The 111,335-nt window shown below is 62.7% G+C and carries 111 protein-coding genes (1 of these 111 running past the window's edge); 58 read left to right on the top strand and 53 right to left on the bottom strand.

Annotation, left to right across the window (positions count from 1 at the left end):
* On the bottom strand, nt 1-727 hold the 5' portion of the coding sequence (locus tag NCR39_RS20595; protein ID WP_250453933.1) for a GntP family permease. It extends 674 nt beyond the left edge of the window; the window shows 727 of its 1,401 coding nt (coding positions 1-727); its start codon is at nt 725-727; its stop codon lies off the left edge, out of view.
* 265 nt (nt 728-992) lie between these two features.
* Here NCR39_RS20595 and NCR39_RS20590 point away from each other — a divergent pair, with 265 nt between their 5' ends.
* Together NCR39_RS20590 and NCR39_RS20585 are read left to right on the top strand one after the other, a co-directional pair.
* Entirely contained in the window at nt 993-2,438 is a 1,446-nt protein-coding gene (locus NCR39_RS20590; protein WP_250453932.1) for a sigma-54 interaction domain-containing protein, read from the top strand.
* 78 nt (nt 2,439-2,516) lie between these two features.
* Nucleotides 2,517-2,780 carry a hypothetical protein gene (locus NCR39_RS20585; protein ID WP_250453931.1) on the top strand — a complete coding sequence of 88 codons (264 nt, stop codon included), beginning with the start codon at nt 2,517-2,519 and terminating at the stop codon, nt 2,778-2,780.
* A gap of 7 nt (nt 2,781-2,787) precedes the next feature.
* Here the strand turns inward: NCR39_RS20585 and NCR39_RS20580 are convergent, their stop codons facing one another.
* Nucleotides 2,788-3,357: a lipocalin family protein gene (locus NCR39_RS20580; RefSeq protein ID WP_250453930.1), complete on the bottom strand. Its 570-nt coding sequence runs from the start codon at nt 3,355-3,357 to the stop codon at nt 2,788-2,790.
* Nucleotides 3,358-3,750: 393 nt separating this feature from the next.
* Here NCR39_RS20580 and NCR39_RS20575 point away from each other — a divergent pair, with 393 nt between their 5' ends.
* Nucleotides 3,751-4,704, top strand: a complete 954-nt coding sequence (locus NCR39_RS20575) for an AEC family transporter (protein WP_250453929.1) — start codon at nt 3,751-3,753, stop codon at nt 4,702-4,704.
* Between the two features lie 93 nt (nt 4,705-4,797).
* Here NCR39_RS20575 and NCR39_RS20570 read toward each other — a convergent pair whose 3' ends face one another.
* Entirely contained in the window at nt 4,798-5,034 is a 237-nt protein-coding gene (locus tag NCR39_RS20570) for a DUF4148 domain-containing protein (RefSeq protein WP_250453928.1), read from the bottom strand.
* 272 nt (nt 5,035-5,306) lie between these two features.
* On the opposite strand from NCR39_RS20570, the gene NCR39_RS20565 reads away from it, so the two are divergent.
* Both NCR39_RS20565 and NCR39_RS20560 read left to right on the top strand, forming a co-directional pair.
* Nucleotides 5,307-5,444: a hypothetical protein gene (locus NCR39_RS20565; protein ID WP_250453927.1), complete on the top strand. Its 138-nt coding sequence runs from the start codon at nt 5,307-5,309 to the stop codon at nt 5,442-5,444.
* A gap of 308 nt (nt 5,445-5,752) precedes the next feature.
* Entirely contained in the window at nt 5,753-6,307 is a 555-nt protein-coding gene (locus NCR39_RS20560; protein WP_250453926.1) for an NADPH-dependent FMN reductase, read from the top strand.
* Between the two features lie 62 nt (nt 6,308-6,369).
* On the opposite strand, the gene NCR39_RS20555 is transcribed toward NCR39_RS20560, so the two are convergent.
* Nucleotides 6,370-7,998, bottom strand: coding sequence for a hypothetical protein (locus tag NCR39_RS20555; RefSeq protein ID WP_250453925.1), 1,629 nt, complete (start codon nt 7,996-7,998; stop codon nt 6,370-6,372).
* 181 nt (nt 7,999-8,179) lie between these two features.
* Nucleotides 8,180-10,414 carry a hybrid sensor histidine kinase/response regulator family protein gene (locus NCR39_RS20550; protein ID WP_250453924.1) on the bottom strand — a complete coding sequence of 745 codons (2,235 nt, stop codon included), beginning with the start codon at nt 10,412-10,414 and terminating at the stop codon, nt 8,180-8,182.
* A gap of 628 nt (nt 10,415-11,042) precedes the next feature.
* Between NCR39_RS20550 and NCR39_RS20545 the strand changes: the two genes are divergently transcribed.
* The 8 genes from NCR39_RS20545 (at nt 11,043) to NCR39_RS20510 (ending at nt 19,270) form a co-directional block, all read left to right on the top strand.
* Complete coding sequence (locus tag NCR39_RS20545) at nt 11,043-11,411, top strand: response regulator (protein ID WP_250453923.1); 369 nt, start codon at nt 11,043-11,045, stop codon at nt 11,409-11,411.
* Entirely contained in the window at nt 11,404-12,027 is a 624-nt protein-coding gene (locus NCR39_RS20540; RefSeq protein WP_250453922.1) for a chemotaxis protein CheC, read from the top strand. Before NCR39_RS20545 ends, NCR39_RS20540 begins: the two co-directional genes overlap by 8 nt.
* A gap of 11 nt (nt 12,028-12,038) precedes the next feature.
* Nucleotides 12,039-12,980, top strand: a complete 942-nt coding sequence (locus NCR39_RS20535) for a GGDEF domain-containing protein (protein WP_040049592.1) — start codon at nt 12,039-12,041, stop codon at nt 12,978-12,980.
* Between the two features lie 859 nt (nt 12,981-13,839).
* Nucleotides 13,840-14,688, top strand: a complete 849-nt coding sequence (gene hpnD, locus NCR39_RS20530; protein ID WP_250453921.1) for a presqualene diphosphate synthase HpnD — start codon at nt 13,840-13,842, stop codon at nt 14,686-14,688.
* Nucleotides 14,688-15,974: a hydroxysqualene dehydroxylase HpnE gene (gene hpnE / locus NCR39_RS20525; protein WP_250453920.1), complete on the top strand. Its 1,287-nt coding sequence runs from the start codon at nt 14,688-14,690 to the stop codon at nt 15,972-15,974. Before hpnD ends, hpnE begins: the two co-directional genes overlap by 1 nt.
* Nucleotides 15,974-17,953: a squalene--hopene cyclase gene (gene shc / locus NCR39_RS20520; protein ID WP_250453919.1), complete on the top strand. Its 1,980-nt coding sequence runs from the start codon at nt 15,974-15,976 to the stop codon at nt 17,951-17,953. Before hpnE ends, shc begins: the two co-directional genes overlap by 1 nt.
* Nucleotides 17,954-18,024: 71 nt before the next feature.
* Nucleotides 18,025-18,681 (top strand): phosphorylase, encoded by a 657-nt coding sequence (locus NCR39_RS20515; protein ID WP_250453949.1) that lies wholly within the window; start codon nt 18,025-18,027, stop codon nt 18,679-18,681.
* 112 nt (nt 18,682-18,793) lie between these two features.
* Nucleotides 18,794-19,270 (top strand): acyl-CoA thioesterase, encoded by a 477-nt coding sequence (locus NCR39_RS20510; protein WP_250453918.1) that lies wholly within the window; start codon nt 18,794-18,796, stop codon nt 19,268-19,270.
* A 44-nt stretch (nt 19,271-19,314) separates the two neighbouring features.
* Here the strand turns inward: NCR39_RS20510 and NCR39_RS20505 are convergent, their stop codons facing one another.
* Together NCR39_RS20505 and hpnN are read right to left on the bottom strand one after the other, a co-directional pair.
* A complete protein-coding gene (locus NCR39_RS20505; RefSeq protein WP_502800254.1) occupies nt 19,315-20,313 on the bottom strand; it encodes an MlaA family lipoprotein in 999 nt (332 codons plus the stop codon).
* A 2-nt stretch (nt 20,314-20,315) separates the two neighbouring features.
* Nucleotides 20,316-22,976 (bottom strand): hopanoid transporter HpnN, encoded by a 2,661-nt coding sequence (hpnN, locus tag NCR39_RS20500; RefSeq protein ID WP_250453916.1) that lies wholly within the window; start codon nt 22,974-22,976, stop codon nt 20,316-20,318.
* Nucleotides 22,977-23,228: 252 nt separating this feature from the next.
* Between hpnN and NCR39_RS20495 the strand changes: the two genes are divergently transcribed.
* Nucleotides 23,229-23,846, top strand: a complete 618-nt coding sequence (locus tag NCR39_RS20495; protein WP_250453915.1) for an MlaC/ttg2D family ABC transporter substrate-binding protein — start codon at nt 23,229-23,231, stop codon at nt 23,844-23,846.
* A gap of 4 nt (nt 23,847-23,850) precedes the next feature.
* Here the strand turns inward: NCR39_RS20495 and NCR39_RS20490 are convergent, their stop codons facing one another.
* On the bottom strand, nt 23,851-24,489 hold the full coding sequence (locus NCR39_RS20490; RefSeq protein ID WP_250453914.1) for a response regulator: 639 nt from the start codon (nt 24,487-24,489) through the stop codon (nt 23,851-23,853).
* Nucleotides 24,479-25,906, bottom strand: coding sequence for a cache domain-containing protein (locus NCR39_RS20485; protein WP_250453913.1), 1,428 nt, complete (start codon nt 25,904-25,906; stop codon nt 24,479-24,481). The genes NCR39_RS20490 and NCR39_RS20485 overlap by 11 nt, the downstream gene beginning before the upstream one ends.
* Nucleotides 25,907-26,070: 164 nt before the next feature.
* On the opposite strand from NCR39_RS20485, the gene NCR39_RS20480 reads away from it, so the two are divergent.
* The 4 genes from NCR39_RS20480 to NCR39_RS20465 all read left to right on the top strand — a co-directional run bounded on the left by NCR39_RS20480 (nt 26,071) and on the right by NCR39_RS20465 (nt 29,136).
* Entirely contained in the window at nt 26,071-28,152 is a 2,082-nt protein-coding gene (locus tag NCR39_RS20480) for a carbon starvation CstA family protein (protein ID WP_250453912.1), read from the top strand.
* Between the two features lie 25 nt (nt 28,153-28,177).
* Nucleotides 28,178-28,372 carry a YbdD/YjiX family protein gene (locus NCR39_RS20475; RefSeq protein WP_250453911.1) on the top strand — a complete coding sequence of 65 codons (195 nt, stop codon included), beginning with the start codon at nt 28,178-28,180 and terminating at the stop codon, nt 28,370-28,372.
* Nucleotides 28,373-28,507: 135 nt separating this feature from the next.
* Nucleotides 28,508-28,744 carry a type II toxin-antitoxin system Phd/YefM family antitoxin gene (locus NCR39_RS20470; protein ID WP_040049602.1) on the top strand — a complete coding sequence of 79 codons (237 nt, stop codon included), beginning with the start codon at nt 28,508-28,510 and terminating at the stop codon, nt 28,742-28,744.
* On the top strand, nt 28,741-29,136 hold the full coding sequence (locus NCR39_RS20465) for a type II toxin-antitoxin system VapC family toxin (protein ID WP_250453910.1): 396 nt from the start codon (nt 28,741-28,743) through the stop codon (nt 29,134-29,136). The genes NCR39_RS20470 and NCR39_RS20465 overlap by 4 nt, the downstream gene beginning before the upstream one ends.
* Before the next feature lie 68 nt (nt 29,137-29,204).
* Here the strand turns inward: NCR39_RS20465 and hpnH are convergent, their stop codons facing one another.
* Nucleotides 29,205-30,359, bottom strand: a complete 1,155-nt coding sequence (gene hpnH, locus NCR39_RS20460; protein WP_250453909.1) for an adenosyl-hopene transferase HpnH — start codon at nt 30,357-30,359, stop codon at nt 29,205-29,207.
* Nucleotides 30,360-30,372: 13 nt separating this feature from the next.
* Nucleotides 30,373-31,344, bottom strand: a complete 972-nt coding sequence (gene ispH / locus NCR39_RS20455) for a 4-hydroxy-3-methylbut-2-enyl diphosphate reductase (protein WP_250453908.1) — start codon at nt 31,342-31,344, stop codon at nt 30,373-30,375.
* A gap of 396 nt (nt 31,345-31,740) precedes the next feature.
* On the opposite strand from ispH, the gene NCR39_RS20450 reads away from it, so the two are divergent.
* Nucleotides 31,741-32,943, top strand: a complete 1,203-nt coding sequence (locus NCR39_RS20450; protein ID WP_250453907.1) for a glycosyltransferase — start codon at nt 31,741-31,743, stop codon at nt 32,941-32,943.
* A 15-nt stretch (nt 32,944-32,958) separates the two neighbouring features.
* On the opposite strand, the gene NCR39_RS20445 is transcribed toward NCR39_RS20450, so the two are convergent.
* From NCR39_RS20445 to hpnA, 3 genes are all read right to left on the bottom strand, one after another.
* Nucleotides 32,959-33,519, bottom strand: a complete 561-nt coding sequence (locus NCR39_RS20445) for a hypothetical protein (protein WP_250453906.1) — start codon at nt 33,517-33,519, stop codon at nt 32,959-32,961.
* A 233-nt stretch (nt 33,520-33,752) separates the two neighbouring features.
* Nucleotides 33,753-35,999 (bottom strand): NADP-dependent isocitrate dehydrogenase, encoded by a 2,247-nt coding sequence (locus NCR39_RS20440; RefSeq protein WP_250453905.1) that lies wholly within the window; start codon nt 35,997-35,999, stop codon nt 33,753-33,755.
* Nucleotides 36,000-36,194: 195 nt separating this feature from the next.
* A complete protein-coding gene (gene hpnA, locus NCR39_RS20435) occupies nt 36,195-37,205 on the bottom strand; it encodes a hopanoid-associated sugar epimerase (RefSeq protein WP_250453904.1) in 1,011 nt (336 codons plus the stop codon).
* A 169-nt stretch (nt 37,206-37,374) separates the two neighbouring features.
* Between hpnA and NCR39_RS20430 the strand changes: the two genes are divergently transcribed.
* From NCR39_RS20430 to NCR39_RS20410, 5 genes are all read left to right on the top strand, one after another.
* A complete protein-coding gene (locus NCR39_RS20430) occupies nt 37,375-40,536 on the top strand; it encodes a response regulator (RefSeq protein WP_250453903.1) in 3,162 nt (1,053 codons plus the stop codon).
* Between the two features lie 16 nt (nt 40,537-40,552).
* A complete protein-coding gene (locus tag NCR39_RS20425; RefSeq protein ID WP_250453902.1) occupies nt 40,553-41,389 on the top strand; it encodes a CheR family methyltransferase in 837 nt (278 codons plus the stop codon).
* A gap of 2 nt (nt 41,390-41,391) precedes the next feature.
* On the top strand, nt 41,392-41,979 hold the full coding sequence (locus NCR39_RS20420) for a chemotaxis protein CheB (RefSeq protein ID WP_250453901.1): 588 nt from the start codon (nt 41,392-41,394) through the stop codon (nt 41,977-41,979).
* A gap of 56 nt (nt 41,980-42,035) precedes the next feature.
* Nucleotides 42,036-43,175 carry a hybrid sensor histidine kinase/response regulator gene (locus NCR39_RS20415; RefSeq protein WP_250453900.1) on the top strand — a complete coding sequence of 380 codons (1,140 nt, stop codon included), beginning with the start codon at nt 42,036-42,038 and terminating at the stop codon, nt 43,173-43,175.
* 79 nt (nt 43,176-43,254) lie between these two features.
* Nucleotides 43,255-43,551 (top strand): acylphosphatase, encoded by a 297-nt coding sequence (locus tag NCR39_RS20410; RefSeq protein WP_040049695.1) that lies wholly within the window; start codon nt 43,255-43,257, stop codon nt 43,549-43,551.
* A 4-nt stretch (nt 43,552-43,555) separates the two neighbouring features.
* Here NCR39_RS20410 and egtD read toward each other — a convergent pair whose 3' ends face one another.
* Nucleotides 43,556-44,524, bottom strand: coding sequence for an L-histidine N(alpha)-methyltransferase (gene egtD, locus NCR39_RS20405; protein WP_250453899.1), 969 nt, complete (start codon nt 44,522-44,524; stop codon nt 43,556-43,558).
* 226 nt (nt 44,525-44,750) lie between these two features.
* Between egtD and rarD the strand changes: the two genes are divergently transcribed.
* Nucleotides 44,751-45,731 (top strand): EamA family transporter RarD, encoded by a 981-nt coding sequence (rarD, locus tag NCR39_RS20400; protein WP_250453898.1) that lies wholly within the window; start codon nt 44,751-44,753, stop codon nt 45,729-45,731.
* Between the two features lie 114 nt (nt 45,732-45,845).
* Here the strand turns inward: rarD and NCR39_RS20395 are convergent, their stop codons facing one another.
* Entirely contained in the window at nt 45,846-46,319 is a 474-nt protein-coding gene (locus NCR39_RS20395) for a hypothetical protein (RefSeq protein ID WP_250453897.1), read from the bottom strand.
* Nucleotides 46,320-46,677: 358 nt separating this feature from the next.
* Here NCR39_RS20395 and NCR39_RS20390 point away from each other — a divergent pair, with 358 nt between their 5' ends.
* Nucleotides 46,678-47,010, top strand: a complete 333-nt coding sequence (locus tag NCR39_RS20390; RefSeq protein ID WP_250453896.1) for a hypothetical protein — start codon at nt 46,678-46,680, stop codon at nt 47,008-47,010.
* Nucleotides 47,011-47,115: 105 nt separating this feature from the next.
* Nucleotides 47,116-47,535, top strand: coding sequence for a hypothetical protein (locus NCR39_RS20385; protein WP_250453895.1), 420 nt, complete (start codon nt 47,116-47,118; stop codon nt 47,533-47,535).
* Between the two features lie 120 nt (nt 47,536-47,655).
* On the opposite strand, the gene NCR39_RS20380 is transcribed toward NCR39_RS20385, so the two are convergent.
* Both NCR39_RS20380 and NCR39_RS20375 read right to left on the bottom strand, forming a co-directional pair.
* Nucleotides 47,656-48,204: a transglycosylase SLT domain-containing protein gene (locus NCR39_RS20380; protein ID WP_250453894.1), complete on the bottom strand. Its 549-nt coding sequence runs from the start codon at nt 48,202-48,204 to the stop codon at nt 47,656-47,658.
* Between the two features lie 128 nt (nt 48,205-48,332).
* Nucleotides 48,333-49,742 (bottom strand): DHA2 family efflux MFS transporter permease subunit, encoded by a 1,410-nt coding sequence (locus tag NCR39_RS20375; protein ID WP_250453893.1) that lies wholly within the window; start codon nt 49,740-49,742, stop codon nt 48,333-48,335.
* A 148-nt stretch (nt 49,743-49,890) separates the two neighbouring features.
* Between NCR39_RS20375 and NCR39_RS20370 the strand changes: the two genes are divergently transcribed.
* Complete coding sequence (locus NCR39_RS20370) at nt 49,891-50,220, top strand: hypothetical protein (protein ID WP_250453892.1); 330 nt, start codon at nt 49,891-49,893, stop codon at nt 50,218-50,220.
* 72 nt (nt 50,221-50,292) lie between these two features.
* Nucleotides 50,293-50,841, top strand: coding sequence for a J domain-containing protein (locus NCR39_RS20365; RefSeq protein ID WP_250453891.1), 549 nt, complete (start codon nt 50,293-50,295; stop codon nt 50,839-50,841).
* 13 nt (nt 50,842-50,854) lie between these two features.
* On the opposite strand, the gene NCR39_RS20360 is transcribed toward NCR39_RS20365, so the two are convergent.
* From NCR39_RS20360 to NCR39_RS20345, 4 genes are all read right to left on the bottom strand, one after another.
* On the bottom strand, nt 50,855-51,103 hold the full coding sequence (locus NCR39_RS20360; protein ID WP_250453948.1) for a hypothetical protein: 249 nt from the start codon (nt 51,101-51,103) through the stop codon (nt 50,855-50,857).
* Nucleotides 51,104-51,427: 324 nt separating this feature from the next.
* The gene (locus tag NCR39_RS20355; protein ID WP_250453890.1) at nt 51,428-51,802 is read right to left on the bottom strand and encodes a VOC family protein; all 375 of its coding nucleotides are present in this window, start codon (nt 51,800-51,802) and stop codon (nt 51,428-51,430) included.
* An 11-nt stretch (nt 51,803-51,813) separates the two neighbouring features.
* The gene (locus tag NCR39_RS20350; protein WP_250453889.1) at nt 51,814-52,137 is read right to left on the bottom strand and encodes a hypothetical protein; all 324 of its coding nucleotides are present in this window, start codon (nt 52,135-52,137) and stop codon (nt 51,814-51,816) included.
* Nucleotides 52,138-52,272: 135 nt separating this feature from the next.
* Nucleotides 52,273-52,479 carry a hypothetical protein gene (locus tag NCR39_RS20345; protein ID WP_250453888.1) on the bottom strand — a complete coding sequence of 69 codons (207 nt, stop codon included), beginning with the start codon at nt 52,477-52,479 and terminating at the stop codon, nt 52,273-52,275.
* A 212-nt stretch (nt 52,480-52,691) separates the two neighbouring features.
* On the opposite strand from NCR39_RS20345, the gene NCR39_RS20340 reads away from it, so the two are divergent.
* The 3 genes from NCR39_RS20340 (at nt 52,692) to NCR39_RS20330 (ending at nt 54,972) form a co-directional block, all read left to right on the top strand.
* Nucleotides 52,692-53,225 carry a DUF3280 domain-containing protein gene (locus tag NCR39_RS20340; RefSeq protein ID WP_250453887.1) on the top strand — a complete coding sequence of 178 codons (534 nt, stop codon included), beginning with the start codon at nt 52,692-52,694 and terminating at the stop codon, nt 53,223-53,225.
* Between the two features lie 162 nt (nt 53,226-53,387).
* Nucleotides 53,388-54,449 carry a beta-propeller fold lactonase family protein gene (locus tag NCR39_RS20335; protein WP_250453886.1) on the top strand — a complete coding sequence of 354 codons (1,062 nt, stop codon included), beginning with the start codon at nt 53,388-53,390 and terminating at the stop codon, nt 54,447-54,449.
* A 112-nt stretch (nt 54,450-54,561) separates the two neighbouring features.
* On the top strand, nt 54,562-54,972 hold the full coding sequence (locus NCR39_RS20330) for a hypothetical protein (protein WP_250453885.1): 411 nt from the start codon (nt 54,562-54,564) through the stop codon (nt 54,970-54,972).
* 9 nt (nt 54,973-54,981) lie between these two features.
* On the opposite strand, the gene NCR39_RS20325 is transcribed toward NCR39_RS20330, so the two are convergent.
* Entirely contained in the window at nt 54,982-57,327 is a 2,346-nt protein-coding gene (locus tag NCR39_RS20325) for a TonB-dependent receptor (RefSeq protein WP_250453884.1), read from the bottom strand.
* A gap of 176 nt (nt 57,328-57,503) precedes the next feature.
* Between NCR39_RS20325 and NCR39_RS20320 the strand changes: the two genes are divergently transcribed.
* A complete protein-coding gene (locus tag NCR39_RS20320) occupies nt 57,504-58,544 on the top strand; it encodes an ATP-binding protein (protein WP_250453883.1) in 1,041 nt (346 codons plus the stop codon).
* On the opposite strand, the gene NCR39_RS20315 is transcribed toward NCR39_RS20320, so the two are convergent.
* The 11 genes from NCR39_RS20315 to NCR39_RS20265 form a co-directional block, all read right to left on the bottom strand.
* A complete protein-coding gene (locus tag NCR39_RS20315; RefSeq protein ID WP_250453882.1) occupies nt 58,472-59,173 on the bottom strand; it encodes a response regulator in 702 nt (233 codons plus the stop codon). The two genes, NCR39_RS20320 and NCR39_RS20315, sit on opposite strands and share 73 nt — an antisense overlap.
* 2 nt (nt 59,174-59,175) lie before the next feature.
* Nucleotides 59,176-60,366, bottom strand: a complete 1,191-nt coding sequence (pqqE, locus tag NCR39_RS20310; RefSeq protein WP_250453881.1) for a pyrroloquinoline quinone biosynthesis protein PqqE — start codon at nt 60,364-60,366, stop codon at nt 59,176-59,178.
* 12 nt (nt 60,367-60,378) lie between these two features.
* Nucleotides 60,379-60,687 carry a pyrroloquinoline quinone biosynthesis peptide chaperone PqqD gene (pqqD, locus tag NCR39_RS20305; RefSeq protein WP_250453880.1) on the bottom strand — a complete coding sequence of 103 codons (309 nt, stop codon included), beginning with the start codon at nt 60,685-60,687 and terminating at the stop codon, nt 60,379-60,381.
* On the bottom strand, nt 60,684-61,418 hold the full coding sequence (pqqC, locus tag NCR39_RS20300) for a pyrroloquinoline-quinone synthase PqqC (RefSeq protein ID WP_250453947.1): 735 nt from the start codon (nt 61,416-61,418) through the stop codon (nt 60,684-60,686). Before pqqC ends, pqqD begins: the two co-directional genes overlap by 4 nt.
* Nucleotides 61,419-61,461: 43 nt before the next feature.
* Nucleotides 61,462-62,382, bottom strand: a complete 921-nt coding sequence (gene pqqB, locus NCR39_RS20295) for a pyrroloquinoline quinone biosynthesis protein PqqB (protein WP_250453879.1) — start codon at nt 62,380-62,382, stop codon at nt 61,462-61,464.
* Between the two features lie 22 nt (nt 62,383-62,404).
* The gene (locus tag NCR39_RS20290) at nt 62,405-62,974 is read right to left on the bottom strand and encodes a cytochrome b (RefSeq protein ID WP_250453878.1); all 570 of its coding nucleotides are present in this window, start codon (nt 62,972-62,974) and stop codon (nt 62,405-62,407) included.
* Between the two features lie 64 nt (nt 62,975-63,038).
* Nucleotides 63,039-63,860, bottom strand: a complete 822-nt coding sequence (locus tag NCR39_RS20285; RefSeq protein WP_250453877.1) for a formylmethanofuran dehydrogenase subunit C — start codon at nt 63,858-63,860, stop codon at nt 63,039-63,041.
* Nucleotides 63,857-64,798 carry a formylmethanofuran--tetrahydromethanopterin N-formyltransferase gene (gene fhcD, locus NCR39_RS20280; RefSeq protein ID WP_250453946.1) on the bottom strand — a complete coding sequence of 314 codons (942 nt, stop codon included), beginning with the start codon at nt 64,796-64,798 and terminating at the stop codon, nt 63,857-63,859. The genes NCR39_RS20285 and fhcD overlap by 4 nt, the downstream gene beginning before the upstream one ends.
* A gap of 5 nt (nt 64,799-64,803) precedes the next feature.
* The gene (locus tag NCR39_RS20275; RefSeq protein WP_250453876.1) at nt 64,804-66,495 is read right to left on the bottom strand and encodes a formylmethanofuran dehydrogenase subunit A; all 1,692 of its coding nucleotides are present in this window, start codon (nt 66,493-66,495) and stop codon (nt 64,804-64,806) included.
* Nucleotides 66,492-67,640 carry a molybdopterin-binding domain-containing protein gene (locus NCR39_RS20270; RefSeq protein ID WP_350029687.1) on the bottom strand — a complete coding sequence of 383 codons (1,149 nt, stop codon included), beginning with the start codon at nt 67,638-67,640 and terminating at the stop codon, nt 66,492-66,494. The genes NCR39_RS20275 and NCR39_RS20270 overlap by 4 nt, the downstream gene beginning before the upstream one ends.
* An 869-nt stretch (nt 67,641-68,509) precedes the next feature.
* A complete protein-coding gene (locus tag NCR39_RS20265) occupies nt 68,510-69,223 on the bottom strand; it encodes a HisA/HisF-related TIM barrel protein (protein ID WP_250453874.1) in 714 nt (237 codons plus the stop codon).
* Nucleotides 69,224-69,237: 14 nt separating this feature from the next.
* Here NCR39_RS20265 and NCR39_RS20260 point away from each other — a divergent pair, with 14 nt between their 5' ends.
* Genes NCR39_RS20260 through NCR39_RS20250 form a run of 3 tightly spaced genes read left to right on the top strand, consistent with a single transcriptional unit; the run spans nt 69,238 to nt 71,955 of the window.
* Nucleotides 69,238-70,269: an ATP-grasp domain-containing protein gene (locus tag NCR39_RS20260; protein ID WP_250453873.1), complete on the top strand. Its 1,032-nt coding sequence runs from the start codon at nt 69,238-69,240 to the stop codon at nt 70,267-70,269.
* The gene (locus NCR39_RS20255; protein ID WP_250453872.1) at nt 70,266-71,363 is read left to right on the top strand and encodes a hydantoinase/oxoprolinase family protein; all 1,098 of its coding nucleotides are present in this window, start codon (nt 70,266-70,268) and stop codon (nt 71,361-71,363) included. The genes NCR39_RS20260 and NCR39_RS20255 overlap by 4 nt, the downstream gene beginning before the upstream one ends.
* A gap of 4 nt (nt 71,364-71,367) precedes the next feature.
* Nucleotides 71,368-71,955 (top strand): amino acid kinase family protein, encoded by a 588-nt coding sequence (locus tag NCR39_RS20250; RefSeq protein ID WP_250453871.1) that lies wholly within the window; start codon nt 71,368-71,370, stop codon nt 71,953-71,955.
* On the opposite strand, the gene NCR39_RS20245 is transcribed toward NCR39_RS20250, so the two are convergent.
* The 3 genes from NCR39_RS20245 to pqqA are packed head-to-tail and all read right to left on the bottom strand — an operon-like array spanning nt 71,946 to nt 73,370.
* The gene (locus NCR39_RS20245; protein ID WP_250453945.1) at nt 71,946-72,650 is read right to left on the bottom strand and encodes a (5-formylfuran-3-yl)methyl phosphate synthase; all 705 of its coding nucleotides are present in this window, start codon (nt 72,648-72,650) and stop codon (nt 71,946-71,948) included. The two genes, NCR39_RS20250 and NCR39_RS20245, sit on opposite strands and share 10 nt — an antisense overlap.
* 21 nt (nt 72,651-72,671) lie before the next feature.
* Nucleotides 72,672-73,238: a DUF447 domain-containing protein gene (locus NCR39_RS20240; RefSeq protein ID WP_250453870.1), complete on the bottom strand. Its 567-nt coding sequence runs from the start codon at nt 73,236-73,238 to the stop codon at nt 72,672-72,674.
* A gap of 57 nt (nt 73,239-73,295) precedes the next feature.
* A complete protein-coding gene (gene pqqA / locus NCR39_RS20235) occupies nt 73,296-73,370 on the bottom strand; it encodes a pyrroloquinoline quinone precursor peptide PqqA (RefSeq protein ID WP_008354335.1) in 75 nt (24 codons plus the stop codon).
* A gap of 329 nt (nt 73,371-73,699) precedes the next feature.
* Here pqqA and NCR39_RS20230 point away from each other — a divergent pair, with 329 nt between their 5' ends.
* From NCR39_RS20230 to fba, 7 genes are read left to right on the top strand one after another with little or no spacing between them, the layout of a single operon-like run.
* Nucleotides 73,700-75,190 carry a form I ribulose bisphosphate carboxylase large subunit gene (locus tag NCR39_RS20230; protein ID WP_250453869.1) on the top strand — a complete coding sequence of 497 codons (1,491 nt, stop codon included), beginning with the start codon at nt 73,700-73,702 and terminating at the stop codon, nt 75,188-75,190.
* 28 nt (nt 75,191-75,218) lie between these two features.
* Nucleotides 75,219-75,635: a ribulose bisphosphate carboxylase small subunit gene (locus tag NCR39_RS20225; protein WP_250453868.1), complete on the top strand. Its 417-nt coding sequence runs from the start codon at nt 75,219-75,221 to the stop codon at nt 75,633-75,635.
* A 32-nt stretch (nt 75,636-75,667) separates the two neighbouring features.
* Nucleotides 75,668-76,585, top strand: coding sequence for a CbbX protein (gene cbbX, locus NCR39_RS20220; protein WP_250453867.1), 918 nt, complete (start codon nt 75,668-75,670; stop codon nt 76,583-76,585).
* Between the two features lie 12 nt (nt 76,586-76,597).
* Nucleotides 76,598-77,692 (top strand): class 1 fructose-bisphosphatase, encoded by a 1,095-nt coding sequence (locus NCR39_RS20215; RefSeq protein WP_250453866.1) that lies wholly within the window; start codon nt 76,598-76,600, stop codon nt 77,690-77,692.
* A gap of 30 nt (nt 77,693-77,722) precedes the next feature.
* Complete coding sequence (locus NCR39_RS20210; protein ID WP_250453865.1) at nt 77,723-78,595, top strand: phosphoribulokinase; 873 nt, start codon at nt 77,723-77,725, stop codon at nt 78,593-78,595.
* A gap of 32 nt (nt 78,596-78,627) precedes the next feature.
* Nucleotides 78,628-80,670, top strand: coding sequence for a transketolase (tkt, locus tag NCR39_RS20205; protein ID WP_250453864.1), 2,043 nt, complete (start codon nt 78,628-78,630; stop codon nt 80,668-80,670).
* 21 nt (nt 80,671-80,691) lie between these two features.
* A complete protein-coding gene (fba, locus tag NCR39_RS20200) occupies nt 80,692-81,729 on the top strand; it encodes a class II fructose-bisphosphate aldolase (protein WP_250453863.1) in 1,038 nt (345 codons plus the stop codon).
* Between the two features lie 16 nt (nt 81,730-81,745).
* On the opposite strand, the gene NCR39_RS20195 is transcribed toward fba, so the two are convergent.
* Both NCR39_RS20195 and NCR39_RS20190 read right to left on the bottom strand, forming a co-directional pair.
* On the bottom strand, nt 81,746-82,123 hold the full coding sequence (locus NCR39_RS20195; RefSeq protein WP_250453862.1) for a type II toxin-antitoxin system VapC family toxin: 378 nt from the start codon (nt 82,121-82,123) through the stop codon (nt 81,746-81,748).
* A complete protein-coding gene (locus tag NCR39_RS20190; protein ID WP_250453861.1) occupies nt 82,123-82,413 on the bottom strand; it encodes a hypothetical protein in 291 nt (96 codons plus the stop codon). Before NCR39_RS20190 ends, NCR39_RS20195 begins: the two co-directional genes overlap by 1 nt.
* Before the next feature lie 89 nt (nt 82,414-82,502).
* On the opposite strand from NCR39_RS20190, the gene NCR39_RS20185 reads away from it, so the two are divergent.
* Nucleotides 82,503-83,051 carry a thioredoxin family protein gene (locus tag NCR39_RS20185; protein WP_250453860.1) on the top strand — a complete coding sequence of 183 codons (549 nt, stop codon included), beginning with the start codon at nt 82,503-82,505 and terminating at the stop codon, nt 83,049-83,051.
* Here the strand turns inward: NCR39_RS20185 and NCR39_RS20180 are convergent.
* From NCR39_RS20180 to NCR39_RS20170, 3 genes are read right to left on the bottom strand one after another with little or no spacing between them, the layout of a single operon-like run.
* The gene (locus NCR39_RS20180) at nt 83,048-84,448 is read right to left on the bottom strand and encodes a DUF6513 domain-containing protein (protein ID WP_250453859.1); all 1,401 of its coding nucleotides are present in this window, start codon (nt 84,446-84,448) and stop codon (nt 83,048-83,050) included. The two genes, NCR39_RS20185 and NCR39_RS20180, sit on opposite strands and share 4 nt — an antisense overlap.
* A complete protein-coding gene (locus tag NCR39_RS20175) occupies nt 84,427-85,026 on the bottom strand; it encodes a flavoprotein (protein ID WP_250453858.1) in 600 nt (199 codons plus the stop codon). Before NCR39_RS20175 ends, NCR39_RS20180 begins: the two co-directional genes overlap by 22 nt.
* Nucleotides 85,023-87,053: a sigma-54-dependent Fis family transcriptional regulator gene (locus NCR39_RS20170; RefSeq protein WP_250453857.1), complete on the bottom strand. Its 2,031-nt coding sequence runs from the start codon at nt 87,051-87,053 to the stop codon at nt 85,023-85,025. Before NCR39_RS20170 ends, NCR39_RS20175 begins: the two co-directional genes overlap by 4 nt.
* Before the next feature lie 339 nt (nt 87,054-87,392).
* Here NCR39_RS20170 and NCR39_RS20165 point away from each other — a divergent pair, with 339 nt between their 5' ends.
* Entirely contained in the window at nt 87,393-87,866 is a 474-nt protein-coding gene (locus NCR39_RS20165; RefSeq protein ID WP_502800250.1) for a dihydroneopterin aldolase, read from the top strand.
* A 5-nt stretch (nt 87,867-87,871) separates the two neighbouring features.
* Here the strand turns inward: NCR39_RS20165 and NCR39_RS20160 are convergent, their stop codons facing one another.
* The 8 genes from NCR39_RS20160 to NCR39_RS20125 all read right to left on the bottom strand — a co-directional run bounded on the left by NCR39_RS20160 (nt 87,872) and on the right by NCR39_RS20125 (nt 94,997).
* Nucleotides 87,872-88,252: a hypothetical protein gene (locus tag NCR39_RS20160; protein WP_250453856.1), complete on the bottom strand. Its 381-nt coding sequence runs from the start codon at nt 88,250-88,252 to the stop codon at nt 87,872-87,874.
* A gap of 88 nt (nt 88,253-88,340) precedes the next feature.
* A complete protein-coding gene (gene fae / locus NCR39_RS20155) occupies nt 88,341-88,850 on the bottom strand; it encodes a formaldehyde-activating enzyme (RefSeq protein ID WP_250453855.1) in 510 nt (169 codons plus the stop codon).
* Nucleotides 88,851-89,040: 190 nt separating this feature from the next.
* Entirely contained in the window at nt 89,041-89,886 is an 846-nt protein-coding gene (locus tag NCR39_RS20150; RefSeq protein WP_250453854.1) for a triphosphoribosyl-dephospho-CoA synthase, read from the bottom strand.
* Nucleotides 89,873-90,826, bottom strand: coding sequence for an ATP-grasp domain-containing protein (locus NCR39_RS20145; protein ID WP_250453853.1), 954 nt, complete (start codon nt 90,824-90,826; stop codon nt 89,873-89,875). Before NCR39_RS20145 ends, NCR39_RS20150 begins: the two co-directional genes overlap by 14 nt.
* Complete coding sequence (gene mch / locus NCR39_RS20140; protein ID WP_250453852.1) at nt 90,823-91,821, bottom strand: methenyltetrahydromethanopterin cyclohydrolase; 999 nt, start codon at nt 91,819-91,821, stop codon at nt 90,823-90,825. The genes NCR39_RS20145 and mch overlap by 4 nt, the downstream gene beginning before the upstream one ends.
* Nucleotides 91,818-92,978: an ATP-grasp domain-containing protein gene (locus tag NCR39_RS20135; RefSeq protein WP_502800253.1), complete on the bottom strand. Its 1,161-nt coding sequence runs from the start codon at nt 92,976-92,978 to the stop codon at nt 91,818-91,820. The genes mch and NCR39_RS20135 overlap by 4 nt, the downstream gene beginning before the upstream one ends.
* Complete coding sequence (locus tag NCR39_RS20130) at nt 92,978-93,907, bottom strand: NAD(P)-dependent methylenetetrahydromethanopterin dehydrogenase (RefSeq protein WP_250453850.1); 930 nt, start codon at nt 93,905-93,907, stop codon at nt 92,978-92,980. Before NCR39_RS20130 ends, NCR39_RS20135 begins: the two co-directional genes overlap by 1 nt.
* A 43-nt stretch (nt 93,908-93,950) precedes the next feature.
* Entirely contained in the window at nt 93,951-94,997 is a 1,047-nt protein-coding gene (locus tag NCR39_RS20125; protein ID WP_250453849.1) for a beta-ribofuranosylaminobenzene 5'-phosphate synthase family protein, read from the bottom strand.
* A 488-nt stretch (nt 94,998-95,485) separates the two neighbouring features.
* On the opposite strand from NCR39_RS20125, the gene NCR39_RS20120 reads away from it, so the two are divergent.
* A complete protein-coding gene (locus tag NCR39_RS20120) occupies nt 95,486-95,812 on the top strand; it encodes a hypothetical protein (RefSeq protein WP_250453848.1) in 327 nt (108 codons plus the stop codon).
* Here the strand turns inward: NCR39_RS20120 and NCR39_RS20115 are convergent.
* The gene (locus tag NCR39_RS20115) at nt 95,799-96,173 is read right to left on the bottom strand and encodes a 4a-hydroxytetrahydrobiopterin dehydratase (protein ID WP_250453847.1); all 375 of its coding nucleotides are present in this window, start codon (nt 96,171-96,173) and stop codon (nt 95,799-95,801) included. The two genes, NCR39_RS20120 and NCR39_RS20115, sit on opposite strands and share 14 nt — an antisense overlap.
* Nucleotides 96,174-96,559: 386 nt before the next feature.
* Here NCR39_RS20115 and NCR39_RS20110 point away from each other — a divergent pair, with 386 nt between their 5' ends.
* From NCR39_RS20110 to NCR39_RS20070, 9 genes are all read left to right on the top strand, one after another.
* Nucleotides 96,560-98,368 carry a methanol/ethanol family PQQ-dependent dehydrogenase gene (locus NCR39_RS20110; RefSeq protein WP_250453846.1) on the top strand — a complete coding sequence of 603 codons (1,809 nt, stop codon included), beginning with the start codon at nt 96,560-96,562 and terminating at the stop codon, nt 98,366-98,368.
* Between the two features lie 101 nt (nt 98,369-98,469).
* Nucleotides 98,470-98,883 (top strand): c-type cytochrome, encoded by a 414-nt coding sequence (locus tag NCR39_RS20105; protein WP_250453845.1) that lies wholly within the window; start codon nt 98,470-98,472, stop codon nt 98,881-98,883.
* Nucleotides 98,884-98,925: 42 nt separating this feature from the next.
* Complete coding sequence (locus tag NCR39_RS20100) at nt 98,926-99,834, top strand: substrate-binding domain-containing protein (RefSeq protein ID WP_250453844.1); 909 nt, start codon at nt 98,926-98,928, stop codon at nt 99,832-99,834.
* Nucleotides 99,831-100,598 carry a hypothetical protein gene (locus NCR39_RS20095; protein ID WP_250453843.1) on the top strand — a complete coding sequence of 256 codons (768 nt, stop codon included), beginning with the start codon at nt 99,831-99,833 and terminating at the stop codon, nt 100,596-100,598. The genes NCR39_RS20100 and NCR39_RS20095 overlap by 4 nt, the downstream gene beginning before the upstream one ends.
* A 24-nt stretch (nt 100,599-100,622) precedes the next feature.
* Complete coding sequence (locus tag NCR39_RS20090) at nt 100,623-101,597, top strand: LysR family transcriptional regulator (protein ID WP_250453842.1); 975 nt, start codon at nt 100,623-100,625, stop codon at nt 101,595-101,597.
* Entirely contained in the window at nt 101,594-102,529 is a 936-nt protein-coding gene (locus tag NCR39_RS20085; protein WP_250453841.1) for a quinoprotein relay system zinc metallohydrolase 2, read from the top strand. Before NCR39_RS20090 ends, NCR39_RS20085 begins: the two co-directional genes overlap by 4 nt.
* Before the next feature lie 17 nt (nt 102,530-102,546).
* Nucleotides 102,547-103,395 carry a quinoprotein dehydrogenase-associated SoxYZ-like carrier gene (locus NCR39_RS20080; RefSeq protein ID WP_250453840.1) on the top strand — a complete coding sequence of 283 codons (849 nt, stop codon included), beginning with the start codon at nt 102,547-102,549 and terminating at the stop codon, nt 103,393-103,395.
* A gap of 11 nt (nt 103,396-103,406) precedes the next feature.
* On the top strand, nt 103,407-104,324 hold the full coding sequence (locus NCR39_RS20075; protein WP_250453839.1) for an MBL fold metallo-hydrolase: 918 nt from the start codon (nt 103,407-103,409) through the stop codon (nt 104,322-104,324).
* A gap of 57 nt (nt 104,325-104,381) precedes the next feature.
* On the top strand, nt 104,382-104,690 hold the full coding sequence (locus NCR39_RS20070; protein ID WP_250453838.1) for an EthD family reductase: 309 nt from the start codon (nt 104,382-104,384) through the stop codon (nt 104,688-104,690).
* An 8-nt stretch (nt 104,691-104,698) separates the two neighbouring features.
* Here the strand turns inward: NCR39_RS20070 and NCR39_RS20065 are convergent, their stop codons facing one another.
* Nucleotides 104,699-105,469, bottom strand: coding sequence for a Pr6Pr family membrane protein (locus tag NCR39_RS20065; protein WP_502800249.1), 771 nt, complete (start codon nt 105,467-105,469; stop codon nt 104,699-104,701).
* Between the two features lie 178 nt (nt 105,470-105,647).
* On the opposite strand from NCR39_RS20065, the gene NCR39_RS20060 reads away from it, so the two are divergent.
* Nucleotides 105,648-107,012, top strand: coding sequence for an MFS transporter (locus NCR39_RS20060; protein ID WP_250453836.1), 1,365 nt, complete (start codon nt 105,648-105,650; stop codon nt 107,010-107,012).
* 259 nt (nt 107,013-107,271) lie between these two features.
* Nucleotides 107,272-108,468 (top strand): formaldehyde dehydrogenase, glutathione-independent, encoded by a 1,197-nt coding sequence (gene fdhA, locus NCR39_RS20055; protein WP_250453835.1) that lies wholly within the window; start codon nt 107,272-107,274, stop codon nt 108,466-108,468.
* 53 nt (nt 108,469-108,521) lie between these two features.
* On the opposite strand, the gene NCR39_RS20050 is transcribed toward fdhA, so the two are convergent.
* A complete protein-coding gene (locus tag NCR39_RS20050; protein WP_250453834.1) occupies nt 108,522-109,517 on the bottom strand; it encodes a GlxA family transcriptional regulator in 996 nt (331 codons plus the stop codon).
* Nucleotides 109,518-109,951: 434 nt separating this feature from the next.
* On the opposite strand from NCR39_RS20050, the gene NCR39_RS20045 reads away from it, so the two are divergent.
* Nucleotides 109,952-111,226, top strand: coding sequence for a serine hydroxymethyltransferase (locus NCR39_RS20045; RefSeq protein WP_250453833.1), 1,275 nt, complete (start codon nt 109,952-109,954; stop codon nt 111,224-111,226).
* The last annotated feature ends 109 nt before the right edge of the window (nt 111,227-111,335 follow it).

Genomic DNA, 111,335 nt, shown 5'->3' with positions numbered 1-111,335 from the left:
CGCCGACGAGCACGAGCGGCGCAATGGCGAGCAGCGGGCTCGGCAGATTCGTCGACTCGACGCGCTCCGGCTCGTTCACGAGCGACGTGCCGTAGCCTTCGCCCTTGGCCATCGCCGAGCGGCGTCGCCATTCGAGGAACGACAGACCGACGACGATGATGAACACCGAGCCGATCACGCCCAGCCACGGCGCGGCCCAGCCGGTCGTCTTGAAGAACGTCGTCGGGATGATGTTCTGAATCTGCGGCGTGCCGGGCAGCGAATCCATCGTGAAGGAGAACGCGCCGAGCGCGATCGCGCCGGGCATCAGGCGCTTCGGAATATTGCTCTGGCGATACATTTCCGCCGCGAACGGATACACCGCGAACACGACGACGAACAGCGACACGCCGCCATAGGTGAGGAGCGCGCACACCGCGACGATCACCGCATTCACGCGCGACTTGCCGATATAGCGGATCGCCGCCGCGACGATCGACTCGGAGAAGCCCGACAGTTCGATCACCTTGCCGAAGACCGCGCCGAGCAGGAACACGGGGAAGTAGAGCTTCACGAAGCCGACCATCTTCTCCATGAAGATGCCCGTGAACACCGGTGCGACGGCGGCGGGATCGGTCAGGAGAACGGCCGCGAGGGCGGCGATCGGCGCGAAGAGGATGACGCTGTAACCGCGATAGGCGGCCAGCATCAGGAACGCCAGGGCGGCGAGCACGATGAGGAACGACATTGAGTCTCCAAATGGTTGTTTTTTGCACTGATTCCGCGTGGCCTCTTGTGAAGGCGCAGTCGGCGGGCGGCTGAATGCAGCTTCCGTGCCAATCGGCGCGGCGGCACGGCGGACGGGCATCGGTGGCGGAATTGGGCGTCTCCCGATCGCGAAAAGTCTACGAATCGAGACATCGATTTGCACCGAGTCTTGTCGCCGCAGGCTTCTTCTTGTCTCCATATTGAGATAGGCTGTCGCCATTACGAGAAAAACGGAGACAGCGCTCATGCGCAACGACTGGATCAACGTGCCCGCGGATTACGGCGACGTGCTGCGCCGCGCGATGGAATCGCTCTTCAAGACCTTCGAGAATTCGAGCGAAGGAACGTTCATTGTCGATGCGGACGCCCACGTCGTCTGGATCAACAAGCGTTATGCGGCGCGCTTCGGCTTTTCGGATCCGAACGACGCCATCGGTCTCGATTGTGAAGCCGTGATTCCGAACAGCCTGATGCGCGAAGTCGTCGCGACCGGCAAGCCGATTCTGCTCGACGTGCTCGAAACGGGTCGCGAGCCGCTCGTCGTCACGCGATTGCCGCTGAAGGACGATCAGGGCGCGACCGTCGGCGCGATCGGCTTTGCGCTCTTCGACGAGATGAAGGCGCTCACGCCGCTCTTCGCGCACTACTCGCGCGTGCAGCAGGAATTGATCGCGACGCGGCAGTCGCTTGCGCAGGCGCGGCGCGCGAAGTACACGTTCGCGAGTTTCGTCGGCACGAGTGCGGCGAGCCTCGAAGTGAAGCGGCAGGCGCGGCGCGCGGCGCTCGTCGATTCGCCCGTGCTGCTGCTCGGCGAAACCGGCACCGGCAAGGAACTGCTGGCGCATGCGATCCACGGGGCATCGACGCGCGCCGCCAAGCCGCTCGTCACCGTGAACGTCGCGGCGATCCCGGACACGCTGCTCGAAGTCGAATTCTTCGGCGCGGCGCCGGGCGCGTACACGGGCGCGGAACGCAAAGGGCGCGTCGGCAAGTTCGAACTGGCGGACGGCGGCACGCTTTTCCTCGACGAAATCGGCGACATGCCGCTGCCGTTGCAGGGCAAGCTCCTGCGCGTGCTTCAGGACAAGGAATTCGAGCCGCTCGGGTCGAATCGAATCGTGCGCGCGGACGTGCGGATCATCGCGGCGACGTCGGCGGATTTGCCCGCGCTCGTGGCGGCGGGGCGGTTTCGCGCGGATCTGTTCTATCGGCTCAATGTGCTGACGATTCACGCGCCGCCGTTGCGTGAACGGCTCGGCGACATCGAAGCGCTCGCCTATGCGATTCTCGAAGAGCTATCCGGCGAAGCGCGCACGGGCCACATCAGCCAGTTCGTGCTGCACGACGACGCGCTGCGCCTGCTCATGTCCTGCGCGTGGCCGGGCAACGTGCGCGAGTTGCGCAATACGCTCGAACGCGCGCTGATGCTGTCGGAGCGCGAGCATATCGATGCGCGCGCGCTCGCGCCGTTCATCGATTCGAAGCCCGCGACGCTGCCCGCGCTCGCCGCCCCGGCCGATGCAAGCGCGCCGTCCGTGCCCTACGCCGAAGCGATGAACGACTTCGAGCGCCGTTTTCTGACCGATGCGTTGCGCGCGAGCGGCGGACGCGTCGCGGATGCGGCGCAGCGCATCGGCATCGGGCGCGCGACGCTGTATAAGAAGATCGCGGCGCTGGGAATCGCGGTGTGACATCGGCCGCGATGGCGCGTGGCATACTCGCGAAATCCATCGGAATCAAAAATAACGACCTAAAACAAGGGGTGCGGGATGAAGCTCGGCAAAGCAACTGGCCTATTCGTGATGCTCGCGGCGGGTGCGTCAGGCGCATTGGCGCTTGGCGGATGCAGCAGCGCGCCGCCGCTTTTTTCCGCCGATGGCCGGCCCACGCAGCTCGTCACCTGCCCGGCGTACGGCGGCTGGAGACTGTGCGCCGATAACGCGAAAGTCGCATGCCCGAGCGGCTACGACGCGCTCGAGCAATCGAGCGAGAACAATCAGAACACGCTGCTGTTCGCGTGCAAGGCGAACTAAACGCGCTTCAGCCGTGCTGTGTTTCGCGCAGCATCGTGACGTCGTAGCCGAGCGCGCTCGCGCGGGCGAGCAGCGTGCGCCGCAGTTCCGCCGATGGCCGCGCCTCGCGCGTCAGAATCCATAGATAGCGCCCTGACGGTTCGCCGACGATGGACCACGTGTAGTCGTCGGCGTGATCGAGAATCCAGTAGTCGCCGACATAGAACGGACCGAAGAACGACACCTTCAGCTTCGTGCCGTTCGAGCCTGCGACGACCTTCGCGCGTCCCTCCGCCGAGCGATACGGCCCGGACAGGCTGCCCTGGCGGCACGCGTTGATGACGGAAATAAGCCCGTCCTCGCGACGCGCGTAGTTCGCGGTGACCGCTTCGCAATTGCGCTCGAAGCGATTCTCGTAGCGCGCGAATTCGAACCAGTGGCCGAGATAGCGATCCAGATCGACGGCCTTCGACGGTTCCGGCACGTGGTCGTTGCCGCGCCGCTTCGCACTCTGCGATGCATACGCCGCCAGCGCGCCGATGCCCCCGAGCAGGACGAGCGCCGTCGCGCCGTAGGTCCAAGGTCTTTTCAGTTTCATCGATGTTCGCGTGTTGTTTGCGTCCGTGTGGGACGGCTTTAGCAGCAAGTGGCGTTCCGCGCTTCCCGAAAGTTCTCACCTTTGGCCGCGCTGCGCTCGATGCATCGAAACACTTCGTCTTTGAGAATGCTCCCGTATCGTCTCACCGCAACGCGACTCGGTCGCGCTTGACGTTGCTTCGTTACGTGAATCGCGAGCGCGGCGCAATCGCGCGTCAAATCGAGGAAGCGTTATCCGTCAACGACTTGCGATCGCTTCTTAATGTTTCGCGATGCAGATGAGTGAGGCAGCATCGCCACGGCGCGCTCACCGTCGCGCGGCTCCCGAACCCTCTCACCTTTGCGATCGCCGGTATCCTTGCGCTCTTTCCTCTCGCGTCCCGCAAACGCTCACATGTCATCGCCGGTTTCAGCGCTTCTCGCTCCGCTCTTCTCCATCATCCTGCCGGTCTTCGGCCTCATCTTCGCCGGCTACGCGTGCCGCAAGCTCGACAAACTCGGGCCGGCGGCGGCATCGGAGTTGAATCGCTTCGTCGTGTATCTCGCGCTGCCCGCGCTGCTCTTCGACACGATGGCCAAGACGCCGCTCGCCATGCTCGATCAGCCCGCGTTCATCGCGGTCTTCGGCATCGGATCGGCGGCGGTGTTCGCGATGACGCTCGGCGTGCGGCGAATGCAATCGCGTTCGCTCGCCGACGCCAGCATCGACGGACTGAACGCGGCTTATCCGAATACGGGCTTCGTCGGCTTGCCGCTCTGTCTGCTCGCGTTCGGCAAGGAAGGGCTCGCGCCCGCCGTCATCGCGACGATCATGACCGTGTGCGTGCTCTTCGGCGTCGCGATCGTGCTGATCGAACTCGGCTTGCAGACGGAAAAGCATATCGGCGCGACGTTGTGGCGCGTCGCGAAGTCGCTCGGCAAGAATCCGCTGCTCGTCGCGCCGGTCGCGGGTGCGCTGTTCAACGCGTCCGGATTGACGGTGCCGCAGGGCGGCGAGACGCTCATCAAACTGCTCGGCGGCGCGGCGAGTCCGTGTGCGCTCGTGGCGCTCGGGCTTTTTCTCGGCGCGAAAGGCGAGGCGCACGATGCCCGCACGACCGGCGCGCTCGTCGCGCTGAAGCTGATCGCGCAGCCGTTTTTGACGTGGTGGCTCGCGGTTCACGTCTTCCCGTTGCCGGCGCTCTGGGCGAAGACCGCGGTGATCCTGAGCGCGCTACCGACGGGCACCGGGCCGTTCATGCTCGCGGAGTTTTATCGGCGGGATGGAAGCGTGACATCGAGCACCATTCTCTTTTCGACCGTGCTCTCGCTCGTCACGGTGACGCTTTGTCTGACCGTGATGCTCTGATTCGCGCAAAAAAACCCGGCGTGCGGGACGCCGGGCGAAACCACCTTCTATTCGACGGTGGTGGAGGGGCCGTTTTACTGCCTCATTCGATGTTTACTGAGCCGCGCGATCATGCGCATCCGCGCGCAACTCTGCATGCCGTTGCTGATACGGACGCAATTGCGGATAGCTCAACTGATTGATTGCGTCGAGATCGCCGGCGCGTCGCGCGGTCGCGAGTTCCGCCTTCACTTCGGCGCGCGACTTTGCGCCGTACGCGGATTGAGCGAAAGCGGGCACAGTCGCGAGAAGCGCCGATACGACGATGCCGATGGTGAGCGAGCGATTCATGATGGACTCCTTGTTTGCCGTGCGTCCGGTTGACGCTTGGCAATGAGTCTAGGAGGAATCCCGTCCGGCAAAAACGCCGGTTGCGCCAACACATTGTTGTTCGGTTTGGAGGAATGGGGTGCTGCTTGGCTTCGCGTTTCCGGCGCATCGACCGATTATTACGTCGATAACAAATATAACTTCAGGTTTCAGCGCTTTTTATGCGGACGCTCCATAGCTAAAGTTCGCTCACCGATCAGCAAGATCGTCGAACGAACCTCAGGAGGTGTCACATGAAGCGCATTCTTTCCATTCTCATCGCATCCGTCGCCCTTTTCGCCGCTGCCGGCGCAGCGCAAGCGGTGGAATCGCAGCAGCCGTCGAGCTGCCAAGGGCCGGCATCGCAATGCAATGTGTTCTTCGGGCAGTAAAAACACGCCGTTTTGGCGCGGCGTTCGGGGAACAGTCGGCAGCTTTGTTTCGTTTATGAATCGAAAACTAAACGGCTCCGACGCTTTCCCCGACTTATCCACAGATTCTGTGGATAAACTTGGGGATAGCTGGCCGCAAACCGAGTATTGACGCGGCACGAACTGGACTGCGCGATTCATCACAAAAATGAGTTCAATCGCCGGAATCCGCCTCGGGTGACGCGCTTCCATCGTTACGAATATGATGTCTCCTCGCGCCCGGAAGAGCGGGCAGCGGGTCACTCACTTTCATCGACGGAGAACAGCTCATGGCCTACAAAATCGCGGTGGTGGTAGGAAGCCTGCGGCGGGATTCGTTCAACAAGCAGCTCGCGCACGCGCTCGAAACGCTCGCGCCGGACGACTTCGCGTTCGAGCACATCGATATCGGCGGCCTGCCGCTCTACAGCCAGGATTACGACAGCGACTTCCCGGAATCCGCGCGCACGCTCAAACAGAAAATCTCGGACGCCGACGGCCTGCTCTTCGTCACGCCCGAATACAACCGCTCGATTCCCGGCGTGCTCAAGAACGCGCTCGACTGGGCCTCGCGCCCGTGGGGACAAAGCGCGTGGGGCGGCAAGCCGGGCGCGGTGATCGGCACATCGGTGGGGGCGATCGGCACGGCTATCGCGCAATCGCATCTGCGGGGCGTGTGCGCGTATCTCGACATCGCGCTGCTCGGCCAGCCGGAGATGTACATCAAGCACGACGAAAGCCGTATCGATGCGAGCGGGAACATCGTCAGCGAAGACACGCGCAAGTATCTGCAAAACTTCATGGACAAGTACGCCGCGTGGGTGCGCAACTACGCCGCCGCGTGATCCAATGAAAACGGCCCGCGCGAGCGGGCCGTGTCGTCGGCGAAAGCGAAAGGGGAGTCAGTTCAAATGTGATGATGCCCCGTCACGCGATCCCAGCCATGACGGATCGCCGCCTTGAAGCGCTCCCACGTATCGCCTTCGGGATGCCGCGTCTCCCAGTCGCGGCGCATTTCATACTCCATCTGATCGTCCCACGCGCGGCTGCGGAAGCGGTCGTCGTTGCCGAGCGTCGCGCCGTAGCGATACGCGCCCTGATAGTCCTCGTACGGCTCGCCGGTCACGGCATATCGGGCGTCGTAATCCGCGCGGAAGTCCTCTTCGTACTCCATGTACTCGTTCGGCGTCGTGCGCGGGCCGAGCGGAACCGCTGCCTGCGACGCCGCCGACGTACCGATCGGATCGCCCGACGCGCCCATCGCCGGCATCGACTGCGATTGCGACTGCGACGGATTCTGCATGTTCATCTGCTGCGGCTTCGCGGGTTCGTCGAGCGTGCTGAGCGGCTCGATGGACTCGATTGGCCGCCAGTCCGTGTTCGGATCGACGCGCATACCCGAACCCACGCCGGTCTCCGCGCCGGGAGCCAGCGGATCGGGCGTGCCGGTCAGCGGATTGGTGCGGGAGAGCGGATCCTTGCTCGCGGCTCCGAACGTGTCGCGCCGGCTCGCGCCTTCCAGCTCGCTCGACATGCCGCCGACCTCCGCGCCCGAAGCCAGCGGATCGGCGGGCGTGCCGGTCAGCGGATCGTTGCGGCCGAGCGTATTCCCGGCGTCGACGGAATCGCGGACGGCGAGCGGATCGGCAGGCATGCCGCCGAGCGGGTCCATGCCCGTCGTGGCGAGCGGATCACGGCCCGTGACCGGGTCGCGGCCAGCCAGCGGATCGGTGGCCGTGGCGGTGGCGCGCTTCGTTTCGACCTGCTCGTACTGCACGCTCGAAGGCTCCGCCGTATCGCGCTGCGGACGCGCGTGCGGCATCAGCGGATCGTCGGCGGGGTCGCTCACGTAATCGCGCGAGGTCACCGTCGCGGGATCGTTGCGCGTGGGCGTTTCGACACGCGGCGCGCCGACAGGATCGACCAGCGGATCGACGAGCGGATCGGACACCGCTGCCGAAAGCGGCGCGACGGCCGGGTCGCCGACATCCGAGCGCGGATACGCCCGCGCGCGCGGCCACGTGTCGCGCGGCTCGTTCACGGGCGCCTTGCCCGGCACGCCGCTGCCGCGTCCGAGGCCGAGTTCGTCGAGAATCGAATGATCGCGGTCGTCGCTCGCGGCGGGCGTCGCGGCCGCGCCGTGCGATAGCGTCGACCAGCTCGCCGCGCGTTCGTCGATGTCGATGGCCCCGCGATCCGACAGCGTCGCGCGGGCGATTTCGGCTTGTTCCTCGCTCGCCGTATCGACGGCGACGAGCACCGCGCCGCGCCGCACGGCTTCCGAGTAATGCGCGACTTCGGGCGGCTGATCGCGTCCGCCGAACAGCATGCTGAAGAAGCGCTCGATGTTCGCGAGCACGCCCGGCTCCGCGTGCGTTTCCGCATCGGGCGCGGCGGACGGCACGGCGGCATCGTCGCGCTTCGGGTTCGCCTGCAATTCGATGTCGGTGCGCGCGAAGCCCGCGCTCATCAGCGCCGAGCGAGCATCCTCGGCTTCGGCGTAGGTATCGAATACTCCAATGACGGTGTGTCGCATGGTCGCCTCCTCTCGCTTGAGCGGATTTCCTAAGTCGGCACCGCTCGATTGCCGCACGTGCGTATGCAACACGCAACCGGCGTGCCGGGTGGCAGGCGCTTGATGATTGGCGCGGCGCGGAACGTGCGCCGGCGGCGCTTTTACAAAAGCGCGATGCAAAACTGCGATCGACGATGAACGTTCAGCGATCGACCGGACGCGCCGTCTGGCCTTCGCGAATGCCGCGCAGCAGCGAATCGAGCAGCGCGATGTCGAACGGTTTCGACAGCACGCGCGCATCGACTTGCCGCGCGCGATCGAGTTCTTCCGCGTAGCCGGTGACGAGAATGACCGGGACGCGCAGCTCGGACCGCTGCATGCGTTCGGCCAGATCGATGCCGTTCAGACGCCCCGGCATGTGGATGTCGGACAGGATCACATCGAACGGCGGAACCGGCGACGCGCCTTCGAGCATCGTCATCGCGGTATCGGCGTTGAAGACGTAGGTGACGCGGTGGCCCATCATCGTCAGCAGCGCTTCGGTGCCGGCCGCGACTTCCTCGTTGTCTTCCACGAGCAGCACGCGCAGGCCGTCCGCTTCCGGCGCGGTGGCCGCGGCCGGGTCGGCGTCGCTGTCCGGCGCGCCTGTCGCGGTGGCGCGCGGCAGATAGAGGCGCACGGACGTGCCCGCGCCGATCGCGCTGTCGATGGTCGCCAGCCCGCCCGCGCGCTCGCAGAACGCGAAGACCTGCGGCAGGCCGAGGCCCGTGCCCATGCCTTTGGGCTTCGTCGTGAAAAGCGGCTCGAACGCGCGCCCGAGCACGTCCGAATTCATGCCGACGCCGGTATCTTCGAGCGTGATCTGCACGAAATCGCCGGTCAGCGGAAAACCGTCCTCGTGACGAAAGCGCACGTTGTCCGCGCGGACGGTGAACGTGCCGCCGCTCGGCATCGCGTCGCGCGCATTCACCGCGACGTTGATGAGCGCAAGTTCGAGTTCGGCCGGATCGACGCGAATCGTGCCGACATCCGCCGCGACTTCGACGTTCAGTGCGACCTTCGCGCCCAGCGACGCGCGCAGCAATTCGCGCACGGCCGACACCCACGGACCGAACGCAATGACTTCGCTGCGCAACGGCTGCTTGCGCGCGACGCCCAGCAACTGGCGCGTCAGCGACTGGCCGCTCTTGAGCGCGCGTTCCATCGCGGAAAGTTCGCGGTCGAGACCGAGCGGGCCGCGCCGTCTCGCGATCTGCACGTTCGTCGAGACGATCATCAGCAGATTGTTGAAGTCGTGCGCCACGCTGCCGACGAGATTGCCGAGCGCTTCCATCTTGCGCGCCTGCCGGTACGCGGATTCGATGGAACGCCGCATCGACGCTTCCGCCTGCCAGCGCTCCCACGCTTCCTCCTCGATGGCGAGCCGCCGCAGCGACTGGCCGATCACGCCCCACAACACGATGCACGGCGCGAGGATCGACAGCGCCAGCACGCTCAGGTGCCGATACCACTCGTCCCAGATCGTCGAAATGGGATAGCCGCTCGACACATAGACCGGATACGCGCCGACGCGCCGGAACGCGACGATCTTCAACTGGTTGTCGAGGCCGGACACCATTTTCACGACGCCGCCGCGCGCACCCGACCGATAGGCGGCGCGCAATGGCGAGTTGGGCGCGAGCGACATGCGCGTCACCGGCCGCTCGGGGTACCACGCGAGCACTTCGCCGTCCGCGCGGGCGAGGCCGAGCGAGATCGTCGGGTTGTCGCCGAGCAATTCGCGATAGAACGCGTTGAAGTACGCCGGCCGCAGCGCGATCGACACCATGCCCGTGAATCGCCCGTCCGTGGCGCGGCGCGCGACCGCCGTGTTGAACACGCGCTCTTTCGCGACGCTGCCGATCATCACGCGCGAGATCTGCTCGGTATCCTTGCTGTTCTTGAGGCCGATGAAATCGTCGCGGTCGCCGACGGTAATGTCCGGCGTCGGCCAGGCGCGGCTCGTCGCGAGCAACTGGCCGTCCGGTCCGAACACGGATGCCGCCGCGACCTGCGGATACGCGCCGATCATCTCCGCGATGCGCTCGTGGATGATCACGTCCTGCCGGTGTATCGCGTTGGGATCGAGGTCGTCGAGCAAATCGACGATGCGCTCGTTCAACGTCACGTTCAGGTCGAAGACCTTGAGCGCGTGCTCCTCGGCCACGCGCGCGTCGCGGGCGACGGTATCGGACGCGGCGGCTTCGCGGGCGTGAAAGTCGGAGATCGCGGTCACGGCGACGTACACGCACGGAAGCACGACGGCCGCGATCAGCAACGCGTACAGCGTCAGGCGTTGCGCCGCGAAGTTTCTTTCGGGAACGACGGGAAAAGGCGGCTCTTCCGCCCTGTGCTCGGCGGCGAGTCCGGCGTCGTGTTCCTCACGTTGCAGCGTCATCTTTGGCAGCGAAGTGGAAAACTTTACTCATGCGGCGCTCGGGCTGCTCGTGCCGACAAGGCCGGGCGGCGATGCGCCGGGGTAAAGGTCTGGCGCAAGCACGAAATATACCGAGTGTCGATGACGCGGCTCGCATCCAGTGAAAGAAGCCAAGCGCGGGCGGGAAAGTTAGCGAGATTATCGGAAGCGCAAACGTACACAAAAGTACGGAAAGCGCTGCCGATGGCGGCTATCGAGTGAATCGACTGACTTTTGGCATGTAACTGAGAGGTTCTATCCTCGTTTTGCGTTCTGACGAGTTGCTTGCGCATCTTCTTAGGTCGACAATGGAATCCTCTGATTTATACGCCATAAGAGCGTCCATCGGGATAAAAACAGCTTGCGGCGTACGCGCACGCAGGGACCAAGGCCAACGATCCGCGCGAGCCGTCGCGCGGACCACGCACGGGGCAATGCCATGACGCTAAACGACATCCGGCGCCGCGCCGCATCGGCGGAAGACCACGCAAGCGCCGCGTATCCGTAAAGATCCATAAAGTTTGCTGCGGCGGCGCCGTAAACACATGCGAGAGCATGTCGTGTCTGTCATGACGGCTCTCGGCCCGAACGCTCATCCATCCGACCGACCATGCCTTTGCCGATTGTCATTGCCGATGATTCCCTGCTCGCCCGCAAGGTGTTGACGCGCGCGCTGCCCGAGGACTGGAACGTCGAGATTTCCTACGCGACGAACGGCCGCGAGGCGCTCGATCTGTACCGGGCGGGCCGCGCGTCCGTGATGTTTCTCGATCTCACGATGCCGGACATGACCGGCTATCAGGTGCTCGACGCCTTGCAGCACGAGGATCTGAACACATTCGTGATCGTCGTTTCCGCCGATGTCCAGCCGATGGCGCAGGAGCGCGTGCGCGCGCTCGGCGCGATTGCCTTTCTGCCGAAGCCCGTGACGCCCGAAGCGCTGCGTCCCGTTCTGAAGGAGTACGGACTCCATGGTTGACCCCGCCCTGAACGAAGAACAGCGCGACGCGCTGCAGGAAGTCGCCAACATGGCGATGGGCCAGGCCGCGACGCGCCTGTCGAAGCTGCTCGGCACGTTCATCGAGTTGTCGGTGCCGCGTGTGCGCGTGGTGGGCGTGTCGGAGGCGTCGGAGGCGCTGAGCCAGATGACCGGCATCACCGATGCCGTGACCGCCGTGCGCCAGGGCTTTCGCTCGGACATCAAGGGCGAGGCGATCGTGCTGTGCAAGAGCGGCAGCGTGGATCAGCTTTGCGCGCTCGTCGACGATCCGTATCCGAAATCGGCCTACGAGGCGACCACGCGCACGGAGCTGATTTTCGACGTGGCGACGGTGCTGATGGGCGCGTGCGTGTCGTGCATTCTCGAGCAGCTTGGCCGCGCGCCGATCTTTTCGCCGCCGGGCATGCTCGGCCTGGAACTCGGGCTCGACGAAGTCTTCCAGCCCGCGATGCTCGCGTGGAAGACCGCGCTTTTGCTCGAAGTGAATTTCGCGCTGGAGGACCACAGCTTCCGCGCGCATCTGGTGATGCTGATGGCCGAGGACGCGATCCAGCATCTGCACGAAGCGCTGGATGCGCTGCTGTCGAGCCTTTGAGCCGCATCGACATGGAAGAACTGCGGCATGTGCTGAGCGAACTGGTGATCGAGCGCGTGGGCTTCGGCATTTTCGTGCTCGATCGCGATCTGAACGTGCTGATGTGGAACCGCTTCATGGCGGATCACAGCGGCAAGACGGCGGAGCAGGTCGCGGGGAAGTCGATTTTCGCGAGCTTTCCGGAACTGCCGCGCGTGTGGCTGACGCGCAAGGTCGAGAGCGTGTTCCAGCTTGGCAGCTTCGCGTTCAGTTCGTGGGAGCAGCGGCCGTATCTGTTCAAGTTCGATCACGACCGGCCGATCACGGGCGGCGTCGATTTCATGCAGCAGGACTGCACGTTCATGCCGCTCACGCACGAGCGCGAGGTGCGCGCGGTGTGCGTGACGATTTCCGATGCGACTCACGCGAGCATGATGCAGCGCGCCCGCGACGAGGCGGTGGCGAAGCTGCAGGAATTCGCGGATCGCGACGGGCTGACGGGCATAGCGAACCGGCGTTATTTCGAACTGCGTCTGCGCGATGAGTTTTCGCGCTGGCAGCGCTATGACGGCGATCTGTCGATGCTGCTTTTCGATCTGGACCACTTCAAGCGTATCAATGACGAGCTTGGCCATCTCGTCGGCGATACGGTGCTGCGCGTGATGGCGGCGCGCGTCGCGGCGGCCGTGCGCGTGCAGGACGTGTTCGGGCGCTTCGGCGGCGAGGAGTTTGCCTTGCTTTTGCCGTGCACGAATCTCGAAGACGCGATGATCGTCGCGGAAAAGGTGCGGTGTGCGATTGGCGAAACGCCGATCGATGTGCAGGGCGCGCGGGTGCCGGTGACTGCTAGCGTCGGGGCCGCCTGTGCGCGGCGTGGCGCTACCACTTCGTATGAGGCACTCATCAATGAGGCTGACGCCGCGCTCTATGCCGCTAAGCGCGGCGGGCGGGATCGTTCTGTTGGGTTCGCTTAGGTTTTTGCCTTTGCCTTTGCCTTGCCAGGCGGGCGTTTCTCCGTTTTTTCGCGTCGGTCTATTAGCTCGCCCCTCCCCGGGGCGGGGGTCACTTTCTTTGCTGCTGCAAAGAAAGTAACCAAAGAAAGCAGCTTTTTCGCCCGCTGTTCTTGTTGACGGTGCACTCCGTAGAACCACGTTGGCACTCAGCTTGAATCAGCCCTGGAGCACTTTCCGCGCTCGCTGACGACTAACGTCCTCCGAGCCCCTCGGCTCGACAAAACCGCTGGGGCACTATCGCTCACGCCTAAACAAACCACGAACGAGAGACCACGCGCGACGGTGAAAGACATCAGTGCGTGGATGGCGGTGGAGAGTAGGCTTTATTAGAGCTTGTGGTGTTGGATGGCGGGTTGCCTGCCGATGGTTTTGTCGAGCCCGGGGGCTCGCATGGCGTGGCGCTCAGCGGGCGTGGAAGGTGATTCAAGGCTGGTTCAAACTGAGTGCCAATGTGGCTCTACGGAGTGCTCACGATGCTGGTGCTTTGGGCTCGAAAAGCTGCTTTCTTTGGTTACTTTCTTTGCAGCAGCAAAGAAAGTGACCCCCGCCCCGGGGAGGGGCGAGCCAATAGACCGACGCGAGAATAAGCACCAAAAAGAACTAAGAAGCACCCCGCCCCGGCAAGGGGCAATAAAAAAACCGCGTCCGCGCCAAACGCCGACAATTGATATACTCTCTGCCGCTCCGGCAAGGGATAAGCGCGATTGCAAACGCCCCATCTCCTTTCAGCGCCACGTCGTTTCCGCGCGCTCCTCGGATCGTCGAAACCCGGCGCCGGATCTCTTAATTTGCCCTTGGGGGCGCCACAGCGGAGTCCGTCTTGGCCGTTTCCAACACCATCGCCGACGAATCCACCACCGACGCCGCCAAAGCATCGTCGGGAAGTTCGTTCTATCTCGCCATGCGCATCCTCCCGGCTGCGCAGCGGGACGCGATGTACCAGATCTACGCCTTCTGCCGCGCCGTCGACGACATCGCCGACGAAGGCACGCTGCCGCGCCGCGAACGCGCACTCGCGCTCGAACGCTGGCGCGATGACATCGACGCCTGCTACCGCGGCGCGCCCAAGCCCTCGCTCGAACCGCTCACGCGCCACATCCACGCCTTCCGGCTCTCCCGCGACGACTTCCACGCCGTCATCGACGGCATGGCCATGGACGCCGCCTGCGACATCGTCGCGCCCGACGAAGCCACGCTCGACCTCTATTGCGATCGCGTCGCAAGCGCCGTCGGCCGGCTATCGGTGAGAATCTTCGGGATGCACGAGGACGCCGGCCGCCGGCTCGCGCACCATCTGGGCCGCGCGCTGCAGCTTACCAACATCCTGCGCGATATCGACGAAGACGCCGCCATCGGCCGCGTTTATCTCCCGCGCGAACTGCTCGCGCGCGAAGGCATCTCCACGAGCGATCCGGCCGCCATCGCCGGCGACGCGCGCCTGCCGCGCGTGTGCGCCGTGCTCGCCGAGCGCGCGAAAGGACACTACGCGCAGTCCGACGCCATCATGGCCGCGTCGCCGCGCCACGAAGTCCGCGCGCCGCGCATCATGTCGGCGGCGTATCGGACGGTGCTCGACGCCAATCTCAAACGCGGCTTCGACCTGCCGCGCCCGCGCGTGCGCACGCCGCGTGCGCGTCTGCTGTGGATCGTGGCGCGCAATCTGTTCTGATGTCCCGGCGGGTTCATGTCGTCGGCGCCGGCCTCGCCGGACTCGCCGCCGCAGTGCAGGCGCAACGGCGCGGCGCACGCGTCGTGCTGCACGAAGCCGCGCCCCACGCCGGCGGCCGTAGCCGCTCCTATTTCGACGCCCGCCTTGGCATCACGGTCGATAACGGCAGTCATCTGCTGCTGTCCGGCAATCATTCGACGCTCGCGTATCTGCGGGCGATCGGTTCCGCCGACAGCCTCACCGGGCCGACGCATCCCGAATATCCGTTCTTCGATGTGCAAAGCGGCGCGGCATGGACCATCCGCATGTCGCCGGGGCGCGTGCCGCGCTGGATTGTCGACGCCGACGCGCGCGTGCCCGCCACGCAGCCCGCCGACTATCTCGCGCTGCTGCCGCTCTTTTTCGCGAAGCCCGGCCGCACCGTCGAACAAACGCTGCACGCACGCGGACGCGTCTGGAGTCTGCTCGCGCGGCCGCTTCTGCGCACGATGCTCAACGCCGATCCCGCCGATGCCAGCGCGACGCTCGCCGCGAACCTGCTGCGCGAAACGCTCGCGGCGGGCGGACAGGCATGCCGGCCGCTCGTCGCGAAAAACGGTCTCGCGCACGCGTTCGTCGAGCCGGCGCTGCGGCTGTTGCAGTACGGCGGCGCGGACATCCGGCTGGGCGCGCGCATCACGGGCATCGGCTATTCCGGCACGGATTCGAAGGAACGGGTAAGCTCCCTCGCTTTCGAGCATGCGGGCGATCCCGTCGCGGTCGATCCGGGCGATGGCGTCGTGCTCGCGGTGACGCCCGACGCCGCGCGCCGGCTCGTGCCGGACGTGGCCGCGCCCGACGAATTCCGCGCGATCGTGACCGTGCATTTCGCGGTCGACGTGCCGATCGCATTCGTCGGCTCGGAGCGGATGACGTTCTTCGTGAACGGCACGGCGGACTGGCTCTATGCGACCGATGGCCGGCTCACGGCGGTCATCGCCGATGCGAACCGCCTGCTCGGCACGCCGCACGAAGAAATCGCGGCGAGCGTCTGGCAGGAAATCGCGAAGGCCGTGCGCATGCCGGGCGCGCCGACGCCGTCGTGGCAGGTCGTCGTCGAGGAACGCGCGACGTTTGCCGCGGTGCCGTCGCAGGAAGGCTTGCGGGCCGCGACGCGCACGCGCTGGCCCAATTTCACACTCGCGGGCGACTGGACGGCGACCGGCCTGCCCGCGACGATCGAAGGCGCGATCCGCTCCGGCCAGAAGGCCGCGGATGCGCTGATGAACCCATCGATGGAACGCTGATGAACGATTTATCTCCGTCGGCCGTGGGCGCGCCGGTGTCGAACGCCGCGCTGGACCACGCCGTCACCGAGGCCACCAACGCGCTGCTCGCGGCGCAAAACCCCGAAGGCTACTGGCTCTACGAACTCGAAGCAGACGCCACGATTCCCGCGGAATACGTGCTGCTCGTCCACTATCTCGGCGAAACCGCTGACGACACGCTCGAAGCGAAGATCGGCCGCTATTTGCGCCGCATCCAGCTCGACGACGGCGGCTGGCCGCTCTTCACCGACGGCGCGATGGACGTCTCCGCCACGGTGAAGGCGTACTTCGCGCTGAAAATGATCGGCGATTCCCCCGACGCCGAGCACATGCAGCGCGCCCGCCGCGCGATTCTCGCCGCCGGCGGCGCGGAGAAGGTCAACGTCTTCACGCGCATCCTGCTCGCGCTCTTCGGCGTGGTGTCGTGGCGCGCGGTGCCGATGATGCCCGTCGAAATCATGCGCCTGCCGGTGTGGTTCCCGTTCCACTTGTCGAAGGTGTCGTACTGGGCGCGCACGGTGATCGTGCCGCTGCTCGTGCTGAACGCGAAGCGCCCGATGGCGCGCAATCCGCGCGGCGTGCGCATCGACGAAGTTTTCCGCGACCCGCCCGTCAACACGGGCATGCCGGAGCGCGCGGGGCACCAGAGCCGTGGCTGGTTCGCGTTCTTCCGCGTGGCCGACGCCATCCTGCGCGCCACCGACCGCGCTTTCCCGAAGGCCGGCCGCGAACGCGCGATCGACGAAGCCGTGCGTTTCGTCGACGAACGGCTGAACGGCGAAGACGGCCTCGGCGCCATTTTCCCGGCGATGGCCAACTCGGTCATGATGTACGACGTGCTCGGCTACCCGCCGGAGCATCCGAACCGGGCGATCGCGCGCAAGTCGATCGACAAGCTGCTCGTCATCGACGAAGCCGACGACGGCGAAGCCTACTGCCAGCCGTGTCTGTCGCCGGTGTGGGACACGTCGCTCGCGTCGCACGCGCTGCTCGAAACCGGCTTGCCGAAAGCGCGCGCGGCGGTGGCGCGCGGGCTCGAATGGCTGCGCCCGCTGCAGATTCTCGACGTGCGCGGCGATTGGGTCTTGCGCCGCCCGAACGTGCGGCCCGGCGGCTGGGCGTTCCAGTTCGCGAACCCGCATTATCCGGATGTCGACGACACCGCCGTCGTCGTCATGGCGATGGAGCGCGCGGATCGCGAAAACGGCACGGCCATGTACACCGAAGCGATTGCGCGGGCGCGCGAATGGGTCGTCGGCATGCAGAGCAGCGACGGCGGATGGGGCGCGTTCGAGCCGGAAAACACGCAGTACTACCTGAACAACATTCCGTTCTCGGATCACGGCGCGCTGCTGGACCCGCCGACCGTCGATGTCTCCGCCCGCTGTCTCTCGATGCTCGCGCAACTCGGCGAAACGCCCGCGAGCAGCGAGCCGGCGCGCCGCGCGTTCGACTACATCGTGAAGGATCAACAGCGCGACGGAAGCTGGTACGGGCGCTGGGGCATGAACTACGTCTACGGCACGTGGTCGGCGCTGTGCGCGCTGAACGCAGCCGGCGTCGCGCCTTCGGATTCGCGCATGAAGCGCGGCGCGGAATGGCTCATCGGCGTTCAGAATGCGGACGGCGGCTGGGGCGAGGACGGCGACAGCTACAAGCTCGACTATCGCGGTTACGAACAGGCGCCGAGCACCGCGTCGCAGACGGCGTGGGCGCTGCTCGGGCTGATGGCGGCGGGTCTCGTCGAGCATCCGACGGTCGCGCGGGGCGTCGCGTATCTCGTGCGCACGCAGGTGAGCGACGGCCTGTGGGACGAGACGCGCTTCACCGCGACGGGCTTTCCGCGCGTCTTCTATCTGCGATACCACGGCTATCGCAAGTTCTTCCCGCTATGGGCGCTCGCGCGCTATCGCAACCTGACGCGCGAAGGCGAAACGCACGTGACGGTGGGCATGTGAGCGGGCCGCGCGCCCCGTTCGTCGCGCGGTCCCGTGCTTCGGGCGGCGTGCCCGTCGTCGCGGTGACAGGCATGGCGTTCGAGGCGAAGATCGTGCGCGGACACGGCGTCGAGGTCGTGTTCGCGGCGCGCGCGGACTGGCTGGAGCGCGCCTTGTCCGATGCCGTCGCGCGCGGCTGCTCGGGCATTATCAGCTTCGGAACGGCGGGCGGGCTCGCGCCGGATCTGGAGCCGGGCGCGCTGATCGTCGCGCAAAGCGTCTGCGGACCGTTCGGCACGCTGCCGACCGACGAAGCGTGGTCGGCGCGCATCGTCGAAGCGTTCGCGGGCACGCCGCTTCCGCGCATCACGCGGCGCGGCACGATGGCGGGCGTCGGCGAGCCGGTCAAGAGCGAGGCGGAAAAGCGGTCGCTGTATTCGTCGACGGGCGCGCTCGCGGTCGATATGGAATCGCACATCGCCGGGGCGATCGCGACGGCGCGCGGCCTGCCGTTCGCGGTGTGCCGCGCGGTCGTCGATCCGGCGTGGCGCACCTTGCCGCCCGCCGCGACCGCCGGCTTGCGCGACGACGGAACGACCGCCATCGGCCCGATTCTGCGCGAACTCGCGCGCCAGCCGTCGCAACTCGGCGCAATGCTGAGGCTCGCGTCCGATGCGCGTGCCGCCCGCGCGACGCTCGTCCAGGCGCGTCATGCGCTGGAAAAGGCCGGAGCGCTGGCATTCTCTTAAAAGCCGCCCTTGCTTGCTGCGGGTTAACCCTTAACTCAGTATAATCAGGGAAAACCCTTAAGCCGGCGATGCCGTGTGCATGCATCGCCGCAGGAAAGCAAAGGAAGCGCAAATGAATTTTCACACTCGCAAATGGGTCAAGCCCGAAGACCTGAACCCGAACGGCACCTTGTTCGGCGGCAGTCTGCTGCGCTGGATCGACGAAGAAGCCGCTATTTACGCCATCTCGCAACTGGGCAACCAGCGCGTCGTGACGAAGTTCATGTCGGAGATCAACTTTGTCAGCTCGGCGCGTCAGGGCGACATCATCGAACTCGGCATTGCCGCGACGCATTTCGGGCGCACGTCGATCGCGCTGCGCGCGGAAGTGCGCAACAAGATCACGCGTAAAAGCATTCTGACCGTCGAGAAGATGGTGTTCGTCAATCTGAACGAGCAGGGCGAACCCGCGCCGCACGGCCGCACGCAGATTCGTTATGCCGATGAACTGTTCGAAGCGTATCGCCGCGACCAGCGCGCGGTCGAAGCGCCGGCCGCATCGAGCGATGACTTCAATCGCGAAGAAGCCGCCGAAGAAGCGGCGCACTAAAAGCAAAAACGGGCGCATCGGCGCCCGTTTTGTTTCCAGCGTACTTACTTGCTCTCTGCCGGATCTTCGTACTTCGGCAAGCCTTGGCCCTCGCTCGAACTCGGCGACGGCGCGTTGCCGCTCTTCGGCGCGCTTTGCGTCGAGCTTTCTCCTGCGCCCGGAGCCGGCGACTTCGGCCCGATCCCGCCCGCCGGGGACGCCGCCGCGCCCGGATCGACGTAAGTCGGCAAGCCTTGCTCGCTGCTGCTGCCGCCCGTCGTGCCCGGCGCGGCCGGTGCGCTCGCGCCTTCGGGCGCGCTTGCGCCTTCGTCGCCGTAATCGGGCAGCGTCGCCGACGCGCCGCCGCCCGTCAGCAAGTACTGGCGGCGCTGCGTGTAGGCGTCGCGCACGAACGCGTATTTGTCGAGCGCGGCTTGCGAAAGCAGGTCCGTTGCGCCGAGCAGGTCGGCCCGCGCGCTCACGAAGTTCACGCCATAGAGCGGCCAGCGGATTTCCGGATCGGCGTAGCTCACCGGATTCACGCGCCAGTCGACGAGCCATGTCGTCGAGTCGCGCACCGAACTCGGGCCGAGCAGCGGCAGCACGAGATACGGTCCGGACGGCATGCCGTAATGCCCGAGCGTGAGGCCGAAGTCCTGATGATGCTTCGGCAGCCCCGCTGGCGATGCAATGTCGATCAGACCGCCGATGCCGAACACCGAGTTCATCGCGATACGCATCAAGTCTTGCGTCGCATCGGTGATCTTCAGTTGCAGCAGGTTGTTGGCGAAGTTGCTGAAGTCGCCCAGATTCGAGAAGAAGTTGCTGACGGCCGTGCGGAACGGGCTCGGCGTCCAGTTGACGTAAAACTGCGCGACGGGCCGCGCGACGTAGGTGTCGAGTCCGTCGTTGAACTTGAAGATGGTGCGGTTCATCGGTTCGAGCGGATCGTGCGGATTGCGATCCGGCCCGGTTGCACATCCCGCCGTCAAAAGCGCGCCCGCGATGACGACGCCCGTCGCCAGTTTGCGAAGCCCCGCAGCGGCACGCGCCGCCGAAGCCATTCTCATTCTTCAATTCCTCTTAGATTGTCATGACGCTGGCTCGCGCGCAGCTTCGCCCGATCGGCGGCGCGCACCTTGCGCGGCTTGCCCATCAACACCGGCTGAAACACCACCGCGCCGACCAGCGTGCAGAAGAGCGACAGCGCGAGCAGCCGTCCCATGCTCGACGTGCCGGGGTGATGCGAAAACCAGAGACTGCCGAACGCGGTTGCAGTGGTGGCCGCGCTGAACATCACGGCGTGCGTGAGGCTGGATTGCAGGAGACGCGTTTGTCCGGAGCGCCACGCCATCACGAAATAGATCTTGAACGCGACGCCGACGCCCAGCATGAGCGGCAACGCGATGATGTTCGCGAAGTTGAGCGGCATCCGGAAGACGACGCACAACTCGAGCGTCACGATGGCCGAAACGAGCAACGGTACCAAAGTTCGCAGAACATCGCCGAAACGACGGAGCGCGAGCCACAGCAGCACGGTGATCGCGAGCAGCGAGTACAGCGCGGCGTGCTCGAACGCCTGAATGATGACCTGCGCCGAATGGCGCACCGAGATCGGCCCGCCGATCGCGTTCGGGGCGGCCTGCACGACGGCGTCGGCGAAATGGGCGAGCAGCGTGTCGTCGTTCGGATCGACGCCCGGCGGCGCTTTCGGCGACACGTTCACGAGCGCCTGGCCGTTCGCCGTGACCCACGTTTCGGTCATCGACGGCGGCAGCGTCGCACGCGTGATTTCGGTCGGCTGCAACAGCGCGCGGAGTTGCGCGAGCGCGAGGCGCAGCGGCTCGGCCATCGCGTGCTCGGCGCGATCGCGGGCGGCGGCGTCGGCCTGAGCGAGCTTCGCCAGCGTCTGCGACAGATGCTTCGCCTCCGCCGCGCCCGCGCCGGGATGCTCGTCGGCGGCGAGCGCCAGTTGATTCGACACGCGCTTTAGCGTCGCCACGCGCACCGCGTCCGTCACCGGCGACGCCACTGGCTGATCCAGCGCGGGCAGCAGTTGATCGGCGGCGGCTTTGATCAGGTCGAGCTTCTTCGGCTGATCGGCGGGAATGAGCGATGAAAGCGTCGTCGCGCGTTCCACTTCCGGCAGCTTGTCCAGCTTCGCCGCGATGCGATCCGCTTCCGCCAGCGACGGCGCGAGCACGGCGACATCGTTGACGGCGGCTTCGGGCGAATCCGCGAGCGAGATCAGCGTCGCCATCGACTCGGTGTGCGGATCCTTGAGATGCAGCGGATTGAAGTCGAAGCGCAGATACGTCAGGAGCGGCAGCGCGCCGATCACGACGACGAGCGTGCCGATCAGCACCGGCTTGCGATGCCGGTCGAGGAATTCATCGACGGGAGCGAGCATCGGAAAGCCCGGCGCCTTCGGTTCGCCCGGCGGCGCGAACACCTTGATGAGCGCGGGCAAGAGCGTCATGTTGGTCAGATACGCGACGAACATGCCGACGCCCGCGATCAACCCGAGTTCAGACACTCCGCGATACGCGGTCGGCAGGAATGAGAAGAAGCTCGCGGCGGTCGCGGCGGCGGCGAGCGTGAGCGGCACGGCGACATGCCGCGCCGTTTCCGCGAGCGACACGTCGAGCCGCTTGTGCGTGTGCCGCTCCTCGCGATACTTCACGCCGAACTGAATGCCGAAGTCCACGCCCAGCCCGACGAAGAGCACCATGAACGCGACCGAAATCATGTTGAGCGCGTGGACCATCATGAGGCCGAGCGCGGCCGTAATCGACAAGCCGACGAACAGCGTGATGAACACCGCGAGAATCATGCGCTTCGAGCGCAGCGCGACCCACAGAATGACGAGCACGACGAGGAAGGTCAGCACGCCGTTGAGCACGGCGCCGTCCTGCACGGACGCGAATTCCTCGTCGGCGAGCGGCTGCGCGCCGGTCAGATGCAGCGTCGCGCCGTACTTCTTGTCGATGCCGATTCGCGCGGCCACCGCGCGAATTTCATCGGACGTGCCGGCGGCGGCCTTCAGCGCGTTGAAGTCGAGTTCGGGCAACACGGTGACGAACGCGCGCCCCGGGCCGCTCTTCTTCGACGAATCCGCGACATCGCGCCACGAGAACGCAGCCGGTTGGTTCGCGAGCACGCGGTCGAGCACGGTCGCGCTGCGGCCTAGCAGATTCGCCATCTGGCCGAGATTGACCTGACCGAGCATCAAGGGCACGTTGAGCGTCGTGTTCAGCGTCTGCGCGAGGCCGGTGAGCGTGGGGTCGTGCGCGAGCGTGTTGATGAGCGGCCGCGCCTGCACGAGCTGCTTCGTGACCTGATCGACCTTGTCGGCCGGCAGATAGAGTAAGCCGTTGTGTTCGAAGAACGCGCCGCCTTCCGGCTGCGATACCGACTTGAACCGCTGCGGCTCTTTCGCGAGCGCGGCGGCGAGTTCGCTCGCGGCGGCATCGGCGAATTCGGGCGCGGGCGCTTCGACGACGATCAGCAGCGTGGCGCCCCGCTGCGGAAACGCGGCGTCGATGGCCTTGCCGCGCGCGGCCCATTCAGGCTCGGTCTCGATCAACTGACTGACGTCGGTGCTGATGCGAAAGTGATGAACGACATAAATCGTGCTCAGAACACCGAGCAGCAATGAAACGGCGATAATCCACGCCGGCCGGCGGATCGCGAGCGTGACGAAGCGGGTGATGTTGGACGTCAGCATGAAGACGCTACCTGGGGTCCTGTTATTTTTTCGGGCGCCGCATGAAGCGGGCCGCGTGATGCGCTGCCGGGTTTGAGTCGCCGTTCCTGCTTCGGCGACCGAACCGCGAGTCCAACGACGACGGTTGATGCCGCGCAAGTATACCGGTCGGGGCGGTGGTGAACTGTCGGCCCGGCGGTCTGTCCATATACTGGCTCGACGGCCCGCAAGTCCGCGCCAACGAACCGCAATCAGAGAAAGAGAATGGGTGCCATGAAACGCTATCTGTCTGTCTGCTTCGCTTTCCTCGTCGCTGTCCTGTCGTTTTCGGATGCAGCGTTCGCACAATCGAATCCCGACGCCGTCGTGAAAAGCGCCGTCGAAGGCACCGTCAACGCAATGAAGGCCGACCCGCAAGCGCGCGGCGGCGACATGGCGAAAATCACGCAACTCGTCGAAACGCGCTTCCTGCCCGCCACGGATTTTCAGCGCACCACGCGCATCGCGCTGGGCAAGGCCTGGGGCAGCGCCACGCCCGAGCAGCAAAAACAGCTTTACGACCAGTTCCAGACGCTGCTCGTGCGGACCTACGCGGCTTCGCTTGCGCAACTGCGCGATCAGGACGTCAAGTTTCGTTTCGATGCGCCCACCATCGACGCCAGCGCGAAAGACGCCGTCGTCGAATCGCACGTCGTGTCGACGGGCGGCGACAACCCGGTGCGGTATCGCCTCGGCAAGACCGCGCAGGGCTGGAAAATCTACGACATCGACATGATGGGCGCGTGGCTCATCCAGGTCTACCAGCAGCAGTTCGCCGGCCAGCTTCAGAAGGGCGGCGTGGACGGGCTCATCAAGTACCTGTCCGAACACAACGCCCGTTCCGCCGGTTAAGGCATCAGGTGCGCCGGTGCTCCACGGCGTATTTGATGAGTTCGGCCTGACCGTCGATCGACAGTTTGCGCTTCAGATTCAGCCGATGCGTCTCCACCGTACGCACCGATAACCCGTGCTGCTGCGCAATCTGCTTGCTCGACAAACCTTGCGCGAGCGCATCGAGCACGTCGCGCTCGCGGGGCGTGAGGCGTTCGATCGGCGTCTGCATGGCCTGTGCCTGGATCATGCGCGCGGCCAGTCCCGCGCTGAAGAACGTCTTGCCCGCGAGCACGGCGTCGATCGCCTGGACGATCTCGGCGGCGGGCGAATCCTTCAGCACGTAGCCGCTCGCGCCGGCGCGCACGGCTTGCGTCACGTATTCCACGTTGTCGTGCATCGACAGCATCAGCACGCGAATGGCCGGAAAGCGCTCGTGAAAATGCGCCGCCAGTTCGATCCCGCTCATTCCCGCCATTCCAACATCCATCAGCACGAGGTCGGGCCGGCTCGCTTCGTCGTCAGCGAGCGCGAGCGCTTCGGCGCCGTTCCCCGCTTCTCCGGTCACGCGCAGATGCGGCACGGCTTCGAGCCGCGCGCGCAGGCCGTCGCGCACGAGCGGGTGATCGTCGACGATAACGATGCGGGCAGGTTCAGAAGTCATCGGAAAATCCTTGCAGGTTCGGAGCGGCGAGCGGCAGCGCAACGGTCGCGGCGATCACCGTGCGGCCGAGTTGCGACTGGATGGCGAGCGTGCCGCCGAGCGTGTCGAGCCGCTCACGCATGTTACGCAGGCCGAGGCCGCTTGCGGGGCCGTACAGCGCGGTCTCCGAGTCGAAGCCGCGGCCGTTGTCGCTGACGGCGAGACTCACCGCGTGCGGCGCGACATCGAGCGCGACGGTTGCGCGGCTCGCGTGCGCGTGGCGCGCGATGTTCGTCAGCGCTTCCTGCGCGATGCGAAAGAGCACGGTGTTCACCGGATCGGGCAACACTGGCCGCTGCGCCGGACTCGCCTTGCCGTTCGCCGTCGATTCGAAGCGCACTTCGATGCCGTCCTGACCGTCGAACTCGCGCGCGAGTTGTTCGAGCGCGGCGGCGAGGCCGAGATCGTCGAGCATCGCGGGGCGCAGCGCCTGGGAGATACGCCGCACTTCGCGCAGCGTCCCCGACAGACGCCCGAGGCCCGTGGCGAGCGCGGCTTCGGCGGCGGGTTCGCGCGCCTGTCCGCATTCGAAGCGCGCGAGCGCCGATTCGAGCAGCAGCTTCACGGAGACGAGCATCTGGCTGATGCCGTCGTGCAGTTCGCGCGACAGCCGCGCGCGCTCCTGCTCCTGCGATTCCACCACGCGCCGCGCGAGGCGCTTGAGCTTCGCGTCCGCGCTGCGATGTTCGCTGATGTTGAGCACCGCGCCGCACAACGCGATGACCGCGAGCGCCGCCAGCGCGATGCCGCCGATCCACATCACCGTGCGGTCGATGTTCGCAGCCGCCTGCGCGTCGATGCGGCCGAGCGTCGCTTCGACATCCTCCAGATAGATGCCGGTGCCGATCATCCAGCCCCAGCGTGGGAGCGGCACGACATAGCCGAGTTTGGGCGCGAGCTGACCGGTCGATGGGCGCTGCCACATATAACGCACGTAGCCGCCGCCCTTCGACGCCTCGCGGATCAACTGCTGAATGGTCAGCGCGCCGGCGGGATCGCGCATGGTCCACAGATCGCGGCCGACGAGATCCGGCTGCCGCGGATGCATCAGCGACGTGCCGTGCATCGTGTAGACGAAAAAGTAGCCGTCGGGGCCGAAGTCCAGCCGATGCAGCGCGTCGAGCGCGAGCTGGCGGCGCTCGTCGTCCGTGCGCGGATCGTCGGCGGGAGCGTCGTAATACGGCGCGATGGCGCTTCGCGCGAGTTCGACGTAATGCCGCAACTCCACTTCCTTGCTCGACATGTACGCCGACTGCAGCGTGGCGTGCTGCGCGTGCGCGAGCGTCGTCGCCTGATGGCGCACGCCATATTCGATGCCGCCGATCGCCACGGCAAACGGCACGATCGCGAGCAGGACAATCTTCGCTTTGAGGTTCATGACACGGGTACGCTCGATGCTCCTACGTAGTTCCACGTAGCGCGGCTTACGTAGTTGTCCGGTTGTAAGCGTCTGGACGAAGGCGAATACTACACGCCCGAAGCGCTCGACGGCTTGCGCCGCGCGCGCGGACATCGAAGGGCAACTACAAGACAGGAGACACCATGAATCGGGCTTCCGGATTCCTGGTCTGGATCGCGCTCGCGCTTTTGGGCGCGTTCGCATTCGGCACCATCGCGCTCGCGCACGGCGAGCGAATCAGCGCACTGTGGATCGTCATCGCGGCGGTCTGCGTCTATCTCATCGCATATCGCTTCTATTCGCGCTTCATCGCGGGAACCGTGCTGCAACTCGACGGCCTGCGCAAGACGCCTGCCGTTCGTCACAACGACGGCCTCGATTATGTGCCGACCAACAAGTACGTGCTGTTCGGCCATCATTTCGCGGCGATCGCGGGCGCGGGTCCGCTCGTCGGCCCGGTGCTGGCCGCGCAGATGGGCTACACGCCCGGCATGTTGTGGATTCTCGCGGGCGTGGTGTTCGCGGGCGCGGTGCAGGATTTCGTCATCCTGTTCATCTCGACGCGGCGCGACGGCCGCTCGCTCGGCGATCTCATCAAGATGGAACTGGGCAACGTGCCCGGCGTGATCGCGCTGTTCGGCGCGTTCCTCATCATGGTGATCATTCTCGCGGTGCTCGCGCTGATCGTCGTGAAGGCGCTCACGGGCTCGCCGTGGGGCACGTTCACCGTCGCGGCGACCATTCCGATCGCGATCTTCATGGGCGTCTACACGCGCTACATTCGTCCGGGGCGCATCGGCGAAGTGTCGATCATCGGCTTCATCGGCCTGATGCTGGCGATCGTCTACGGCGGACAAGTCGCCCAATCGCCGACGCTCGCGCCGTTCTTCACGTTCACCGGCGTGCAGCTCACGTGGATTCTGATCGGCTACGGCTTCGTGGCGTCGGTGCTGCCGGTGTGGCTGCTGCTCGCGCCGCGCGATTATCTTTCGACGTTCCTCAAGATCGGCACCATTCTCGGCCTCGCGATCGGCATTCTGATCGTCGCGCCGGAACTGAAGATGCCGGCGTTCACCAAGTTCGTCGACGGCACCGGTCCCGTCTGGGCGGGCAACCTGTTCCCGTTCCTCTTCATCACGATCGCGTGCGGCGCGGTGTCGGGCTTCCACGCGCTGATCTCGTCGGGCACGACGCCCAAGATGATCGACAACGAAGTGAACATGCGCCTGATCGGTTATGGCGCGATGCTGATGGAATCGTTCGTCGCGATCATGGCGCTCGTCGCCGCGTGCGTGATCGAGCCGGGCGTCTACTTCGCGATGAACAGCCCGGCCGCGCTGCTCGGCACGACGCCGGACGCGGTCGCGCAGACGGTCACGTCGTGGGGCTTCGCGCTCACGCCGGACATGCTGACGGCGACGGCGAAGGCGGTCGGCGAAACGACGATCGTCGCGCGGGCGGGCGGCGCGCCGACGCTGGCTGTCGGCATGGCGCAGATTCTCCATCAGGTGATCGGCGGCCCGGCCATGATGGCGTTCTGGTACCACTTCGCCATTCTCTTCGAGGCGCTTTTCATCCTGACCGCCGTCGATGCCGGCACGCGCGCCGGCCGCTTCATGCTGCAGGACCTGCTCGGCACGTTCCATCCGGCGCTGCGCCGCACGCAATCGCTGCCGGCGAACCTCGTCGCCACGGGTCTGTGCGTGGCCGCGTGGGGCTACTTCCTGTATCAGGGCGTGGTCGATCCGTTCGGCGGCATCAATACGTTGTGGCCGCTCTTCGGCATCTCGAACCAGATGCTCGCGGGCATCGCGCTGATGCTCGGGACGGTCGTGCTGTTCAAGATGAAGCGCGAGCGTTTCGCGTGGGTGACGGTCTTGCCGACGGTGTGGCTGCTCATTTGCACGCTGACGGCCGGCTGGCAGAAGATTTTCGATGCGAACCCGAAGGTCGGCTTCCTCGCCCACGCCGCGAAGCTGCGCGACGCCGCCGATGCGGGCAAGGTGATGGCGCCGGCGAAGTCGCTGGCGGAGATGCAGCGGATCATCGTGAACGATTACATCGATGCGGCGCTCTCGGGGCTGTTCATTTTCGTGGTCGTGAGCATCGCGGTGTACGGTGTGTTTTCGGTGCTGCGTGCGCGTCGCGAGGCGCGTCCGACGGTGCGCGAAACGCCGTTCGAGCCGATGCCGACAGCGGGCGCCGCCGTCCGCTCCGGCCACTGATGCGGACATGGGAAAGGAGGCAGCGATGTTCAGCGATCTTCGGCAAGCGGGCCGGTATCTCGGCCAGGCGATGCGCCTGATGGTCGGCATGCCCGACTACGACGCTTACGTCACGCACATGCAGAACACGCATCCCGACAAGCCGGTGATGACGTACGCGGAGTTTTTCCGCGAGCGTCAGGAAGCGCGGTACGGGTCGGGGGCGGGGAAGTGTTGTTGAGCTAGCTTGTTCTTGCGGCCCGGTGATGGAAGCGAAACGCGACGGCGATGAGCCGTCGCGTTTTTTATTGGGCTTTTGCTTATGCCATTCGGAGGAGGGTAAAATGACTAGTCGAATGTGACTAGGAGTTTTAACATGGCGGTCAAGCGAGTTTCGAAATCCGAGTTCAAGGCAAAGGCGCTTGAATATTTCCGGCTCGTGGAATCGACAGGAGAACATATGATCGTGACCGACCATGGGAAGCCGGTGCTTGAAGTTCGCCGGTATGACAATTCATCGCTCACGCCGCTTGAAGAGTTGCGCGGAAGCGTGCTGTTCTATGACGATCCGTTCGAACCGGTGGGACTTGAGGATTGGGAGGCGCTCAAATGATCGTGTTGGATACGCACGCGCTGCTGTGGTGGGTGAGCGGGGGAGCGCTCAGCAAGCAGGCTCGTGCAGCGATCGAGAGCGAATCGAGTGCAGGCGGCGAGATAGTCGTCTCGACGATCACCGCATGGGAAATCGCTTTGTTGGTCAAGCGAGGCAAAGTGGGGCTGTCGATGGACACCGGCGACTGGATGGATAGGGTCGCTCGAATCGAAGGAGTGCGGTTCATGCCAGTGGACCGAAGCATCGCGATAAAGTCGGTCGACCTGCCGGGCGAGTTTCACAACGATCCCGCCGACAGGCTAATCGTTGCAACGGCGCGCGCGCTGGCCGCGCCGCTGGTGACGAGGGACCGGAATATCCGCGCATACGAGCACGTCAAGACGATCTGGTAGGCCAAGCAAAAAGGGCGGACGACCCTCGAGCCATCCGCCCTTCATGCAACTTGCCGCTCAAGCCAAGCTCAATGCGCAGCCGCCGCCGTCTTCGCGCCCTTGCTCTTCTGCGCGCGTCCGATCTCTTCCAGCTTGATCTCCACGTGCTTCGAGAACACGTACTCGGCCGGACGCTGCTTGTCGATCGGCAGCTCCTTCGCGTACGCGCCTTCGGTGCGCGGGCCGCGCAGCGAAACGCCCAGCGCCTTCAGCGGATGCGCCACCGTATCCATCACGGCGGTCGCTTCGAAGCCGCTATGCACCATGCAGTCCGCGCACTTCTCGTAGTTGCCCGTGCCGTACTTGTCCCAGTCGGTCGTTTCCATCAGCTCCTTGAAGGTCTTGGCATACCCTTCGCCGAGCAGATAGCACGGACGCTGCCAGCCGAACACCGTGCGCGCCGGATTGCCCCACGGCGTGCATTGATACGTCTGGTTGCCCGCGAGAAAGTCGAGGAACATCGCCGACTGGCTGAACGACCAGTTCTTGCCGTTGTTGCCGCGCTTGAAGATTTCGCGGAACAGCGTCTTCGTCTTGTCGCGATTCAGGAAGTGCTGCTGATCCGGCGCGCGCTCGTAAGCGTAACCCGGCGACACCGTGATGCCGTCCACGCCCATCGGCCCGAGCGTGTCGAAGAACTTCGCCACGCGTTCCGGGTTCGCGTCGTTGAACAGCGTGCAGTTGATGTTCACGCGGAAACCACGGCGCTTCGCCTCGCGGATCGCCTTCGTCGCCTTGTCGTACACGCCGTCCTGCGAAACGGAATGGTCGTGCATGTCCTTGTCGCCGTCGAGGTGAACGGACCAGACGAAGTACGGGCTCGGCTGGTAGTCGTCCATCTTCTTTTCCATCAGGAGCGCGTTCGTGCAGAGATACACGAACTTCTTGCGTTCGATGATGCCCTTCACGATCTGCGGCATTTCCTTGTGCAGCAAAGGCTCGCCGCCCGCGATGGACACGACCGGCGCGCCGCACTCGTCGACTGCGCCGAGGCATTCTTCGAGCGACAGGCGCTGGTTCAGAATGGGATCCGGATAGTCGATCTTGCCGCAGCCGTTACACGCGAGATTGCAGCGGAACAGCGGTTCGAGCATCAGCGCGAGCGGATAGCGCTTGTTGCGCGTCAGGTGCTGCTTGAAGATGTAGGCGCCTACGCGGGCCTTCTGGAGCATCGGAATAGACAATTGTGTCCTCTCCTTATTCTTCGCGAATCGCCGTTGCATCCGCTGCCGACAACGCGGCGAGCGGCTGCAGGAGCTTCGCGGGGAGTTTGAATTCGACCTTTTCCTCGCGGCCGTTCATCGTCGTGACTTCGACGTGGCCAAAGGCGCGCAGGGCATCGATCACATGTTCGACCATTTCTTCGGGCGCCGAGGCGCCGGCCGTGATGCCGACCGTCTGCGCATGCGCAAACCATTCGGCCTTGATCTCGGAACCATCCGCGACGAGATAGCTCGGCACGCCGCTTTCGGCGCCGATCTCCCGCAGCCGGTTGGAATTGGAGCTATTGGTGGCGCCGACCACGAGCAGCACGTCCACCTCAGTGGACAGCTCGCGCACGGCGGCCTGGCGATTCTGCGTCGCGTAGCAGATGTCGCGCGTGTCCGGACCGACGATATCCGTGAAGCGGCGCTGCAAGGCGTCGATGATGCCGCGCGTGTCGTCCACGGAAAGCGTCGTCTGCGTGACGTAGGCGACGGGGGTATCGGCGGGAAGCGCCAGAGTTTGCACTTCGGCTTCGCTCTGCACGAGCACGACCTTGCCGGGAATCTGGCCGACCGTGCCTTCCACTTCCGGATGTCCCGCATGGCCGATCAGAATCAGCGTGCGGCCCTGCGATACGTACTGCCGGCCCTGCACATGCACCTTCGTGACGAGCGGGCAGGTGGCGTCGAGCACGTCGAGGCCGCGTGCATCGGCATCGCGCTCGACGCTCTGCGCGACACCATGCGCGCTGAAAATGGCGACTGCGCCGTGCGGCACTTCATCGAGTTCCTCGACGAAACGCGCGCCCTTGCCCCGCAAGTTATCCACGACGTGCCGGTTATGCACGATCTCGTGGCGCACGTACACGGGTGCGCCGTGCCGTTCGAGCGCACGATCGACGATTTCGATCGCACGGACCACGCCCGCACAAAAACCGCGGGGTTGAGCAAGGATGATACGCATGTTCGAACGAACTCCGACTGGCGCGGGTTTCGGATACTCGGGCGGCCAACGCGCGCTTTCGCTGTCGGAACAGCACGCGCAAATGGCATGGGACGGCTCCGGAAAGCAACCGGAAGAAGGTCCGGTAATTCTGTCTGCTCGCCGAAGTTGACCGTGTATTCTAACGCGTTCCCTTTTTTAGCGCTTGGCGGGCGGCGTGTCCTGAACGTGCCGCCGCGCATGCGCCGGATGCACGAAATACGGGCATCGGCGGAAGTCTTTAAACTATCGGTCGCCCGGGATGCCGCGCTGGATCGCTGCAGGCGCCGCTAACCCGAGCGCACTCGCGCATCCCCGGTTCCATGAAGCCGCGCTCGCACGGACGCGGCTTCGTTCATCGTCGTTTCCTGTCTATCCATGCTACTGATCGCCTGGCTGTCTCTGCTCATCTGGATCGTGCTGCTCTTCGCGCGCGGCGGTTTCTGGCGCGCGCAGCCCGCGCCCGCGCTGTCCGCCGCGACCGTGCATGCCGTCGGCAATGCCGAAATCGCGCGACGCGGCGCGTGGCCCGCGCTCGTCGCGGTCGTGCCGGCGCGCAACGAGGCCGATGTCATCGGCCGCGCGGTCGGCTCGCTCTTGAAGCAGGACTATGCGGGCGCATTCCATGTCGTCGTCGTCGACGATCACAGCAGCGACGACACCGCCGCCGCCGCGCTCGCCGCCGCCCGCGATCTGGGACTGGAGGACCGCCTGACCGTGCTCACCGGCAAGCCGCTGCCGCCGGGATGGTCGGGCAAGGTGTGGGCGCAGTCGCAGGGCATCGAGGCGATCGACAAGCTCGGTCTGCCCGCCGAATTCCTGCTGCTCACCGACGCGGACATCTACCATCCGGCCGATGCCGCGACGCAGCTCGTCGCGCGCACGATTCTCGAAGATCGCGATCTCGTCTCGCTGATGGTGCGGCTGCGCAGCGATTCGCCGTGGGAAAAGGCGCTGATTCCCGCGTTCGTGTTTTTCTTCGCGAAGCTGTATCCGTTCGCGTGGGTCAACGACACCAAGAAGATGACGGCGGGCGCGGCGGGCGGCTGCATGCTCGTGCGGCGCTCGGCGCTGGTGGAAGCGGGCGGCATCGAATCGATTCGCCGCGAATTGATCGACGATTGCAGCCTCGCGCTGCGCATCAAGCATCGCAGGGGCCGGGCGGATGCGCGCCCGATCCGTCTCGATCTCGCCGCAGGCAGCGAGTCGCTGCGTCCATATGACGACTGGCGCGAGATCTGGAATATGATCGCGCGCACGGCGTTCACGCAGTTGCGCTACTCGCCGCTTCTGCTCGCGGGCACGGTGCTGGGGATGGCGGTGATCTATCTCGTGCCGCCGGTGTTCTCGCTCGTGTGGGGCGCGCGCGCATGGCCCGCGTGCGCGGCGTGGGCGATGATGTGCGTCGCCTACGGACCGATGCTGCGTTATTACCGCCGCTCGCTGCTGTGGGCGCCGCTGTTGCCGCTCGTCGCGCTGTTCTATGTATCGGCGACGATCGGATCGGCGGTGCGTTACTGGAGCGGCAAGGGCGGCCAGTGGAAGGCGCGCGTGCAGGCGCCGACGCAGGAAAACTCGTGAGGCGAGCCGGGCGCGTCAGCGCTTGGTCAGCATCGCGTATAGCTCGACGACCATATCCGGCGAGAACGTGAACGGCACCCAGCCGTGTCCGGTGTGCCGCATGATGAGCAGGCGGTCGCCGTTGGCGTGCTTCTGCACCGCCATCACCGGATTCTTCGTCGCCGCGAAGCGCCAGCCGGGCGCGACGCCCATCGGCTGCTCGGCCGACATCGACGCCCGCACATTCGACAACTCCTGGATCAACTCGGACACGCCTTCGGGACTCAGCAGCACCGACTTGCCCGCGATGCTCATCTCGATCGCGTCGCGGTCGGGCCGTGAAACGGTGAGCGTGGGCGGGGCTTCGCGTTCTGCTTGGGCTTCCGCTTCGGCAGTCGGCTTCAGTTCTTTCGGCTCCGCCGGCACGCCGACCTGCTCGCCATCGGTCGCGCGATAAGGCAGCGGCGCGGGGGCGTCGTCGCGGGTCGATTCATCGGTTGATACGACAGCAGGCGAAACGGCAGCGGGACGGGCGGCGGACTGGAGGAGCGCATCGAGGCTCGACTCCAGCGCGCCGAGCTGGTCATGTAGGTTCATGCGAATGTGTATGTCTTGCGAGGCTGGCAGCGAGGCAACGATTTTAACCGCTCGCCTGCGGCTGAGCCGCCACACGTTGTAACCAAATGCTTGAGGAAGGCGGATAGGACGACGCGAGCGCGTCTTTCGAGAAGGATGCGCGCCGCATCGTCCGAAAGAAAGCCGGACGACGCGGCGCGATACACGCGATACGCGCGAGACCGGACGGCCCGCGCGCCTTGCAGCGTTGAGCGTTACTTCGCCTGCACTTGCGACAATACGGCGTTGAACGTCTTGCTCGGACGCATCACCGCTTCGAGCTTCGCATCTTCCGGCTTGTAGTAGCCGCCGATGTCCGCTTCGCCGCCCTGCACGACAGTCAGTTCCTCGACGATCTTCTGCTCGTTCTCAGCCAGGCTCTTGGCGAGCGGCGCGAAGAACGCGGCGATCTCGCGGTCTTCCGACTGACCCGCGAGTTCCTGCGCCCAGTACATCGCGAGATAGAACTGGCTGCCGCGGTTGTCGAGCTGGCCGGCCTTCGGCGACGGGCCCTTGTTGTTGTCGAGCAGCTTGCCGGTGGCGGCGTCGAGCGCCTTCGCGACGAGCTTGGCCTTCGCGTTGTTGCTCTTGATGCCCAGTTCTTCCAGCGACACGGCCAGCGCGAGGAACTCGCCGAGCGAGTCCCAGCGCAGGTGGTTTTCCTGCACGAGCTGCTGCACGTGCTTCGGCGCCGAGCCGCCCGCGCCCGTTTCGTACAGGCCGCCGCCCGCCATCAGCGGAACGATGGACAGCATCTTCGCGCTCGTGCCGAGTTCCATGATCGGGAACAGGTCGGTCAGATAGTCGCGCAGGATGTTGCCCGTGACCGAGATCGTGTCCAGGCCGCGAATGACGCGCTCGAGCGTGTAACGCATGGCGCGCACTTGCGACATGATCTGGATGTCGAGGCCTTCCGTGTCGTGATCCTTCAGGTACGTCTCGACCTTCTTGATGAGTTCGGCTTCGTGCGGACGATACGGGTCGAGCCAGAACACCGCCGGCGTGCCCGAGTTGCGCACGCGCGTGACGGCGAGCTTGACCCAGTCGCGGATCGGCGCGTCCTTCACGAGACACATGCGCCAGATGTCGCCTTGCTCGACTTCCTGCGTGAGCGCTTCGAGCACTTCGTTTGTCGCGTTATCGACGATGCGCGCCGTGCCGTCTTCCGGAATCTCGAAAGTCTTGTCGTGCGAGCCGTATTCTTCGGCCTTCTGCGCCATCAGGCCGACGTTCGGGACCGTTCCCATCGTACGCGGATCGAAAGCGCCGTTGGTCTTGCAGAAGTTGATGATTTCCTGATAGATGCGCGCGAACGTGCTTTCCGGAATCAGGCACTTCGTGTCTTGCGGACGGCCGTCGGCGCCCCACATCTTGCCGCCGGCGCGGATCATCGCGGGCATGGAAGCGTCGACGATGACGTCGTTCGGTGCGTGCAGGTTCGAGATGCCCTTCGCGGAATCGACCATGGCGAGCGCCGGGCGATGTTCGTGGCAAGCGTGCATGTCGCGGATGACTTCATCGCGCTGGGAATCCGGCAGCGACTCGATCTTCGAGTACAGATCCACGAGGCCGTTGTTCACGTTCACGCCGAGTTCTTCGAAGAGCTTCGCGTGCTTGGCGAACGCGTCCTTGTAGAAGACCTTCACGGCGTGACCGAACACGATCGGGTGCGAGACCTTCATCATGGTCGCCTTCACGTGCAGCGACAACATGACGCCGGTCTTGCGCGCGTCTTCCATCTGGTCCTCGTAGAACGCGACGAGCGCCTTCTTGCTCATGAACATGCTGTCGACGATCTCGCCGTCCTGCAGCTTGACCTTCGGCTTCAGCACGACGGTCTTGCCGCTCTTCGTCACGAGTTCCATGCGCACTTCGCGCGCGCCATTGATCGTGATGGACTTTTCGCCGTGATAGAAGTCGCCGTGCTTCATGTGCGCCACGTGCGTGCGCGAAGCCATGCTCCATTCGCCCATGCTGTGCGGATGCTTCTTCGCGTAGTTCTTGACGGCGAGCGGCGCGCGGCGGTCCGAGTTGCCTTCGCGCAGAACCGGGTTCACCGCGCTGCCGAGGCACTTCGAATAGCGTTGCGCGATGGCCTTTTCTTCGTCGTTCTTCGGCTCTTCGGGATAGTTGGGCACCTTGTAGCCCTTGCCCTGCAGTTCCTTGATCGCGGCGACCAGTTGCGGCACCGACGCGCTGATGTTCGGCAGCTTGATGATGTTGGTGTCGGGCAACTGCGTGAGGCGGCCGAGTTCGGCGAGGTTGTCGGGCACGCGCTGGTCTTCGGTCAGGAATTCGGGGAATTCGCCGAGGATGCGGCCTGCGAGCGAGATGTCGCTCGTTGCGACGTTGACGCCGGCGGGCGTGGTGAAGGTGCGGATGATCGGCAGAAAGGCGCTGGTCGCGAGCAGCGGAGCTTCGTCGGTCAGGGTGTAGATGATGGTGGGTTGCTGGTTACTCATCGCTAGTCTCGACATCCAGAAACGGGTTGGGAAGGAAGCCGCCGGTCGGCAGCACGCCGGCATCAATCCGCTATTTTGCCTGATTTCGAAGGCAAAGCGTGCAAAAGAAGGGGCGCCGTCGAGCCGGAAACGGTGCTTTTTCTTTGATTATCAGTCACTTAATATTTTTTAAGTCTTATACAAGAGTTGCGTTTTTTAAGCGCTCAAATAGCCGTTCGCGCGAAACCAGTCCAACGCGTCCTTCAGACCTTGCGCGTACGGCCGCGCCCGATACCCCAGCTCCCGCTCCGCCTTCGCCGACGTGAAGTACATCTTGTTCTTCGACATGCGCAGGCCGTCGACGGTCACGAACGGCTCCTTGCCGCTGATTTTCGCGTACCACTCCGCGCCGATCGCGAGCGGATAAAGCGGCGCGCGCGGCAGGCGGACGGTCGGCGGCTTGCGGCCGACGAAGCCCGCGATGTCTGCGAGCATCTGCTGGAGCGGCAGATTTTCGCCGCCGAGGATGTATCGCTCGCCGATCACGCCGCGTTCCAGCGCGAGGAAGTGGCCGTTCGCGACGTCATCGACATGCACGAGATTCAGGCCCGTATCGACGAACGCGGGAATCTTGCCCGTCGCCGCTTCCACGATGATGCGCCCGGTCGGCGTCGGCCGCACGTCGCGCGGGCCGATGGGCGTCGACGGATTGACGATCACCGCGGGCAGCGCGTTCTGCGCGACCATCCGCTCGACCGCGCGCTCGGCGAGCACCTTGCTGCGCTTGTACGCGCCGATGGTGCTCGCCGCGTCCGAGGGCTTCGTCTCGTCGGCGATCGCGCCCGAACTCGTCACCTTGAGCGTCGCGACGCTGCTCGTGTACACGATGCGCTCGACGCCTTCCGCGAGCGCCGCGCGCATCGTGGCTTCGGTGCCTTGCAGGTTCGCGCGCTCGATCTCGCTCGGATCGGGCGCCCAGATGCGATAGTCGGCCGCGACGTGGAACAGATAGCGCACGCCCTTGAGCGCGGCGCGCATCGACGCTTCGTCGCGCATGTCGCCGACGACGATCTCCGCATCGAGCGATTCGACGTTCTTGCGCGGACTCGTCGCGCGAACGAGCACGCGCACGTCGAAACCGCGTTCGACGGCGAGCCGCGCGACCGCGGACCCGACGAAACCCGAAGCGCCGGTGACGAGCACGCGGGAGCCGGAAAAATCAGTCATTGTTACCTCTTGGAAATGGCGTCGCGCGCGGGTTTTCGTAACAAGTTCCGCGCGGAAACGGCCGCTTCGATTACCCGCCCGAGCCCATGTGACAAGGCGTTGCGGCTCGTGCTAAGGTCCGTGCCTGCTGCGGGGCGCGCGGCCCCGAAAAATGAAACTACGGTCAACGATGCCTCAAGACAATCGCAACCACGCTCTGTGGATCTACTTCGCTATCGCGCTTTCGCTTGCGGTCGTGTTCGCCATCGACCTGCTCACGCCGATGCGCGTCGCGATCTGGGTGTTCTATGTGCTGCCCGTCGTGCTCTGCATGTGGGCGGACCGGCCCGCGCTGCCGATCGTCACGGCGGGCGGCGCATCGGTGCTGATGATTCTCGGCTACGCGCTCGGCACCGGCGACGCGGCCACCACGCACGACGTGCTCCAGATCAATCGCGCGATGGGCATTTTCGTGCTGCTCGTGCTGTCCGTGGTGGCGCATCTATATATCAAATCGCGGCTTGCCGTACAACGCACCGGCTGGCTGCAGCAAGGCATCATGCAGATGAGCCTGCAATTGCGCGGCGAGCAGTCTCCGGCTTCCATCGGCGTGAGCATTCTGCGCTCGGTCATTCCGTATGTGAACGCGAAGGTCGGCGTAGTGTATTCGCTCGATGGCGATTCGCTCGAACGCGTCGCGGCCTGGGCGCTGCCCGACGAGAACGGCGCGCCGCGACGGATCGCGCGTGGCGAAGGGCTCGTCGGCCAGGCGGTGGAAGACAAGCGCACGCTCAGCCTGTCCGATGCCTCCGCGCATTACCTGAAGGCCGGCTCGGCGCTCGGCTCGGCGGCGGCGACGCGCGTGGTGATCGCGCCGCTCTATGCCGACGGCGACGTGGCGGGCGCGCTCGAAATCGGTTTTGTCGGCAATGAAGGCCGTTTCGACGATACCCGCGCGCTGCTCGACATGGCGTCCGAAGCGATGGGCATGGCCATGCGCTCGGCGCGTTATCGCACGCGGCTCGTCGAATTGCTCGAAGAAACGCAGCGCCAGAGCGAAGAACTTCAGGTGCAGCAGGAAGAATTGCGCGTGTCCAACGAGGAACTGGAGGAACGCGGCCGCGCGCTGCAGGATTCGCAGGCGCGTCTGGAACAGCAGCAGGCCGAGCTCGAACAGACGAACGTGCAGCTCGAAGAACACGCGCAGCATCTCGAACGCCAGAAGACCGAGCTTCTGCACGCGCAGCAGGAACTGACCGCGAATGCGCTCGAAATGGAGCGCGCGAGCCAGTACAAGTCGGAATTCCTCGCGAACATGTCGCACGAGCTGCGCACGCCGCTCAACAGTTCGCTGATCCTCGCCAAGCTGCTGCAGGACAACCGGCAGGGCAATCTCACCGACGAGCAGGTGCGCTACGCCGCGACGATCCATTCGTCGAACAGCGACCTGCTTTCGCTCATCAACGACATCCTCGATCTGTCGAAGGTCGAAGCGGGCCAGATGGACGTGCAGTTCGCGCCCGCCGCCGTCGAGTCGTTGTTGCAGGCGCTGCGGCAATCGTTCGCGCCGGTCGCGGAATCCAAGGGGCTTTCGTTCGTCACCGAAGTGGGCGACGACGTCCCGCAATACTTCGTCACCGACAGCCAGCGGCTCTTGCAAGTGCTGCGCAACCTGCTCGCCAACGCGTTCAAGTTCACCGAGCGCGGCAGCGTGACGGTCGCGGTGCAGCGCGCAAGCGACGACTCGGTGCGCTTCGAAGTGCGCGATACGGGCATCGGCATTCCGCGCGACAAGCAGGATCTGATCTTCCAGGCGTTCCAGCAGGCCGACGGCACCACGAGCCGCAAATACGGCGGCAGCGGACTCGGGCTTTCGATCTCGCGCGAGTTCACGCGCTTGCTGGGCGGCTCGGTCGGCGTATCGAGCGAAGTCGGCCGCGGCAGCGTGTTCTCGGTGACGCTGCCGATCGCCGCGCGCGAAGGCACGGTGACCGCGAAGCTGGATACGATCGGCCACATGAGCGAGCCGGAGCCGGCTGCGGTCAAGCCGCCGCCGCCCGCGCCCGTGCAAACGCAGATCGTGCAAACGCAAGGCGCGCAGACGCAGCCCGAAGCGCCCGCGCCGAAGATCGAGGCGCAAGGCATCGCGGATGATCGCGCGAACCGGCAGCGGCCGGATCGCGTGATTCTCGTGATCGAAGACGATCGCCGTTTCGCGCACATCCTCTACGATCTCGCGCACGAACTCGACTTCGACTGCGTGCATGCCGCGAGCGCGACGCAAGGCGTCGAACTGGCGCGTTCGATGCAGCCGAACGGCATTCTGCTCGACATCGGCTTGCCGGATCAGTCCGGGCTCACGGTGCTCGAATGGTTGAAGCACGATCCGCTCACGCGTCATATTCCGATTCACATCGTCTCCGCGACCGATCACGCCGATGTCGCGCTGCATCTCGGCGCAATCGGCTACACGCTCAAGCCGAGCGCACGCGATGAACTCGCGCAGGCCATCCGCAAGCTCGAAGCGCGTTCGTCGCAGGGCATGCGGCGCGTGCTCGTCGTCGAGGACGATCCCGCGTTGCGCCAGAGCATCCACGCGCTGCTCGCGAGCGACACGGTGAACATCGTCGAAGCGGGATCGATCGCGCAGGCGCTCGAACAGCTGCGGCGCGCGAGCTTCGACTGCATCGTGATGGATCTCGCGCTGCCCGACGGCTCGGGCTATGAATTGCTGGAGAAGGTATCGACGAGCGGCGAATTCGCGTCGCCGCCGGTGATCGTCTATACGGGGCGGCAGATCTCGCAGGAAGAAGAGCAGCGCCTGCGCCGTTACTCGAAATCGATCATCATCAAGGGAGCGAAATCGCCGGAGCGCCTGCTCGACGAAGTGACGCTCTTCCTGCATAGCGTCGAGAGCGCGCTGCCGCCGGAACAGCAGCGCATGCTGCGCGCGGCGCGTCAGCGCGACGACGTGTTCGAAGGCCGCACCATCCTGCTCGCCGAAGACGACGTGCGCAACATCTTCGCGCTGTCGCGCGTGATCGAACCGCTCGGCGCGACGCTCGAAATCGCGCGCAACGGACGCGAGGCGCTGGAAGCGCTGGCGCGCCACGATTCGATCGATCTCGTGCTGATGGACGTGATGATGCCCGAGATGGACGGCCTCACCGCGATGACCGAAATCCGCAAGCGGCCCGAGCACGCGCGGCTGCCGATCATCGCGCTGACGGCGAAGGCGATGCAGAGCGATCGCGAAAAATGTCTCGAGGCGGGTGCGGACGACTACATATCGAAGCCTATCGACGTGGATAAGCTCGTCTCCTTGTGCCGCGTATGGTTGCGGCAGCGATGAATCGACAACGGACTCAATGAACGACAGCAAGCACGATGAAGAAGCCACGTTCGACATCGAACTGAAGCTGATTCTGGAAGCCATCTACCTGAAGTATCAGCACGACTTCCGGCACTACTCGGTGAGTTCGCTGCGGCGCAGGCTCGCGCAGGCGGTGCACGACCTCGACTGCACGACGCTTTCGCAATTGCAGGAGCGCATTCTTCGCGAACCGCCGCTGTTCGCGCGGCTCTTCCAGTACCTCACGGTGCAGGTCAGCGAGATGTTCCGCGATCCCTCGTACTTCCGCGCGATCCGCGAGCAGGTGGTGCCGATCTTGCAGACGTATCCGTCGATCAAGGTGTGGGTCGCGGGCTGCAGCAGCGGCGAGGAGTTGTGGTCGCTGGCGGTGCTTTTCGCGGAAGAGAAGATCGCGGACCGCACCGTGTTCTATGCAACCGATATCAACGCCGAAGCGCTGCGTCAGGCCGAAAGCGGCATCTATCCGCTGGAACGCATGGCGGGCTTCAGCCAGAATTATCTGGCGGCCGGCGGCAAGCGCACGCTGTCCGACTACTACCACGCGGCCTACGGCGCGGCGAAATTCTCGCAGACGCTCAAGTCGCGCGTGGTGTTCGCGGACCATAGCCTCGCCACCGACAGCGTGTTTCTCGAAGCGCATCTCGTGTCGTGCCGCAACGTGCTGATCTATTTCGACCGCGCACTGCAGGATCGCGCGCTGGGCCTCTTCAGCGATTCGCTCGTGCGGCGCGGCTTCCTCGGGCTCGGCAGCAAGGAGAGCCTGCGTTTCTCGAAGCATGCGGACCGCTTCGCGGACTTCAATCCGCGCGAGCGGCTTTACCAGAAGGTATAGCGATGAGCACCATCGACGCCATCGTGATCGGCGCATCGGCGGGCGGCGTCGAGGCGCTGAATCTCCTGCTGCCCGCGTTGCCGCGCGACTTCGCGCCGCCGGTGCTGATCGTCGTGCATGTGCGCCACGGGCAGCCGAGCCTGTTGCCGGGTCTCTTTGCCGAGCGCTGCAGCATTCCGGTGCAGGAGCCGTTCGATAAGGACGTGATCGCGCCCGGCACCATCTATTTCGCGCCGCCCGGCTATCACATGATGGTCGAGTCGGAAGACGGCGCGCCGCCCGCCATCGCGCTGTCGGTGGATCCGCCGGTGCGCTTCTCGCGTCCTTCGGTGGACGTGCTGTTCGAATCGGCGGCGCATGCGTATGGCGAGCGGCTGCTCGGCATCGTGCTGTCCGGTGCGAACGACGACGGCGCGCGCGGCGCGCGTGCCATTCGCGATGCGGGCGGCGCGTGCTGGGCGCAGGACCCGCAGACGGCATCGGCGCCGTCGATGCCGCAGGCGGCCATCGCGCAAGGCGCGGCAAGCGACATCCTCACGCTGGACGACATGGCGATGCGACTCGCGACGCGCATACGCCGAACGCAATAACGGACGCGACGATGAATGCAATGAACGAAGGCATGGCCCAAGCAAGGAGTCACCCGATGACACAACCCATCCACGTGCTGATCGTCGACGACATCCGCAACAACATCACCGCGCTCGAAGCGTCGCTCGCGCGGCCGGATCTGTCGGTGCTCAAGGCCGAATCGGGGCCGGCCGCGCTCGAACTGCTGCTCAAGCACGAAGTCGCGCTCGCGATTCTCGACGTCAACATGCCGGGCATGGACGGCTTCGAGCTTGCCGAACTGATGCGCGGCAGCCCGCGCACCGCGCACGTGCCGATCATCTTTCTCACCGCGACGGCGCAGGACGTGAGCCGCACGTTTCGCGGTTACGAAGCGGGCGCGGTGGACTTTCTCTACAAGCCGTTCGATTCGCGCATCCTCAATTCGAAGGTGGATGTGTTCATCCAGATGGAGCGGCAAAAGCAGCAGCTCGCGACGCAGCTCGCCACCGTGCAGCAATTGCTCGATGCGAACGAGATGCTGATGGCCGTGCTCGGTCACGATCTGCGCACGCCGCTTTCGGCGGTGATCGCATCGGCGGAATATCTGGCGCGCTTCGTGAAGGACGAGAACGTCGCCAATATCGGCACGCGCATCAAATCGAGCGGCATGCGCATGGTCCGCATGGTCGATCAGTTGCTCAATCTCGCGCGTCTGCGCGGCGGGCGCGTGACGTTGCAGCCGCGCGCCGTGGAACTCGCGACGCTCGCGAAGAATATCGTCGAGGAATACGAGGCGCGCGTCGGCAAGGGACGCATCTTCGTGCTGCGTCACGGCGATACGCTCTTGCAAGGCGACGGCGATCTGCTTTCGCAGGTGTTTTCGAATCTCATCGGCAATGCGCTGCAACACGGGCTCGAAGGATCGGCCGTTCAGGTGCGGCTCGAAGGCGGCACGAACGACGTGAAGATCATCGTGCAGAACGCGGGCGAAATTCCGGCTGAAATACTGCCGACGATATTCGCGCCGTATCGGTCGGGGCGGCGTCAGAATGAATCGAGTGGATTGGGGCTCGGGCTTTACATCACGCGTGAAATCACGGAGATGCATGGCGGCGAAGTGAAGGTGCGCTCATCCAGCGAAGCAGGCACGGCGTTCGAAGTGACGCTGCCGCGCGTCGTGCATCCGCATGCGGGCGATCGCGCGGATATCGCACAGCCGTTCAGATTGAGTTGATTGGCGATGGTGCCGGGTCATACGCGCGATCGCAGGCGTGTCTACAATGCGGCCTGTGAACGACTTGGAGGAATGCACGATGCCCGGCCCGGATCTGGATACGAGAATTGAAACTTACTACGTGCGTGTGAAAGGCGTGGTGCAGGGCGTCGGCTTTCGCCATCACACGGTGAGGCGCGCGCATGCGCTCGGCGTGCGCGGCTGGGTCGCGAATCTCGATGACGGCTCCGTCGAAGCCGTCATTCAGGGCGCGGCCAATCAGGTCGATCTGATGCTCGAATGGCTGCGGCGTGGACCGCCGCATGCGCGCGTCACCGAGTTCTTCAGCGAAGAGCGTTACGTCGAGAAGCGTTATGAACGCTTCGAACAGCATTGACGCTTCAACGCGCGACCAGCAGGCTCTCCGCGAACTGCCACTCTTCATCGCGCCATTGATGCGTGCATTCGAAGCCCGCATCGACGGCAATGGGCGCGACTTCCTCGGCCACATACTTGTGGCTGCTTTCGGTCCAGATCGTTTCGCCTTGCCTGAACTCCACGCGCAAGTCCGCGCCGCGCACGCGCACGGATAACGCGCGCGTCGCGCGCAGATGCATTTCGATGCTGCGTGCGTCCGGATTGAAACGCGCGAAGTGCTCGAAGGCATCGAGCGGAAAGTCCGCGCCCAATTCGCGATTGATACGCGCCAGCAGATTCAGATTGAAAGCCGCGGTCACGCCGATGGGATCGTCGTAAGCGGCGATCAACACGGGCAGCGGCTTGATGAGATCGGTGCCGAGCAGGAGCGCGTCGCCGGGTTCGAGCATGCCGCGAATCGAGCGCAGGAATTTCGTGGCGGCGAGACGCGCGAAATTGCCGATGGTGCTGCCGAGAAAGAGCACGAGCAAATGCTCGCCTTTGTTGCGCTTGGCGCTTACTTCGGCGAGGCCCGCGAGGTAATCCCTTTCATAACCGACGATCGACACGCGTTCGATATCCCCGAGTTCGCGATGACACAACTGCAAGGCCGTGCGCGAGATTTCGATCGGGTAATAAGCGGTCGGCTGCTTTTTGCAAAGCGCTTCAAGAATGCGGCGCGTCTTGCGTCCGCTGCCGCTTCCGAGCTCCGCCACTTTGACGTTGGCGGGCAACGCATCGACGATATCGCCCGCATGCGCCTTCAGCACGCGTTCCTCGGCGCGCGTGACGCCATACTCGGGCAACGCGGTGATGACTTCGAAGAGCGCGGAGCCGACTTCGTCATACAGATACATCGACGGCAACTCTTTCTGCGGATGCCGCGAAAGACCGGCGTGAACGGCTTCTGCAAAAGCGCTTGAAAAACGGGGCGACAGGGCGGGCTGAGTCATGACGTCTCCATCGATGCGGCGTTTTCTTCGCGTGCCCGGATGACCACGCGCGTGGATGCTGCGGATGCAATGACGCTCGACTAAATGTCGACAATGCCGGTGATGCGTGTCTGCGCTCAGACGTTGGAAGTATGAAGTAGCAAGAAGCGCGCTTGAGACGAGGCGCCGTTGACGCTGCGTTTAGAATGCCCGTCAACGCATAAACAGCGCACAAGCGCGAATTTCGATGAATCAGCATGGCCTGGGACGCGGCATTGCATTGTCCGTCGCCGCTTCCGCTCTTTTCGCGCTCATGTCCGGTTACACGAAGTGGCTCGCGCCGCTCGATGGCCTCGACATCTTTGCATGGCGCATCGTTTGGACATTGCCGGGCGCGTTGCTGCTCGTGGCCGTACGCAATCGATGGCCGCAATTATGCGCGCTCATGGCGAAGCTCGCCAAAAACGTGCGCTTGCTCGCCGCGTTCGCCATTGCATCCGCGCTGCTCGGCGTGCAGTTGTGGATCTTTCTCTGGGCGCCGCTGCATGGCCGCGCGCTGGACGTGTCGCTTGGCTATTTTCTGTTGCCGCTCGTGATGGTGTTGCTCGGGCGCTTTTATTACGGCGAGCGGCTCGACGCGCTGCAATGGGCGGGCGTCGCGGCGGCGGCTGTCGGCGTGGCGCACGAGTTCATCGTGACGAAAGCATTTGCATGGCCGACGCTCGTCGTCATGCTCGGCTATCCGCCGTACTTCATGCTGAGACGGCGGCTCAACGTGGACGCGCTCGTGTCGTTTGCTATCGAAATCATGTTGATGGCGCCCGTCGCGTTGATCATGTTGATCGTGCGCCATTCGTTTGCGACGGTGGCGGGCGCGCCGCTATTGTCGATGGTGCTGCTGCCCGGCCTCGGCGCGCTCAGCACGATTGCGCTTGCATCGTATCTTCGCGCGAGCCGTTATTTGCCGCTCGCGCTGTTCGGCATACTCGGCTATGTCGAGCCGGTGTTGCTCGTCGGCGTCGCGGTGATGCTGCTCGGCGAACCGTTCTCGGCAACTCACTTCGCCACCTATGGACCGATCTGGCTTGCGGTTGCGCTGACCGGCGTGCATAGCGTGCGGCTCGTATTGCGAGAACGCGCGCGAGCGCGAAGCCGGTTACCGATGAGCGAATATCACGCGAGCGTGGAGCATGAGATCGGCGCGCAGGAGAAAGAACGCGTCGATTGAGCGGATGCAATAAAAAAGCGAGCCCGAAGGCTCGCTTGAACGACAACGCACGGGACCGCTTGAATGTTTGGCCCGCGACGGCCCGCGTGCGCGATGCGATGACGCGGACTCCCCTTACTTCTTCGCCGCGTCTACTTTTGCATCGGCGGCCGCCTTGTTCGCGTCGCTTTGCGCCTCGACTTTTTCCTTGTCGGCCTTGGCTTGCGCCACGTTGGCATCCTTCGCTGCGTCCTGCTTTTTGCTGTCGGCCTTGGACTGTGCAGCGTGCTTCTTCTTGTTGGCTTTCGCCTGTGCCTTCGCGGCGTCACCGCGAGCGTCGGAGGCTTGCTCCGGCGTGGTCGCCTGCGCTACCTTCGCGGCTTCCTTGTTGGCGTCGGCTTGCGCCGATGCCTTGTCTTCATTCGCCGATGCCTGCGCCTTGGCGGCATCGTGCTGAGCTTCGGTCTTTTTCTTGTTCGCCGTGGCTTGGGCCTCGGCCTTCTCGTGATTGGCCTTGACTTGCGCCTTGTCTGTGTCCGTCGTGGCGGTTTGCGCGAAAACGGTGGTGACGAGCAGCGTGGATGCGAGAGCAGCGACGATTTTCTTCATGATTGTTCAACTCCTTTAAGACTGCGTTTTCCAAGCACGCATGCCAATGTGGGGCATGTGCCGATGAAAACGCCGCGTCGCGCCGAGCCGTTGACCGCTTTCTGGTGACAAACGGTAACTAGTCGCTAGCAATTGAAACTGCGGCACTTAGGCTGTGCGTGATACCCCGTCAAGCACTCATGTGTTACGAAAACGCGAAATTCTTCGGGTTTGTAACGGCAGACAAGATGATTCGGTATCCGAAGTAATAGAATTTGTAATCGTTGAAATGCACCGTTACCAACTGCATCAGTTATTTCTTTAGACCGTGCTTAAGATGCGATTCATAAACCCGGACAACGGGATAGGAGAGAAACTCATGAAGCGCACAGCACTTGTCTTGTTGATGATCGGTAGCCTTTCGGTGGCGGGTCAGGCATCGGCGCATGGCCACGGCGGTGGACGCGGTGGCGATGGCGGCGCAATCGTCGGCGCGCTGATCGGCGGCGCGGTGTTGGGCGCGCTGGTGAGTTCCGTCGCGAATGCGCAGCCGGTGTATGCGCAAGCGCAACCGGTTTATGCGCAGCCCGTCTATGCACAACCGGCCTATGCACAGCCGGCATACGCACAGCCGGCTCCGCCGGCAGGCTACTGCTACGACGGCTATCGGCGCGCCTATGTGCCGTGCGCGCCTGCCGGCTACGGTTATTGATGCTAGACGAACGTTGAACGCACGCGGCACGTTGCTTGCGCCAGGGAAAGCGGCTGCTGCAGCACTGGATCTGCGCAGCCGACACGCTAACTTGGGAGACTTGCAATGAAAGCGATCACGATGAAGCTGGTAGCCTCGGCCCTTGTTCTTGGCCTGTCGGGCGGCGCCTATGCGCAAGCCGGCGGCGGTGGTGGTGCAGGTGGCGGCGGCGGTGCGGGCGGTGGCGCAGGCGGCGGAGGTGCGGCAGGCGTCGGCGGCGGCATGGGCGCGGGCGGCAACGGCTCGGCGGGCGCGGGTTCGGGCGCGGCGGGCAAGGGCGGCGGCGTCGGCATGGGCGGCGCCGGCATGGGCGGCTCGACCGACGGCACGAGCGACACGGGCACCGGCGCGAAGAGCGGCATGGGCAACAACGGCATGAACAACGGCATGGGCCAAGGCACCATGCAACGCAGCGGCCCCGGCTCGACGGGCAGCGCAAGCCCGGGCGGCATGTCAAACGGCAGCGGCCAACAGCAAGGCGATTGATGCCGACCGACTCACGTTGTCAACGCGGGTGCGATCGCCGTGGGCCTCGAAGGCCATGCGGCATCCGCCACGCGGCGGCGCGCCTAGAGAAATAAACGTAGAGAAAAGAAGCGCCCCGACTTACTCGGCAGGCGTGGCCACCGGTTCAAACGTTTTCGCGCGCAGACTGACTTTTTGCGCGTAAGCACTCGATCCGCCGTAATTCTTCAGCGCGGCATCGACATCGCCTTTAGCGGACTTCAGATAGCCGTGCAGGATGGCCGAGCCGACTTCGATGTTGGCCTCGGGTTCCGTCAAATCGACGTCGCGCACGAGCTTCTTGTGCGCCGACGGCACGACCTGCATGAGACCCGTTGCGTTATTCGCGCCCTTGGCCGTTTCCTTGAAACGCGATTCGATTGAGATGATGGCGAGCAAAAGCGCCGGAGGAAGCGAGTATTTCGACGCCGACGACATTACCGCCGACGCAATGGCCTGCGCCTTTTCGCGCGCCACGCCGAATCTGCGCGTGATGACTTCCGAGACCTTGTGACGCGCGTCGTCGAGTTTCGATTCCTGCTGCACGGCTTCTTGCGCGATGGCGTCAGAGGCGGCCGGCGCGCTTTGCTGCGCGAGGGCGGCCTGCGTGCAGGTCAGCAAGAGGGCGATGAGAAGGAATTTTCGGCGCATCGGACTCGTCACAGGAAAGCGGAGCCGCATTATAGCCCGATAAATTTTCCTTCCGGATCATGGACTTGTCCTAGATATGAAGAATTATCCGGGCAAGCGGAAGAAGTTACTTGCTTGGCCATTCATCTTCAGGTCCGCTCCGCGCGCTTGGCCGACGAAGCGGAAATGCCTTCCCCTGCATCGCTCGAGAGACGCGCGAACATCGGCAATGACGCGAGCACGAGCAGCGCCGTCGCGATGAAACCGCACGCGAGTTGCCAGCGTTCGGCCTGCGTGTTGCCCGAGACGAGCATCGTCGCCTGGATCGTTCCGGCGGCGACCGTCACGCCGAACGCCTTCATCAACTGCTGCGCCGTGCCCTGAAACGACGTGGCTGCGGCGAGGCGCGCCTTGGGGACATCGGCGAAGGCGAGCGCGCCCATCGTCGCGAAACTGAGCGAGCGGCCCAGACCGCCGATGAGCAGCAACAGAAAGATGGCGCCTGCGGGCCACGCTTGCGACATGGTCGAGCAAACGGCCAGCACGGCGGCGAAGCACACGCTGCCCGCGCAGAGCACCGTGCGCACGGAGAATCGGCGCAATGCGAGCGCGGTCATCGGTCTCATGCAGAACGAGCCGAGCGCGCTGGCGAACGTGACGAGACCGCTCGCGGATGCGCTATAGCCGAAGCCCGTCTGCAGCGTGAGCGGCACGAGAAACGGCAGCGCGCCCGCGCCCGCGCGAAAGAGACTGCCCGCGATGGTCGCGGCATGAAACGTCGGTATCGAGAGCAATGAAAAGTCGATGGCGGGGTTCGGTGTGCGCCGGCAATGCAGCACCGTCGCTCTGAAAAGCAGCAAGCCGACCGCGACGCAAATCCACGGCACGCCTGCGGGCAACACATTGCGTCCCGCGCTTTCGATGCCGATCATGAAGAGACTCAGCGATGCGCCCGACAGCAACATCCCGCGCAAATCCGGCGGCGTGCGGCTTTCCGGCGGCGATGGCGGCAAGAGCTTCCATGTGAGCCATAGCCCGACGACGCCTACCGGCACATTGACCCAGAAGATGCTGCGCCATGAGAGCGTGTCGGTAAGAAAGCCGCCGAGCGGCGGGCCGAGCAACGGGCCGACGAGCGCGGGCATCGTGAGCCATGTCGTCGCTTGCAAAAGCTCCTCACGCTTGACGCCGCGAAAGAGAATGAGACGGCCGACGGGCACCATCATCGCGCCGCCCAAGCCTTGCACGATGCGCGCGGCTAGCAGTTGCGGCAGATTCATCGCTGCCGCGCATGCGACGGATGCAAGCGTGAATGTCGCGATGGCCCACATGAACACGCGCCGCGCACCGAAGCGGTCGGCGACCCATCCGCTCGCCGGAATGAAGACCGTCAACGCGACGAGGTACGCGGTGATCGCGCTGCTGAGATGAACGGCATCGACGTGGAGATCGCGGGCCATGGCGGGGATCGCGGTCGCGACGATGGTCCCGTCCATGTTCTGCATGAAGAGCGCGCTTGCGACGACAGCGGCCGTGATGCGAAAGTTACTGCCCTTCATGATGCGTGGCTCGCATGTACGTTGCAGGACTGCGGCCAAACGGTTCTGTTTTGATGAGCGTGCATGCATGCCAGTCTACGCCATGCATTGCAATAGCGTCCTCGCGTTATGCTAGTTGCCATGAATATGACGCGCCGATGGCGCAGCGATGACCGTCATGCCATTTGCCTTTCGCGGACGCCCGGAACTTTCAGGCCTCGATCGTCGCGCAAGAAGCGACGTGCGGCGGCTTGCATGGCATTTTGCACAACGGCACTGGAGCCTGCATGCGCCGGCGTTCGCGTGGCTCGTTTTCGTAGTACTGCATACGCGCTTTGGCGTCGTCGCTGAACGCAGTGAATATTTGTTCGTGACGGTGCTGTTTTTCATTGTCGCGGTCGTCGTCATTCGGCTGCACATCGCGCATTATTTGCGGCCTGCGCGCGCAATTTACGATTTGTTCGGCGCCACGGCTATGCGCGTGATCGTTCGACGTTAGCGACACAAAGGCCACATTTTAGCGTGTTAGGATGCCAGGGCTTTTCCATTCAACGAACGCTAAAGAACGCTGATGGCAACGCTATACGAAACGCTCGGCGTGGATGAGCACGCCAACGAAGACGAGATCAAGCGGGCGTATCGCAAGGCTGCGATGCGCTGCCATCCTGATCGCAATGTCGGCAATGAACACGCTGCGCACGCGAAGTTTCAGGAAATAAAAGAGGCCTACGCCATTCTCTCCGACCCCGCGCAACGCGAGGTGTACGACCGTATTTTTGCGGAGGAAATGGAGCGTCGAGAAGCGCAGTTGCGCGAGGAAGAAGCGGAACGCGAGGCGCTTTATGCAAGGCGCGTGTCGCTTGCCATGCGCTTTGCATCACAAGGGCATAACCGCGATGTCGTGTTCGGCGTGCTGCTCGGCCACGAATGTGATGAGCACGCCGCACGGCACATTGCCGAAAGCGTCGTGGCGCTGCACGAGTCGCGTCAGGCGAAAAGCGAGCCCGAGCCGCAGCCGGAGAAAAAAGAAGAACCTTCTCCGGCCAAGGAATGCACTGCAAGCGCCGCGAATCCGTTTGGCGCAATGTGGATGCAGTTCTTCAACAACATGCGTCTTTAGTTAGTTTCCAGCTTCACGCCGCAAGACGTTCGCCGCGCATGTTTCTTTGCCTTGGCGCGGGCGGATAAACGCACCACTGACCGTCATCGTGACGGAAGAAGAACAGTGCTCTCGATGCGGCGCCCTGCACAGTCTCGACGCAGACATAGCGCGTGTGATCGGCGCGCGTGCGACTGAAGTGCTTGACATGAACCGGCACGCTTGCCGGGGCGAGCCATTTCTCCACCTGGTAACGAAGGGATCGTTCGTTGACGCTTTTCATCTGTAGTCTCCTGCACGCGGCGTTCATGCTTGAATATCGGCCGGAAGCGTACGAGGCTTTAAGCCGCATGAATGACGCCTGCCGCAACGCACCACACTCGTGACAAAGCACTTTAACTCTACGCCGTGAATCCGCTAGCCGTGTGTCCTTTTGCGAAATAGCAACAACGCGATTCAGGACTCACGCAGGCGGATATGTGCTTTTATCTTCGACGCGTGTGATGTGCGGGTATGTACGCGAACGGTCATATGAATGCGCCGGTGAGTACGTTACCCGTCACCCGATATTCAGCGAAACCCATGCCTGGGCTTTTGCACTCAAGCGTCAGAGCGGACGCGCGAAGCTCAGTTCGTGGCCGTCAGGATCGGTGAGATGAAAATAGCGCTCGTTCCAGGGCGCATCGCGCGGCGCGAATTGCGGCTCGATGCCATTAGCCTTGGCTTTGCGATAGAACGCATCCACGTCGGACACGTAGATGATGACGCGGCCCCACCATTGAATCGGGCCATGTGTCTCGCTGGTGATGTTGAGAAACGAAGTGCCGAGCGCGAACGAGGTGAACGCTTCGTTCGCGCCGCCATGAACGATGCGAAATCCCAGCGCCTCATAAAAGCGCACGGCGCGTGGCATGTCGTGTGTCGCAAGCGTGATGGCGCTCAGACTTTCGACGCGCGCATCGTCGTGATCGGAAGGTTGCATGAGTGGCGATGTCATTCGGGATGATGATGCGAAACGATAGAGAGCACGGATAAGTCCGGATGCGTGCCGTCGATGATGCTCTTGCCGATATGCCGCGCGTCGTCCACTGCGTCTTGCGCGCTCTTGTATTCGTCGTCGCCATCGGCATGAAAATGCACGGCTTCTGCGGGCGAATCGGCATCCGCGCCGTGACGGCATACATAACCGATGAACACATAGCGCTCGGCGGCGCGTGGCGGCGCATGTTCGGGCGTCGGCTTCGATTGCGGCAGCACGTGTATCTCGAAGCCTTCGTATTCGAAGACATGCCATTGTGATTCGGGTTCGCCGGACATGATCGCCTCTCTTTCTCGCTTGGCTTGCCCTTCAACGTTACTCCTGTTCGCGGGGCGAATCCATTGGGAACCACGTGAGGCTTCGTTGCGCGATGGCGGCTCGCATGCGATGCACGCAAGCCGCCGACGCCCGCATCAAACGATATACGGCCCGCTAATGCGCCCTTCGAAGATCGCGATATTGATTTGCCAGTCATCGACTGTGCCGGGCGTGCGGCCATCGACCATGGCAGGCACGGATCGTCCGCCGACGACGCGCTGCATGTGTTCGCGTGAGAGCGTGGATTCGTTGGGGGATGCTTGGTCCAGCGGCAAATCTGCAATGGTGAGAGTGCGTTGCATGATGGTTCTCCTGGCGGGTAACTTGAAGTGAATCGAGCATTCACTCATGCTCGCCCGCCTTTTTGCAAACGCTATGCCAATTTGCGCTGAGCGGCTTCCTGCAAGGCGCTCGATGAAACAGCCCGCGCTTGATCGATGCGCCAAGCGGCGGTATGTTGGAGCAGCGCGAACAGATCGACTCCCTGGTGTTGGCGCATTCACTGAGACGGAACATGACTTTCATCGTGCGCGCCGTGGGTTTTCTGCTTGCCAGTGCAATGCTCTTTAGCGCCTGCGCTCACGCGCAGAGTCAGTCGCAATCCATTGCATTGCTCGATTGCACGCTGATCGACGACAACGCCGCGTATAACGATGCCGACATCAACCGCATTCAAAGCACGCGCCTTCTCATGATCAGCAGCGCCTTGCGCGACGACCTGAACCAGCGCGCGCTCTTCCGTGTCGCGGATAACGCGCGCGCAAGCGATCTCATCGCGTCGCTGCAAAGCACGCAGGACATGAGCGCATGCAACGGATGCGAACTGCGCGTCGCGCGCGAGCTGGGCGTAACGCGTGTCGGCGTGTGCTGGGTGCAGAAGATCAGCAATCTGATACTCAACATGAATTTGCGCGTGGAAGACGCGACGAGCGGCGCGACGCTCTTTCAGCGTTCAGTCGATATTCGCGGCAATACGGATCAATCCTGGCGGCGCGGCGCGAAGGCGCTAGTCGATCTATTGGCGGCTGATGCGTCCGCCATGCGCTGACCGACTGACTCTCGAATAATGATTCGCAGCGCAATTCGGGAATTTCTCCCGCCCGATGACGTTGCATGCGCCACGTGTCCTGCGCTAACTTATTTTTTGGGGCAGGCTTGCCGCAATCGCCCCGCTCTAAAACGAACAAAGAATGTTTAGCCGGAGACGACCATGCAAGTCAGTTTCAAGACGGCGCGCCTAGCGTGCACGTCGTTTCTCGCCCCATCCCTGTTTCTTGCCGCGTTCAGCGCGCATGCCGCCGCTCAGACCGCCTACGTGACGAGCGAAACGGCCGGCGTCGGCGTGATCGATCTGGCGAATCTCTCGCTCGCGAGAACGATCGATCTCGGCAAGGACGGTCCGCGCGGCCTGAGCCTCAATAAGGACGGCACGCGGCTTTATGTGGCGAATAAATCGACGGGCGATTTGTCGGAGATCGATACGGCGTCCGGCAAGATCGTGCAGCGCGTGAAGATCGGCAAGAATCCGGAGTTCGTGCGCGTGGAGGGCGGCTATGCCTATGTGACTTATGAGCCGGGCGAATCGGGCGGGCCGCCCAAGCCGGGCGAACCCGAAAAGGATGACGATGCCAACTCGCCGCCCGCCGAGATCGCGATCATCGATCTGAAGACGATGAAGGTCACGCATTCGGTCAAGAGCGGTCATGAAACGGAAGGCGTCGAGTTTTCGCACGACGGCAAGCTGATGCTCGTGACGAACGAGGGCGACGACACGGTGTCCGTTTATCGTACGGGCACGGGCAAGCCGGTACGCACTGTCAAGCTGCAACAAGGCGCGCGTCCACGCGGCATCAAGATGTCGCCCGATGGGAAGCAATACGTCGTGACGCTGGAGAATGCGAACAAGTTCGTCGTGCTCGACGGGAAAGACATGAAGGTCATCAAGACCGTCGATACGAAAATGGGCCCTTACGGCGTATCGTTCGATCCGGCGGGCAAGCGTCTGCTCGTGGCGGCATCGCGCGACAAGACGCTGCAGGTATTCGACGCCGGCACTTACGAGCACATCAGCGACGTGCCCGTTGGCCAGCGCTGCTGGCATTTCAGCTTTACGCCCGACGGCTCGCGGCTGCTGCTCGCATGTGGCCGATCGAACGCGGTGTACGTGCTCGATGCATCGAACTTTCAAACGATCAAGCAGATCGGCGATTTGCCGCTTGCATGGGGCATCGTGACTTATCCGCCCGGCGCGGGATCGATAGCCGGACGTTGATCGCGCTTGCTGCACGGACGTTTCGCTTCGTGCCGCGCATCATTGCGCAATGCATCTCGCGCCTCGCCCGGGGCGGCTGCTAGTATCAGGTAGGCTCCCGGCGAGGACGATCATGCTGACATTGGCCGAGGCGTTCGATGCACTCTCCGACAGTCCCGCGCGCAAGCGCGTTCTGATTGCGGCTCAGGGCGGTACGGGCAATTGCCGCTGGTTGCCCGCGTTCATTGGAAAAGACGGCGCGCTTCGCTATGAATGGCGCGAGGAAGAAGGCATCGAACTGGACGACGAAGCCACCGACGCCATTCGTCTTTTCGACGCCGGTTCTCTCTCTTCGTGTGCGCTCGTCGTGCATCTCGGCGCGCTTGGCGTCGGCGCGCTCGTGATGGGACCGGAATCGCCCAGCGATGCCATGCGCATGCTCGAGCAATTGAAGGCGAATGCGCTTGGTCGCTTCGTCGAAAGCTACTTGGCCGAACTGCGCCAGCGGCGGCCCGCTCGCATTTATCCCTTCAAGCCGCGTTGAGACCAACGCCTAGTTCCATGCATAGCGCAAGCCGACCCATACGCCGCGCGGCGCGCCAATGCCGAGGAATTGCTCGTTGACGGTATCTGCACCGTTGAACGTGTGGTTCGGTCCGTTAAAGAAATTCTCTCCAAGAATGGCGAAATTCGCGTAGCGCTTGTTGAGTAAGTTCTTGACGGTGGCATAGACCTGCAATTGCTTCGTGACGTTATAGGTCGTGTCGAGATCGATCAGGAAATAACCGGCGATGCTGCCATTGACGTCCTGATTGTTCTCGTCGCCACGCGCGAAGATATTGCTGCGGTAAGTGAGATTGGTGCCGATGTTCCATCGCGAGATCGGGTTGTAATCCACGCGCATTTTCACTGTATTCGATGGAATGCCGGGAATGCGATCGCCCGAATGCACGGTGATGTTGCCGTTATCGTCCGCGCTGGAATTGCTCGCGCTGCTTTCGGTCCATGTCGATCGATACGTCGCGTTCACATAACTATAGCTCGCGGCCACGCCGAGCGGTCCCCATTGCGTGCGCCCCGCAAGCTCGAAGCCCTGACGTCGCGTCTTGCCTACATTCTGGAAATAGCCGAGCGTGCTCGCCGCGCCCTGGCTGCTGACGAACTGGATGTCGTCCGAGAGCGTGGTGCTATAGACCGCGGCGCTCCATGTCGTCGCTTTGCCGATGTGTCCGCGCGCGCCTACTTCGAACGTGCGCGAGATGACGGGCTTGAGATCGGGATCGGCGATGAAGTCATTGGGCAGCGAGCACGGCGCGTTAGGATCGGCGCACGCGAGTTCGATGGCCGTCGGCGAGCGCATGCCTTCGTTATACGTTGCATAAGCGGTGAACCACGGCGTCGGATTCCAGTTGAAACCCACTGCCGGATTGAAGCGCGAGAACGTGTGGCGTCCATCGAGCAGGGGCTGCACGCCGCTTTCATCGCCGATAGTGGCTTTAGCCCAGTTATAGCGGCCTGCAAGCGTCATCGACCATTGCTCGGTGAATGACAGTGTGTTTTCGAAGTAAATGCCCCAGTTCTCATTGCGCGTCTTGGCGTCGGTCGTCGGCACGAACGGACCGGTGCCGACAGTCGCGCGGCTATCGGTGAATTCCGCCGACTGCGACGACTGCGTGAAATGCGAGTTGGCGAAGTCGCCTGCCGCGCCGAGAACCAACTGATTGTCCTTGCCGAAGAGCTTGTTGAGCAGCGTGAGTTGCAGGCTTGCGCCGTAGCTATCCGTGACGATCACCGATTGATCGTTGGTGGCTTGAGTGAGATCGATATCGCCGTCGTCTTCGGTTTCGCCGTAGTTGTCGTTGACATTGCTGCTCACGTTCTTGTTGCGATAGTGCCGGTAATAGAGATTGCCGCTCAGTTGGACATTCGGCGAGAAATAATGCTCGCCCGACAGCGTGAGATAGCCGACCTGATTCTCGTTGGTGTCGGGGAAGGTGTATGCCTGCTTGTAGTTGTCGAGGAAAGAGCGAGGGATCGTCTGTGATCCGTTGAGCGTGTTGTCCGCGCCGCCCATCGAGAGGGAAATGGTGGTGTCGGCGTCGGTATAGCGGAGCTTGCCGAACGCCTGACGCAAGCGGCTCGAATTCTGCGCGGCCCATCCGTTGTCGTTAGTGACGTTCGCGGTGAAGTAATAGTCGAGATTGCTGCCAATGACACCGCCCTGTTCGATCTGCGCGGACTTTCTGCCCCACGATCCGCCGCTCACGTCGATATTTCCACCGGGATTCGTGCGGCCGTTCTTCGTGGTGACCGCGACCGCACCGCCCAGCGTATTCAGACCGAAGGTCGGATTGGAGCCGGGAATGATCTGCATGGTATTGATGGCGGCCTGCGGAATGAGATCCCAGTTCACGACATCGCCGAACGGTTCGTTGATGCGCACGCCGTCGAGAAAAACCGAAAGTCCTTGCGGCGTGCCGAGCAACGGCGACGCAGTGAAGCCGCGATAGTTGATGTCGGTTTGCGACGGATTGCCTTGCGCGTCGTTGACATCCACGCTCACGACGTTCTTCTGCAGATAATCGGTGATGGTCCCGGAATGCTGCGCCTGGATTTCGTTGCCCTTGATGGTCTGCACGTTCGACGGGACTTTCTCGAGCGGCGTGCCGACGCCGAGAAGCGGCGTCGTTCCCACGACGACGATGGTAGGCAGTTCCGTGTTCGGCGGCGCGCTCGCGGCGACAGGCGCAACGGCGGATGCGGGTGCATCGGGGGCGCTCGCCGTTTGCGCCCATGCGCCGACGGTGATGCTGGCGAACGCGCCGCCGAACATGAGCCTGAGTCCCGCTCGGGGTTTGAACCGATGCGCGATGACGGAATTGCGCGGCATCCTCTTCATTGTCGTCTCCGGTTATTCTTTTAACCTTCTTTTAAACGATGAGTCTTTAATTGAAAGGGTCGCATAAGAATCCGCGCGCGCACCGGGAGCTTTTCCCGATCGTGCAGGGAAACGTTCCCAAACGTGATTCGCATGCCGTACCGCGCGAGAATGCCGTGGATAGAATGGGTTCCGTGATGCGATCCGAATCCTTGCCCTCTCTCACTGACGATCATTCCGGCCGCACGCCGCGCTCGACGGTGTCGCGCGATCTCGCCTGCGTGCTCGTCATCACGCTCATTGCGGGCACATGCTTCGCAATGGTCGATTTCAGTGAGTTGACGTATCACTGGACCCGCAGCGCCGAGCGCTTTCAACTCGACGAGCTTCCGGCCACATTGGTCGTGCTTGCGCTCGGCTGCGCGTGGTTCGCGTGGCGGCGCTATCAGGAAGCACAGCGTGAAGTGCGCCGAAGCCGCGCGCTCGAGAAAGAAGCGGAACACCTGCTCCTTGAAAACCGGCGGCTGGCGAGTCAGGCCATTGGCGCGCAGGAAACCGAGCGGCGTCATCTGGCGCGCGAACTGCACGATGAATTGGGCCAATATCTCAATGCGATATCACTCGATGCCGGACGCATCCGCGATTTATCCGTGGAGCGCGAGACGGAAATTCATCGGCTTTCTTTGGCGGTCATGCACAGCGCGACGCATGTGTATCGCGAGATAGGCGGCATGATTCGCAAGCTGAGACCCATTGGCCTCGATGAATTCGGCTTGCCGACTGCGCTGGAGCATTGCATCGAAGGGTGGCGCGAGCGCTTGCCGCAAGCGGAATTCACGCTGGCGGTAGGCGGCGATTTCGACCGTCTGAGCGATGCGCTCAATATCGCGCTTTATCGTCTGGTGCAGGAAGGTCTGACGAACGTATCGAAGTTCGCGCGTCAATCGCGCGTCGAAATCTATCTGGTACGCACGCCGGAAAGCGAGCGCGGTTCAGGTGAGATTGTCGTCACCATGGCCGACGATGGACCGGGCACGGACCTGTCGATACCGCGCAAGGGTCTGGGGCTCGTCGGCATGCGCGAACGCGTCGAGGCGCTTGGCGGCGAATTCCATATCGCAAGCAAACCCGGCGAAGGCTTCCTGTTCTGCGCGCGCGTGCCCGTTCAAGCGGGACTGCCGTTGCCTAGCGAGCCGAATGAAGGCGCATCGGGTGCGCCAGTGAAATCCGCGAAGTGAAGCCCGAGTCGATTGGCGATCTGCGCAAGCTGCACGCCGTTATCCGCGCCGAATTTCTGACGTATCACCGATTGATGATTGGCCACGGTCTTTTGACTCAAGCCCAGTTTTTCCGCGATGCTCGGCAACGTATAACCCTGCACGAGAAGGCGCAACACCTCGAACTCACGCGCGGATAACTGGCGTCCGGGCGGTCCTTCCTGAATGGTCGCGCGCAATGCAAGCGCCTGCGAAATATCGGGGCTTAGATAGCATATGCGACGCGCAACGGAACGCACTGCTTCAACGAGCACATCGGGCGCGCTCGCCTTGGTGACATAGCCGCGCGCGCCGGCATCGAGCGCGCGTCGCACGAATATCGCTTCCTCGTGCACGCTGAAAATCAGCACGTGCGCATGAGGCTCGCGTGCCAGCATGCGCCGCATCGCTTCAATACCGCTTGCACCGGGCAATGCAAGATCCATCACGACGACATCCGGCTGCAATGCGCAGAACTTCTGGTAAGCCTGCGCCGCATCCGCCGCTTCGCCCGCGACGCTGACGTCGGGACTCAATTCGAGCAGACGCTTGTAGCCTTCACGCACCACGGCGTGATCGTCCACCAGCAGCACCGAGATATCGGCGTTCATGGCTATTCGTCTCCGATGTCGGGTCCATCCTTTCGATGCATGGAAGCGATGCGCCGCGAATTGGCATCGTTACGGAACACGATAGGCTGCTCCTGCGGCTCCTGTCTCATCGATGCCGCGCGCACCACTTCGATCACGCGTTCATGATGCGCGGACTTGTCGCAAACAGGGTCGGCATTCGCGGGGTCTTGCGTGAGCAGATAAGCCTGGCAACGACAGCCGCCGAGGTCGATCGTCTTCTCGTCGCAACTGCGGCATGGCTCTTTCATCCAGCCAAAGCCGCGAAAGCGGTTGAACGCATCGCTTTCGTACCAGATGTCCTTGAGCGATGTATCGGTGACGTTGGGGAAAGTGAGACCCGGAAGCGAACGCGCGGTATGACACGGCAAGGCCGCACCATCGGGCGCGATGCCGAGAAACACCGAGCCCCATCCGTTCATGCAGCGCTTCGGACGACGTTCGTAGTAATCGGGCACGACGAAGAAAATCTTGCACTTGTCGCCGATCTCTTTGCGATAGCGTTCCACCACCGCCTCCGCTTCCTGCAATTGTTCGGCGGTCGGCATGAGTTGCGCGCGATTCGTATGCGCCCAGCCGTAGTACTGCGTGTTCGCCAGCTCGAGATATTCCGCGCCCATGTCGAGCGCCATGTCGATGATGCGTGCGATATGCGGCAGGTTATAGCGATGTAACACGCAATTGAGCACCATCGGAAAGCCGTGTGCCTTGATGAGATTCGCGACGCGCTTCTTCAGATCGAAAGTCTTCGTGCTCGATAGAAAGTCGTTCAGCTCTTGAGTGGAATCCTGAAACGAGAGCTGAATGTGATCGAGGCCGGCGTCCTTGAGCGCGGTGATGCGCTTTTCAGTGAGTCCGATTCCCGAAGTAATAAGGTTGGTATAAAAGCCCAGCTTGCGCGCTTCGCCGACGAGCGTTTCGAGGTCATCGCGCAAGAGCGGCTCGCCACCGGAAAAGCCGAGTTGCGCGGCGCCGAGCGCACGCGCCTGACGCAATACATCGAGCCATTGCGCGGTATCGAGTTCGCGCGAATGGTCCGTGTAATTCACCGGGTTATAGCAGAAGACGCAGTGCAGCGGACAACGGTAAGTGAGTTCCGCAAGCAGCCACAAGGGCGGCGGAATGGCCACGCCTTCATGCTCCGGCTTGGCGATGGGTTCGGACAGATCGGTCATGCTTGCACCTCTTCACTCCAGCCAGCCACGCGCACGCGCACCGGCGATGAACGCGCGCACATCGTCACCGATGCCGTTCGCGCTGAACGCCTGCTCCAGATCGGCGACGAGCGCGGGAATATCACGCGTGCCATCGCAGCGAAGAAGAATTTGCGCGGCGCTTTGATTGAGCTTCACCATGCCTTCCGGATAGAGCAGCACATGCGCGTCCTGCGCCGGTTCCCATTGCAGACGAAAGAGGCGTTTGAGTTGCGGGCGCAATGCATCGTCCGGTGCTTCGACGGCTTCGTTTCTGCGCTGAGTCGGATTCGTATCGCTCATGCCGGGAATGCCTTTTCAATGGAATCGAGCATGGTCCAGAGAATATCCAGCTTGAATTGCAGGATGTCGAGCGCGCGTTGCTGCTGCTCGCGCGTGTTGAAATGCGCGAGCGTGACTTCTAGCCCATGTTCGACATCGCGCTGCGCAAGCGAGACACGCGAGCGGAAATATGCGAGTCCTTCGGGTTCGATCCATGTGTAATGTTCGGGCCATGTCGCGAGCCGGTCTTTGTGAATTTGCGGCGCGAACATTTCCGTGAGCGACGAACACACTGACTCCTGCCACGGCGCGCGGCGTGCGAAATTCACATACGCATCGACGGCGAAGCGCACGCCCGGCGTCACGAGCTTGAGTGACCAGAGATCGTCGCGCGAGAGACCGACTGCATCGCCCAGACGCGCCCATGCTTCGATGCCGCCAGGCTGATCCTCATAACCGTCGTGATCGAGAATGCGCAGCACCCAGCGGCGGCGCGTTTCGCGGTCGGGGCAATTCGACATCACCGCTGCGTCCTTGAGCGGAATGTTGATCTGATAGTAAAAGCGGTTCGCCACCCAGCCGCGAATCTGCTCGCGCGAGCATCCTCCGCTATTCATCTTCACGTTGAACGGATGATGAATGTGGTACGCCGTGCCCTTCGCGCGCAGCTCTTCTTCGAACTGCTCGCGCGTCCACGCGGGACCAGGCTCCTTCAACGCGGTGAAGTGCGGGCCGGTCGTGGGGTTCAGCATCGGCGAGAAAGCGTTGTCAGGCATTCGATGATTCTCCGCAATGTCATAGCTCGAACGTCATGCCGTCGTGCGCGACTTCGATGCCATGTTCCGACAGCACGCGCCGTTCGGGACCGTCCTCGATCAGGATCGGATTCGTGTTGTTGATATGGATGAGCACCTTGCGCACGTCCGCGCGATCGATCGAATCGAGCACTTCGATCATGCCGCCCGGGCCGCTTTGCGCGAGATGCCCCATGTCCGCGCCGGTCTTCTTCGTCAAGCCGAGGCGGATCATTTCGTCGTCGGTCCACACGGTCCCGTCGACGAGCAAGAGATCAGCCGTGCGCATTGCATCCAGCACATGCGGCTCCAGTGCGCCCAGACCCGGCGCATAGAACGCGCGCTTGCCAGAAGCATTATTCGTGAACATGAGGCCGATGTTGTCGCCCACTTCGGGCGCTTCGCGATGCGGCGAATAAGGCGGCGCCTTGCTCGAAAGCGGCAGCGCATCGATGCTCACGCGCGGCAACTCGGGCACGCTTAGAGCGTTGCCATCGAGTGCGATACGTCGATGCTCGACGCCGCAGTAATGCGAAAGAATCGACGTGACCGGAAAGCCCGTCGAGAGGTCTTGCCATACCGCATCGGTCGTATAAAGCGGCAAAGGTGCGCCGCGCTCGCGCAGCATCAGAAGACCGGTCACGTGATCGATCTGCGCATCCATCGTGATGACAGCGGCGATGCCCGTATCGCGCACGCGGCGCGCGGGCTGCAGTTCCGGATTCGCCGCGATCTGCGCGAGTATGTCCGGCGATGCGTTGACGAGCAGCCAGTCCTCGCCGTTGTCGCTGACCGCGATGGACGACTGCGTTCTCGCGCGTGCGGCGATGGTGCCGCGACGCACGCCGTCGCAATTGCGGCAGTTGCAATTCCATTGCGGAAATCCGCCGCCTGCCGATGAACCCAGAACGCGTATTTTCATCGTCGGGTTCCACGTAGCGAAGTCATGGCCACATTCTCCTCAAGAGCCCGTCTTTGTCGATGAGCTGATGTTTCATTGCGCCAAGGAAATGAAGAACGATGAGCGCGGCCATGATCCACGCAATGTAGCCGTGAATGCTGAAGAACAGCTCGCGCATTGCCTTGTCGTCCCAGCCCCATTGTGGCAGAAGCACGCCCCAGAAGCGCGTGCCGTACTTGTTGAACGACGAGCCGAGATAACCGGTAAGCGGCATCGCCACCATGCCAACGTATAAAAGACCCTGCGTGGTGCTCGCGGCGGCGCGTTGCCACGCTCCCATCGGCGGCAGAGGCGGCCGGCCATAAGCCAGGCGTACCATGATGCGGATCAGCACCAGCAGGAAAACCGTAAGGCCAAGCGACTTATGGAAGTTGATGACCGTCGACTTGAACGGCAGTCCGCGCGGCAGGCCCACCATATAGAAACCGATGCACAGCATCGCGATGATGGCGATTGCAATGACCCAGTGCAGCGCAATGAGGGGCCGCGCGAAAGAATCGTTCGCCACGCGCGACTGCTCGCGCGTCGCGGGTGGAGTCCTCACAGCGGTCATGCAAGCCTCCCTCGTTCAAAGGGCATCTCGTGCGCCGGATACAAGGTCCATTGTTCTCGTCCGTTCATGAATTAGCGATCAGCAATTCCCCCCGTCCGTCCACGGCAAGATCGCCGGCAAAGCGCCTGGGCAACGCGCGTTGATCGAGTCTCGCGAACGGTTCGATTTCTTGAGCCAGCATGCGCCTGAGGAGCAGCCAAAAGACGTCGAAGCCGCGTCCGCCTTCGGTGAACGTAGGCGGAACACCGGAGGGCTGCGTCAATAGCACGACCGTGCCGCGCCGCATGCCATAGGCAAGATGCGCGCCTGTTTGTCCCGCGATGCAAACCGTGCCCGCGACGATGCGCGATGCCGCGAAGTCCCCCGCATTTCCGCCGATGATTACCGTGCCGCGGCGCATGCGGTCTGCAAGGCGCGCGCCCGCGTTGCCATGAACCGAAAGCACGCCGCCCGTCATGCCTTCCATGTCGCCCGGCAGCGCACCGGCTGCGAAATCGCCGACATTGCCCTGCACGTCGATGCGTCCGCCTTCCATTTCGCAAGCGGCGAAGCGGCCCGCATTGCCTTCAATGCGCAACTCACCGCCTTTCATGCCGATGCCCACGTAATCGCCCGCATTCCCACGCACGGTCAGCTTGCCTTCGCCTAACGATGCACCGATGCGGTCAAGCCATGCAACATCGCCTTCGATGTTCAGCGATGCGTCGGCGGCATCGGCGTGTGCAATACCAAAGAGATCGCCTAAAGCACATGTTTCGCCGTGGCCTTGCAAAGTGATTTCCTGCAATTCCTTAAAGGACATTTGCGCCAAAACATTGGGCAGTAATTTCGACGCATCGACGCGAAAGCCCGGCGCATTTTTTACGCGCAGCGTGATGGCGTTCATGCGCGGCTCCCGTCAATGGCCGCCGCCAACTCATGCAGCTTGAAGTGATAAGGCCCGAGCTTGCCGCCGTAGTTTCCCGCCGATATGCGCAGTACGCCGCCCGCGCGCCCTATGGATGTCGCCGCGGCGATGCCTGCTGTCATTGCCGCGCCGACGTCGGCATCGGTGAGACCGTCGATCACGATTTCGAGCACGCATGCAACCTCGGGTGTCAGTTCGCTCTTCTTCGATAAACCGACGAGCGTGGGACAGAACGCGTCATTCGTGGATGCCGTCGCGCCCTTGTACTTCGAGCCGATCTTCGATCCCGACCGGACCACGCCGCCCGGAAAAGGCGTGATGATGTTGGGCAATGCATGCATCGCAGCGACTGCGCTTTCTGCCGCGTGCAATGCGCTGTCGATATCGCGCGCAAGGAAGAGTAAGTTGCCGCCGCCGACTGCCTTGACCGTTGCAGTGAAGTCTTCGCAAACGAATTCGCCGTCCATGACCGGCACGCGCCAGTAACGCGTCGAGCCGAGTACTTTCGATATCTGAAAGCCATCGCCGAAGAAGCGCAGGCCCGCGCCGAGCGGTGCGTTGTCGGAGAGCGGCGCGCGGCTCGTCGAAGGATCGATGCCGCCGAAGACGGCCGTGGTCGGACACGTGAGCACGCATTGACCGACGCGTCGTGCAATCTGCTTGGCCAATTCTTTGGACGATACCGCGAATATCAGCACCGATACGCCGGGCCGTCCATCGGGCGTTTCATTGCCGCCTAGATCGCGTTCGATGCCGGCCTCGCATCCGCAATCGATGACGGACGTTGCAAAGCCTGTGAGTGAGCTTGCTGCGTGGCGCGCCCATGTCGATGTATGCGCGGTGATGACGAGACGCGTCGCCTTCATCGGAAAGGCTTCGGCGAACGTGTCATCGATTTGCGTGTCGTTGATGCGCATGGTGGTCATCGTCGTTCGCATGGCACGCGCAGTAGCTTGCCGCCGTTGTTCACCGAGTCCATTTCGTCGTCGCCGATAGCGATGTTCTCGAATCTCGATGCGAGATTCGCCTGCGCATATTCGCGCACACGCGCTTCGATTGAGCGGTCGTAATCCGGACGCACGTAATGGATGCCGCCCGTCGGCGTCTTGAGCAAGGTGCCGTCGCGTGCGATCAGTTCGCCATCCTTGAACACGAACGCGGGCGACGTGAACATGCGCTCGCGATTCGCGTCTTCGCGATACACCGCGATATCCGCCGCCGCGCCCGCGCCCAGATGACCGCGATCTATGAGACCCAATAAACGTGCCGGACCTGCGCGCGTGATGATCGCGATCTCGTATAGCGAGAATTCACGCGTGATTTCGCTCAGCACGCTGGCGGCTTTGGCATCGGCATGCAGCTTGTCGAGTTGTTCGTCGCGAAACGGCTTGTCCGTGAGCAGGCGGATCAAATGCGGATAGCTCGTGAAGGGCGCGCCGTTCGGATGATCGGTGGTCATCGAGACGCGCCACGGATCGTCGACGAGCAAGAAGATTTCCAGTCCGATGATCCATTGCAGCGCATTGACGAAACTCTCTTCGCGATAGCGAAACGGCACGACGCCGCAGCCGCCATCGCATTCGATATCGCCGAGTATCCACTTACGCGGGCGTGCAAGCGGCGCATTGCGGAACTGCATCATGGTGTCGCCGGATGCGGAGACGGTCTGGCCGAACATGATCTGCCCGACATCGATGGTCACGTTGGGCCGCGCGTTGACCGCTTCGGCAATCGCGCGCGCGCCCGACGAGAAGTTGCGCGCGCCTTCGGTTCCATAGCTATGAAACTGAATATGCGTGAGATGAATGGGCAGGCCATCGGATGCGTCCATCGTCGCGATGGTCGATTGAACATTGCCCGGCACGCCGAGATTGCTCGCATGCACATGCAACGGATGCGGCACGTGCAACTCACTCAGCGCACGCGTCAACGTTCTCAGTACATCGCGTGGCGTGATGCCGTAGTGCACGTGTGCTTCATCGAGATCGAGCGAACGTTGATTGAACTTGAATGCGGATATACCGCCGGGATTCACCACCTTGACGCCGAGCGCCTTGTTCGCATCGATGGTCCAGCCCACGTAATCGCGCATGCGCTCGAAGTCTTCGCGCGCGGCGAGCATTTGCAGAAAGAGTTCGTCGTTGCCCATCATCACGTAGGCGCCGTGATCGATGATCGGCGTATCGCCCATTTCCAGATGCGTGTGACGCGCATTCGATGCGACCATCGCCGGCTCGAATGCGGCCGTATAGCCCATTTCCGCGTAGCGATAGCCGGTGGCAAGCGTTCCGGGCGTGCATGTGCCGCATGAAGGCAGACGCATGTAGCGGCCTTCTTCGGGCTTGTCGGGTACGGCGCGCGCGTCGTTGCGATGATCTTCCGGCAAGAGCAGGCGAGAGAGATTCGTCTTGCCGCCGCCGATATGCGAATGAAGGTCGATGCCGCCCGCCATCACGATCATGCCGCTTGCATCGAAATCGCGTTCGGGCGCGATGCTTTCGCCCTGAGCATCATCGACGATGCGGCCATCGCGGATAAATAGATCGCGACGTTCGCCGTCGATGCCATTGGCCGGATCATAAACAACGCCGCCTTTGATGCGCGAGAGAGTCATGACGACGACCTCGCTGCGCTTATCAACTCGCCGACGATCGCGGCGACGCTCGGCAAGCCCGCATTGCGCGCGGGCACGATCGGCACGACCACCGATGCATCGACGCGAAAGAGATGTCCGCTGCTATCCATGCCGGGCGTCGCCACGGGGATGAATACGGTGGGTGCTTTGCGTTCAACGAGCATCGTGGCGGGGTGGCCGAGGATGATGGCGGGTATGTCGTCGTCGAGCGAAGAGGGCAGCGGTTGCGGCTCGAAACTCGATATCCACAGGAACGTATCGATCTCTCTGCGACGCAACATATCGTCGGTGCGATAACGATGCGGATCATGATCGAGCGGCAAGCCATACGCGATACGCGTGCGCAATGGAAAGCCCGAGAGCCACGTGACGGTCTGATTGACGGTGAGCGCGCCATCGTCGCCGCCGAGGGCGAGTGCGCCTGCGCGCACGGTGCGATTGATGGTCTTGACGATACGGTTGATTGCTTCGATAGCGAGCGCCGCGTGCGGGGCGGGCAATGTGGCGGGCTCGTAGATGAACGCGGTATAGCGCGCGGCGTGGATGCGTTTGGTCAGCGCGTCGAGTGCATGCGCGGTGCGCGTGTCGGGGAACGCTTCGGCGTTGCGGCCTTCGACGAGTGCGGACCAGAGTGCGAGGATGTCGAACGTATCGGCGTCTTCGAGCATGACGTCGGCGTGCGGTGCGGCTGAATGGTTGGCTGCATGAGCGGCTTTGCATCCGACGAAGACGATGCTTGCTTGACGTTCGGATTCCAGCACGCGTTCGTAGAAACGCGGATAGCGTCGTGATGGCTCGCACGCGATGACGACGATGAGATCCGCGTGCGAGCGTATTTCGGAGAGCGTGGTGAAGAGTGCGCCGCGATCCTGGAGTGCGAGTGTGCTGGCGGCGAGTGAGTCGCCGTGCATGTGATCGACGATGGCGCTGCTGTGTGCGGCGAGTTCATAGAGCGCGCGTGCGCCGGCTACGTCGGTGGCGAGTCCGCTGAAGAGCGGCCGTCGTGCGTGAGACAGGATTTCCGCGGCACGCGAGAGCGCCGACGCGAGATCGGTGTCGTGGGCATCGATCTGCGGACGGCGGCTGCCGTCGTGCTCGCTGAATGTCGCAAGCGCTTGCGTCATGCGTGGACACGCGGTGTTTGACGCTTCTGGGCGCGCGTCGGCGGTGTCGGTTAGCGTGATGTCTTCGCATAGCAGCGGGCAGAATGGACAGGTCCAGGTTCTTTTTGCTTGCGCGGGCGGTTGGGTAGCGGGCATGGTCGGCGAGGTTTAGCAACCTTTATGCCGATGTTTTTTCGCTGGCGCTCGGGTTTCGTGTTTGCTTCGGTTATTCGTGTCGGTCTATTTGCGTTGCCCCTCCCCGGGGCGGGGGTCACTTTCTTTGCTGCTGCAAAGAAAGTAACCAAAGAAAGCAGCTTTTCTGGCCCAAAGCATCAAATCTCTGGCCACTCCGTAGAAGCAGATTGGCACTCAGCTTGACACAGCCTTGAATCACCTTCCGCGCCCGCCGAGCGCCACCCCATGCGAGCCCCCTGGCTCGTTAACACCGAGCGTGCGCTGGCGCGTCGCGTAACGCATAGCGTAATTTTCGAGTCGAGCGAAGCGTCCCACTGGTTTTGTCGAGCCGAGGGGCTCGGAGGACGTTAGTCGTCAGTGGGCGTGGAGGGTGATTCAGGGCTGTGTCAAGCTGAGTGCCAACGTGGTTCTACGGAGTGCACCATCAGAAAACGAAGTGCGGGCGAAAAAGCTGCTTTCTTTGGTTACTTTCTTTGCAGCAGCAAAGAAAGTGACCCCCGCCCCGGGGAGGGGCGAGCTAATAGACCGACACGAATAACCGAAGCAAACCCGAAACCCGAGCGCCAGCGAAAAATATAGACCGATATGAAAAGAGCAAACCGCCAACTGAATGAAACACACTGTCACGCCAAGGAAGCACCGCAATAAAAAACCCCGAGCCGCGCGAGGCCCAACCCGGTGGCATAAAAATTGAGTCACTCGAACACCGACCGCCCAAGCCGAAGCTCATGGATAGCCGATCCCACAAGCCATCCCCACGCGCCAGCGTGTTCAACCAGCGCAACATCGTCACGATGACGAACGCCGCCAGCGCCGATCAAACAGCGCTCACCCGCCGCTGCGCGCACGGCGGCGAACGTATCCACATCAGGTCCGTCATGAGCGCCAACACGATCCAGCGTCATCACGATCACGCGCGCCGGCCACCACGCGCTATCACCGTGCGATGCGCCAAGCGCCCGCCCTCCACGATAGTCCAGCGAAAGAATAGGCTCGTCACCCGCCGCATCCGCCTCGGCGATAGCACGCGCATCAGTCAAGGTCTCCGTGCCGAACACAGGCACCAACGACGCAGCAGCGCCACCGCATCGCAAGGAAACACGCTCGAACAAGGACCGCATCGATGCAAAGTCGCTAAAGCCCGCATCGAGCCAGATCGCAACATCCTCGCCCAACGCACTGCACAACGCAGCAAGCACATTCACATGTGCGCCGCGATCGAGAATGGCGCCGAGGTCCGCCACGTACAACGTGCGCGCGCCCGTCGCGCGCAGCATTGCGTGCGCGATTTCAATCGGGTCGCTCGTTGCGCACAACGAAGACCGAATCGGCCGATAGCGCGAACGCTCGCCGCGCACCGCGTGCACCACGTGGCCGTCGAGCAGATCGAGAACAGGTATCACCTGCATGGATGGCTTTTCCTTTGACCAAAATATTCGTATTCGAGTATCTCACCGGAGGCGGCATCGATCCGGATATCGCGAGCACGGGCAGCCTCGCGGATCTCAGCGCGCTCATCGTCGAAGGCCGCGTCATGCGCGATGCCATCGCAGCCGACTTGCGCGCACTGCCCGGCATCGACGTGACCATCGCGAGCTCACGCTTCGAGCAGATCGATGATCGCTATCCTCACCGACGCGCGCAAGCAGGGGAAGCCATCACGCATTTCGTATCGCGCGTCGCGCGCGAGCACGATCACGCACTCGTCGTCGCGCCCGAATGCGACGGCCTGCTGCTGCGCTTCCACGATGCCGTCGGCAACGCACGCTGGCTCGGCTGCGGCAAGGAAGTCATCCGCATGACGTCGAGCAAAAGCGCAACGGCAGCGTGCCTCGAAGCGCACGGCATCGCCGCGACGCCCGCGCTCGAACCGGAGCAGGCCGCATCGTCCGAAGCCATGCAGTGGGTCGTCAAGCCCGATGACGGCGCAGGCGGCCTCGACACTTATGTCTATGACGACCTCGACGCCGCGCTCAACGAATACGAAGCGCGCGCGGCGGCAGGGCGCAATCCGGTCTTGCAGGAATGGATCCACGGCGAGCCGTTAAGCCTCTCCATCATCTGCAACGATGAAGGCGCGCGGCTCGTTTCGATCAATCGTCAGTGCATCGGCATTTGCAACGACGCGCAGTCGGATCGCCGCGAACGCATCGTTCAGTTCGATGGCGTCGATGCCGATTACATCGATCGTCATAGCGCGCAAGGGCGCGTGCTCGAACGCCTCGCGATGCGCGTGGCCGACGCGCTGCCCGGCTTGCGCGGCTTCACCGGCATCGACGTCGTATGGAATGAAGAACGCGGACCCGTGGTCATCGAAGTCAATCCGCGGCTGACCGTGGCTTACGCGGAAATCAGCAAGCGGCGCAATCTCGCGGCGCAATTGCTCGCGGCGCATCGTGTGTCAGGCTTCGAACACGACGACACGCGCCTGCGCGAACACGGAGCATCGTCGTGACCGCGCGCGCCGGCGATGCGCCGGTGTTCGGCTGGGACGTGGGCGGCGCACACGTCAAGGTGTCGATGGCCCGCATGGGCGCGCTCGTCGATGTCGCGCAATGGGCGTGTCCGCTCTGGCAAGGCATCGCGCATCTCGAACGTGCGATCGAATGCGCGCTGGAACGCTGGCCCGATGCATCGCATGCATCCGCGCGTCATGCCGTCACGATGACCGGCGAGATGGTCGATCTCTTCGCCGACCGCGCCGAAGGCGTGCGCGCGCTCACACGCACGCTCGCGCAACGGCTCGGCCCGCGCACGATGTTCTATGGCGGCGAATCGAACTGGCTCGCGCGTTCCGCATGCGCCGATGGCTGGCGCAAGGTCGCATCGGCGAACTGGCTCGCCACGGCGCAATGGGTCGCGACGCGCGTGCCCGACGCATTGCTCGTCGATATCGGCAGCACGACCACCGACATCATTCCGATCATCGACGGCCGCATCGCCGCTCGCGGCACGAACGATGCGCAACGTCTCGCCAGCGGCGAACTCGTGTATCAGGGCATCGTGCGAACGCCTTTGTGCGGCGTCGCGCATCGCATTGCGTTTCGCGGCGAAAGCACCGGCGTGATGAACGAATGGTTCGCGACGACGGCGGATGTCTATCGTCTGACAGGAGAGTTGCGCGAAGTGCACGATCAGCATGCGAGCGCCGACAACGGCCCGAAGACCGAGGCCGCGAGCCGCGCGCGCATTGCGCGAATGATCGGACGCGATGCAGGCGATGCCAGCGCCGACGAATGGCGACGCTTCGCGCTCGCATGGCGGCACGAGCAATTGCGCACGCTCGAAGCGAGCCTTGCGCGCGTCAGTGCGCAACATGCGTCGTCGATGCGGGCGCCGATCATCGGTGCAGGATGCGGTCGCTTTCTCGCCGAAGCGCTCGCGCGGCAGGAGGCGCGCGGATATATCGACTTCGCGCGGCTCGCGGGCGTGTCGAATGCTGATGACGAACGGGCGGAATGGGCTTCGACGTGCGCGCCGAGCGTGGCGGTTGCGTTGCTCGCATCGTCGCCCTTTGCAGTGACGACAACGAATCTCGAACGAGGATGACGCGATGTGGGTGGTCAAGATCGGGGGAAGCCTGAGTCACGATCCGGCGCTGCGCGAATGGCTGATGCGGCTGTGGGAAGTGGGCGGCGGGCGCGTCGTGATCGTGCCGGGCGGCGGCGATTTCGCGGATGCGGTGCGCCAGTATCAGCGCGAATGGGGCTTCGACGATCTCGCGGCTCACAACATGTGCCTGCTCGCCATGGCGCAATACGCGATCCTCATGCAAGGCGTCGTGCCCGAGTTGGTGCTTGCATCGAACGAAGAACGCATACGCCGCGCATTGCGCGACGGCCGCGTCGCCATATGGGTGCCGACGGACCTCATGCGCACGACGCCCGACTCGATGACCAACTGGGACACCACATCCGACAGCCTCGCCGCATGGCTTTCCACCACGCTCAACGCGGAACGTCTGATGATCGTGAAATCATGCGATGTCGAAGCGCACGCGCCGCTCGAAACGCTTGCCGCGAATGGCATTGTCGACCGGCGTTTTCCCGCTTATGTGCGCGACGCGAATTATCTCGTCGAAGTCTTCAGCAAGGGCGATGCATCGCGCATGAGAGACAGGCTGCTTGCGTTTCAGGCGTGAGCGGTCATGCGTTCGCCATGCAGCGCACGCGCCCACTGCTGCACGCGCTGCGGATCGAGACGGCCCGTGCGTCCTTCGCGTTCGTCGCATAGCGCGCCTCTGAAGCCCGCGATATCCGGCGCGAGCGTCCGGATTCTGTCGAGATCGGACCAGCCGAGCGAACCGGCAAGCGCGGTCATCGTGCCGCGCGCGCGTGCTTGTGCAATGCATTCGGCCAAGGTCGCGACATCGACGCAATCGAACAGCGTGCGGCCGTTCTTGCTCGCCGTATCGAACACGATGCCGACGAAGCCGAGCTGCGCAGCGAGCGCCGCGAGTTCGCGATCCACGCCATCATCGGATAGCAGCACGGGCACGACCGACGCAGGCAAGCCCGCGAGATGACGCAAGCATTCGGCGGCGCGCGGTCCTGGCGCGACACCGACCTTCACGTAATCGACGCCCGCAGCCGCGACTTCCAGCACGCGATACGTGATCTCGTCGAGCGCGTCGTTCGGCAAGTCGCCGATGGTCGCGCTGATCGGCCTCACCGCATACTGCGCGCGCAATGCACGCACGATGCGCGCGATGTCCTCCATCGCGACGCCGCCGAGCGCGCCTGCATGCGGCTCCTTCAAATCGATGAGTTCGGCTCCGGCATGAGCGGCATCGAATGCTTCATCGGCTGAGCGAACGCTCGCGAGCAAGGCGGTCATCATCCAACTCCATGAAATGCGTCATTCACCCAGTTTTGCGCGATGTTCTTCGATTGCCTGCAAGAGCCAGTTCCATGCAGTGCGTTCCGCATCGCCCGCGGTCTTGTCGATCGCAATACGCAGATAGGCAAGCTCGCTATCCACTTTCTCGGGCGGCAGCATGAAGAGCCGGCTCACGAGAATCGCCCCTTCGACAACTGCCGCTTGCGCACGATTGAAGCCCGGAAAAGGCCCATGCGTTTCGCGATGCACGCATGCCATGCGCAATACGGGACGCGTTTCGTCGTCGCGCAGCTCGCTCAAGCGCAGCTCGGTATGCGCGAGCGTATCGGCAAGGCGCACGCTTGGCACTTGCGTGGCGGCGACCGTCGGCCAGTCGCGTTGAATGCCCGTCACGCAGCCCGCGAACACGCGCACGTCCGTCGTCGTGTTGATGACGGCGCTTTGCGTCGCGACGATGTTGTCCAGCGTGACCGATGGACGAAACGGCGCAAGAATCGCGAAGCCTTCTTCGAAACGCACGCCCATCGGCGCGATATGCGGCCGCCCATCGCGGTCCGCGGTCGTGACGATGGTCTCGTAGATCATGATCGAAATTGAAGCCGCACGAAGCGTCCAACGATGCCCCGTGCGGACTGATCCGCTCTAACGCGTGGCGATATACATCGTGATTTCGAAGCCAAAGCGCATGTCGGTGAAGCTCGGTGTCGTCCATTGCATAACTTTTTCTCCTTGACGATGTGAATGCGGCAGCGCCGCCCGGCAATCGGACGGTGCTCGCCGCGTGAGCCACGCAAGCGCTATGCCAAAGGCGTCGCGTTGGCCTGCGCTCGGGCACTGTGACGAAAACGCAGCAAAGTGTCCCGTCCGCGCGCGTGACGCTCGATAAGCGATCGCTTAGGCTCGTGCAAGAAATTCGTGAATTCCCTTCGGCCCGGCGCACGCCTACTCTGCATTCACAGCAAGGCGCAACACGAACGCGACGGTCGCCCGATGCTTTATCGAAAGCGCGCACGTCGTTCTCATCTCCCTTAAGCCGAGGAAACGGAATGAACGACTTCAGCAAGGCCGCTGTCGAGGCGGCGCGCAATCCGGCCGATCCGCGTTCGCGCTATGCGGCCGGCGTGATGAAGTATCGCGAGATGGGTTACTGGCAGCCCGACTACACGCCGAAGGACACGGACATCGTCGCGCTCTTTCGCATCACGCCGCAATCGGGCGTGGAGCCGGAGGAAGCGGCGGCGGCCGTCGCGGGCGAATCGTCCACCGCGACGTGGACCGTGGTGTGGACCGACCGTCTCACCGCGTGCGACATGTATCGCGCGAAAGCGTATCGCGTGGAGCCGGTGCCGAATGCGCGCGCCGACGAGCCGCAATACTTCGCGTATATCGCCTACGATCTCGATCTGTTCGAGGAAGGATCGGTGGCGAACCTCACTGCATCGATCATCGGCAATGTGTTCGGTTTCAAGCCGCTCAAGGCGCTGAGGCTCGAAGACATGCGTATTCCCGTGGCCTATCTCAAGACGTTTCAGGGACCGCCGACGGGCATCGTCGTCGAACGGGAAAGGCTCGATAAATACGGGCGTCCGCTGCTCGGCGCGACGGTCAAGCCCAAGCTCGGTTTGTCGGGCAAGAACTATGGACGCGTGGTTTATGAAGGGCTCAAGGGCGGACTGGATTTTCTGAAGGACGACGAGAACATCAATTCACAAGCCTTCATGCACTGGCGCGACCGCTATCTCTTTGCAATGGAAGGCGTGCATCGCGCGCAAGCGGAAACAGGCGAAGTGAAGGGCCACTATCTGAACGTGACCGCGGGCACGATGGAAGACATGTACGAACGCGCGGAGTTTGCCAAGGAACTCGGCTCGTGCATCGTGATGATCGATCTCGTGATCGGCTACACCGCCATCCAGTCGATGTCGCGCTGGGCGCGCAAGAACGACATGATCCTGCATCTGCATCGCGCGGGACATGGCACATACACGCGGCAGCGCAATCACGGCATATCGTTTCGCGTGATCGCGAAGTGGCTGCGCATGGCGGGCGTCGATCATGCACATGCAGGCACGGCAGTAGGCAAGCTCGAAGGCGATCCGCTCGCCGTGCAGGGCTATTACAACGTATGCCGCGAAGCGCGCAACGAAGTGGACCTGCAGCGCGGCATCTTCTTCGATCAACCGTGGGCCGGCTTGCGCAAGGTGATGCCGGTGGCGTCGGGCGGCATTCATGCGGGGCAGATGCATCAGTTGCTCGATCTCTTCGGCGACGATGCGATCCTGCAATTCGGCGGCGGCACGATCGGCCATCCGCAAGGCATACAGGCGGGCGCAACGGCGAATCGCGTCGCGCTCGAAGCAATGGTCAAGGCGCGTAACGAAGGGCGCGACATCGTGCACGAAGGCATCGACATACTCGAAGCGGCCGCGCGATGGTGTACGCCGCTCAAGCTCGCGCTCGATACCTGGCGCGATGTGACCTTCAACTATGCCTCCACCGATACGCCCGATTTCGCGGTCACGCCATCGGTGGCATGAGAAACGAACAACGCACGAAGGAACTGACATGCACATCACGCAAGGGACATTTTCTTTTCTGCCCGCATTGAACGATGAAGAGATCGCCGCGCAGATCGACTATGCATTGAGTCAGGGCTGGTCATGCTCCGTCGAATACACGGACGACCCGCATCCGCGCAACACGTACTGGGAAATGTGGGGCCTGCCGATGTTCGATCTGCACGATGCCGCCGGCGTCATGATGGAAGTGAACGAATGCAGAAAGACGTACCCGCGGCATTACATCAAGGTGAATGCGTTCGATTCGGTGCGCGGCTTCGAGACGATGCGGCTTTCGTTCATCGTGAACCGCCCTGCGGAGGAGAAAGGGTTCCGTCTCGAACGACAGGACAATCGCAGCCGCGTGCAGCGCTATTCGATCCGCACGTATGCAACGGATCGCCCTGCGGGCGAGCGGTATTAGCCACGACGCCACGGACCATAAGGAGAACGCCAATGCAAGCCGACGACACGATCGAAGAAGCGACGCAAACGCACGCCGACTTGATGGCGCTTTATCGCGAGTCGCGCATCGGCGATGTGCTGGCCGAGCTGGATCGCGATCTCGTGGGTCTTGCGCCCGTGAAGACACGCATACGCGAAATCGCCGCGCATCTGCTCGTCGAGCGGGCGCGCGAAACGCTTGGTATCGCGAGCGGCGCGCCGACGCTGCACATGTGCTTCTCCGGCAATCCCGGCACGGGCAAGACGACCGTTGCAATGCGCATGGCGCAAGTGCTGCATCGGCTGGGCTATATCCGGCGCAATCAGCTTGTTTCGGTGACGCGCGACGATCTCGTCGGCCAGTACATCGGCCATACCGCGCCCAAGACGCGCGAAGTGCTCAAGCGCGCGATGGGCGGCGTGCTGTTCATCGACGAAGCGTATTACCTGTATCGCCCGGAGAACGAGCGCGATTATGGGCAAGAGGCCATTGAAATTCTGCTGCAGACGATGGAGAACCAGCGCGACGATCTCGTCGTCATTCTGGCGGGTTACGAGTCGCGCATGGAGACGTTCTTTCGCAGCAATCCCGGCTTTCGTTCGCGCATTGCGCATCACATCGTGTTTCCGGATTACGAGCCGCATGAGTTGCTGACGATAGCGGAGCACATGCTGGCCGACATGCATTACCGCTTCGACGACGATGCGCGCCGCGCCTTCGAAGCGTATCTCGCACGGCGCATTCGTCTGCCGAACTTCGCCAATGCGCGCTCGGTGCGCAATGCGCTGGATCGCGCGCGGCTGCGTCAGGCGAACCGCTTGTTCGCCGCAGCGGAGCGCGGAAGCGGCCCCGCCGATGCCAACGCGCTCATGCAACTCGATGCATGCGACATACGCGCGAGCCGCGTGTTCACCGAACCGCAATCCTGAAAGGAGCGCGCCATGCAGGACGGACGCACGACGTTGTCGAAGTTCCTGATCGATACGCTCGATCGCAAGCCCGGTCCGCATGCGGCGAGCGGACTCTCTGCCTTGCTCGTGGATGTGGCTGCATCCATCAAGACGATCGCGGCTGCATTGACGCGCGGCGCATTGAGCGGTCAGCACGGCTCGGCGCAAAGCATCAACACGCATGGCGAAGAGCAGAAGAAGCTCGACCTCGTGACCAACGATATCTTTCTGCAGCACTGTGAATGGGACGGCTTGCTCGCGGGCATGGTGTCCGAGGAAATGGACGGCGTGTATGCGGTGCCTGAGCCGTATCCGCGCGGCGAGTATCTGCTTGCGTTCGATCCGCTCGATGGCTCGTCGAACATCGACATCAACGGTGTAGTGGGTTCCATCTTTTCCGTGCTGAGAAGAAGCGCTTCGCAACATGACACGCCGGACGAAGCCGACTTTCTCAGGCCAGGAAGCGAACAGGTTGCGGCAGGCTATGCGATCTACGGGCCATCGACGATGCTCGTCATCTCCGTCGGCAACGGCACGCATGGCTTCACGCTCGAACGCGACGTCGGTAACTTCGTGCTCACGCATTCGGATATCCGCATACCGCAGGATTCGTGTGAGTTCGCGATCAACGTATCGAATGAACGCTTCTGGGAACCGCCCGTGCGCCGCTATGTGAAAGAGTGCAAGGACGGACGCACGGGATGCCGCGCGCAGGACTTCAATATGCGCTGGATTGCATCGATGGTCGCGGAGGTGCATCGCATTCTGATGCGCGGCGGCGTATTCATGTATCCGCGCGACTTCAAGACGCCCGAAATGGAAGGGCGGCTGCGTCTGCTTTACGAAGCGAATCCAATGAGTTTCATCGTCGAACAGGCCGGTGGACTTTCCATTACCGGACGCGAACGCATTCTCGATGTCACGCCGCAAAAATTGCATCAGCGCGTGCCGGTGATTCTCGGCTCGGCGAACGAAGTCGCGCGCATTCAGCGTTATCACGGCGAATACGATCGCGGCGAGGACAAGCCTTTCACATCGCCGTTATTCAACGAACGTTCTTTGTTCTTGCCAGAGACGCCGGCGTGATCGCTCATAAAAGCAGAGGGAGACAAGCGCATGTCAGTCAAGCATCCGATCATTGCGGTGACGGGCTCCAGTGGCGCGGGCACCACCACGGTCATGAAGAGCTTCACGCATATTTTCCGGCGCGAGCGGATCAATGCGCAGATCGTGGAAGGCGATGCGTTTCATCGTTACGACCGTCTCGGCATGCGCGAAGCGATGAAGCAAAGCGAACGCGACGGCATTCAGCACTTCAGTCACTTCGGCCCGGAAGCGAATCTGCTCGAAGAACTCGAACGCCTGTTCTGCATGTATGGCGAGAGCGGGCGCGGCCAGTATCGCCGCTATATTCACGACGAAGCCGAAGCCGCGCGTTTCAGGCAGGACGCGGGCACGTTCACGCCGTGGGAAGACATCGCATCGGATACGGACATGATGTTCTACGAGGGACTGCATGGCGCAGCCGTCACGGACAAGGTCGATATCGCGCGTCATGCGGATCTGCTCGTCGGCGTGGTGCCGATCATCAATCTCGAATGGATTCAGAAGCTGCATCGCGACCAGACGATGCGCGGTTATTCGCATGAGGCCGTGGTCGATACGATCCTGCGCCGCATGCCCGACTATGTGAATTACATTTGCCCGCAATTCTCGCGCACGCATGTGAATTTTCAGCGCGTGCCGACGGTGGATACATCGAACCCTTTCACCGCGCGCGAAATTCCGCAGCCGGATGAGAGTTTCGTCGTGATTCGTTTTGCGAAGCCCAAGGGCATCGACTTTCCTTATCTGCTCACGATGCTGCACGACTCGTTCATGTCGCGTCCGAATGTGATCGTCGTGCCGGGCGGCAAGATGGGTCTTGCCATGCAGCTCATCTTCACGCCGATGATTCTTCAGTTGCGCGATCGCCGCACGCGCGCCTGAGCCGCGTTTCCCTTGCAAACATGGAGGCATTCATGAATGCCGTCGCCGAGGCTTTGCCTCAAACTTTTCGCTCTCCCGATACGCGTCACATGGCGAACGCATTGCGCATGCTCGCCGTCGATGCGGTACAGCAGGCGAACTCCGGTCATCCCGGCATGCCGATGGGCATGGCCGAGATCGCCGTCGCGTTGTGGAGCCGTCATCTGAAGCACAATCCGGCCGACCCGGACTGGCCCGATCGCGATCGCTTCGTGCTCTCGAATGGTCATGGTTCGATGCTGCTGTATGCGCTGCTGCATCTCACCGGCTATGACTTGCCGATGGACGAATTGAAGCGCTTCAGGCAGTGGGGAAGCAAGACGCCGGGGCATCCCGAAGTGGGCATGACGCCCGGCGTCGAGACGACGACCGGGCCGCTCGGTCAAGGCTTCGCGAATGCGGTCGGCATGGCGCTCGCCGAGACGCTGCTTGCGCGCGAGTTCAATCGGCCGGGGCACGAGATCGTCGATCATCGAACGTATGTATTCGTGGGCGATGGATGCCTGATGGAAGGCGTATCGCACGAAGCGGCATCGCTTGCGGGCACGTTGGGCCTGAACAAGCTGACGGTGTTTTACGACGATAACGGCATCTCTATCGACGGTCATGTGCAAGGCTGGTTCAGCGACGACACGCCGCAACGCTTCGCGGCGTATGGCTGGCATGTGATCCCGGCCATCGATGGCCACGATGTCGAAGCGGTATCACAAGCGATCGATGAAGCGCGAGCATCGGATCGTCCGACGCTCATTTGCTGCAAGACGACGATAGGCCGAGGCGCGCCTTCGATGGCCGGCACGCACGACGTGCACGGCGCGCCGCTCGGCGCAAACGAAGTGCAAGCCACACGTCTTGCACTCGACTGGCCCCATGCGCCCTTCGAGATTCCTTTATCCATTCACGAACGATGGAACGCGCGCGAGCAAGGCGCGGCGGCGCAGCAGCACTGGCAGCGTCGCATGGACGCGTATCGCCAGGCATTTCCCGCGCAAGCCGCGGAATTCGAGCGGCGCATGCGTGGCGCGTTGCCGGCCAATTGGCGCGATGCCGCGCATGCGCTCGTACGCGATACCGATCGTGCAAGGCAGACCATCGCGACGCGCAAGGCATCGCAGAACGCCATCGAAGGACTCGCGCGCGTGTTGCCCGAGTTGCTCGGCGGATCGGCGGATTTGACGGGATCGAATCTCACGCGATGGAAAGATGCGACCGAGGTGAATGCATCGTCCGAACGCGGCAATTATCTTCACTACGGCGTGCGCGAGTTCGGCATGAGCGCGATGATGAACGGCGTCGCGCTGCATCGCGGCTATCTGCCGTTCGGCGGGACTTTCCTCACATTCTCCGACTATTCGCGCAACGCGCTGCGCATGGCCGCGCTCATGAAGACGCGCACGGTGTTCGTCTTCACGCACGATTCGATCGGTCTCGGCGAAGATGGCCCCACGCATCAGCCGATTGAACACGCTGCGAGTCTGCGCCTCATTCCCGGCCTCGACGTGTGGCGTCCGTGCGATGCCGTCGAAACCGCGCAGGCGTGGGTCTGCGCGGTGGAGCATGACAGGCCGGCGTGTCTGCTGCTGTCGCGTCAGAACGTGCCCTTCGTGCCGCGCGATGAAGCGCAGACCGACGGCATCGAGCGCGGCGGCTATGTGCTCGCGGACTGGCCCGGCGCATGCGAACGCGATGCGCGGCGCGTGGTGTTGATCGCGACGGGATCGGAAGTCGCGCTCGCGCTCGCGGCCACCGAACCGCTCAAAAACGAGGGCATTCTTGCGCGCGTCGTGTCGATGCCATCGACCACCGTGTTCGATCGTCAATGTCAAGCATGGCGCGAGCGCGTGTTGCCCGAGGGCGTGCCGCGCGTGGCGATCGAAGCGGGCGTGACGGCGTTCTGGCGGCAATACGTCGGATTGAAGGGCGGCGTGGTGGGCATCGATCGCTTCGGCGAATCGGCGCCCGCGAGCGAACTCTATGCGCATTTCGGTGTGACGACTGCGGCCGTCATCGATGAAGCACGCCGCGTCGCGGCATGAAACCAAAAAAGGAGAACGACGATGGCTTTCATCGCATTGAGGCAACTCCTGGATCACGCGGCGGAACACAACTACGGCGTGCCCGCGTTCAACGTCAACAACATGGAGCAGGTCCACGCGATCATGCAGGCCGCCGAGGTCACGAAAAGCCCGGTGATCCTGCAGGCGTCGGCGGGCGCGCGCAAGTATGCGGGCGAGGCGTATCTGCGGCATCTGGTGCTGGCTGCGGTGGAGGCGCATCCGGACATTCCCGTGGTGCTGCATCAGGATCACGGCGCGAGTCCCGCCGTGTGCCAGCAGGCCATTCGTTCGGGCTTCACTTCGGTGATGATGGACGGCTCGCTCTTGCCCGATCAAAAGACGCCCGCCGATTACGACTACAACGTGGACGTGAGCCGTCGCGTGGTAGATGCGGCGCATTCGGTTGGCGTGTCGGTGGAAGGCGAGCTTGGATGCCTGGGATCGCTCGAGACGGGGCGCGCGGGTGAAGAAGACGGCGTCGGTGCAGAAGGCGCGCTGAGTCACGACCGCTTGCTGACCGATCCCGATGAAGCGCGCGCTTTCGTCGATGCAACCGGCATCGATGCGCTCGCGATAGCCATCGGCACGTCGCATGGCGCGTACAAGTTCAGCCGCGAGCCGACGGGCGATATTCTCGCGATAGACCGCATCGCCGAGATCCATGCGCGCATACCGGATACGCATCTCGTGATGCACGGGTCGTCGTCGGTGCCGCAGGAGTGGCTCGATGTGATCCGCGAATATGGCGGCGAGATTCCATCGACATTCGGCGTGCCGGTGGCGGAAATTCAGCGCGGCATTGCGAACGGCGTGCGCAAAGTGAATATCGACACCGACATTCGTCTTGCAATGAGCGGTGCGATGCGGCGCGCGATGGCGTCGGCGAAGTCGGAGTTCGATCCACGGCACGCGTTGAAGGCGGCGACGGCGGCGGCGCGCGATCTGTGCATCGACCGGTTTCGCGCGTTCGGGTGTGAAGGGCAGGCGGAACGGATCAGGCCAATGGCGATGGAGGTGATGGCGAAGCGATATCAGTGAGGGCTGTGGCGCAGGTTCACGCTGGCACGGGTTCGCTTACGTACTCGGCAAGCTCTCGATCGACCTTCAGGAATTTCAGTCGCTCCGTTCGGGCTTGCGCCACCAGCAGACGATCGAACGGATCGCGATGCAGGTGAGGCAAGTCGCGCACGGCTCTGGCATGCGCGAGCTGAACCGTGAGTTCGATGAAGCGATGGCGTTCGAACTCGTCGATGGTGCGCGCCGCGCGCGGCTCCAGCTTGCCGCGCGCGGCCTTGATCGACAGTTCCCAGATGGTCGCCGTGCTGACATAGACCTGTTCTGCATCGGCAATTTCGTTGCGCATTTGCATCGAGAGCTTTCGGTTCTGCGTGATGCTCCAGATGTAGACGTGGGAATCGAGCAGTACGCGCATTATCGTCCCTCGAGTGCGGCAATGATGTCGTCGGGCAGCGGCTTGTAAAACTCGTCAATGATGTCATCGGGCAGAGGCTTGACGGCTTCGTCATTCAGTAGATCGTCGTCGACGTAGCCGACGACAATCGAACCGCATGTTTCCGGATCGTCGCCAAGATTGCCGACTGCCCTTACCCGATAAAGCAATACCGGATGCTCGCCGCCAATGGCGACGTCCTTTCCTTGCGCGACCATTTCGAGAATCTTCGGCAGGTCTTTCTGTGCTTCGTCAACGTTGAAGATATACATGGATGTTCTGGATAACTAAGAAGGAATGTCATGCTAACCGACACCGAACGTCCCGCCAATATGCCAAACAGCCAATTGGGAGCTCTCTCATGCCCACCGAATCTCCAGTCGCGGAACCGGGTGCGCTCGCACCCGCATTCACGCTTCCCGCGACAGACGGAAGCACCTGGTCGCTGGACTCACTCAAGCGCTCGAACGGCCTCGTGATCGTCTTCATGTGCAATCACTGTCCGTATGTGAAAGCGACGCTTGCGCGCCTCATCCGCGACGCCATCGATCTCGAGAAAATAAACATCGGCATGGCAGGCATCAATTCGAACGATGCAAGCATCTATACCGACGATTCCTTCGACCGCATGATTGCGTTCGCAGACGAATGGCGCTTGCCGTTTCCCTACCTTCACGACGAATCGCAGGAAGTCGCGCGCGCATACGGCGCGGCGTGCACGCCCGAATGTTTCGGCTTCGACAAGAGCATGCGTTTGCGTTATCGCGGACGTATCGATGCATCGCGCAAGGAGCCGTTGAAAGACGCGCGCCGCGACCTGTATGAAGCGATGCACGCCATCGCCGAAGGCCATGACCCCGAAGGCGAGCAATATCCCGCGCTAGGCTGCTCGATCAAGTGGAAGCGTTAGCGCTTCTTCATCGTCGGGCCGGGTGCATGCCACGCGTTGAGATCCTCTTGCGACCGGTCCACCTCGCATCCCCAATCGAGCGGCTGATCCTGATCGAAGCGCTTGCCGAGTTGCCACGCGATCTCCGCGCGCGCGAGCTGCACGCCCATGTAAAACGCATGACCGCCATCGGCTTCGAGCTGCAATTGCGGATAAAGCGCGAACGGGTCCGTTTCCAGCCGATGCCCGTCGCGGTTATAGACATGAATGCCTTCCGCCGAAACCTGCACGCGAAAATTCGGATCGCGCACGGCGGCAGCGAGCGCATCGATTTCTTCGGCGCTATAGGGAAACGGGCGCTTCGCATGCAGCGCGGAAAGATCGCTGCTGATGCCCTTGGGCAGCGTCTGCGTTTCGCGCGCGGCATGCATCACGCGACGCGCGACATCCGCTTCGCGCACCGCACGCCGCGCATGCAGACTGACCGATGTCGTCAGCACCGCCGACACGCGTAACTCGGCGGCCATGCCGAGCAGCACCGCATTGATGCCGCTCGTGTCCGCTTCAGTGAGTTCGGTGACGTTGCCCACGCCCATCATGATCGCGATATCCGCATGACGTTCGCGCAAACTCACATAACGCGCGATGGAAGCGGCCAGGCCGAACGGAATCGGATCGAGAATGGGATCGGCGAGAAAGGGGCGATTGCGCTTTCGCATGACGTCGATGGCCGCATCGAGCGATGCCGTATCGCGCGGTTCGCGTGGCACGAGTATCGGCTTGGACGCGGCTTCGTCCGCGATCCATAGCGTATCGATGTTCAGGCTCATCAGATAATCGGCGCCCGCGCGCGCGCCGCGCAAGAGCTCGTCATCGAGCATCGAATCCACGCTCACGCGATAACCCTGTTCCTTCAACATCGCGACCGCCTCTTCGAGATGCGGAAACGGCGTCTCGGGCAGACAGCCGACATCGATTACATCCGCGCCCTGCTTCGCATAATCGCGCGCGCGTGCGGCAATGCCGTCGAGATCGAGACGCGGCGCATCGACGATCTCCGCGAAAATCTCCGTCTCGTAGCGCGATAAATCCACATGACGTGCCTCGCGTCCGAAGAACTGCGGCAAGTCCTTCACTTCCTCGGGACCGCGTTCCACCTTCACGCCATAGTGATCCGTGAGCGCATCGAGATCGCCGCGGCATCGTCCCGGCACGATCATGCGGCTCGTGCCTTCTGTCAGCGGCAACGCAACGCGTCGACGGATCATGTCAGCGGTCATCAGTCCTGCCACCTGCAAGCCTATTTCGCGCACTTCCCACGTGAATGACGATGCCGCGCCCACGGGCGCAATGCCTTCGAGCACGCGATAAAGACTCTGCTCGGCAAGCCGGCCGGTCAGGAAGACGATGTGTTCCATGCGAGCTTCAATTGCACGAGCCGTCGATCGAGCGCGGCGCGCAAGTCATCGAGCGTATAGGCGACGGTCGTATGTTCGATGCGCGCAAGCCGCTCCACGTTCTCGAATTCGATCGCGCGCGGCCGCACTTCGACCCATTCGTGCGGCGTCTGCGTGATGACGGAGGGCGCGGTATCGCATGCGAAGACGATGCCCGGCACGCATTGCTTGCCCGCTTGCGCGAAGAGATTCGTGGGCAGCGTATCGGAGATGCCGAACGCGCACTTCGCGACGGTGTTGCTCGTCGCGGGCGCGATCACCACGGTGTGATAGTCGCCGTTATACAGCATGCCGACGGGCACGCTGCTCGCGCTGTTGTCGCGAAAGACCTTGAAGTGCTCGCGCAGTTTATTGATGGGCCAGCCGTAGAGCGGCAACACCTCTTCGCCTGCCGATGACAGGAACAGATCGCAGCCCGGCAGGCGCAATGCAAGGTCGATCGATTCCTCGATCATGTGACCGGACCCCGTCACGCACCATGCGAAGCGCGCATCGGGCTTGAATTCATCGAGCCGGCGGGCGGGCGTCGGCTGCGTCATGCGTCGTTGGGCGCGGACGAATCATGCGACAGCCGTATATGCAGCCGATGCATCTTGCGATACAGCGTATTGCGGCTGATGCCGAGCACCTTCGCGACATTGCTCACGTTCCAGCGATGTTCGTCGAGCAGCAGCAGAACGGTCTCGCGCTCCTTGACCTGAATGGCGTTGAGCGCGCTCATTTGGGCATCGTCGGTGAGATGCGCAAGCGGCACCGGCTGCGCGGATTGCGTAGCGCTTATCGCGCGCGCCGACGCACCGTTCAATATCTCCGGCGGCAGATGCGCGCAACGAATCTCCGGGCCGTCGCATAGCGCGATCGCCATTTGCAGCACATGCCGCAATTGCCGGATATTGCCGGGCCACGGATAGTTGAGCAGCGCTTGCCGCGCTTCGGCGCTCAACGTGGGCGGATTTTCGCATTCCGTTTCGAGAATGTGACCGATGAGCGCGAGCGCATCGGCACGTTCGCGCAACGGCGGCAGATTGATCTCGATACCGTTGAGCCGATAGTAAAGATCCTCGCGGAACATGCCGTTCTGCACGAGTTCGATGAGATTGCGGTGACTCGCGCTGATCAGTTGAAAGTCCACCTTCACAGTAGTTTCGGCGCCGAGCGGCGTGACCTCGTGTTCTTCGAGCACGCGTAAAAGACGCGCTTGCAGCGTGAGCGGCATGTCGCCGATTTCATCGAGAAAGAGCGTGCCGCCGTTGGCCTGCACGATCTTGCCACGCCGTCCTTCACGTTGTGCGCCGGTGAATGCGCCCGCGCGATAGCCGAACAACTCACTCTCGATCAGATTCTCCGGCAACGACGCGCAATTCACCGCGACGAACGGACCGCTTCCGTTCGGGCTGATGCTATGCAGCGCATTCGCGAATACTTCCTTGCCGGTGCCCGTTTGTCCGCGCAGGATGATCGGTATCTTGCGTTGAATCACACGCGCCGCGAGTTGAATCTGCGAGGCCATGCGCGGATCGCCGAATTCCAGATGCGAGAGTTTGTCGAGCCGGCCCTGGCCCGCCGTATCGCGTGTCTCTTTGCGGCCGGGCTTGGCGCGCGAATCGTTCATTAGAATGCGCGTGCCGCTATTCGCAGCTTCGCGCGGCGTCTGCGCCGTGAGAAAGAAACGACTGTTCGCTTTCGCGCTATACACGGTCACCGGATGAAACGAACCGCGAATACTGCGCGCAATCATGTCTTCGAGCGTTGCGTTGAACGCTTCCTCGATACGCTTTCCGCACAACTCCGCAGGCGAGCGCAGGTCGAGCTGAAACAATGCGCTGCGGCTCGCGGCGAGCACGATGCCTTCGTCGCTCACGGCGAGCTTGCCCGCGTGCAGCGTGCCGACGAATTCAGGCCGGCTATGAAAGTGGATCATGTTCGCGTGCCGATAGCGCGCATCGATCAGACGATTTTCGATCATCTGCCGCGACATGCCGACGAGCACCAGCGAATGCTGCTGCAATAGCTTCGAGCGGCTCGTGACGTCGAGCACGCCTACAACCGAGCCGCGTTCGTCGAAGATCGGCGCGGCGGAACAGGTGAGGGACGTATAGCGCGGATAGAAGTGCTCGTGCTGACATACGGCGATGCAGTCGCGCTCGATCAGGCACGTGCCCATGCCGTTCGTGCCGGCCTCGCGTTCGCTCCATAGCGCGCCGACGCGCAGGCCATCGGCGGCGACGGCTTCGCCGAACGGCACCGACGACACCTGATGCACGATGACGCCGTCCGAATCGACGAGTACGACCGCGAGTTCAGGGTCCGCGAGTTGCTGATACAGCGTGGTCATCTCGAGCTTGGAACACGCGATGAGATCGCTTGCAGCCTCGCGGCGCTCAGTGAGTTCGCGTTGCGTGAGCACGGGCGGCATCACGAAACGGCCGGGGTCGAGATGGAATTCGGTGAGGCAGCGCGTCCACGATTGAGCGACCGAGTCACTCGCGCGCCGCGAAGCCAGCGGGTTATTGACGATGTTCAGCACTTCCCGGACATGCGTATCTACGTCAGCAAGCGACGACATGGGGGCGTGTCTCCGTGGCGCCGCGTTCCGGTTGCGCGTCCCGCGCAGCCAGCCGACGCCGAATCTGTTGTGATATGCACTGGCGCCGCGGCTCGCGTGCGATTGCCGTCGTGTCTTGCGTGCTGTTGCTGCCTGCCGCACGCGTGCGCGCCTCGTAGCCGGGCTTATGCCTCCGTTCAGGACCCCGGTTCTCAAAAACTGTACATCCTATGACGCGCAGGTTCAATAAGTAGTCGCATAGAGACGGCATTTGCGCCCGTTTTTTGCTTGTCATGATGGCTTAAACCCTTACGGATTCCTTTAGCGCTTCAGCGCGAAATAATTGGCGAGGTCATACACATGGGCCGATTCGATCCGATCCGCGAAGCCGTTGGCGACGCCTTCACCGCAGAGCACAACGCGCCGATGGATATCGTCTATATCGAAGGACTCACGGGACAAACGGTGATCGGCATCGACAAGAGTGAGTTGCACGATGCGCAGACCGTGCGCATGAGTCTCATGATCGGCACGCCGTCCCTGCGCGCCTGCACGACGGATCACATCGACGACACCATCAATTACGCGGCGGTGCGCGAGGCCATTCACGCGCTGCTTGCGTCGCATCGCGTGCAATTGCTCGAGGCGCTCGCGGAGCGCATCGCGCAGATGGTGATCGCGGATTTCGGCGCGCACTGGGTGAAGATCACGCTCGCGAAGCCCGCCAAGTTCGATGACGTCGATGCGGTCGGCGTCGTGATCGAGCGTCGGCGTGCGTGGTCCGGCACAGCAGCGGGCTTGGGCTGGATCGGGCGCGGATATGTACCGCAGTAAGCCGCTTATTTACCCGTCGATGTGCGCTGCACGATGCCGCAAGCCTTGAAGGCATCGCGCTGAAGATCGCGGAATTTCTTGGTCTGCGCCTTCGCGCGATCCACGCGGAATTCCGCACCGCCTTCGCCGCCGAGCGTGGCGTATTTGGAGAACGTCGACTGTTCGACGTAGTCGTCGTAATTGAGCACCTGCGCGATCTTGTCGATTGCGCATGAGCATTTATAGACGTTCACGAAGTCATGCCCGTTGTCGTCCATGCAGCTCAACACGTATTCGACGCGGCCTTCCGTCGGATAGTCGTGGCCTTGCGCCGGCGCGCCGAATGACAGCGGCGAGATGAACGTGAGCGCGGCCAGCATCGTCAGCGCGCGGCAACGTGGAATCATTCGATGAACCTCGCTTGGTCGTTGCATACGTCGATCATGAGCGGCCAATGCTTCATGCGATGCACCGGCCGCACGACACGTTACATCATCACGCAGCCGCGAACGGATGCGCGACGGAACTCTTCTTCGCTACCACGTCCGATGCCTTCGGTTCGCCCGCGACCGCACGCTTGATCGACTCCTTCGTGGCCTGATAGTTGAACTCCTGAATCTTCTTGTCGTCGGACGCTTCCCAGTGAATGAATACGCCGACGCAGATGAACAGGTCGTCGGCTTCGTCCGCGGGAATGGTGCCGTCCTCGACGCTATCCGCCACGGCCAGCGCCACCGCATGCTGTGCAGGGCCGAACATCTGTACAGCCTGTTTCGCTCCCTTGATGGTCACCTTGTTGAAGAGAATCGTGTTCGGCTTCGTGATGAGATTCGGTGCGACCACGGCCAACAGTGACGTGAAGCCGTCCTTGTTGTTCGTGAGTGCGTTGCAGAACGCCGTTTCGGCAGCGGAACCTCGCGGTCCGATGATCAAGTCGATGTGTGCGACCTCGTTGCCCTCGCCGACCAGCGACTCTCCTATCAGGACGCGGTTGATCTTGGCCATGCTGTTCCTCCAGTGATGGGTGGTTCTTGGGACGATCGACTTGCTGTCGAATCGCGGCGGCGTTCGGAGCCGCGCAAGACGCTTCGTTACTCTCCTGCACTCAGGCGCTGCAAAAACGGGCGGCATAACCGCGCACATCCTAAACAGGAACCGTGCCAATTTTCATGAGGGACGTGTCGCGCATTTTCAATCACGCGATCATCAGCGCGACGAAGAGCGTCGCGACCGCGAGGTCCGCACTGGTGCCGGGATTGATGCCGCGTGCCTTTAGCTCGGCGTCCCATGCGTCGAGCGCGGGATCGGCGGCAGGACGGCCCGCAGCGCGCCAGCGTGCGTCGTGCGCGGCGGCATCGCGCGTGACACTTTGCGCCATTGCCGCGCCCTGTTTGCGCACAATGTGCGAGTCGGGCCACTTGCCTAGAAAGCTAAGGAATATCCCTAGTATTGCGGTGTTTTCTTCGATGCTTACGCGTTGCGCTTCATTGAACACATCCGCGAAAACATTCGCATACTGGCGCGCGATGCTGTCGCGGTCGGCGGCGAGCGTCATGGCGGCGCGCAAGTCCACAGTCGGCGCTTCGTGCACGGATTGTTCGGGCGCGTCGCCTAAACCGCCTGGATTCGCAATGGCGATCGCGCGATAGGCGAGGCGGGCATCGTCGATATCGAGCGATGCAAGCACGCGTTGCGTTTCGCGATGCCAGCGTGCAGCGTCGATGCGCGCATCGTTCGGCAAACGTTCGAGCGCCGCGCATAACGGCGCGGCCAGCAGCACGATGCCGAGATTCGTATTGCAGCCGACGGCGTCGAACGTGCGGCGAACGGCATCGAGAATGCGCGCGCCCACGCTCGCGCCGTGCGTGAATAAGCCGGCCGCCGCCGTTCCCGCGCTCACGATGAACTGCGCCGATGTCATGCCGTGTCCCGCGCTCGCAACGCTGACGTTGCCCGGTTTGGCGCATTCGACATCGAGCCGGCATGCGCGCAGGAACGCCGAGCGTGCACGTTCGCTACGCGAAGGATCAGGCGTGTCCATCGCGACCGGCGAGGGAAAGCGCGCGTTGCGGTGCAGCGAATGGCGCGGCCTTGCGATCCAGCAGATCGTCGACGAGCAGGGAAGCGATATCGAACGATGTCACCGATTGCAGCCCGCGCCACGCCGCTACGCCGTTCACTTCGAGCACGAGCGGACGGTCGTCGTCTTCAGCGCACGCGATCAGATCGACGCCCGCGTAATCGAGGCCGAGCGCGACGCTTGCACGCACGGCGATGTCCGCGAGCGAGGGCGTCAGTTCAGCGGGCTCGCAATGCGCGCCGCGTGCGAAGTTGTGCACCCAGCCGTCGCCGCCCACGCGCTTCATCGCGGCGACCGCTTGCGTGCCGATCACGAGCACGCGCCAGTCGAAGCCGGGCTTGCCGCCATCGACATAACGCTGAAGATAAGCCACTTCATTGAACGGCGTGAGCGATGGAAGCGCTTCGCAAGCATCGTCGCCGAGCAACTGCAAGCCCTTGCCTTGCGATCCGAAGAGCGGCTTCATCACGACCTTGCGGTTCGCTGCGCGCTCGCGCATCAGCACGCGTTGCGCGAACGCGCGCGATTCGCCGGCCCACGTCGCGGGCGTCGGCACGCCATGGCGATCGAGCAGAAAGCTCGTCATCGACTTGTCGACGCTGCGTTCGATGGCGCGCGCATCGTTATAGACGGGCACGCCGCTTTCGCGCAACGCATGCAGGATGCCGAGCCGCAACGTCACCTGTTCGAAGGTGCCGCCCGCGATGCCGCGCACGAAGACCGCGTCGGGCAACGTGTGACCGAAGCCCGGAATCGCGATGCCGTGCGGCTTCCATGTCGTATCGATGCGGCAATCCGCGAGATCGACGCAACGCGCCTCCACGCCGCGCGCGCGAAACGCTTTCTTCAGGCGGTTCGTGTGCCAGCCCGTCTCGTCGGTCATGATGGCGATGCGTGTCATGACGCCTGCCATTGCGCGTCGAGTAGCGCCCGGTCGAGCTTTCCGCCGTGATACGTCGCGCCGCTTTCGAGGCTCGATACCCATACTTCGGCGGGCGCGAAGAGCGCGGCATCGATCTGATAGAAGTCGTAGTTGAACGACTTGAAGATCTCCGCGAACGGCTTGCCGTAATCGCGCGCGTTCGAAGACGGCAGTTCGTTCGCGAGCTTCTTCGCGACGGCATCGCTCTTCACGGTGAGATGCACGCGGCCGCCATAAAGGATCGCGTCGTTGGTGCGGCCCATCGCCTGCACGCCATCGGGCGAGGGCGGTGGTAACGGCGCATTGCCGCTTGCATCGACGATCTCGTCCAGATCGACGCCGATCACATGCGTCTTGTGCAGCGCAACTTCGACGACTCGCGCAACGACCTGCACCGTCCCCGCGACAGATTGCGTCGGCGTGACCGCGATCACCAGATTGGCGGGCGCGAGGCCGCAATCGTTCAGCACCTTGTCGATGACGACTTGCGGCGGCAAGCGGTCTACTTCCATCACGAGCGCCCCGCGATCGTGACGGTCTCGATAGCCGAGTTCATCGAAGAGCGGCTCCTTGCACGCAAGCGCGCGCGCCGGGCCCGATCCGAGTGAGAAGAACTTCTTGCCGCCGGTTTGCTCTTTCGTCGCGGAAAGGCTCCAGCCTGCGTATTGACTGCCGAGGCACGCGAGCACCGGATTCGATGCATGCACTTCGATGAAACTCGGCCAGAGCGGCGAGGCATCGAACGCGACGCGTCGCGATACGCGCCCGAGCCCGCCCATGCAGATGCGCGCGATCAACAGGCCCGCATCGATGCTGCCCGCTGCGTTCACGCCTGCATCGACAATGGTGGTGCCGCCTGGCGTGCGAGTGAGTTCGACGCGAAGACGCGCGGCATCGTCGATAAGTCTTTGGACTAGCGCCTCGCTGAGCGCGTTGACGCTGAGTGGTGAAGAAGGAGATGAAGATGAAGTCATGAGTCGATTTCGTTGATGCGTTGCAGAAGGCGCGCCCGTTCGCGTTCGAGTTCGATGCGCAATGCATCGAGCGTCGATGCAGCCGTGGTCACGGTGCAGACCGGCATGCCCGCTTCGATGCGCGCGCCGGGCAAGGGCACGTCGTGGCAGGCGGGATCGTTGAAACAGGCGTCGCTGAATGCGTTCGATACGGCGAAGCCATGCGGCGCGAACACCACACACTGTCCCGCTATCGTGGCGGGCGTGCGCGTCCACATGTCCGCGTTGCTCGGCAATTCGCCGTCGAGACAGGCTTCGACATGCGCGCCGATGAGTCCGCGCGGCCATGCATCGGGCCATGCCGCTTCGTAAAGCGCCATGGTCGATGAAGGGCGCGTGTTGATTTCGAGCACCTGAAACGTGTCGCCATCGAGCAGAAAGTCGATGCTGTTCAGGCCAGTGAGATCCGTTTGCCACACGATCGTTTCGATTGCATGAACGATGCGCTCGGCCATATCGCGCGGCAACGCAATGGGTCCGAGCGACCCCGCGTGAACGAAAGGCAGCGTACCCGCCGCCACCGTCAGTTGTTCCGCGAAGCCGATGACCGCGACTTCGCGATGCGCCGCGACGAACAGCGCGGACATCGAACGGCCTTGCGAAAGCCGCTGAAAATAGGCATCGGCGTGAAGACGATGCATGTCGCGCGCATGCTCGATATGCGTGCCGCCACAGCCGTCCGAACGCTTCACGAGCCATCCGCGCGCGTCGTCGGGCGGCGTGAAACGTACTTCCGGATGCGGAATATGTGCTTCATCGAGCAACGCGAAAAAGCGCCGTGGATTGCGCACGGCGAGCGCTTCTGCGCCATTGCCGATGAAACGCGGCACGCGCGACGAACGGCTCAGCTCCATCGCGAGCGGCTCGAGTCCGCTCGTCACGATGAGGCCCAGCATGCGCGGCAGGCGTGCGGCGCATTCGAGCGCATCGTAGAGACGCGCGCGATCGATCGACAACCCGTCGCCGCCGATATCGAACCACATGCCCGCATGCGCGCGCGTATCGCGATCGCCGAAGATATCGAGCGCGACCACGTTGAGGCCCGCGCGCTCGGCCGATTGCGCGAGCAGACGCGCCGACAATCCGGCTACTGCCACGCGCGGCGCACGCGAGGTCATCATGAGTCTTGTCCCGCGACGATGGCGCGCGCTTCGTCGAATGCTTCGGGAAAGCCGAGATAAACGGGCTTGCCGCCGGTCCGCATGCGCACGAAGAGGCGATGCTCCGCCTGATATTTCACGTTGCCGATGGCGAGCGCGCCGATGCCGATGGCGTCCGAACGCGGCGCGCCTGCAAGCGGCTTGCCGTCGTCCATCACGTTGACGCCCGCGATCCCTTCGGGCGGCACGGCGTTGACATCGGCGGCAATGAGCAGATGTTTTGCGTGGGCGAGATCGGCGGCGCTCATCACTTGCACGCCGGCCACGGCGGTGGCGAAGACGATTTCCGCGCGCGCGAGTTCGCGATGCAAGTGCTCGGGCGTGCCCGTGGCGACGCCCGACGTGGCGATATCGAAGCGCCGGTTGATTTCGTCGCTCACTTGCGTGGCGCGCGATTGACTCGAATGGCTTGCGACGGCGACATCCGCCCCGAGCGATGCGGCCATGGCCGCCGCCACGCGCCCGACCGCGCCGGTGCCGCCGAGAATGAGCAGACGTTTGCCGTCGAAACCCACGTTATGCACGGCCTTCAGATGCTTTTCAGCGAGCGCGACGAGCGCGGCGGCGGTCGTATAGGCGCCGCTCGGATCGGCGAATACGGAGACTTCGAAGGGCGGCACCATGGCGTTGCGCGCGCGTTCGAGCATGTCGGCGGCGAGCATGACATCGCGTCCGCCGATGAAGATGCCCGTGCGCGAGACGCCTTTGGGTCCGCGCGAAAAGATGGCGTCCTGAGTGAGTTGCACGACGCTGTCGATATCGACATTGCAATACGGCACGAGGATTTGATAGCCGGCGTCGGCTGCCATGTTGACATCGAACGGACTCATCTGCGGCGTGCTCGTGAACATGTGCAGGACGTGGGGTCTTTCGGTGGCTTCGGGCATGGTGATGGACTCGTATCGATTGGAATGAGGGCGGCCGTGTTCTTCAGGCGGCATCTGCGCCTGGCTGTCGATGACCGGCTGCGCGCCATGTTGCGCCGCGATTGCGCGCGGTCGCGATGGAGAACGCAAGCGATGCGTTTCGCGTGCCTTGCAGCGTCGCGCGTCGCGCGGTTTCGAGCGCGCGTTCGGCGGCTTCCGCGCTCGCGACGAATGCGAAACCTACTGGTCCCCACGACGTTTGCCCGATGCCGGCTTTCTGTTCGGCGGCGACGGCGTCGAGTGCGCGGGCCACGTCGGGGCTCGCGAACACGCCGCCTTGCACGGGCGCGAAGTATTCGCCGATGGTCTGCTGCATCGTCGTGATCGCGCTCGCGAAGGTATCGAAATCGCTCTCGGCGACGGCGGGCAGGATCTGCATCAACACGAGATGCGAGAGATGCGCGGCGAGCGTCGCGGGAAAGGGCGCAAGCGCTGCGAGGCCGCGCTTTTCGGCGTCGCCGTGGAGACCTTCGCGGGAGGTATCGTCGATGAGCAGGATGCGCCAGGCATCGGGAAACGCGTGACGCGCGAGCAGCGGCGGGAGCGGCGAGTGAGTTGGCGCGTTGCGGCGTCCGCCATCGACGATCAATCCGCCGTGATCGAAGCCATGAATGCCGATGCCGGAGCGGCCGCCCCGGCCGAGCATGTGCGCGATGTCGGCGGTGCTGATGTCGTGCCCTGTGATGCGGGCGAAAGCGGTTCCGAGCGCGAGTGCGAGCTGCGTGCCGGAGCCTAAGCCTGTGTGGGCGCGCGGTGTTTCGTGCACTTCTATTTCGATCGGACGCGGCTCTTCGAGCGCTGCGCGCAGGCGTTCGAGATGCGATTCGATGCGTTCGCGCTGCGCTTGCGTCGTGATGCCGTGGATGTGCGATGTGCGTTGCTGCGCGAGCCTTGCGGTGATGCGCGTGTCGTGTCCGTCGATGACGAGGCCGACGCTGCCGAAGGCGCGGCCCAGCGAGCCGTTTGGATCGATGAAGCCGAGATGCAGCCGGGCAGACGCCGAAAGGGTGATCGCCGGGGGCGGCGATAGGCGGCTTTTGTCGGTTTGCATGCGGGCGTGGGCTCCCTCTTTGGGCCGGGACTTGGGCCCCCGTTTTAGGCAAGACCTGTACCAGGACGGGGGGCTTTTTTGCCTTTTCCGGCGGAGGTGTCGCTTCGTTTTTTTCGCGTCGGTCTATTAGCATGCCCCTCCCCGGGGCGGGGGTTACTTTCTTTGCTGCTGCAAAGAAAGTAACCAAAGAAAGCAGCTTTTTTGGCCCGAAGCACTGACTGTGGGGTCGCTCCGTAGAACCAGATTGGCACTCAGTTTGAAACAGCCCTGAATCACCTTCCGCGCCCGCCGAGCGCCACCCCATGCGAGCCCCCTGGCTCGACAAAACCAACTCGGCGCGATCGCCCACCATTCACATTGCTTCAGCGGTGCAACGAGTCTTCAGAGTTCGATGCCGGGTGCATCGTTGTGGGTGTTTGCGCACTTCGTCGAATGGCTGCTAGCGCCGCGCAATAGATGCGAGGGTGTTGTCGAGCCCGGGGGCTCGCATGGGGTGGCGCTCAGCGGGCGCGGAAGGTGATTCAAGGTTGATTCAAGCTGAGTGCCAACGTGTTATTACGGAGTACAACATCAAAAACGAAGTGCGGGCGAAAAAGCTGCTTTCTTTGGTTACTTTCTTTGCAGCAGCAAAGAAAGTGACCCCCGCCCCGGGGAGGGGCGAGCTAATAGACCGACGCGAAAAAACGAAGAAACGAAGAAACGAAGAAACGAAGAAACGAAGAAACGAAGAAACGAAGAAACGAAAAAACGAAGAAACGAAGAAACGAAGAAACAAGGCCGCCGCGCAAGGCAAAAAAACCCTCAGTCATATTTAATGTAACGAAACCGCTGATCCCCGGAAGGGGTCCCCTCGAGGGCACCGCCCTCTTTCGCGGGCTGCCATTGCACGACCTCTTCGATCTTCGAAGCCAGAGCAAAGTCCTTATCGGTAATTCCCTTGGCGGAATGCGTCTTGAGCTTCACGACGACAAACGCATACGACACCGTCAAATCCGGATGATGCCAGGCCGCTTCAGCCAGATGCCCCACCGTGTTCACCACCATCAGCGTCCCTTTCCATCCTTCCGTCTTGATCTTGCGCCTGAGCCAACCATCCTCGAGATACCAATGCGCGAGCGCACCGGTCAGACGCTGCTGAACCTCGTCGTCGGAATAAACCTTCTCGGTCTGAGTCATCGCAATGCCTCTCCAGGCAAGAACACACAGAGTCAGTATGCACGCGCAAAGCCGCCGCAGGCAAAGAGAAACCTGCTGCAACGCGTCATCAGCAAAGTGAAGCAACCGCTGTCTCAAACAAACAGAGCATTTCGCGTATTTGACACAGTATGTATCGCGCATCCGGGCACGCGTACGCAGTAAGCAACCGCGCGCAGCCGCAAATCACCCCGCGCGCCAAGCGTTTTAAAAACCGGCATGGAATATGCAATTGGCGTCGATACACAAAACGTCCGGCTATGACCGGGCAATGCGAATACGCGTTACCTGCATCCAGAAGGCGCGCACGATGCAAGCCGGTAGCGTGGTCATCCCTGGGTCGGAGGCATCACCATTCTGGAGGAGACATGAACTTACGCACCCTGGTTCTTGGACTGGCGGTGGTCGCGACGGCAGGCCTGAATTCCTATGTGGCGCAGGCCGATCCACAACTCGACAGCCTAATCAAGAATCCCTCGAATTGGGCGGCGCAAGCGGGCGATTATTCGAATCACCGCTATAGCACGCTCAAGCAAATCAACGAGAACAACGTCGGCAAGCTACAGGTTGCCTGGACCATGTCCACCGGCGTGCTGCGCGGTCACGAAGGCTCGCCGCTCGTCATCGGCGATACGATGTACATTCACTCGCCATTCCCCAACAAGGTCATCGCCATCAACCTGAAGGACCAAACCTTCATCTGGCAATACCAGCCCAAGCAGGATCAGCAGGTCATATCGGTGATGTGCTGCGATACGGTCAACCGTGGTCTCGCTTACGGCGACGGCAAGATCTTCCTCCAGCAAGCCGACACCAAACTCGTCGCGCTCGATGCCAAGACCGGCGACGTCGTATGGAGCGTTCAGAACGGCGATCCCAAGAAAGGCGAAACCAATACCAACGCCCCACACGTATTCGGCGACAAGGTGCTGACCGGTATCTCCGGCGGCGAATTCGGCGTGCGTGGCCGTCTCATCGCATACAACATCAAGGACGGCAAGGAAGTCTGGAAAGCCTTCAGCACAGGCCCCGACGATGAAATGCTGCTCGACCCGCAGCAAACGATGACCTGGACCGACGGCAAGATGACGCCGATCGGTGCCGACTCGTCCATCAAGACCTGGCAGGGCGATCAGTGGAAATACGGCGGCGGCACCACATGGGGCTGGTACGCATGGGATCCAAAGCTCAACCTTGTCTACTACGGCACGGGTAATCCCGGCACTTGGAACCCGACGCAACGCCCCGGCGACAACAAGTGGTCCATGTCCATCTTCGCGCGCGATCTCAACACGGGCAAAGCGAAATGGGTCTATCAAATGACGCCTCACGACGAGTGGGATTATGACGGCGTCAACGAGATGATTCTCTCGGACCTGAACATCGGCGGAAAGAAAGTGCCCGCGATCGTTCACTTCGACCGCAACGGTTTCGGCTATACGCTGAATCGTGAAACGGGCGAATTGCTTGTCGCGCAGAAGTACGATCCGGCAGTGAATTGGGCCGATAGCGTCGATCTCAAGAGCGGCTTGCCGATTCGCAATGCATCGTATTCGACGCAAAAGGCCGGTCCGGATCATAACGTCAAGGGCATTTGTCCCGCGGCGCTCGGCTCCAAGGACCAACAGCCCGCCGCGTTCGATCCGGGCACGAGTCTCTTCCTCGTACCGACCAATCACGTCTGCATGGATTACGAGCCGTTCCAGGTCGATTACGTGTCCGGTCAGCCGTTCGTCGGCGCAACGCTCTCGATGTATCCGGGCCCGAACGAGAACGGTTCGATGGGCAACTTCATCGCGTGGGATGCAGCCAAGGGCAAGATCGCATGGTCCAAGCCGGAGCGGTTCTCGGTGTGGTCCGGCGCGCTCGCAACGGCGGGCGGCATCGTGTTCTACGGCACGCTCGAAGGCTATATCAAGGCGGTTCGCATCAAGGACGGCAAGGAGCTGTGGAAGTTCAAGACGCCGTCGGGGATCATCGGCAACGTGTTCACGTATCAGTATCAGGGCAAGCAATACGTCGGCGTGTATTCGGGTATCGGCGGCTGGGCCGGCATCGGCATGGCAGCCGGACTCGAAAAGTCGACGGAAGGTCTCGGCGCGGTCGGCGGCTATCGCGAACTCGCCAAGTACACGGCGCTCGGCGGCACGCTGTTCATTTTCGCCATCCCGAGCTGATGCAACGTTCTTGACCTGAGCAGTCATGCGCGGCGGCAACTCACTCACGCCGCCGCGCACATCCGCTTCAAAGCACGATCATTATTCAAGGAGACAAGCGCATGAAAGGCCGATCACTCTTGGTGTTGTCGATAACGCTCGTTGCGTCTTCCGGCTTGTTTGCCCAGACCGATTCGGGGCAGATGAAGCCGGTGGCGTACAAGGTCGTCGATGGCAACAAGGTCGACAACGATACGCTGCAGGGCTGGCGTACCTGGCGTGCGCTTGCGTGCGAACGCTGTCACGGGGCAAGGCAGGAGGGCATGGTCGGCCCTTCGCTGATCGACGCCTTTAAAACGCTCGACAAAACCGAATTTCATCGCACTGTATTTGGCGGCCGCGTGGAAAAGGGTATGCCCGACTTCAGTTCGAGTCAGATGATGCAAAAGAATTGGGAGAATCTTTACGCGTATCTAAAGGGACGTTCCGATGGCAAGATCAATCCGGGCGACTTGCAGGCGATCGATGCCAAATAGGCACGTCGACGTTCGATGACCGCGTTCATTCCCGGAGGCTTCATGTCTTACCGTCAAGCCAGCGGCGCGTTGTTCCGTTTGATGACCACCTGTTTCACGGCGCTCGCAGCGCATGCGGCGTTTGCACAAGGCGCGGGTGCGCCGCCCCCCAATCTGCCGAATAACGACGGCGCGGACGGCGTGCTGCGCGTATGCGCCGACCCGAACAACATGCCGCTCTCGAATCAGAAAGGCGAGGGCTATGAGAACAAGATTGCGAGCCAGATGGCGAGTGACTTCGGCTACAAGCTCGAATACACGTATTACCCGCAGCGCATGGGCTTCGTGCGCAATACGTTGCGCGAGAAGGTGCCCGATACCGAACGCTATAAATGCGATCTGATCATCGGCGTGCCGAAGGGCTATGAACTCACTGCGACCACGCGGCCCTATCTGCATTCGACGTATGCAATGGTTCTCCCCAACCGTCCCGAGTACGAAAGCGTCAAGACGCCCGCGGACCTCGTCAATCTGCCGCCCGATCAGCTCAAGAAAATGAAGCTCGGCATCTTCGTGAAGAGTCCGGCGGTGGACTGGCTGCTGAGGAATAACCTCATCGATCAGGCTGTGTCGTATCAAGGGCAAAGCGGCGATCCGGAAGCGTTTCCCGGTGAGATGATCGAGCGCGATCTTTCGAAAGGCAATGTCGATGCCGCATTCGTTTGGGGGCCTATTGCAGGCTATTTCGTGAATCGATCCGATAACAAAGTGCGGCTCGTGGCCTTTCCGCCGCAACCCGGCATTCGCTTCGATTTCGAAATTTCGATGGGCGTGCGCTATGGCGAAAAGGCCTGGCGCGACAAGGTCGACAACTGGATTGCATCGAACCAGCCGAAGATCGATCAGATCCTGACGAGCTATCAGGTTCCATTACTGCCGCTGCAGCCGATACAACCGGCGCAAGTGCAATGAGCGCCGCAAATGCGCTGTTTCGCGCGCTCGTGACGGCATGCGCGCTCGCCGGTGGCGTCACGATCAGTGCATTCGCCGCCGATGCGCCGCCCGCATCGGCGTCTGCACCGGACATTGCGCCGGCCGAGCGATTGCTCTTCATGCAGCCGCATATGACGGGCATCGATCCGCAGACGGAACTCGATTATGCGGTGGATTATTCAGGCCCGCCCGCGAAGGTCAGCGATACGTTGCGCGTGCTTGTCATGAGTCCCGGCAATAACAAGAACGACGCGCGCGTGACCGATCGCACAGGCAACGTCGACGTGCCGGGCGGCCTGCCATGCAATCCGGTGATCATCTATTTTCTCGAACACGACATCGCCGAGATGCAGCAATTGACTGGTGGACAGCGCCGCTATTTTCAGCAGCGCGTTCGGCTCGCGCTTGCCGCCGGTCCTGCGGTCACGCCCGTTTCAGGCGAGACGCTCGGGCTCAAGAACGTCAAGAGCGTCAAGGCGCGGCAGGTCGTGATTCAGCCTTACCTCAACGATCCGAACGCCGATCGCTTCGCGCAGTACACGGGAAAACGGTATACGTTCGTCATTTCCGACGACGTGCCCGGTCGCGTGCTCCTCATTCGCACCGAAGTGCCCGGCGCGGGCAATGACTTCGCGCATCCCTTGCAGAAGGAGACGATTGCTTTTCAAGGCGCGCTCAAGAATATTTCGCCGCCTGCAAGCGCGCCCGCCAGGACGGGGAACGCACCGCGCGCGAGCCGGTGATTCGCTCCACGCTCTGCACCACGCATGAACTTCGTCCGTTCTCTCACGCTGCGTCAGCTTCAAATCTTCGTGATCACCACGCGCTGTCCCAGCTTCGCACGCGCGGCGGAAGAGTTGCATCTCACGCAGCCGGCGGTGTCGATGCAGATCAAGCAACTCGAAGATGCCGTCGGCTTGCCGCTATTCGAGCGCGTTGCGCGCCGGCTCGCGCTGACGGAGGCCGGCGAGAAGCTGCAGCATCATGCGAGCCGCATCCTCGGTGAAATCAAGGACGCGGAAGACGCCATGATGTCGCTCACGCAAGCGGATAGCGGATCGATTGCAGTGAGCATAGTGAGTTCCGCAACTTACTTCGCGCCAAAATTACTCGCGCTTTATTCGCAGCAGTATCCGAAAGTCGATGTGCATTTTTCGGTGGGAAATCGCGAGACCTTGCTCAGGCTCTTGCAAGACAACGCAACCGATCTCGCGATCATGGGACGCCCGCCGCCCGAACTCGGCACGACGGCCGAGCCGCTTGCCTATCATCCGCATGTGATCGTGGCGCCGCTGTCGCATCCGTTGAGGCACGCGCGCCGCTTCGACTTGCACGAACTCACTCACGATACGTTTCTTTTGCGTGAGCCGGGATCGGGAACGCGTGCCGTCGCGGAGCATGTGTTCAAGCAGAATCTCTTCGTACCATCGCGCAGTGTCACGCTCGGAAGCAACGAGACGATCAAGCAGGCGGTCATGGCCGGCATGGGCGTGAGCCTCATTTCACTGCATACGCTCGCACTCGAATTGCGCACGGGCGGCATTGCGGTGCTGGATGTGAACGGCACGCCCGTCGAAAGAACATGGCAGCTGGTGCATTCGCGCTCCAAGCAATTGTCGCCCACGTGTCTCGCGTTTCGGCGTTTTCTGCTCGAACATGCCGAGCCGTTTCTGGAGCGCGAGTACGCGGAATTCGGCTTGCTGCGGCCCAAGCGTCTCGCGGATGCGGAAAGCGTTCGATGACAGTCGCGTCGATGCTGCGCGCGTTGGCTTTATCGGCGATGCTCGCACTAAGCGCCGCAAGCGCGCATGCCGATTCCGCGCTTGCCGTGCAGCAGATTGCACCGGGCAATTACGCGCATCGCGGTCACGACGACGTCGCGACGCCCGCTAACGGCGGCGATATCGCTAACGTGGGCTTTATCGTCGGATCGCGCTGCGTGGCGGTCATCGACACGGGCGGCACGCTCGCGGAAGGGCGGCAACTTCGCGAAGCCATTCGACACTTCACGCCGTTGCCTGTGTGTTATGTCATCAATACGCACATGCATCCGGATCATATTTTCGGCAACGCGGCGTTCAAGGACGATCATCCGCAATACGTCGGCAGCGCGAAGCTCGCGGAGGCGGAGGCCGCGCGCGCGGACAATTACTTGCGAGCGTTGCATCGGGAGCTTGGTGCGGCGGCGGACGGCAGCGAGATCATCGCGCCGACGTTGACGGTAGACGGAAGCACGACACTTGATCTCGGCGAGCGCACGTTGACGCTGCAATCATGGAAAACAGCGCATACCAACAACGACATCACGGTATACGATGAGAAGAGCGGAACGTTATGGCTCGGCGATCTGCTTTTCGTCGGATGCATACCGGTGGTGGATGGAAGCGTCGTCGGCTGGCTCGACGATATCGCGCGCATTAAGCAGATGAATCCGCGCCATGTCGTGCCGGGGCATGGTCCGCTGAATGCCCCGTGGCCGCAATCGTTGGATGCGGAGGAACAGTACCTCGCCGGACTGGCGCGCGATGTGCGAGCGGCCATCAAGCGAGGCGAAACCATTCAGGAAGCCGTCGATACGATAGGCCTGGACGAGCGCGGCAAATGGCTGCTGTACGACGTCTATCATCGCCGCAATGTGACGGCGGCCTATGCGGAACTCGAATGGGAGCAGTAGCGGCAGAGGAGGACATCATGACGAGTCGACCCATTGCAGCGTTCGCGGCATTGCTCGTGACGCTTGCCCCTTGCATCGCGCAAGCCGCTCAGCCCGACGACGATCCCGACAAGGTCGCGCGCTGGCTCGACTTCAAGGAAGGCACGTTCAAGGGCCGCACGATCGATACACATGGCGATGCCGTCATCAAGCTCGATGCACCTGCGCGCGCAGCCGATGCCGCCGTCGTCCCCATTGCGATCAACGCGCAGTTTCCGCAGACGCCTTCGCGTTATATCAGCAAGGTCTATCTTTTCATCGACGAGAATCCCGAGCCGTATGCAGGTTCGTTCGAATTCACGCCGGAGTCGGGACTCGCAAGCATAGAAACACGCGTGCGCGTGGAGGACTACACGTTCATGCGCGTGATAGCCGAGACGAACGACGGGCATCTTTATAGCGCAGTACGTTTCGTGAAGGCATCGGGCGGCTGCTCGGCTCCCGCAGGCAAGGACGATGAAGCGGGCGAACGCGAAGCCGGCGCCGTGCGTCTTCAGGCCGAAGGCAAGCCCGCGGCAGGCAAGCCCGAACTCGCGCAATTGATGGTGCGTCACCCGAATCGAACGGGCATGGCGATGAATCAGGTCACGCGCAATTACGCCACGGCCTATTTCGTGCGCAAGGTCGCCGTGACGTATGCGGGCAAACCGGTGATGACCGCGAACGTGAACTTCTCGATTAGCGAGAACCCGAATTTCCGCTTCTATTTCGTGCCGAGTGGAAGCGGTGAATTGAAGGCGCATATCGAGGATACGAAGAACAAGAACTTCGAAGGCGCGGTCGCGATCGATACACAATCGGCCCCGCAAAAATCGGCGATGAAATGACGCGACGCTGCGTGAGAGCCTTCATAGGCGCGCTGCTGTTCGCGTTCGTCGATGTGGCGATGGCCGCGCTCGCCGGCATGCCCGCGCCCGTTGCCATTGCGCCGGGCGTGTATGCGTTCATCGGCACCGCCGATGCGGTCGCGCCCGCGAATCACGGCATCGTCGCGAATAATGGCTTTATCGTGGGGCCGAGCGGCGTGACGGTGATCGATACGGGGCCGTCGTATCGCTATGGACGCGCGATGATCGAAGCCATTCGCAAGATCACGCCTTTGCCGGTGAAGCTCGTCATCATCACGCATCAGGCGCCGGAGTTCGTATTCGGCGCGGCTGCATTCAGGGATCGCGATGTGCCGATCCTCGCGCACGCGCGCACCGCGCAATTGATTAAAGAGCGATGCTCGATCTGTCTTGCGAACTTGCGCAAGACGCTGGGCGAAGACGAGATGGCCGGCTCGCGCGTGACCGTGCCCGATCGCACGATCAATGGCACGACTGAAATTGAAAGCGGCGGACGCAAGCTGCAATTGCTGCATTTCGGCCCGGCGAGCACGCCCGGCGATCTCGCTGTACTCGATACGCAAACGAGTGTGTTGTTCGCGGGCAGTCTCGTTTCGAATGGGCGCATTCCCGAACTGCGCAACGAGCAGATTCCCGGCTGGCTGAGTGCGCTGGAGAATTTGCGCGCGCTGGATCTCAACGCCGTCGTGCCTGCGTTCGGCTCGCCGCTGAATGGCGACGACGTCATGCAGACAGGCGTCTATTTGCGCGAACTCGATGCGTCGGTCAAGCGCGCTTACAAGAGCGGTGCGGGTCTCACCGATGCGATGCATTCGGTGCAAGTCCCCGCGTTTAGCGGCTATAAGCTCTATGCCATTGCGCAGCCGCAAAACGTGCAACGCCTTTATCTTCAGTTGGAAAAGCAATAGCGTCTTATTCGATGATCCGATGCATTAACGCCCGCGACCACTCAGGAGACAACGACGATGGCCCAACTCATGGCGCTCTATAAAACGCCTTCCGACAAGGCAGCATTCGACGCCCACTACGCATCGACGCATGCGCCGCTTGCCAAGAAAATACCCGGCCTGAAGCGCTATGAAATCAGCACGGGGCCGGTGACGATGGCGCAAGGCGAATCGCCTTATCACCTCGTCGCGCTGCTGGAATTCGATTCACTCGATGCGATTCAATCGGGCCTCGCATCGCCCGAAGGCCAGGCGACGGCCGCGGATCTTGCGAATTTCGCGCAAGCCGGCGTCGAACTCATCATGTTCGATACGAAGCCCGCTTAAAGCGCGAATCAACGCGGTGTGCCCGGGCCGGCCATGTCGTCTGACTCGACTTCCGGATCGGGCACGCTCAAATCTTCGCGCCGATGATTGATCACGAGGAACACGCTCATCAACACGAGAAAGGCCACGACGAGCAGTGTCGCGTTGAAGAACACACGCTCATAGCCCAGCTCGGCAACGTTGATGAACCAGTACGGATAAAAATCCGACGTGCTGCCGCGCCATAGCGTGACGAACAAATAGCAAAGCGGATAGACGAGCCATAGCGCGCATCGTCGCCATGACAAATGAAAGCGCGGCACGAACAAAAGCCAGTACAGCGCCGCAAGCAAAGGCACGACGGTATGCAGCGCCTCATTGACGAGCGCGCGATACCCCGACGGCGTCCACCAGAAACGCAGCAGCGTGTTGTACGCGATGCCGACGAACACGATATACACCGCCACCGCCGTCACGACAGGCGGTTGCCGAAAGAAGCGCGCGACAGGCGACTGCGCGCGCGTGGCGACGCATGTGAAGCACAAGGCCGTGAGCAGCACGGTCAGATTAGTCAGATAGCTGCTCATGCGCGCGAGGCCGTCGATGACAGTGAGTCCGCGACCGAGCGAACGCGCGATGCTCAGGTCAGTCTGCGCAGCGATTGCGAGCCACGCGATCATGGCGATGGCGGCGGCCATTGCAAGCGATGCCGTGCTCGGCGTGTGAAGCGGCAACGCGTGCTCGTTCGCGTGCTCGTTCGCGTGTTCGTTCGCCTTGGAGTGAGTTTGGGGCTTTCGCATGCGCTTCATTCTATCGACGCATTCGAAGGCGTGCCGAAGCCGTTTCCGGGTATCCCCGCGTTGCGGATGCCTGCTTTCTTGCGTACTCTCACGCGAATCGTAAGGTTCGCTATGTGAATCGCTGTTCGCGTAACGAACATCCGGCTAATATCTGGCCTCTCAACATAAAGGGAATGAAGTGAGCAGAAGTCCAAGTGTGAACGTTCAGACGTTCATCAACGAGCATCCGTTCTCGCCGTTTCAATGGCTCATCTTCGGGATGTGCTTTGTCATTGTGCTGCTGGATGGCTTCGATACGGCTGCGATCGGTTTTATCGCGCCGTCGCTGGTGACGGAATGGCACATCAGCCGCCCCGCGCTCGCGCCGGTGCTGAGCGCGGCGCTCTTCGGCCTGGCTGCGGGCGCGCTGCTTTCGGGGCCGCTGTCCGATCGCCTCGGTCGTCGACTGATGCTGCTTTCGTCGGTGATTCTCTTTGGCGTCGCGTGTTTCGCATCGGCTTATTCGGCGGATATCACGCAACTCACGACGCTGCGCTTCGTCACCGGCTTGGGCCTTGGCGCGGCAATGCCGAACGCAGTCACGATGATGAGTGAGTTTTGCCCCGACAATCGGCGCGCGACGCTCATCAATCTGATGTTCTGCGGCTTTCCGTTGGGCGCGGCGTTCGGCGGCTTTCTTGCTGCGTGGATGATTCCGCATTTCGGCTGGCGCAGCGTGTTGTTTCTCGGCGGTGTCGCGCCGCTCGTGCTGTCCGTGCTGCTGCTTCTTACGTTGCCGGAATCGGTGCGTTACATGGTGGCGAAGGCGAAGCCCGTCGAGAAGATTCGCGCGACGCTCGCCCGCATTTCGCAGGACGCGCGCAATGCCGGATCGTTCTTCATGACCGAAGCGGCGCCTGCGGTTCAAGGGCAGAGCGGCATGAGCGTGGTGCTTTCGCGTTCGTACATCGTCGGCTCGATCATGCTGTGGCTCGCCTATTTCATGGGCCTCGTGATCTTCTATGCATCGATCAACTGGATGCCGATCCTGCTCAAGGAATCCGGACTCAATCCGCAACGCGCGACGCTCATCGCTGCATTGTTTCCGCTCGGCGGCGTGGGCGCGGTGTTGCTCGGCGTGCTGATGGACAAGTTCAACGCGAACCGCATCATCGCCGCATGCTATGCGTTGACGGCGGTGAGCGTGTACTGCATCGGTCAGGCTGCGGGCAACGTGGGCTTGCTCGTGCTGGTGGTGTTCCTCGCGGGCGTGTTGATGAACACGGCGCAATCGTCGATGCCCGCGCTCGCCGCTGCGTTCTATCCGACGCAAGGGCGCGGTACCGGCGTTGCGTGGATGCTCGGGATCGGGCGCTTTGGCGGTATTGCGGGGTCGTTTCTTGTTGCCGAGTTGACGCGGCTGCACTTCACGTTTGGCGGGATCTTCGCGGTGATCGCGGTGGCGGGTTTGGTGTCGGCGGTGGCGTTGCTCATCAAGCAAGCGGCGCATCCGCAAGGGAAGACGGCAGCCGAACTCAAGGCGACGGGCCCGGTCGGGCATTAAGGGCTTTCTTCTCTCTCTCGTTTCGATGATGAGTCTCGCCTCGCGTGGCTTCGGCTGCGCGAGGCGATTTGTTTTTTGGTGTACCGGTGCATGCAGTGCTTCCTCCTCACTGACGACAACCCCTGTCGCTCCCAATCAACCCCACGTCGCATTCCCCCCAACGTGTGAAGAAAAATCGTCCTACTCTCCCCCAACGGCCGCGTGCATCGCGACGAGACGCACGCGCGCAGCCGCCCACGAATCCAAGGAGACGAATGAGATGAGCACGAACCGCGGCGTCGTTTATCTAGGTCAGGGAAAAGTCGAAGTCCAGTCCATCGACTATCCGAGAATGGTCGATCCCCGCGGCCGCGACATCGGCCACGGCGTCATTTTGAAAGTCGTCAGCACCAACATCTGCGGCTCGGATCAGCATATGGTTCGCGGCCGCACCACCGCGCCTATCGGCCTCGTGCTCGGGCACGAAATCACCGGCGAAGTCATCGAAATAGGACGCGACGTGGAGACGCTATCCATCGGCGATCTCGTCTCCGTGCCGTTCAACGTCGCATGCGGCCGCTGCCCCACATGCAAGGCGCAGCACACCGGCGTGTGCCTCAACGTGAACCCGTCGCGCGCGGGCGGCGCGTATGGCTATGTCGACATGGGCGGATGGATCGGCGGACAAGCCGAGTACGTCATGGTCCCGTACGCCGACTTCAACCTGCTCAAGTTCCCCGACAAGGCGCAGGCGATGTCCAAGATTCGCGACCTCACCTGCCTCTCCGATATCCTCCCGACCGGCTATCACGGCGCGGTCATGGCGGGCGTGAAGCCGGGCGCGACCGTCTATATCGCGGGCGCGGGGCCGGTGGGCATGGCGGCGGCTGCATCGGCGCGTCTGTTGGGCGCGGCATGCACCATCGTCGGCGACATGAACGAAGAGCGCCTCGCGCATGCGAGCAAGATGGGCTTCGAGACCATCGATCTCTCGAAGGACGCGACGCTCGGCGAGCAGATCGAGCAGATTCTCGGCAAGCCCGAAGTGGATTGCGCCGTGGATTGCGTCGGCTTCGAAGCGCATGGTCACGGCAGCGAGCACAATGCGGAAGCGCCCGCGACCGTCCTCAACTCACTGATGGAAATCACCACAGCAGCAGGCGCGATCGGCATTCCGGGCCTCTATGTCACCGACGACCCCGGCGCCGCCGATGCCGCCGCGAGAAAGGGCAGCCTGAGCATTCGCTTCGGACTCGGCTGGGCCAAGTCGCACTCATTCCATACGGGACAAACGCCGGTGATGAAATACAACCGCAATCTGATGCAGGCGATCCTGTGGGATCGCTTGCCGATAGCGGATATCGTGAATGTATCGGTCGTCACGCTCGATGAAGCGCCGGAAGGTTATCGCAAGTTCGATGGCGGCGCGCCACGCAAGTTCGTCATCGATCCGCATGGTTTGCTCAAAGCGGCTTAGTAAAAAACAAAGCGCCTCTAAAAAGAGGCGCTTGCTTTTCATGCGCTAAAAACTCAAGCCACCATCACCGGCACGGCACTCAAAGGCGGCACCTGTTTTCTACGTTCGCGTGTGGGCGCGGTGCCGAACGCATCGCGATAACTCTTCGAAAAGTGACATGCGGACTGAAAGCCGCAAGCCATCGTGATGTGCATGATCGACATATCCGTTTGCAGCAGCAATTCGCGCGCGCGTCTCAAGCGCAGCGTCAGATAGTAATGCGTCGGCGTCATGCCGAGATGCTCGCGAAAAAGACGCTGCAATTGCCGTTGCGACATGCCCGCCAGCCGCGCGAGTTCTTCGCGCGACAACGGTTCCTCGATGTTGTTCTCCATCAGCGAGATCACTTCGAACAAGGACTTGTTCGCCGATCCGAGCCTCGCCACGAGCGGCATGCGTTGTTGCGCGCTCGTGTCCCGCACGTGTTCGACGATGAACTGTTCGGCAATCTGCGTGACCCGCGCAGTGCCGACGCGCGCGGCGATCAGATTGAGCATCATGTCGAGCGGCGCGACGCCGCCCGTGCACGTCACGCGATCCCGATCGATGACGAATAACTCTTTGAGAAAACGCGTGTCGGGAAACTCTTCTTTGAGCGCCGACATGTTCTCCCAGTGAATGGCGCACGCATAGCCCGCCAGCAGTCCGGCGCGCGCAAGCGCATACGTTCCCGTGCAAAGACTGCCGAGTACGCTGCCCGTGCGCGCAAAGCGACGCAGTGCGGAGAGATGTTCGGGCGTAGTCGAATGCTGCACGTCGATGCCGCCCACCACGAACACGATGTCCGGCTGGCCCACGCATTCCACCGGCCCCGTATCGACGCAAAGCCCATTGCTTGCCGCGACGGGTCCGCCCGTGGGACTGACGATAGACCATCGATAGAGCGGCTGCCCCGTCAGGTAATTCGCCATGCGCAGGACTTCCACTGCGTTGGTGAACGCGATCATCGTGAAGTTCGGCAGCGGCATGAAGGCGAAGTGCGACAGCGACGCCGTGCGATCGGGAGACATGTGGGAATTGATTCCTTGGAATCTATAGTTCGACGCCGACACTTGCGGCGTGGTGTCACTCCAGCATTTTGTTTTCAAGTGCAACTAGCATGCCATCAGGCTAAACCCTGAATATTCAAGCCTCGCTTATTCGTCTCTTTAAAGCACGCACTAAGGCGGCGCGAACACGCGTGCTAAAAGCACTGACTCAGCGCACGGTCGTGCCGCCACAGTGCAACGCATCCTTAAGGAAAAGCGCCCTACACCCAAAGCGATTCGGCCACTTGTCGAAAAGAGACGCCTATGTCGGAAAAGACCAAGAACACGTCTGAATTCGTAAATTGACCGGCAAGGCGAACGTCAAGAATAGACGCAAGCGATGAAGGCTCACGCGGCGCAAGGCACGCAACGCAGGCTTCATCCAATGATCGTTCTTTCCTGACCACGGACCTGCCATGTCGAACTCGAATCCCTTCTTTGAAGCGCCGCTCGCCGCGCGCGATGCCTCCGTACGCGGCGCCATCCTTCGGGAACTGGAGCGCCAGCAATCGCAGATCGAATTGATTGCGTCGGAAAACATCGTGTCGCGCGCCGTGCTCGAAGCGCAAGGCTCGGTGCTCACGAACAAGTATGCGGAAGGGTATCCGGGCAAGCGCTATTACGGCGGCTGTGAGTTCGTCGATGAAGTCGAGTCGCTTGCCATCGATCGCATCAAGCAACTCTTCAACGCGAAGTTCGCCAACGTGCAGCCGCACTCCGGCGCGCAGGCCAACGGCGCGGTGATGCTCGCGCTTGCGAAGCCGGGCGATACCGTGCTCGGCATGTCGCTCGATGCGGGCGGTCACCTCACGCATGGCGCGAAGCCCGCGCTGTCGGGCAAGTGGTTCAACGCGGTTCAATATGGCGTGAATCGCGACACCATGCTGATCGACTACGAGCAGATCGAGGAGCTTGCAGAACAGCACAAGCCGTCGCTGATCATTGCGGGATTTTCCGCTTATCCGCGCAAGCTGGACTTCAAGCGGCTGCGCGAGATCGCCGATCGCGCGGGCGCGAAACTCATGGTCGACATGGCGCATATCGCGGGCATCATCGCGGCGGGGCGTCATGATAATCCGGTCGATCACGCGCACGTCGTCACGTCGACCACGCACAAGACGCTGCGCGGCCCGCGCGGCGGCTTCATCCTGACCAACGACGAAGACATCGCGAAGAAGATCAATTCCGCCGTGTTTCCGGGGCTGCAAGGCGGTCCGCTGATGCATGTGATCGCGGGCAAGGCCGTTGCGTTCGGCGAAGCGCTGCAGCCCGAGTTCAAGACGTATATCGACAACGTGCTCGCGAATGCGCAGGCGTTGGGCGAAGTGCTGAAGGCGGGCGGCGTGGATCTCGTCACGGGCGGCACGGACAACCATCTCTTGCTCGTCGATCTGCGTCCCAAGGGTCTCAAGGGCAATCAGGTGGAACAGGCCCTCGAGCGCGCAGGCATCACCTGCAACAAGAACGGCATTCCGTTCGATACCGAGAAGCCCACGGTGACTTCAGGCATTCGCCTCGGGACGCCTGCGGGAACCACGCGCGGCTTCGGCGTGGACGAGTTCCGCGAAACCGGACGCCTGATTCTCGAAGTATTCGATTCGCTGCGCGAGCATCCCGAAGGCGATCCGCAAACCGAACAACGCGTGCGCCGCGAGATCTTCGCGCTGTGCGAGCGCTTCCCTATTTACTGAGCACACGGAGCAATCAAGCGATGAGCACTTTGCACGACTCCAGCATCATCATCGACGGACTCAACATCTCGAAGTTCGAGCGCTCCGTGTTCGAAGACATGCGCAAGGG

This window comes from Caballeronia sp. ATUFL_M2_KS44 (assembly GCF_023630965.1).
Taxonomy (GTDB): Bacteria; Pseudomonadota; Gammaproteobacteria; order Burkholderiales; family Burkholderiaceae; genus Caballeronia; species Caballeronia concitans.
The sequence above is the reverse complement of the archived record's forward strand: the minus strand, read 5'-3'. Positions and strand labels throughout refer to the sequence as shown.

Excerpts from the sequence above, each read along its gene's own strand:
- NCR39_RS20590 (WP_250453932.1), top strand. The coding sequence starts at position 993 with ATGCGCAACGACTGGATCAACGTGCCCGCGGATTACGGCGACGTGCTG.
- NCR39_RS20585 (WP_250453931.1), top strand. The coding sequence starts at position 2,517 with ATGAAGCTCGGCAAAGCAACTGGCCTATTCGTGATGCTCGCGGCGGGT.
- NCR39_RS20580 (WP_250453930.1), bottom strand. The coding sequence starts at position 3,357 with ATGAAACTGAAAAGACCTTGGACCTACGGCGCGACGGCGCTCGTCCTG.
- NCR39_RS20575 (WP_250453929.1), top strand. The coding sequence starts at position 3,751 with ATGTCATCGCCGGTTTCAGCGCTTCTCGCTCCGCTCTTCTCCATCATC.
- NCR39_RS20570 (WP_250453928.1), bottom strand. The coding sequence starts at position 5,034 with ATGAATCGCTCGCTCACCATCGGCATCGTCGTATCGGCGCTTCTCGCG.
- NCR39_RS20565 (WP_250453927.1), top strand. The coding sequence starts at position 5,307 with ATGAAGCGCATTCTTTCCATTCTCATCGCATCCGTCGCCCTTTTCGCC.
- NCR39_RS20560 (WP_250453926.1), top strand. The coding sequence starts at position 5,753 with ATGGCCTACAAAATCGCGGTGGTGGTAGGAAGCCTGCGGCGGGATTCG.
- NCR39_RS20555 (WP_250453925.1), bottom strand. The coding sequence starts at position 7,998 with ATGCGACACACCGTCATTGGAGTATTCGATACCTACGCCGAAGCCGAG.
- NCR39_RS20550 (WP_250453924.1), bottom strand. The coding sequence starts at position 10,414 with ATGACGCTGCAACGTGAGGAACACGACGCCGGACTCGCCGCCGAGCAC.
- NCR39_RS20545 (WP_250453923.1), top strand. The coding sequence starts at position 11,043 with ATGCCTTTGCCGATTGTCATTGCCGATGATTCCCTGCTCGCCCGCAAG.
- NCR39_RS20540 (WP_250453922.1), top strand. The coding sequence starts at position 11,404 with ATGGTTGACCCCGCCCTGAACGAAGAACAGCGCGACGCGCTGCAGGAA.
- NCR39_RS20535 (WP_040049592.1), top strand. The coding sequence starts at position 12,039 with ATGGAAGAACTGCGGCATGTGCTGAGCGAACTGGTGATCGAGCGCGTG.
- hpnE (WP_250453920.1), top strand. The coding sequence starts at position 14,688 with ATGTCCCGGCGGGTTCATGTCGTCGGCGCCGGCCTCGCCGGACTCGCC.
- shc (WP_250453919.1), top strand. The coding sequence starts at position 15,974 with ATGAACGATTTATCTCCGTCGGCCGTGGGCGCGCCGGTGTCGAACGCC.
- NCR39_RS20515 (WP_250453949.1), top strand. The coding sequence starts at position 18,025 with ATGGCGTTCGAGGCGAAGATCGTGCGCGGACACGGCGTCGAGGTCGTG.
- NCR39_RS20510 (WP_250453918.1), top strand. The coding sequence starts at position 18,794 with ATGAATTTTCACACTCGCAAATGGGTCAAGCCCGAAGACCTGAACCCG.
- NCR39_RS20505 (WP_502800254.1), bottom strand. The coding sequence starts at position 20,313 with ATGGCTTCGGCGGCGCGTGCCGCTGCGGGGCTTCGCAAACTGGCGACG.
- hpnN (WP_250453916.1), bottom strand. The coding sequence starts at position 22,976 with ATGCTGACGTCCAACATCACCCGCTTCGTCACGCTCGCGATCCGCCGG.
- NCR39_RS20495 (WP_250453915.1), top strand. The coding sequence starts at position 23,229 with ATGAAACGCTATCTGTCTGTCTGCTTCGCTTTCCTCGTCGCTGTCCTG.
- NCR39_RS20490 (WP_250453914.1), bottom strand. The coding sequence starts at position 24,489 with ATGACTTCTGAACCTGCCCGCATCGTTATCGTCGACGATCACCCGCTC.
- NCR39_RS20485 (WP_250453913.1), bottom strand. The coding sequence starts at position 25,906 with ATGAACCTCAAAGCGAAGATTGTCCTGCTCGCGATCGTGCCGTTTGCC.
- NCR39_RS20480 (WP_250453912.1), top strand. The coding sequence starts at position 26,071 with ATGAATCGGGCTTCCGGATTCCTGGTCTGGATCGCGCTCGCGCTTTTG.
- NCR39_RS20475 (WP_250453911.1), top strand. The coding sequence starts at position 28,178 with ATGTTCAGCGATCTTCGGCAAGCGGGCCGGTATCTCGGCCAGGCGATG.
- NCR39_RS20470 (WP_040049602.1), top strand. The coding sequence starts at position 28,508 with ATGGCGGTCAAGCGAGTTTCGAAATCCGAGTTCAAGGCAAAGGCGCTT.
- NCR39_RS20465 (WP_250453910.1), top strand. The coding sequence starts at position 28,741 with ATGATCGTGTTGGATACGCACGCGCTGCTGTGGTGGGTGAGCGGGGGA.
- ispH (WP_250453908.1), bottom strand. The coding sequence starts at position 31,344 with ATGCGTATCATCCTTGCTCAACCCCGCGGTTTTTGTGCGGGCGTGGTC.
- NCR39_RS20450 (WP_250453907.1), top strand. The coding sequence starts at position 31,741 with ATGCTACTGATCGCCTGGCTGTCTCTGCTCATCTGGATCGTGCTGCTC.
- NCR39_RS20445 (WP_250453906.1), bottom strand. The coding sequence starts at position 33,519 with ATGAACCTACATGACCAGCTCGGCGCGCTGGAGTCGAGCCTCGATGCG.
- NCR39_RS20440 (WP_250453905.1), bottom strand. The coding sequence starts at position 35,999 with ATGAGTAACCAGCAACCCACCATCATCTACACCCTGACCGACGAAGCT.
- hpnA (WP_250453904.1), bottom strand. The coding sequence starts at position 37,205 with ATGACTGATTTTTCCGGCTCCCGCGTGCTCGTCACCGGCGCTTCGGGT.
- NCR39_RS20430 (WP_250453903.1), top strand. The coding sequence starts at position 37,375 with ATGCCTCAAGACAATCGCAACCACGCTCTGTGGATCTACTTCGCTATC.
- NCR39_RS20425 (WP_250453902.1), top strand. The coding sequence starts at position 40,553 with ATGAACGACAGCAAGCACGATGAAGAAGCCACGTTCGACATCGAACTG.
- NCR39_RS20420 (WP_250453901.1), top strand. The coding sequence starts at position 41,392 with ATGAGCACCATCGACGCCATCGTGATCGGCGCATCGGCGGGCGGCGTC.
- NCR39_RS20415 (WP_250453900.1), top strand. The coding sequence starts at position 42,036 with ATGACACAACCCATCCACGTGCTGATCGTCGACGACATCCGCAACAAC.
- NCR39_RS20410 (WP_040049695.1), top strand. The coding sequence starts at position 43,255 with ATGCCCGGCCCGGATCTGGATACGAGAATTGAAACTTACTACGTGCGT.
- egtD (WP_250453899.1), bottom strand. The coding sequence starts at position 44,524 with ATGACTCAGCCCGCCCTGTCGCCCCGTTTTTCAAGCGCTTTTGCAGAA.
- rarD (WP_250453898.1), top strand. The coding sequence starts at position 44,751 with ATGAATCAGCATGGCCTGGGACGCGGCATTGCATTGTCCGTCGCCGCT.
- NCR39_RS20395 (WP_250453897.1), bottom strand. The coding sequence starts at position 46,319 with ATGAAGAAAATCGTCGCTGCTCTCGCATCCACGCTGCTCGTCACCACC.
- NCR39_RS20390 (WP_250453896.1), top strand. The coding sequence starts at position 46,678 with ATGAAGCGCACAGCACTTGTCTTGTTGATGATCGGTAGCCTTTCGGTG.
- NCR39_RS20385 (WP_250453895.1), top strand. The coding sequence starts at position 47,116 with ATGAAAGCGATCACGATGAAGCTGGTAGCCTCGGCCCTTGTTCTTGGC.
- NCR39_RS20380 (WP_250453894.1), bottom strand. The coding sequence starts at position 48,204 with ATGCGCCGAAAATTCCTTCTCATCGCCCTCTTGCTGACCTGCACGCAG.
- NCR39_RS20375 (WP_250453893.1), bottom strand. The coding sequence starts at position 49,742 with ATGAAGGGCAGTAACTTTCGCATCACGGCCGCTGTCGTCGCAAGCGCG.
- NCR39_RS20370 (WP_250453892.1), top strand. The coding sequence starts at position 49,891 with ATGACCGTCATGCCATTTGCCTTTCGCGGACGCCCGGAACTTTCAGGC.
- NCR39_RS20365 (WP_250453891.1), top strand. The coding sequence starts at position 50,293 with ATGGCAACGCTATACGAAACGCTCGGCGTGGATGAGCACGCCAACGAA.
- NCR39_RS20360 (WP_250453948.1), bottom strand. The coding sequence starts at position 51,103 with ATGAAAAGCGTCAACGAACGATCCCTTCGTTACCAGGTGGAGAAATGG.
- NCR39_RS20355 (WP_250453890.1), bottom strand. The coding sequence starts at position 51,802 with ATGCAACCTTCCGATCACGACGATGCGCGCGTCGAAAGTCTGAGCGCC.
- NCR39_RS20350 (WP_250453889.1), bottom strand. The coding sequence starts at position 52,137 with ATGTCCGGCGAACCCGAATCACAATGGCATGTCTTCGAATACGAAGGC.
- NCR39_RS20345 (WP_250453888.1), bottom strand. The coding sequence starts at position 52,479 with ATGCAACGCACTCTCACCATTGCAGATTTGCCGCTGGACCAAGCATCC.
- NCR39_RS20340 (WP_250453887.1), top strand. The coding sequence starts at position 52,692 with ATGACTTTCATCGTGCGCGCCGTGGGTTTTCTGCTTGCCAGTGCAATG.
- NCR39_RS20335 (WP_250453886.1), top strand. The coding sequence starts at position 53,388 with ATGCAAGTCAGTTTCAAGACGGCGCGCCTAGCGTGCACGTCGTTTCTC.
- NCR39_RS20330 (WP_250453885.1), top strand. The coding sequence starts at position 54,562 with ATGCTGACATTGGCCGAGGCGTTCGATGCACTCTCCGACAGTCCCGCG.
- NCR39_RS20325 (WP_250453884.1), bottom strand. The coding sequence starts at position 57,327 with ATGAAGAGGATGCCGCGCAATTCCGTCATCGCGCATCGGTTCAAACCC.
- NCR39_RS20320 (WP_250453883.1), top strand. The coding sequence starts at position 57,504 with ATGCGATCCGAATCCTTGCCCTCTCTCACTGACGATCATTCCGGCCGC.
- NCR39_RS20315 (WP_250453882.1), bottom strand. The coding sequence starts at position 59,173 with ATGAACGCCGATATCTCGGTGCTGCTGGTGGACGATCACGCCGTGGTG.
- pqqE (WP_250453881.1), bottom strand. The coding sequence starts at position 60,366 with ATGACCGATCTGTCCGAACCCATCGCCAAGCCGGAGCATGAAGGCGTG.
- pqqD (WP_250453880.1), bottom strand. The coding sequence starts at position 60,687 with ATGAGCGATACGAATCCGACTCAGCGCAGAAACGAAGCCGTCGAAGCA.
- pqqC (WP_250453947.1), bottom strand. The coding sequence starts at position 61,418 with ATGCTGAACCCCACGACCGGCCCGCACTTCACCGCGTTGAAGGAGCCT.
- pqqB (WP_250453879.1), bottom strand. The coding sequence starts at position 62,382 with ATGAAAATACGCGTTCTGGGTTCATCGGCAGGCGGCGGATTTCCGCAA.
- NCR39_RS20290 (WP_250453878.1), bottom strand. The coding sequence starts at position 62,974 with ATGACCGCTGTGAGGACTCCACCCGCGACGCGCGAGCAGTCGCGCGTG.
- NCR39_RS20285 (WP_250453877.1), bottom strand. The coding sequence starts at position 63,860 with ATGAACGCCATCACGCTGCGCGTAAAAAATGCGCCGGGCTTTCGCGTC.
- fhcD (WP_250453946.1), bottom strand. The coding sequence starts at position 64,798 with ATGCGCATCAACGACACGCAAATCGATGACACGTTCGCCGAAGCCTTT.
- NCR39_RS20275 (WP_250453876.1), bottom strand. The coding sequence starts at position 66,495 with ATGACTCTCTCGCGCATCAAAGGCGGCGTTGTTTATGATCCGGCCAAT.
- NCR39_RS20270 (WP_350029687.1), bottom strand. The coding sequence starts at position 67,640 with ATGACGCAAGCGCTTGCGACATTCAGCGAGCACGACGGCAGCCGCCGT.
- NCR39_RS20265 (WP_250453874.1), bottom strand. The coding sequence starts at position 69,223 with ATGCAGGTGATACCTGTTCTCGATCTGCTCGACGGCCACGTGGTGCAC.
- NCR39_RS20250 (WP_250453871.1), top strand. The coding sequence starts at position 71,368 with ATGTGGGTGGTCAAGATCGGGGGAAGCCTGAGTCACGATCCGGCGCTG.
- NCR39_RS20245 (WP_250453945.1), bottom strand. The coding sequence starts at position 72,650 with ATGACCGCCTTGCTCGCGAGCGTTCGCTCAGCCGATGAAGCATTCGAT.
- NCR39_RS20240 (WP_250453870.1), bottom strand. The coding sequence starts at position 73,238 with ATGATCTACGAGACCATCGTCACGACCGCGGACCGCGATGGGCGGCCG.
- NCR39_RS20230 (WP_250453869.1), top strand. The coding sequence starts at position 73,700 with ATGAACGACTTCAGCAAGGCCGCTGTCGAGGCGGCGCGCAATCCGGCC.
- NCR39_RS20225 (WP_250453868.1), top strand. The coding sequence starts at position 75,219 with ATGCACATCACGCAAGGGACATTTTCTTTTCTGCCCGCATTGAACGAT.
- cbbX (WP_250453867.1), top strand. The coding sequence starts at position 75,668 with ATGCAAGCCGACGACACGATCGAAGAAGCGACGCAAACGCACGCCGAC.
- NCR39_RS20215 (WP_250453866.1), top strand. The coding sequence starts at position 76,598 with ATGCAGGACGGACGCACGACGTTGTCGAAGTTCCTGATCGATACGCTC.
- NCR39_RS20210 (WP_250453865.1), top strand. The coding sequence starts at position 77,723 with ATGTCAGTCAAGCATCCGATCATTGCGGTGACGGGCTCCAGTGGCGCG.
- tkt (WP_250453864.1), top strand. The coding sequence starts at position 78,628 with ATGAATGCCGTCGCCGAGGCTTTGCCTCAAACTTTTCGCTCTCCCGAT.
- fba (WP_250453863.1), top strand. The coding sequence starts at position 80,692 with ATGGCTTTCATCGCATTGAGGCAACTCCTGGATCACGCGGCGGAACAC.
- NCR39_RS20195 (WP_250453862.1), bottom strand. The coding sequence starts at position 82,123 with ATGCGCGTACTGCTCGATTCCCACGTCTACATCTGGAGCATCACGCAG.
- NCR39_RS20190 (WP_250453861.1), bottom strand. The coding sequence starts at position 82,413 with ATGTATATCTTCAACGTTGACGAAGCACAGAAAGACCTGCCGAAGATT.
- NCR39_RS20185 (WP_250453860.1), top strand. The coding sequence starts at position 82,503 with ATGCCCACCGAATCTCCAGTCGCGGAACCGGGTGCGCTCGCACCCGCA.
- NCR39_RS20180 (WP_250453859.1), bottom strand. The coding sequence starts at position 84,448 with ATGGAACACATCGTCTTCCTGACCGGCCGGCTTGCCGAGCAGAGTCTT.
- NCR39_RS20175 (WP_250453858.1), bottom strand. The coding sequence starts at position 85,026 with ATGACGCAGCCGACGCCCGCCCGCCGGCTCGATGAATTCAAGCCCGAT.
- NCR39_RS20170 (WP_250453857.1), bottom strand. The coding sequence starts at position 87,053 with ATGTCGTCGCTTGCTGACGTAGATACGCATGTCCGGGAAGTGCTGAAC.
- NCR39_RS20165 (WP_502800250.1), top strand. The coding sequence starts at position 87,393 with ATGGGCCGATTCGATCCGATCCGCGAAGCCGTTGGCGACGCCTTCACC.
- NCR39_RS20160 (WP_250453856.1), bottom strand. The coding sequence starts at position 88,252 with ATGATTCCACGTTGCCGCGCGCTGACGATGCTGGCCGCGCTCACGTTC.
- fae (WP_250453855.1), bottom strand. The coding sequence starts at position 88,850 with ATGGCCAAGATCAACCGCGTCCTGATAGGAGAGTCGCTGGTCGGCGAG.
- NCR39_RS20150 (WP_250453854.1), bottom strand. The coding sequence starts at position 89,886 with ATGGACACGCCTGATCCTTCGCGTAGCGAACGTGCACGCTCGGCGTTC.
- NCR39_RS20145 (WP_250453853.1), bottom strand. The coding sequence starts at position 90,826 with ATGACACGCATCGCCATCATGACCGACGAGACGGGCTGGCACACGAAC.
- mch (WP_250453852.1), bottom strand. The coding sequence starts at position 91,821 with ATGACTTCATCTTCATCTCCTTCTTCACCACTCAGCGTCAACGCGCTC.
- NCR39_RS20135 (WP_502800253.1), bottom strand. The coding sequence starts at position 92,978 with ATGACCTCGCGTGCGCCGCGCGTGGCAGTAGCCGGATTGTCGGCGCGT.
- NCR39_RS20130 (WP_250453850.1), bottom strand. The coding sequence starts at position 93,907 with ATGCCCGAAGCCACCGAAAGACCCCACGTCCTGCACATGTTCACGAGC.
- NCR39_RS20125 (WP_250453849.1), bottom strand. The coding sequence starts at position 94,997 with ATGCAAACCGACAAAAGCCGCCTATCGCCGCCCCCGGCGATCACCCTT.
- NCR39_RS20120 (WP_250453848.1), top strand. The coding sequence starts at position 95,486 with ATGGGGTGGCGCTCAGCGGGCGCGGAAGGTGATTCAAGGTTGATTCAA.
- NCR39_RS20115 (WP_250453847.1), bottom strand. The coding sequence starts at position 96,173 with ATGACTCAGACCGAGAAGGTTTATTCCGACGACGAGGTTCAGCAGCGT.
- NCR39_RS20110 (WP_250453846.1), top strand. The coding sequence starts at position 96,560 with ATGAACTTACGCACCCTGGTTCTTGGACTGGCGGTGGTCGCGACGGCA.
- NCR39_RS20105 (WP_250453845.1), top strand. The coding sequence starts at position 98,470 with ATGAAAGGCCGATCACTCTTGGTGTTGTCGATAACGCTCGTTGCGTCT.
- NCR39_RS20100 (WP_250453844.1), top strand. The coding sequence starts at position 98,926 with ATGTCTTACCGTCAAGCCAGCGGCGCGTTGTTCCGTTTGATGACCACC.
- NCR39_RS20095 (WP_250453843.1), top strand. The coding sequence starts at position 99,831 with ATGAGCGCCGCAAATGCGCTGTTTCGCGCGCTCGTGACGGCATGCGCG.
- NCR39_RS20090 (WP_250453842.1), top strand. The coding sequence starts at position 100,623 with ATGAACTTCGTCCGTTCTCTCACGCTGCGTCAGCTTCAAATCTTCGTG.
- NCR39_RS20085 (WP_250453841.1), top strand. The coding sequence starts at position 101,594 with ATGACAGTCGCGTCGATGCTGCGCGCGTTGGCTTTATCGGCGATGCTC.
- NCR39_RS20080 (WP_250453840.1), top strand. The coding sequence starts at position 102,547 with ATGACGAGTCGACCCATTGCAGCGTTCGCGGCATTGCTCGTGACGCTT.
- NCR39_RS20070 (WP_250453838.1), top strand. The coding sequence starts at position 104,382 with ATGGCCCAACTCATGGCGCTCTATAAAACGCCTTCCGACAAGGCAGCA.
- NCR39_RS20065 (WP_502800249.1), bottom strand. The coding sequence starts at position 105,469 with ATGCGAAAGCCCCAAACTCACTCCAAGGCGAACGAACACGCGAACGAG.
- fdhA (WP_250453835.1), top strand. The coding sequence starts at position 107,272 with ATGAGCACGAACCGCGGCGTCGTTTATCTAGGTCAGGGAAAAGTCGAA.
- NCR39_RS20050 (WP_250453834.1), bottom strand. The coding sequence starts at position 109,517 with ATGTCTCCCGATCGCACGGCGTCGCTGTCGCACTTCGCCTTCATGCCG.
- NCR39_RS20045 (WP_250453833.1), top strand. The coding sequence starts at position 109,952 with ATGTCGAACTCGAATCCCTTCTTTGAAGCGCCGCTCGCCGCGCGCGAT.